101 protein-coding genes, 3 tRNA genes and 2 pseudogenes (2 of these 106 running past the window's edge) are annotated in these 113,258 nt (G+C 71.4%); 53 read left to right on the forward strand and 53 right to left on the reverse strand.

What is annotated here, in order from left to right; all coding sequences use genetic code 11:
- Positions 1 to 1,196, reverse strand: partial view of a murein biosynthesis integral membrane protein MurJ gene (murJ, locus tag ADK41_RS29185; RefSeq protein WP_030820124.1) — the 5' portion only. The gene continues 1,123 nt to the left of window position 1, outside the view; 1,196 of the gene's 2,319 nt are visible here — the first part of the coding sequence; the start codon lies at positions 1,194 to 1,196; its stop codon lies beyond the left edge, outside the window.
- A gap of 43 nt (positions 1,197 to 1,239) precedes the next feature.
- Positions 1,240 to 3,627, reverse strand: a complete 2,388-nt coding sequence (locus ADK41_RS29190; RefSeq protein ID WP_030820127.1) for a DUF6049 family protein — start codon at positions 3,625 to 3,627, stop codon at positions 1,240 to 1,242.
- A gap of 197 nt (positions 3,628 to 3,824) precedes the next feature.
- Between ADK41_RS29190 and ADK41_RS29195 the strand changes: the two genes are divergently transcribed.
- Positions 3,825 to 5,291 carry a CCA tRNA nucleotidyltransferase gene (locus ADK41_RS29195; RefSeq protein WP_051842947.1) on the forward strand — a complete coding sequence of 489 codons (1,467 nt, stop codon included), beginning with the start codon at positions 3,825 to 3,827 and terminating at the stop codon, positions 5,289 to 5,291.
- Positions 5,292 to 5,394: 103 nt separating this feature from the next.
- Here ADK41_RS29195 and ADK41_RS29200 read toward each other — a convergent pair whose 3' ends face one another.
- From ADK41_RS29200 to ADK41_RS29215, 4 genes are all read right to left on the reverse strand, one after another.
- The gene (locus ADK41_RS29200) at positions 5,395 to 5,865 is read right to left on the reverse strand and encodes an LppU/SCO3897 family protein (protein WP_030820131.1); all 471 of its coding nucleotides are present in this window, start codon (positions 5,863 to 5,865) and stop codon (positions 5,395 to 5,397) included.
- A 123-nt stretch (positions 5,866 to 5,988) separates the two neighbouring features.
- A complete protein-coding gene (locus tag ADK41_RS29205; RefSeq protein WP_030820133.1) occupies positions 5,989 to 7,251 on the reverse strand; it encodes an MFS transporter in 1,263 nt (420 codons plus the stop codon).
- A gap of 78 nt (positions 7,252 to 7,329) precedes the next feature.
- The gene (locus ADK41_RS29210; protein ID WP_030820135.1) at positions 7,330 to 8,412 is read right to left on the reverse strand and encodes an inositol-3-phosphate synthase; all 1,083 of its coding nucleotides are present in this window, start codon (positions 8,410 to 8,412) and stop codon (positions 7,330 to 7,332) included.
- A gap of 44 nt (positions 8,413 to 8,456) precedes the next feature.
- Positions 8,457 to 9,140, reverse strand: coding sequence for a PadR family transcriptional regulator (locus ADK41_RS29215; protein WP_030820137.1), 684 nt, complete (start codon positions 9,138 to 9,140; stop codon positions 8,457 to 8,459).
- 396 nt (positions 9,141 to 9,536) lie between these two features.
- Here ADK41_RS29215 and ADK41_RS29220 point away from each other — a divergent pair, with 396 nt between their 5' ends.
- Positions 9,537 to 12,179, forward strand: a complete 2,643-nt coding sequence (locus ADK41_RS29220; RefSeq protein WP_199822363.1) for a transglycosylase domain-containing protein — start codon at positions 9,537 to 9,539, stop codon at positions 12,177 to 12,179.
- Between the two features lie 951 nt (positions 12,180 to 13,130).
- Positions 13,131 to 14,639, forward strand: a complete 1,509-nt coding sequence (locus tag ADK41_RS29230) for a glycosyltransferase family 87 protein (protein WP_030820141.1) — start codon at positions 13,131 to 13,133, stop codon at positions 14,637 to 14,639.
- 80 nt (positions 14,640 to 14,719) lie between these two features.
- On the opposite strand, the gene ADK41_RS29235 is transcribed toward ADK41_RS29230, so the two are convergent.
- The 3 genes from ADK41_RS29235 to ADK41_RS29245 form a co-directional block, all read right to left on the reverse strand.
- Positions 14,720 to 15,751, reverse strand: a complete 1,032-nt coding sequence (locus tag ADK41_RS29235) for an alanine racemase (protein ID WP_030820142.1) — start codon at positions 15,749 to 15,751, stop codon at positions 14,720 to 14,722.
- Between the two features lie 82 nt (positions 15,752 to 15,833).
- Positions 15,834 to 16,955, reverse strand: coding sequence for a peptidoglycan bridge formation glycyltransferase FemX (gene femX, locus ADK41_RS29240; protein ID WP_030820144.1), 1,122 nt, complete (start codon positions 16,953 to 16,955; stop codon positions 15,834 to 15,836).
- Positions 16,956 to 17,121: 166 nt separating this feature from the next.
- Positions 17,122 to 17,436 (reverse strand): hypothetical protein, encoded by a 315-nt coding sequence (locus ADK41_RS29245; RefSeq protein WP_030820146.1) that lies wholly within the window; start codon positions 17,434 to 17,436, stop codon positions 17,122 to 17,124.
- A 317-nt stretch (positions 17,437 to 17,753) separates the two neighbouring features.
- Here ADK41_RS29245 and rpsF point away from each other — a divergent pair, with 317 nt between their 5' ends.
- The 4 genes from rpsF (at position 17,754) to rplI (ending at position 19,450) form a co-directional block, all read left to right on the forward strand.
- A complete protein-coding gene (rpsF, locus tag ADK41_RS29250) occupies positions 17,754 to 18,044 on the forward strand; it encodes a 30S ribosomal protein S6 (protein ID WP_004929252.1) in 291 nt (96 codons plus the stop codon).
- Between the two features lie 76 nt (positions 18,045 to 18,120).
- Positions 18,121 to 18,705: a single-stranded DNA-binding protein gene (locus tag ADK41_RS29255; RefSeq protein ID WP_030820147.1), complete on the forward strand. Its 585-nt coding sequence runs from the start codon at positions 18,121 to 18,123 to the stop codon at positions 18,703 to 18,705.
- Between the two features lie 43 nt (positions 18,706 to 18,748).
- The gene (rpsR, locus tag ADK41_RS29260) at positions 18,749 to 18,985 is read left to right on the forward strand and encodes a 30S ribosomal protein S18 (protein ID WP_003949403.1); all 237 of its coding nucleotides are present in this window, start codon (positions 18,749 to 18,751) and stop codon (positions 18,983 to 18,985) included.
- Between the two features lie 18 nt (positions 18,986 to 19,003).
- On the forward strand, positions 19,004 to 19,450 hold the full coding sequence (gene rplI / locus ADK41_RS29265) for a 50S ribosomal protein L9 (protein ID WP_030820148.1): 447 nt from the start codon (positions 19,004 to 19,006) through the stop codon (positions 19,448 to 19,450).
- A gap of 82 nt (positions 19,451 to 19,532) precedes the next feature.
- Here the strand turns inward: rplI and ADK41_RS29270 are convergent, their stop codons facing one another.
- On the reverse strand, positions 19,533 to 20,870 hold the full coding sequence (locus ADK41_RS29270) for an MATE family efflux transporter (RefSeq protein WP_030820150.1): 1,338 nt from the start codon (positions 20,868 to 20,870) through the stop codon (positions 19,533 to 19,535).
- Positions 20,871 to 21,330: 460 nt separating this feature from the next.
- Between ADK41_RS29270 and dnaB the strand changes: the two genes are divergently transcribed.
- Both dnaB and ADK41_RS29280 read left to right on the forward strand, forming a co-directional pair.
- Complete coding sequence (gene dnaB, locus ADK41_RS29275) at positions 21,331 to 22,809, forward strand: replicative DNA helicase (RefSeq protein ID WP_030820153.1); 1,479 nt, start codon at positions 21,331 to 21,333, stop codon at positions 22,807 to 22,809.
- A gap of 23 nt (positions 22,810 to 22,832) precedes the next feature.
- Complete coding sequence (locus ADK41_RS29280; protein WP_030820155.1) at positions 22,833 to 24,221, forward strand: serine hydrolase domain-containing protein; 1,389 nt, start codon at positions 22,833 to 22,835, stop codon at positions 24,219 to 24,221.
- A gap of 64 nt (positions 24,222 to 24,285) precedes the next feature.
- On the opposite strand, the gene ADK41_RS29285 is transcribed toward ADK41_RS29280, so the two are convergent.
- On the reverse strand, positions 24,286 to 24,738 hold the full coding sequence (locus ADK41_RS29285) for a GNAT family N-acetyltransferase (RefSeq protein WP_030820157.1): 453 nt from the start codon (positions 24,736 to 24,738) through the stop codon (positions 24,286 to 24,288).
- A gap of 9 nt (positions 24,739 to 24,747) precedes the next feature.
- Entirely contained in the window at positions 24,748 to 25,212 is a 465-nt protein-coding gene (locus tag ADK41_RS29290) for a MarR family winged helix-turn-helix transcriptional regulator (protein WP_030820159.1), read from the reverse strand.
- A 141-nt stretch (positions 25,213 to 25,353) separates the two neighbouring features.
- Between ADK41_RS29290 and ADK41_RS29295 the strand changes: the two genes are divergently transcribed.
- Positions 25,354 to 26,562: an MFS transporter gene (locus ADK41_RS29295; RefSeq protein WP_030820161.1), complete on the forward strand. Its 1,209-nt coding sequence runs from the start codon at positions 25,354 to 25,356 to the stop codon at positions 26,560 to 26,562.
- A 72-nt stretch (positions 26,563 to 26,634) separates the two neighbouring features.
- Positions 26,635 to 27,057, forward strand: coding sequence for a GlcG/HbpS family heme-binding protein (locus tag ADK41_RS29300; protein ID WP_030820163.1), 423 nt, complete (start codon positions 26,635 to 26,637; stop codon positions 27,055 to 27,057).
- Positions 27,058 to 27,127: 70 nt separating this feature from the next.
- On the opposite strand, the gene ADK41_RS29305 is transcribed toward ADK41_RS29300, so the two are convergent.
- Positions 27,128 to 27,994 (reverse strand): GNAT family N-acetyltransferase, encoded by an 867-nt coding sequence (locus ADK41_RS29305; RefSeq protein WP_030820165.1) that lies wholly within the window; start codon positions 27,992 to 27,994, stop codon positions 27,128 to 27,130.
- Positions 27,995 to 28,192: 198 nt separating this feature from the next.
- Here ADK41_RS29305 and ADK41_RS29310 point away from each other — a divergent pair, with 198 nt between their 5' ends.
- The gene (locus ADK41_RS29310; protein WP_030820167.1) at positions 28,193 to 28,822 is read left to right on the forward strand and encodes an HAD family hydrolase; all 630 of its coding nucleotides are present in this window, start codon (positions 28,193 to 28,195) and stop codon (positions 28,820 to 28,822) included.
- A gap of 10 nt (positions 28,823 to 28,832) precedes the next feature.
- Here ADK41_RS29310 and ADK41_RS29315 read toward each other — a convergent pair whose 3' ends face one another.
- The 5 genes from ADK41_RS29315 to ADK41_RS29335 form a co-directional block, all read right to left on the reverse strand.
- Positions 28,833 to 29,312 carry an NUDIX domain-containing protein gene (locus ADK41_RS29315; RefSeq protein ID WP_030820169.1) on the reverse strand — a complete coding sequence of 160 codons (480 nt, stop codon included), beginning with the start codon at positions 29,310 to 29,312 and terminating at the stop codon, positions 28,833 to 28,835.
- Between the two features lie 87 nt (positions 29,313 to 29,399).
- On the reverse strand, positions 29,400 to 30,305 hold the full coding sequence (locus ADK41_RS29320; RefSeq protein WP_030820171.1) for a LysR family transcriptional regulator: 906 nt from the start codon (positions 30,303 to 30,305) through the stop codon (positions 29,400 to 29,402).
- Between the two features lie 216 nt (positions 30,306 to 30,521).
- Positions 30,522 to 31,691 (reverse strand): cystathionine gamma-lyase, encoded by a 1,170-nt coding sequence (locus ADK41_RS29325; protein ID WP_030820173.1) that lies wholly within the window; start codon positions 31,689 to 31,691, stop codon positions 30,522 to 30,524.
- Positions 31,688 to 32,179: a low molecular weight protein-tyrosine-phosphatase gene (locus ADK41_RS29330; RefSeq protein ID WP_030820175.1), complete on the reverse strand. Its 492-nt coding sequence runs from the start codon at positions 32,177 to 32,179 to the stop codon at positions 31,688 to 31,690. Before ADK41_RS29330 ends, ADK41_RS29325 begins: the two co-directional genes overlap by 4 nt.
- A 5-nt stretch (positions 32,180 to 32,184) precedes the next feature.
- A complete protein-coding gene (locus ADK41_RS29335) occupies positions 32,185 to 32,562 on the reverse strand; it encodes a phage holin family protein (protein ID WP_030820178.1) in 378 nt (125 codons plus the stop codon).
- 60 nt (positions 32,563 to 32,622) lie between these two features.
- Between ADK41_RS29335 and ADK41_RS29340 the strand changes: the two genes are divergently transcribed.
- From ADK41_RS29340 to ADK41_RS29355, 4 genes are all read left to right on the forward strand, one after another.
- Positions 32,623 to 32,940, forward strand: a complete 318-nt coding sequence (locus tag ADK41_RS29340) for a cupin domain-containing protein (protein ID WP_030820180.1) — start codon at positions 32,623 to 32,625, stop codon at positions 32,938 to 32,940.
- A 149-nt stretch (positions 32,941 to 33,089) separates the two neighbouring features.
- Positions 33,090 to 33,302, forward strand: coding sequence for a DUF5326 family protein (locus ADK41_RS29345; protein ID WP_030820182.1), 213 nt, complete (start codon positions 33,090 to 33,092; stop codon positions 33,300 to 33,302).
- 194 nt (positions 33,303 to 33,496) lie between these two features.
- Complete coding sequence (locus tag ADK41_RS29350) at positions 33,497 to 34,327, forward strand: IclR family transcriptional regulator (protein WP_051842968.1); 831 nt, start codon at positions 33,497 to 33,499, stop codon at positions 34,325 to 34,327.
- A gap of 98 nt (positions 34,328 to 34,425) precedes the next feature.
- Entirely contained in the window at positions 34,426 to 34,860 is a 435-nt protein-coding gene (locus ADK41_RS29355; protein WP_030820186.1) for an SsgA family sporulation/cell division regulator, read from the forward strand.
- Positions 34,861 to 34,926: 66 nt separating this feature from the next.
- Here the strand turns inward: ADK41_RS29355 and ADK41_RS29360 are convergent, their stop codons facing one another.
- On the reverse strand, positions 34,927 to 36,363 hold the full coding sequence (locus ADK41_RS29360; RefSeq protein ID WP_030820187.1) for a YibE/F family protein: 1,437 nt from the start codon (positions 36,361 to 36,363) through the stop codon (positions 34,927 to 34,929).
- Positions 36,364 to 36,617: 254 nt separating this feature from the next.
- Here ADK41_RS29360 and thiC point away from each other — a divergent pair, with 254 nt between their 5' ends.
- Together thiC and ADK41_RS29370 are read left to right on the forward strand one after the other, a co-directional pair.
- Positions 36,618 to 38,414, forward strand: coding sequence for a phosphomethylpyrimidine synthase ThiC (thiC, locus tag ADK41_RS29365; protein WP_030820189.1), 1,797 nt, complete (start codon positions 36,618 to 36,620; stop codon positions 38,412 to 38,414).
- A 111-nt stretch (positions 38,415 to 38,525) separates the two neighbouring features.
- Positions 38,526 to 39,968 (forward strand): VWA domain-containing protein, encoded by a 1,443-nt coding sequence (locus tag ADK41_RS29370; RefSeq protein WP_030820191.1) that lies wholly within the window; start codon positions 38,526 to 38,528, stop codon positions 39,966 to 39,968.
- A gap of 94 nt (positions 39,969 to 40,062) precedes the next feature.
- Here ADK41_RS29370 and ADK41_RS29375 read toward each other — a convergent pair whose 3' ends face one another.
- The 3 genes from ADK41_RS29375 to ADK41_RS29385 form a co-directional block, all read right to left on the reverse strand.
- Complete coding sequence (locus ADK41_RS29375) at positions 40,063 to 40,932, reverse strand: hypothetical protein (RefSeq protein WP_030820193.1); 870 nt, start codon at positions 40,930 to 40,932, stop codon at positions 40,063 to 40,065.
- Positions 40,933 to 41,115: 183 nt separating this feature from the next.
- Positions 41,116 to 42,207, reverse strand: coding sequence for a metallophosphoesterase family protein (locus ADK41_RS29380; RefSeq protein WP_106979369.1), 1,092 nt, complete (start codon positions 42,205 to 42,207; stop codon positions 41,116 to 41,118).
- A gap of 499 nt (positions 42,208 to 42,706) precedes the next feature.
- A complete protein-coding gene (locus ADK41_RS29385) occupies positions 42,707 to 43,819 on the reverse strand; it encodes a LacI family DNA-binding transcriptional regulator (protein ID WP_078661802.1) in 1,113 nt (370 codons plus the stop codon).
- Positions 43,820 to 44,258: 439 nt separating this feature from the next.
- Here ADK41_RS29385 and hisC point away from each other — a divergent pair, with 439 nt between their 5' ends.
- The 5 genes from hisC (at position 44,259) to ADK41_RS29410 (ending at position 52,820) form a co-directional block, all read left to right on the forward strand.
- Complete coding sequence (gene hisC / locus ADK41_RS29390; RefSeq protein WP_030820200.1) at positions 44,259 to 45,338, forward strand: histidinol-phosphate transaminase; 1,080 nt, start codon at positions 44,259 to 44,261, stop codon at positions 45,336 to 45,338.
- A gap of 238 nt (positions 45,339 to 45,576) precedes the next feature.
- Positions 45,577 to 47,082 carry a cytochrome ubiquinol oxidase subunit I gene (locus ADK41_RS29395; protein ID WP_030820202.1) on the forward strand — a complete coding sequence of 502 codons (1,506 nt, stop codon included), beginning with the start codon at positions 45,577 to 45,579 and terminating at the stop codon, positions 47,080 to 47,082.
- A gap of 20 nt (positions 47,083 to 47,102) precedes the next feature.
- Positions 47,103 to 48,107 carry a cytochrome d ubiquinol oxidase subunit II gene (cydB, locus tag ADK41_RS29400; RefSeq protein WP_030820204.1) on the forward strand — a complete coding sequence of 335 codons (1,005 nt, stop codon included), beginning with the start codon at positions 47,103 to 47,105 and terminating at the stop codon, positions 48,105 to 48,107.
- Between the two features lie 12 nt (positions 48,108 to 48,119).
- Positions 48,120 to 51,677: a thiol reductant ABC exporter subunit CydD gene (gene cydD, locus ADK41_RS29405; RefSeq protein ID WP_078661803.1), complete on the forward strand. Its 3,558-nt coding sequence runs from the start codon at positions 48,120 to 48,122 to the stop codon at positions 51,675 to 51,677.
- An 84-nt stretch (positions 51,678 to 51,761) separates the two neighbouring features.
- The gene (locus ADK41_RS29410; protein ID WP_030820208.1) at positions 51,762 to 52,820 is read left to right on the forward strand and encodes a M23 family metallopeptidase; all 1,059 of its coding nucleotides are present in this window, start codon (positions 51,762 to 51,764) and stop codon (positions 52,818 to 52,820) included.
- Between the two features lie 11 nt (positions 52,821 to 52,831).
- Here the strand turns inward: ADK41_RS29410 and ADK41_RS29415 are convergent, their stop codons facing one another.
- From ADK41_RS29415 to ADK41_RS29430, 4 genes are all read right to left on the reverse strand, one after another.
- Positions 52,832 to 53,719, reverse strand: a complete 888-nt coding sequence (locus ADK41_RS29415) for an HAD hydrolase family protein (protein ID WP_078661804.1) — start codon at positions 53,717 to 53,719, stop codon at positions 52,832 to 52,834.
- 86 nt (positions 53,720 to 53,805) lie between these two features.
- Positions 53,806 to 54,708, reverse strand: coding sequence for an LLM class flavin-dependent oxidoreductase (locus ADK41_RS29420; RefSeq protein ID WP_030820212.1), 903 nt, complete (start codon positions 54,706 to 54,708; stop codon positions 53,806 to 53,808).
- A gap of 63 nt (positions 54,709 to 54,771) precedes the next feature.
- Positions 54,772 to 55,320, reverse strand: a complete 549-nt coding sequence (locus ADK41_RS29425) for an RNA 2'-phosphotransferase (RefSeq protein WP_030820214.1) — start codon at positions 55,318 to 55,320, stop codon at positions 54,772 to 54,774.
- Positions 55,321 to 55,480: 160 nt separating this feature from the next.
- Positions 55,481 to 57,265 carry an SDR family oxidoreductase gene (locus ADK41_RS29430; RefSeq protein WP_030820217.1) on the reverse strand — a complete coding sequence of 595 codons (1,785 nt, stop codon included), beginning with the start codon at positions 57,263 to 57,265 and terminating at the stop codon, positions 55,481 to 55,483.
- Between the two features lie 200 nt (positions 57,266 to 57,465).
- Between ADK41_RS29430 and ADK41_RS29435 the strand changes: the two genes are divergently transcribed.
- From ADK41_RS29435 to ADK41_RS29450, 4 genes are read left to right on the forward strand one after another with little or no spacing between them, the layout of a single operon-like run.
- Positions 57,466 to 58,440, forward strand: coding sequence for an ABC transporter ATP-binding protein (locus tag ADK41_RS29435; RefSeq protein ID WP_030820219.1), 975 nt, complete (start codon positions 57,466 to 57,468; stop codon positions 58,438 to 58,440).
- Positions 58,430 to 59,353 carry an ABC transporter permease gene (locus ADK41_RS29440; protein ID WP_030820221.1) on the forward strand — a complete coding sequence of 308 codons (924 nt, stop codon included), beginning with the start codon at positions 58,430 to 58,432 and terminating at the stop codon, positions 59,351 to 59,353. Before ADK41_RS29435 ends, ADK41_RS29440 begins: the two co-directional genes overlap by 11 nt.
- The gene (locus ADK41_RS29445) at positions 59,350 to 60,261 is read left to right on the forward strand and encodes an ABC transporter ATP-binding protein (RefSeq protein ID WP_030820223.1); all 912 of its coding nucleotides are present in this window, start codon (positions 59,350 to 59,352) and stop codon (positions 60,259 to 60,261) included. The genes ADK41_RS29440 and ADK41_RS29445 overlap by 4 nt, the downstream gene beginning before the upstream one ends.
- A gap of 10 nt (positions 60,262 to 60,271) precedes the next feature.
- A complete protein-coding gene (locus ADK41_RS29450; protein WP_030820231.1) occupies positions 60,272 to 60,991 on the forward strand; it encodes an ABC transporter permease subunit in 720 nt (239 codons plus the stop codon).
- A gap of 338 nt (positions 60,992 to 61,329) precedes the next feature.
- On the opposite strand, the gene ADK41_RS29455 is transcribed toward ADK41_RS29450, so the two are convergent.
- From ADK41_RS29455 to ADK41_RS29495, 9 genes are all read right to left on the reverse strand, one after another.
- Positions 61,330 to 62,142, reverse strand: a complete 813-nt coding sequence (locus tag ADK41_RS29455; RefSeq protein WP_030820233.1) for an HAD family hydrolase — start codon at positions 62,140 to 62,142, stop codon at positions 61,330 to 61,332.
- On the reverse strand, positions 62,139 to 63,416 hold the full coding sequence (gene serS / locus ADK41_RS29460) for a serine--tRNA ligase (protein ID WP_037803488.1): 1,278 nt from the start codon (positions 63,414 to 63,416) through the stop codon (positions 62,139 to 62,141). Before serS ends, ADK41_RS29455 begins: the two co-directional genes overlap by 4 nt.
- Positions 63,417 to 63,964: 548 nt before the next feature.
- Positions 63,965 to 64,897, reverse strand: a complete 933-nt coding sequence (gene pheA / locus ADK41_RS29465) for a prephenate dehydratase (RefSeq protein WP_030820237.1) — start codon at positions 64,895 to 64,897, stop codon at positions 63,965 to 63,967.
- A gap of 71 nt (positions 64,898 to 64,968) precedes the next feature.
- Positions 64,969 to 66,255, reverse strand: coding sequence for an iron uptake transporter deferrochelatase/peroxidase subunit (gene efeB, locus ADK41_RS29470; RefSeq protein WP_030820240.1), 1,287 nt, complete (start codon positions 66,253 to 66,255; stop codon positions 64,969 to 64,971).
- A 6-nt stretch (positions 66,256 to 66,261) separates the two neighbouring features.
- Positions 66,262 to 68,205 (reverse strand): copper resistance CopC/CopD family protein, encoded by a 1,944-nt coding sequence (locus ADK41_RS29475; RefSeq protein WP_030820241.1) that lies wholly within the window; start codon positions 68,203 to 68,205, stop codon positions 66,262 to 66,264.
- Positions 68,206 to 68,218: 13 nt separating this feature from the next.
- The gene (locus tag ADK41_RS29480; protein ID WP_030820243.1) at positions 68,219 to 68,668 is read right to left on the reverse strand and encodes a copper chaperone PCu(A)C; all 450 of its coding nucleotides are present in this window, start codon (positions 68,666 to 68,668) and stop codon (positions 68,219 to 68,221) included.
- On the reverse strand, positions 68,665 to 69,321 hold the full coding sequence (locus ADK41_RS29485; RefSeq protein WP_030820244.1) for an SCO family protein: 657 nt from the start codon (positions 69,319 to 69,321) through the stop codon (positions 68,665 to 68,667). Before ADK41_RS29485 ends, ADK41_RS29480 begins: the two co-directional genes overlap by 4 nt.
- Positions 69,322 to 69,412: 91 nt before the next feature.
- Positions 69,413 to 70,177, reverse strand: coding sequence for a YcnI family copper-binding membrane protein (locus ADK41_RS29490; protein ID WP_030820245.1), 765 nt, complete (start codon positions 70,175 to 70,177; stop codon positions 69,413 to 69,415).
- 179 nt (positions 70,178 to 70,356) lie between these two features.
- Entirely contained in the window at positions 70,357 to 71,154 is a 798-nt protein-coding gene (locus ADK41_RS29495) for a membrane protein (protein WP_030820247.1), read from the reverse strand.
- A gap of 220 nt (positions 71,155 to 71,374) precedes the next feature.
- Here ADK41_RS29495 and ADK41_RS29500 point away from each other — a divergent pair, with 220 nt between their 5' ends.
- Positions 71,375 to 71,839, forward strand: coding sequence for an ATP-binding protein (locus ADK41_RS29500; protein ID WP_030820249.1), 465 nt, complete (start codon positions 71,375 to 71,377; stop codon positions 71,837 to 71,839).
- A gap of 43 nt (positions 71,840 to 71,882) precedes the next feature.
- On the opposite strand, the gene ADK41_RS29505 is transcribed toward ADK41_RS29500, so the two are convergent.
- Together ADK41_RS29505 and ADK41_RS29510 are read right to left on the reverse strand one after the other, a co-directional pair.
- Positions 71,883 to 73,340, reverse strand: a complete 1,458-nt coding sequence (locus tag ADK41_RS29505) for an aminopeptidase P family protein (RefSeq protein ID WP_106979377.1) — start codon at positions 73,338 to 73,340, stop codon at positions 71,883 to 71,885.
- A gap of 111 nt (positions 73,341 to 73,451) precedes the next feature.
- On the reverse strand, positions 73,452 to 74,966 hold the full coding sequence (locus tag ADK41_RS29510) for a PP2C family protein-serine/threonine phosphatase (protein ID WP_078661805.1): 1,515 nt from the start codon (positions 74,964 to 74,966) through the stop codon (positions 73,452 to 73,454).
- Between the two features lie 504 nt (positions 74,967 to 75,470).
- Between ADK41_RS29510 and ADK41_RS29515 the strand changes: the two genes are divergently transcribed.
- Positions 75,471 to 76,136: a bifunctional DNA primase/polymerase gene (locus tag ADK41_RS29515; protein ID WP_030820255.1), complete on the forward strand. Its 666-nt coding sequence runs from the start codon at positions 75,471 to 75,473 to the stop codon at positions 76,134 to 76,136.
- A 460-nt stretch (positions 76,137 to 76,596) separates the two neighbouring features.
- Here the strand turns inward: ADK41_RS29515 and ADK41_RS29520 are convergent, their stop codons facing one another.
- From ADK41_RS29520 to ADK41_RS29530, 3 genes are all read right to left on the reverse strand, one after another.
- Complete coding sequence (locus ADK41_RS29520; RefSeq protein ID WP_030820257.1) at positions 76,597 to 77,562, reverse strand: DUF5926 family protein; 966 nt, start codon at positions 77,560 to 77,562, stop codon at positions 76,597 to 76,599.
- Positions 77,563 to 77,788: 226 nt separating this feature from the next.
- Complete coding sequence (locus ADK41_RS29525; RefSeq protein ID WP_030820259.1) at positions 77,789 to 78,433, reverse strand: ATP-binding protein; 645 nt, start codon at positions 78,431 to 78,433, stop codon at positions 77,789 to 77,791.
- Between the two features lie 166 nt (positions 78,434 to 78,599).
- Positions 78,600 to 79,430: a glycerophosphodiester phosphodiesterase gene (locus ADK41_RS29530; protein WP_030820261.1), complete on the reverse strand. Its 831-nt coding sequence runs from the start codon at positions 79,428 to 79,430 to the stop codon at positions 78,600 to 78,602.
- A gap of 289 nt (positions 79,431 to 79,719) precedes the next feature.
- On the opposite strand from ADK41_RS29530, the gene ADK41_RS29535 reads away from it, so the two are divergent.
- Together ADK41_RS29535 and ADK41_RS29540 are read left to right on the forward strand one after the other, a co-directional pair.
- Entirely contained in the window at positions 79,720 to 81,219 is a 1,500-nt protein-coding gene (locus tag ADK41_RS29535; RefSeq protein ID WP_030820263.1) for a S1C family serine protease, read from the forward strand.
- 64 nt (positions 81,220 to 81,283) lie between these two features.
- Positions 81,284 to 81,370 (forward strand) — tRNA-Ser (locus ADK41_RS29540).
- Positions 81,371 to 82,511: 1,141 nt separating this feature from the next.
- On the opposite strand, the gene ADK41_RS41835 is transcribed toward ADK41_RS29540, so the two are convergent.
- From ADK41_RS41835 to ADK41_RS29560, 3 genes are all read right to left on the reverse strand, one after another.
- A complete protein-coding gene (locus ADK41_RS41835; RefSeq protein WP_158717636.1) occupies positions 82,512 to 82,829 on the reverse strand; it encodes a hypothetical protein in 318 nt (105 codons plus the stop codon).
- A 542-nt stretch (positions 82,830 to 83,371) separates the two neighbouring features.
- The gene (locus tag ADK41_RS29555; RefSeq protein ID WP_030820269.1) at positions 83,372 to 84,037 is read right to left on the reverse strand and encodes a YdcF family protein; all 666 of its coding nucleotides are present in this window, start codon (positions 84,035 to 84,037) and stop codon (positions 83,372 to 83,374) included.
- Complete coding sequence (locus tag ADK41_RS29560; RefSeq protein ID WP_030820271.1) at positions 84,034 to 84,828, reverse strand: GntR family transcriptional regulator; 795 nt, start codon at positions 84,826 to 84,828, stop codon at positions 84,034 to 84,036. Before ADK41_RS29560 ends, ADK41_RS29555 begins: the two co-directional genes overlap by 4 nt.
- Positions 84,829 to 84,987: 159 nt before the next feature.
- On the opposite strand from ADK41_RS29560, the gene ADK41_RS29565 reads away from it, so the two are divergent.
- From ADK41_RS29565 to ADK41_RS29615, 12 genes are all read left to right on the forward strand, one after another.
- Positions 84,988 to 85,314 carry a hypothetical protein gene (locus ADK41_RS29565; protein ID WP_030820273.1) on the forward strand — a complete coding sequence of 109 codons (327 nt, stop codon included), beginning with the start codon at positions 84,988 to 84,990 and terminating at the stop codon, positions 85,312 to 85,314.
- A 2-nt stretch (positions 85,315 to 85,316) separates the two neighbouring features.
- Positions 85,317 to 86,657, forward strand: coding sequence for an FtsK/SpoIIIE domain-containing protein (locus ADK41_RS29570; protein ID WP_030820275.1), 1,341 nt, complete (start codon positions 85,317 to 85,319; stop codon positions 86,655 to 86,657).
- 78 nt (positions 86,658 to 86,735) lie between these two features.
- Positions 86,736 to 87,395 carry a DUF2637 domain-containing protein gene (locus tag ADK41_RS29575; RefSeq protein ID WP_030820277.1) on the forward strand — a complete coding sequence of 220 codons (660 nt, stop codon included), beginning with the start codon at positions 86,736 to 86,738 and terminating at the stop codon, positions 87,393 to 87,395.
- A gap of 19 nt (positions 87,396 to 87,414) precedes the next feature.
- Positions 87,415 to 87,597, forward strand: a complete 183-nt coding sequence (locus ADK41_RS29580) for a hypothetical protein (protein ID WP_030820280.1) — start codon at positions 87,415 to 87,417, stop codon at positions 87,595 to 87,597.
- A 4-nt stretch (positions 87,598 to 87,601) separates the two neighbouring features.
- Entirely contained in the window at positions 87,602 to 87,790 is a 189-nt protein-coding gene (locus ADK41_RS29585) for a mobile element transfer protein (protein WP_030820282.1), read from the forward strand.
- 14 nt (positions 87,791 to 87,804) lie between these two features.
- The gene (locus tag ADK41_RS41240) at positions 87,805 to 87,960 is read left to right on the forward strand and encodes a hypothetical protein (RefSeq protein ID WP_106979371.1); all 156 of its coding nucleotides are present in this window, start codon (positions 87,805 to 87,807) and stop codon (positions 87,958 to 87,960) included.
- A gap of 12 nt (positions 87,961 to 87,972) precedes the next feature.
- Positions 87,973 to 88,299, forward strand: a complete 327-nt coding sequence (locus tag ADK41_RS29590) for a hypothetical protein (protein WP_030820284.1) — start codon at positions 87,973 to 87,975, stop codon at positions 88,297 to 88,299.
- A gap of 3 nt (positions 88,300 to 88,302) precedes the next feature.
- On the forward strand, positions 88,303 to 88,848 hold the full coding sequence (locus ADK41_RS29595) for a GGDEF domain-containing protein (protein ID WP_030820286.1): 546 nt from the start codon (positions 88,303 to 88,305) through the stop codon (positions 88,846 to 88,848).
- A 93-nt stretch (positions 88,849 to 88,941) separates the two neighbouring features.
- A complete protein-coding gene (locus ADK41_RS29600; protein ID WP_030820289.1) occupies positions 88,942 to 89,121 on the forward strand; it encodes a hypothetical protein in 180 nt (59 codons plus the stop codon).
- Positions 89,122 to 89,125: 4 nt separating this feature from the next.
- Positions 89,126 to 90,514, forward strand: a complete 1,389-nt coding sequence (gene repSA, locus ADK41_RS29605; RefSeq protein ID WP_030820291.1) for a replication initiator protein RepSA — start codon at positions 89,126 to 89,128, stop codon at positions 90,512 to 90,514.
- A gap of 2 nt (positions 90,515 to 90,516) precedes the next feature.
- Positions 90,517 to 90,726 carry a helix-turn-helix domain-containing protein gene (locus tag ADK41_RS29610; RefSeq protein ID WP_030820293.1) on the forward strand — a complete coding sequence of 70 codons (210 nt, stop codon included), beginning with the start codon at positions 90,517 to 90,519 and terminating at the stop codon, positions 90,724 to 90,726.
- A complete protein-coding gene (locus ADK41_RS29615) occupies positions 90,726 to 91,904 on the forward strand; it encodes a tyrosine-type recombinase/integrase (protein ID WP_030820295.1) in 1,179 nt (392 codons plus the stop codon). Before ADK41_RS29610 ends, ADK41_RS29615 begins: the two co-directional genes overlap by 1 nt.
- Before the next feature lie 190 nt (positions 91,905 to 92,094).
- Here the strand turns inward: ADK41_RS29615 and ADK41_RS29620 are convergent, their stop codons facing one another.
- From ADK41_RS29620 to ADK41_RS29630, 3 genes and pseudogenes are all read right to left on the reverse strand, one after another.
- Positions 92,095 to 93,342, reverse strand: a complete 1,248-nt coding sequence (locus ADK41_RS29620; protein WP_030820297.1) for a hypothetical protein — start codon at positions 93,340 to 93,342, stop codon at positions 92,095 to 92,097.
- Between the two features lie 375 nt (positions 93,343 to 93,717).
- A pseudogene (locus tag ADK41_RS29625) lies at positions 93,718 to 94,171 on the reverse strand (hypothetical protein); the annotation flags it as partial.
- 53 nt (positions 94,172 to 94,224) lie between these two features.
- On the reverse strand, positions 94,225 to 95,097 hold the full coding sequence (locus ADK41_RS29630; RefSeq protein ID WP_030820301.1) for a bifunctional DNA primase/polymerase: 873 nt from the start codon (positions 95,095 to 95,097) through the stop codon (positions 94,225 to 94,227).
- A 367-nt stretch (positions 95,098 to 95,464) separates the two neighbouring features.
- Between ADK41_RS29630 and ADK41_RS29635 the strand changes: the two genes are divergently transcribed.
- From ADK41_RS29635 to ADK41_RS29645, 3 genes are all read left to right on the forward strand, one after another.
- Entirely contained in the window at positions 95,465 to 95,788 is a 324-nt protein-coding gene (locus ADK41_RS29635; RefSeq protein ID WP_030820303.1) for a hypothetical protein, read from the forward strand.
- A gap of 277 nt (positions 95,789 to 96,065) precedes the next feature.
- Positions 96,066 to 96,632, forward strand: coding sequence for a SigE family RNA polymerase sigma factor (locus tag ADK41_RS29640; RefSeq protein ID WP_030820311.1), 567 nt, complete (start codon positions 96,066 to 96,068; stop codon positions 96,630 to 96,632).
- Between the two features lie 137 nt (positions 96,633 to 96,769).
- Entirely contained in the window at positions 96,770 to 98,413 is a 1,644-nt protein-coding gene (locus tag ADK41_RS29645) for a long-chain fatty acid--CoA ligase (RefSeq protein ID WP_037803533.1), read from the forward strand.
- 114 nt (positions 98,414 to 98,527) lie between these two features.
- Here ADK41_RS29645 and ADK41_RS29650 read toward each other — a convergent pair whose 3' ends face one another.
- Positions 98,528 to 99,766, reverse strand: a complete 1,239-nt coding sequence (locus ADK41_RS29650; RefSeq protein WP_030820315.1) for an MFS transporter — start codon at positions 99,764 to 99,766, stop codon at positions 98,528 to 98,530.
- Positions 99,767 to 99,906: 140 nt separating this feature from the next.
- On the opposite strand from ADK41_RS29650, the gene ADK41_RS29655 reads away from it, so the two are divergent.
- A complete protein-coding gene (locus tag ADK41_RS29655) occupies positions 99,907 to 100,485 on the forward strand; it encodes a TetR family transcriptional regulator (RefSeq protein ID WP_030820317.1) in 579 nt (192 codons plus the stop codon).
- A 12-nt stretch (positions 100,486 to 100,497) separates the two neighbouring features.
- On the opposite strand, the gene ADK41_RS29660 is transcribed toward ADK41_RS29655, so the two are convergent.
- Positions 100,498 to 105,330: a PAS domain-containing protein gene (locus ADK41_RS29660; protein ID WP_078661806.1), complete on the reverse strand. Its 4,833-nt coding sequence runs from the start codon at positions 105,328 to 105,330 to the stop codon at positions 100,498 to 100,500.
- A gap of 276 nt (positions 105,331 to 105,606) precedes the next feature.
- Positions 105,607 to 106,078, reverse strand: a pseudogene (locus ADK41_RS29665) (SSI family serine proteinase inhibitor).
- Positions 106,079 to 106,272: 194 nt separating this feature from the next.
- On the opposite strand from ADK41_RS29665, the gene ADK41_RS29670 reads away from it, so the two are divergent.
- Together ADK41_RS29670 and ADK41_RS29675 are read left to right on the forward strand one after the other, a co-directional pair.
- Positions 106,273 to 106,363: transfer RNA gene (locus ADK41_RS29670), tRNA-Ser, on the forward strand.
- Positions 106,364 to 106,552: 189 nt separating this feature from the next.
- A tRNA-Arg gene (locus tag ADK41_RS29675) sits at positions 106,553 to 106,625 on the forward strand.
- 73 nt (positions 106,626 to 106,698) lie between these two features.
- Here ADK41_RS29675 and ADK41_RS29680 read toward each other — a convergent pair.
- The 4 genes from ADK41_RS29680 to ADK41_RS29695 form a co-directional block, all read right to left on the reverse strand.
- On the reverse strand, positions 106,699 to 108,087 hold the full coding sequence (locus ADK41_RS29680; RefSeq protein WP_030820321.1) for an FAD-binding oxidoreductase: 1,389 nt from the start codon (positions 108,085 to 108,087) through the stop codon (positions 106,699 to 106,701).
- Positions 108,088 to 108,245: 158 nt separating this feature from the next.
- Positions 108,246 to 108,707 (reverse strand): potassium channel family protein, encoded by a 462-nt coding sequence (locus tag ADK41_RS29685; protein WP_030820323.1) that lies wholly within the window; start codon positions 108,705 to 108,707, stop codon positions 108,246 to 108,248.
- Between the two features lie 65 nt (positions 108,708 to 108,772).
- Positions 108,773 to 109,204, reverse strand: a complete 432-nt coding sequence (locus tag ADK41_RS29690) for a DUF7144 family membrane protein (RefSeq protein WP_030820325.1) — start codon at positions 109,202 to 109,204, stop codon at positions 108,773 to 108,775.
- A gap of 83 nt (positions 109,205 to 109,287) precedes the next feature.
- Positions 109,288 to 109,764 carry a MarR family winged helix-turn-helix transcriptional regulator gene (locus tag ADK41_RS29695; RefSeq protein WP_030820328.1) on the reverse strand — a complete coding sequence of 159 codons (477 nt, stop codon included), beginning with the start codon at positions 109,762 to 109,764 and terminating at the stop codon, positions 109,288 to 109,290.
- A 95-nt stretch (positions 109,765 to 109,859) separates the two neighbouring features.
- On the opposite strand from ADK41_RS29695, the gene ADK41_RS29700 reads away from it, so the two are divergent.
- The 4 genes from ADK41_RS29700 to ADK41_RS29715 form a co-directional block, all read left to right on the forward strand.
- Positions 109,860 to 110,261, forward strand: coding sequence for an HGxxPAAW family protein (locus ADK41_RS29700; protein ID WP_030820330.1), 402 nt, complete (start codon positions 109,860 to 109,862; stop codon positions 110,259 to 110,261).
- 41 nt (positions 110,262 to 110,302) lie between these two features.
- Positions 110,303 to 111,175, forward strand: a complete 873-nt coding sequence (locus ADK41_RS29705) for a DUF2797 domain-containing protein (protein ID WP_030820332.1) — start codon at positions 110,303 to 110,305, stop codon at positions 111,173 to 111,175.
- A 287-nt stretch (positions 111,176 to 111,462) separates the two neighbouring features.
- A complete protein-coding gene (locus ADK41_RS29710) occupies positions 111,463 to 112,203 on the forward strand; it encodes a response regulator transcription factor (protein WP_167353492.1) in 741 nt (246 codons plus the stop codon).
- On the forward strand, positions 112,200 to 113,258 hold the 5' portion of the coding sequence (locus ADK41_RS29715) for a sensor histidine kinase (protein ID WP_030820336.1). The gene runs 519 nt beyond the window's last position; 1,059 of the gene's 1,578 nt are visible here — the first part of the coding sequence; it begins with the start codon at positions 112,200 to 112,202; its stop codon lies beyond the right edge, outside the window. Before ADK41_RS29710 ends, ADK41_RS29715 begins: the two co-directional genes overlap by 4 nt.

Below are 113,258 nucleotides of genomic sequence, written 5' to 3' on the forward strand. Positions count from 1 at the left end.
TTCAGGACCGGGGTCCACATCATCGCGCCGAACCGGCCGCGGGCGTTCAGGATCTGACCCATCACCACGTGAACGCCCATGAAGAAGATCGAGGGCAGGAAGTAGCGGGTGAAGGTGACGGCGACGTCGTTGGCCTCGGGGTTGCCGGCGACCGGGTTCGACAGGGCGCGTACCAGGAGCGGGGCAGCCAGCCACGCGAGGGCGGTGAGCGCCGCGAGGGCCACCATGACGAGCGTCAGCAGCCGGTTCGCGTACGCCTCGCCTCCGTCCTCGTCCTCCTTCATCGCCCGCACGAGCTGCGGTACGAAGACGGAGTTGAGGCCACCGCCGACGGTCAGGATGTAGATCATGGTCGGCAGCTGATAGGCGACCTGGAACGAGTCGCCGAGCAGACCGAGGCCCAGGGCCGAGACGATCAGCGCGGACCGAACGAACCCGGTGAGGCGGGACACCATCGTGCCCGCCGCCATCACGGCGCTTGACTTCAGCAGTCCCCCGGCCCGGCCGCCCTTCTTCGGTGCGGGGGCGGGAGCCGGGTCAGGTGCGGGAGCCTCCGCGACGGGAGGCGGAGTGGCCCCCGCGTAGTGGCCGGGTGCCGAGGCGGCCGGTCCCGGCACCGGCGCGTAGGGCTGTAGGCCGCTCACCGGGGGGTGGCCAGGGTGTCCGCCGCCGTGCTGCTGGGGGTACCCGCCACCCTGCTGCTGGTCGGTGAGGGCGCCGCTCTGCTGCTGATCGCGGAACAGATGGGCGAAGGCGTCCGGTTCATGGCGCTGGTCGCCGGCCTGGCCGACCAGGTCGTCCACGCCCACGAACTGTGTGGTGCGCGGGTCGTCGCCGTACGGCAGGTACTGCGTCGGCCCGTCCGGCTCGGGCGCGGGCGTCTGGGCCCACACCCGTGGGTCGGGGGCGTACGGAGACTGGGGCGGCTGCCCGTACAGCGGCTGCTGAGGGGGGAAGGCGCCCGGAGGGGGCGGCGGGTGCGCGGCGCGGTCGTAGAGCGCCTCGGCGACCGGGTCCTGGGCGGCGAGGTCCTGCGCCCGGTAGGGGTCCTGGTCGTAGGCGTCCCGGAGGTACGGGTCGACGGGCGGCTGCGGCACCTGGTCGTGCCCGGGCGGCGGACCCTGCGGGGGGTCCGACTCGGGATGGCCCGAGTTGCCCGCGGCATGGCCGCGGTCACCGTCGTACGGCGCGTTCATGGTTACCCCACCTCATCGTCCCGGGCCCACCGGCCACGACATCTCAACGGTCCACTCTCTCACCCGTGCCGGACGGGCCGGCGTTCTCCGGTGCGGTGTCCGGTGTCGGGTCACTCGGCTGCTCCGGGTCGTCCGCCCCCGCGTCCGTCCCGGATTCCCGGGTGGGACGCTCTCCGGCGGCTTCCGGGTTCTGCGGGTCGTCGGTGTCCTCGTCCGCCTCGTGATCCCGCCCGTCCGCCTCGCAGGCCGCGGCCCGCTTGCGCTGGGTGTACATCCGGAAGCCGGCGAGGACGAGCAGCAGCACGCCACCGCCGATGACCAGCATCACCGTGGCGGTGATCTCGGTGACCTTCACGTCGAACGTGACGGGTTCGCCGTACTTCTGGCCGTCCTGCGTATACAGCTGGGCGACCACCGTCGCCCGTCCGTTGGCGTTGGCGGACGTGGTGAACTTCACCGACTGGCTGTGGCCGCCGGAGACCGCGACGGGCTGCTCCTCGTAGGCGTCCCCGTCGATCTCGAGACGGGTCGGGTTGGTCGAGGTGAGCCGCAGCACCAGGTGCTCGACGCCCTGCACCAGGTTGTTCTGGACCGTCACGGGGATGGTGGCACTGCGGCCGGAGAGTTTCGTCTCCGACTTGTCGATCAGTCTGATGCGGCCGATGAGCGTGTCGAGGTACGACTCGACGCCGCTCCGGTAGATCGCCGCCTCGGACTGCCGGCCCCTCCACGACACGGACATCGCCCGGTTCAGGGCACGTCCGAACGGGGTCACCACGCGGGACTGGTCGGAGAGGATCACCTTGAACTTGTCGAGCTTGGCCTGCGTCCTCCCGATCTGCTCGAACGTGGCACGCGGCAGCTCGCGCTTGCGCAACGAGGAGGGGTACGCGGAGGCCGGGGGAACCCTGGTGGTGGCGGCGGGGTCCGGTTCGGCCTTGGCGGCCGCCGTGAGGTCCTGCGACTCGGACCAGGTTCCGTCCTGGAGGATCGTGAGCGCCTCGGCCATCGTCTGGGCCTGGCTGGCGGACGGCATGCGCTGCGGTGCGACGACGACGCTGCGCTGCCTCCCCGTCTGCAGTCCGAGGGTCAGACTCTGGGCCAGGAACCGCTGCACGGCGAGCGTGGAGGCGGAAGCCTTGATCATGTCGCCCTGGAACGCCGTGGACAGCCGCGCGTCCGAGACGACGGCCGTGGTGCCGCCGCCGATGGGCCGTGGCGCGGAGGGCGTGTACGACAGGTCGCCGGTCTCCTCGAAGGTGTCGCTGCGGGCGATCACCTTGTCGGCTCCGGCGGACGTGGCGACCTTGACGATGGAGGGGTCGACGGCGCCGTTGACGGGCCAGGCGAAGTCCGTGGTGGGTTTGGTGTGGAGGATTGACTCCACGGTGCCGGGGGCGACGTCGCTGGCTTCCTTGAGGTGGCTCAGCGAGCCGGTGACGGACGTGCCGTTGTGCGCGAGGGAGGCCAGGTCGGGATCGCCGAACGGCAGCACGACGACCTCCTTGTCCGCCACGGCCTTCTGCACCTCGGTGAGCCACCGCTTGGCGACCGACTGGTGGCCGCCGACGACGCTGGTGTCACCCTCGCCGGGGACCTCGTAACGGTCGGTCATCGCCTCGACGGACGCCAGCAGGTCCGGGTCGATCACCCAGGTGACGTCGAGGTCCTTGCCCAGCGCCACCATCCGGTCCAGCCGGCCGCCGGGGGAGATCTCCTCGGCGAGGTCGTCGTCCTGGAGGACCGGGGTCTGCTGCTCGTCCGAACCCGTCTCCGCCGTTATGTGGGAGGTGGAGATCAGCGGCCACATGAACGTCGTCTTCGTCTTCGTGCCGGCTTCGTCGGGCTGCCACGGCAGGAACGTCCGCTGGACGCCGAGGGTCTGCGGCCACGGCTGCGCGGAGGTCTCCCCGGAGAGCGCCACGGTCAGCTGGTAGACGCCGTCCTGTCCGAGGTCCAGCTTGTTCACCGGCACGGAGAGGGTGAAGGGCTGCGAGACACCGGGAGTGAGCTTGTCGAACTTCTCGGCGTACTTGTCGCCGACCTCCACGCCGAGGACGCTCTGCACGTCGGTGCTGTCCTTCGCGACGCTGTCGATGCCCGAGCGGGTGTTCAGCAGCGGCCCCACACGAAGCCCCACATGGGCGTCGGTGACGGTCTGCTTGCCCTTGTTGGTCACTGTTCCGGACACGGTGACGGTGTCGCCCTCGGTGGGGGCTCCGGGGGTGAGGGTGTCGACCGAGACGGAGACCGAGCCCTTGTCGGAGGCGGCCTGCGACGCGTCCGCACCGGCGGCCTCCGCGGGGGGCGCGGCGGGCAGCTGGACGAGCCCCGTCAGCAGGGGCGCCCCGGCGAGCAGGGCTCCGGTGCGCCGCAGCCAGCGGCGGGCAGGTGAGGGACTGGTCCCCTGGAAGTCTGCCGCCTCGGCCACGCGCTCGCCCGTCCCTCGTCTTCGTCAGTGGTCGTCGGAATGTGCGTCCACGCATGGTAACGAGGTGTGCTGGGAGGAAGTGCCGCGGACCGGTCCTACAAGATCGGGGGTGCGGGCCTTGTCCGTGTATCGGCGGGGGTGTCCGCGCGCGTCATGAGGGCGCTCCCGGCCGTTCGGGCCACGTACCCTCTTCTGTTGTGCCGAACGCCAACGAAGACACCAGTGCCCTGAGCCAGGCGCAGGACCGCGCCGTGAGTGAACTGCTGCGGGTCGCCCCTGTCGCCGACGACCTCGCCCGCCGCTTCCAGGAGGCCGGGTTCTCACTCGCCCTGGTGGGCGGCTCGGTGCGGGACGCGTTGCTCGGCCGCCTCGGCAACGATCTGGACTTCACGACCGACGCCCGCCCGCAGGACGTGCTGAAGATCATGCGTCCCTGGGCGGACGCCGTCTGGGACGTCGGGATCGCCTTCGGCACGGTCGGCGCGCAGAAGGACGCCCGCGTCGAAGACGCCGACCGAAGCTTCCAGATCGAGGTGACCACCTATCGCTCGGAGGCGTACGACCGCACCTCGCGCAAGCCGGAGGTGTCGTACGGCGATTCGATCGAGGAGGATCTGGTCCGTCGTGACTTCACGGTGAACGCGATGGCCGTCGCGCTGCCGGAGAAGCGGTTCATCGATCCGCACGGCGGTCGCGCCGATCTGGCCGCGCGGGTGCTGCGTACCCCGGGCACGCCCGAGGAGTCCTTCTCGGACGATCCGCTGCGGATGATGCGGGCCGCCCGTTTCGCCGCCCAGCTCGACTTCGAGGTGGCACCCGAGGTCGTCACGGCGATGAAGGAGATGGCCGAGCGCATCGAGATCGTCTCCGCCGAGCGCGTGCGGGACGAGTTGAACAAGCTGATTCTCTCCACGCACCCGCGCAAGGGACTGTCCCTGCTCGTGGACACCGGGATCGCCGCGTGCGTGCTGCCCGAGCTGCCGGCCCTGCGCCTGGAGCGGGACGAGCACCACCGGCACAAGGACGTCTACGACCACACGCTGATCGTCCTGGAGCAGGCGATGGCCCTGGAGGAGGACGGCCCCGATCTGACCCTGCGCCTGGCAGCCCTGCTGCACGACATCGGCAAGCCACGCACGCGGCGCTTCGAGAAGGACGGGCGCGTCTCGTTCCACCACCACGAAGTGGTCGGGGCGAAGATGACCAAGAAGCGCATGACGGCGCTCAAGTACTCCAACGAGCTGGTGAAGGATGTCTCGCGTCTCGTCGAGCTCCATCTGCGCTTTCACGGCTACGGCACGGGAGAGTGGACGGACTCCGCCGTGCGCCGCTACGTCCGTGACGCCGGACCGCTTCTCGGGCGGCTCCACAAGCTGACCCGTTCGGACTGCACGACCCGCAACAAGCGCAAGGCCTCGGCGCTCTCGCGTGCGTACGACGGCTTGGAGGCGCGCATCGCCCAGCTTCAGGAGCAGGAGGAACTGGACGCCATCCGCCCGGACCTCGACGGCAACCAGATCATGGAGATCCTCGGCGTCAAGCCGGGCCCGGCCGTCGGCCAGGCGTACAAGCACCTGCTGGAGCTCCGACTGGAGAACGGTCCGATGGGGCACGACGCGGCGGTGGCGGCGCTCAAGGAGTGGTGGGCCGGACAGCAGGGCTGAGAGCGTGGAACGGGGGCATGTTTCACGTGAAACATGCCCCCGTTGGCATGACGAGGGCGGTGTTTCACGTGAAACACCGCCCTTTGAAGCCTGCAAGGAGGCGCTACTTCACTTCCTTCAGGCAGAGAACCACATTGTGGCTGCTGTCACCCGTCTGGTAGTAGGAGATCGTCGCCTCCTGGACGGTCTCGCACTTGCTGTCGTCACTGGTGTTGTCGAACTTCTCGACCACCTTGTACTGGGCGTCCCCCGAGGAGCAGTCGACCGTCTTGAGCTCCGGGCTGATCTGCGTGCCCTCGTTGTGCATGCAGCTGCCCACCGACGTGGTCTCGGCGTCGGTCTGGCCGAAGAACCACTTGCCCACGGCTATGAGCACCGCGATGACAATGAAGCCGACGATGCGCAGTGCCTTCTTGCTGAAGCGCTTGGCGGGAGCCGGTGGGGGGACCGGAGTGCCCGGCGGGGGGAACCCGGGCTGGCCCGCCTGCTGCGGGAAGGGGGCCTGGTCGGCCTGGCCCTGGGGCTGCTGCTGACCCTGTGCGAACGGGTTGCCCTGGGGCGGCGGAGTGGTCATGTGGGAGTCCCCCTGGAACATAGATACGTGGCGCGAAAGATGCGCTGATAAGACGCACGTAAGCTACCGGCCCGCACTGACAACTCCGTGGCTCGATATGGCTCTGTGGCGTTGATGTGACACTTACTGGCGCTCAAAACGGGCCATAGCCACAGCTACTCCTCCGTAGATAACGGCGATCGTTACCACGAGGGGGATCGATCGGCCGTCCGGCGGGAGCATCAGGGCGGCCACCCCCGCGGCGCCGACGAAGGCCACGTTGAACAGGACGTCGTACACGGAGAAGATCCGGCCGCGGAAGTCGTCGTCGACACAGGCCTGGACGAGGGTGTCCGTGGCGATCTTCGCACCCTGGGTGGTCAGACCCAGGACGAACGCCCCGGCCAGCAGAGGGCCGGAGGCGAAGGGCAGACCGAGCAACGGCTCCAGCACGGCCGCCGTAGCGGCGCACACCACGATCCAGCGGCCGGGGCCGAGCCGCCCCGCGGCCCAGGGCGTGAGGACGGCCGCGGCGAAGAAGCCGGCTCCGGACACGCCCAACGCCAGTCCCAGCAGGGCGAGCCCCTCGTCGGTGGTCGACGTCAGGGCGTACCGGCAGAGCATCAGCAGCATGACGAGCATCGCGCCGTAGCAGAACCGCATGAGCGACATCGCCGTGAGCGCCCAGGCGGCCTCCCTGCGCCGGGGAGCGGCGAGGTGCCGTACGCCTGCCAGCAGATCGCGCGCCGTCCCGGTGAGCGCCGTGGCCAGCCGGGGGTGTGCCCACGCGTGGTCGGGACCCAGCAGTTCCTTCGCCATGCGCAGTGAGGCCAGGGCCGCGCACAGGTACAGCGCGGCGCCCACGAGCACCACGGCCGCGTCGGAGTCGGCGATGACCAGGCGGACGAGGAAGGCGAGACCACCGCCCGCGGTCGCGGCGAGCGTCCCGGCGGTCGGGGAGAGGGAGTTGGCGACCACCAGCCGCCCGCTGTCCACCACGCGAGGCAGCGCTGCGGACAGCCCGGCGAGGACGAAGCGGTTGACGCCCGTGACGCACAGGGCGGCGACGAGGAGGAGCCAGTCGGGCACCCGGCCGAGGATCAGGAGGGCGGTCACCGAGGCCATCAGGGCGCGCAGCAGGTTGCCGTACAGGAAGACCTGACGGCGGCGCCAGCGGTCCAGGAGGACTCCCGCGAAGGGGCCGACCACGGAGTAGGGGAGGAGCAGAACCGCCATCGCGGAGGCGATCGCCGTGGCCGACGTCTGCTTCTCGGGGGAGAAGACCACGTAGGCGGCGAGCGCGACCTGGAAGACGCCGTCGGCGCCCTGGGAGAGCAGCCGGACGGCGAGCAGGCGTCTGAAGCCCTGGAGACGCAGCAGAACGCGCAGGTCACGGACGACGGCCATGGGGCACAGCCTCACATACGGAGAGGGTCTCCGGGACATGTGCCCCGGAGACCCTCACCTGCCCACCAGGGGGAGGTCTCAGCGCTCGACCTCGCCCTGGATGAACTTCTCGACGTTCTCGCGGGCCTCGTCGTCGAAGTACTGCACCGGCGGGGACTTCATGAAGTACGAGGACGCCGAGAGGATCGGGCCGCCGATGCCCCGGTCCTTGGCGATCTTCGCGGCGCGCAGGGCGTCGATGATGACACCGGCGGAGTTCGGGGAGTCCCAGACCTCGAGCTTGTACTCCAGGTTCAGCGGGACGTCACCGAACGCGCGGCCCTCCAGGCGGACGTAGGCCCACTTGCGGTCGTCCAGCCAGGCCACGTAGTCGGACGGGCCGATGTGGACGTTCTTCTCGCCGAGATCCCGGTCGGGGATCTGCGAGGTGACGGCCTGCGTCTTGGAGATCTTCTTGGACTCGAGGCGGTCGCGCTCGAGCATGTTCTTGAAGTCCATGTTGCCGCCGACGTTCAGCTGCATCGTGCGGTCCAGGACGACACCGCGGTCCTCGAACAGCTTCGCCATGACGCGGTGCGTGATGGTGGCGCCGACCTGGGACTTGATGTCGTCACCGACGATCGGGACGCCCGCCTCGGTGAACTTGTCCGCCCACTCCTTGGTGCCGGCGATGAAGACCGGGAGGGCGTTGACGAAGGCGACCTTGGCGTCGATGGCGCACTGGGCGTAGAACTTCGCCGCGTCCTCGGAGCCGACGGGCAGGTAGCAGACGAGGACGTCGACCTGCTTGTCCTTGAGGACCCGGACGACGTCGACCGGCTCCTCGGCGGACTCCTCGATGGTCTCCCGGTAGTACTTGCCGAGACCGTCGAGGGTGTGGCCGCGCTGGACCTGGACGCCGCTGTTCGGCACGTCGCAGATCTTGATGGTGTTGTTCTCGGAGGCGCCGATGGCGTCCGCGAGGTCCAGACCGACCTTCTTGGCGTCCACGTCGAAGGCGGCGACGAACTCGATGTCACGGACGTGGTAGTCGCCGAACTGGACGTGCATCAGGCCCGGGACCTTGGACGCCGGGTCGGCGTCCTTGTAGTACTCGACGCCCTGCACCAGCGATGCGGCGCAGTTGCCCACGCCGACGATGGCTACGCGAACCGAACCCATTCCGGTTGCTCCCTGTGTGTACGAGTGAGGCCCTTCAGCGGGTCTCACGTGGCGGTGTCGTCGGGCGTATCCGGCCGGGGATCGTCCCCGGTCCGGGGCAGGCCGCCCGTCGTTCCAGATGTGGTGTCCTGCTGAGCGGGTCCCCCGGTGGCGGATCCCTTCAGGTCCCGCCCGGCCCGCTCGCTCTCGATGAGCTCGTTCAGCCAGCGCACTTCGCGCTCCACGGACTCCATCCCGTGGCGCTGGAGCTCGAGCGTGTAGTCGTCGAGGCGCTCCCGGGTCCGGGCCAGGGAGGCGCGCATCTTCTCGAGGCGCTCCTCCAGCCGGCTGCGGCGGCCTTCGAGCACGCGCATGCGCACGTCGCGCGACGTCTGCCCGAAGAAGGCGAACCGCGCGGCGAAGGTCTCGTCCTCGTACGCGTCCGGTCCCGTCTGGGAGAGGAGCTGCTCGAAGTGCTCCTTACCCTCCGCCGTCAACCGGTAGACGATCTTGGCGCGTCGCCCCGTGAGCGGAGCGGCGAGGGCGTCCTCGCTGGTGTTCCCCGGTTCCTCGATCAACCAGCCGTTTGCGAGCAGCGTCTTGAGGCAGGGGTAGAGCGTCCCGTAGCTGAACGCACGGAACACACCCAGTGACGTATTGAGTCGTTTGCGCAGCTCATAGCCGTGCATCGGGGACTCGCGGAGCAGGCCGAGTACGGCGAACTCGAGGATCCCGGAACGCCGGCTCATCGTCGCCTCCTCTCTGCCGCGGTCGTGCCGTGACGGACTCGTGTGCGGCTCGTCGCCGCCCTTATGCCGAACTGATGTATCGACTCGATACATCACGACGATAGAACGGCCTTCCGGATGCGACAAGGGCAAGGAAAGTGAACGGGGTCACATCACCGGTCGATCAGGAGCAAGTTGCCTGATTTGAGGTGAACTTCTGTGCTCGGCGGGTTTTGGCGGTGCGTAGTCTGTGCGCCATGCAGACCACCGGGAACCGAGTGACGCCCGGGGACGTCTTGGTCCCCGGTGCGGTACGGGTGAATGCGCGAAGCGCCGCATCCGTACTTCGGGGGGACCGGAAACCAGCCGCCGTTTCCAGGCGCGCAAGGGTGCGCCTGCCCGAGGAGTAGTCGTTCGATGAGCGAGCACCGTCGCAAACCGCCGCAGCCGCAGGGAGGCGGACGTGCCGCGGCCCGACGCGGCCAGTCCGGCTCGTCCTCCGGCCGCCGCGCGGCACCGCGAGGCGCCACCGGGTCTCCGTCCGATTCCTATGGGTCGGGCTCCCACGGCTCGGGGGGTGAGGAACACATGTACGGCAGCCGCGCCGAGGCGCGGCGCGCGGCACAGAGGGGCGGGGGCCGCCGTGCCGGTGCCGCGGGCCCCGGCCGGGGCGGCGGGCGCGCGGCTCCTCCCGGGAAGAAGCGGATCATCGACTATCCGCGCCACGACAAGGACGGCTGGCGCCGCTGGACGCCGTCGTGGAGGCTCGTGTCCGGGCTGTGCCTCGCGCTCTTCGGCAGCATGGTCGCCGTGGCGGGGATCGGATACGCCATGGTGAGCGTGCCCAGCGAGGAGAACGCCATGGCGTTGTCCGAGAACAACGTCTACTACTGGGCCGACGGCACCCAGATGGTCGCCACCGGCAGCGGCCAGAACCGGCAGAACGTCACGATCGACCGGATCCCCGCGGCCATGCAGTGGGCGGTGATCTCGGCCGAGAACAAGAGCTTCTACGACGACTCGGGCATCGACCCCATGGGCATCGCCCGGGCGCTCGGCAACATGGCCACGGGTGGGAACACCCAGGGCGGTTCGACGATCACCCAGCAGTTCGTGAAGAACACCTACCTGAGCCAGGAGCAGACGGTCTCCCGGAAGTTCAAGGAGATGTTCATCTCGATCAAGGTGGGCACCAAGCTATCCAAGAAGCAGATCCTCCAGGGCTATCTGAACACCTCGTACTACGGCCGTGGCGCCTACGGCATCCAGGCCGCCGCCCAGACCTACTACGGCAAGGACGCGGTCGATCTCACGCCCAGCGAGTGCGCCTTCCTCGCCGCGCTGCTCAAGGGGCCGACGTACTACGACCCCGCGGGCAATCAGAACCTCGACTCCGCCGCCACCCCCGAGAAGAACCGTGAGCGTTCCGAGGAGCGCTGGAGCTGGATCCTCGAGCAGATGCACGCGGACGAGCACCTCTCGGACGCCGACTACCAGAAGGCGACCAAGAAGTACCCCGAGCCGCAGGGCCGCAAGGCGGTCAAGGGCATGACCGGCCAGGTCAGCTACCTCGTCGACACGGCGAAGCGCTACGTCCTGAAGAACTCCGACATCACCGAGGCGCAGTTCGACCAGGGCGGCTACCAGATCTACACGACCTTCGAGAAGGACAAGGTCGAGGCGCTGGCCAAGGCCGTGCAGAAGGTCGAGAAGGAGAAGCTCGACCCGAAGAAGCGCGAGGAGGACCGGCACGTCCAGTTCGGCGCGGCGTCGGTGAAGCCCAACGACGGTGCGATCGTCGCGCTCTACGGCGGTGCCGGCTTCGAGAACGGCCACTTCAACAACAACGCGGACACCTCGGGTGTCCCCGTCGGTTCGACGTGGAAGCCGTTCGTGCTGGCCGCCGCGATGCAGCACGGCACGTACAAGACGAACGGCGTGGGCGTCTCGCCGCAGAGCAAGTACAACGGCAACGACCACCTGCAGATCAGGGAGAACGACGGCTCCCTCGTCCTCAAGAAGGACAACACGCCCTTCTTCCAGGAGAACGAGACCGACTACAAGTGGGGTTACATCACCCTGCACAAGGCGATGGAGCAGTCCGTCAACACCCCCTTCGTGCAGCTCGGCATGGACGTGGGGATGAAGAACGTGGCGGAGGTCGCCGAGAAGGCCGGCATCCTGAAGGAAAGCTTCTCCGGGCAGCTGAACGCGTCGTTCGCCCTGGGCACGTCGACCCCCAGCGCGATCCGCATGGCCGACGCCTACGCGACCTTCGCGGCGTCCGGCAAGCAGGCCGACCCGTACTCGGTGACCGCGGTCAAGCACAAGGGGACGGAGCTGCCCGGCTTCGAGAAGCCGCGCGTCAAGCTGGCGATGCCCGAGAACGTGGCGCACAACGTCACCGAGGTCCTCGAGAACGTGATCGCGAACGGTACCGGTTACAAGGCGCAGGGACTGGGGCGTGCGGCGGCCGGCAAGACGGGTACGACCGACGAGAACAAGTCCGCGTGGTGGGTCGGCTACACCCAGCAGCTCGCGACCTCGGTCGCCATGTTCCGTGAGGACCCCAAGGACCACAAGCTGCTCTCCATGAACGGCACGGCGGGTGAGGAATCCATCCACGGTGGTGACGTCCCCACGCAGATCTGGACCGAGTACATGAAGGTCGCCCTGAAGGGCGAGGAGGACCCCGGATTCCCCAAGGCCGAGAAGATCGGCGAGATCGCGGACGGGATCGGAGCGCCGTCTCCCACCCCGACCGCCACGGAGACCGAGGAAGAAGAGGAGAAGGAGACGCCGACGGCGCCCGCGTCGCCCACGCGGACCGAGACCACGCCGCCGTCACCGACCAACACCGCCACGTGCGGGCCGTTCGACTTCAACTGCGAAGACGACGGTGAGGAGGAAACGGGCGGCACGGACAACGGCGGCACGGACAACGGCGGCACGGACGGAGGGGCGACCAGCTCGCCGGATCCCACGTCCAGCAGTGACCCCGGGAACAGCAGGGGCAACGGCAACGGAGGCAACACTCTCTTCGGAGGCTCCACGGGCTGACCGGCGCACCGCGCCTCGCGTGTGAGATCGGTCTTCGGTATCTGCTTGCGTGGATACCGAAGGCCGATCTTTTCCTTTGCGCTGGAAAAGCGATGTGATGCCATGGGCCGGACGGGTATCCGTTGTTCGGTCTCATTGGTTTTCCTGCGAGATGCGCGGGGCTTTCGACTGGTCGGTCCGGTGAGCCGCCGCGGCAGTCGCTTGCGTGCGGGGTCTCTCGTGCGACCGGAGGTGAAGGACACGCCGGCCGACGGCCACCACGTGCGGGCGCGGCTGTATGTGGTGCACGCCGATGAGACGTACTACTTCCCCTGGCGTGAGAATGACGAGGGAAACGGCGTCACTAAAACGTGGGACGCGTATGTCTCGGGCCCGGGCAATATTTTTTGACGCCGGGGTTCAGGTCGCCCGCTATGAGGGGAGCGACCAGCTCAACTACTGTAAGAAAAGGATCAACCTGTAGTGAATCAGGGCACGAAGTCCGGCGGCGGCAGTCGCCGGCCGTGTGCTTCCTGGTGGCGATGAAGTCATCCGAAACCGCTGACTCTTCGCTCCGAACGGGACTGGTGAGCATTGGTGATCGGTGAGGGTTCTGCCGGTTCCGTCTCCTTCCGCGCTCCACATGCCCCACGAACGCGTGGAGCACGTCTCATGGCTTGGTCCCGGCCTCAGGGGCGCCGGGTCCGCACGGGGCGCTGACCGGTCCGGACGAGAACGCTTCCGATCCGGTCGACCGGGAGGCCGGTGTGCGGATCGCGCGCTGGGGAGGGCGGTTGCGGGCGGAGGGCGCCGAGGCGGAGGAAGAGCGGTCCGTGCTCGAGCGGCCATGGGCCGATGACGGGCACGGACACGGTCTTCCGCCGCGCCACAGGACACCGGCCTCGATGACGCGTCCGCGAACGGCGTCGGCTGCGGACCTGAGCCTGGGGAGTCCCGGAGACTTACGGCAGGATGTTCGGCATGCCCAGTGGAGAATCGACGCGAGCGAGCGTCCACGAGCCGGAGCCGGTGCGGCCGACCGAGGAGGACCGGGTCGCCGCGGCCGGCAGCGAGCTGATCGGCGGTCCGCTCGGGCGGCGCGCTCTGACCGGGACCTCCTGGTGGTCCCCGGTGCGGGTGATCGCGCTCGTTGCGATCGGCATGTTCGCCCTCGGCCTGGTGCAGAAGGCGCCCTGCTACAACGGCGCCTGGTTCGTCGGCGCCGGCTCCCAGTACACGCATGCGTGCTACTCGGACATCCCGCACCTCTACCAGGGGCGCGGCTTCGCCGACGGGCTGGTGCCGTACTTCGACAGGCTCCCCGGGGACATGGAGTACCTCGAGTACCCGGTGCTGACCGGCCTGTTCATGGAGGTCGCCGCCTGGCTCACCCCCGGCAGCGGCAGTGTCCAGGACCAGGAACAGTGGTACTGGATGGTCAACGCCGGGATGCTCATGGCGTGCGCGGCCGTCATCGTCGTCTGCGTGACCCGTACGCACGCGCGGCGGCCCTGGGACGGTCTGCTGGTCGCGCTGGCGCCGGCCTTCGCGCTGACCGCGACCATCAACTGGGACCTGCTGGCGGTCGCCCTGACGGCCGCCGCGATGCTGATGTGGTCACGGGGGCGCTCCCTCGCCTTCGGCGTCCTCCTCGGGCTCGCCACGGCCGCCAAGCTCTATCCCGTGCTGCTGCTCGGGCCGCTGCTGGTGCTGTGCTGGCGCGCGGGACGGTGGCGGGAGTACGGCACGGCCCTCGGCGGTGCGGCCGTCGCCTGGCTCGTCGTGAACGGGCCCGTGATGCTCTTCGCGTTCGACGGCTGGTCGAAGTTCTACACGTTCAGCCAGGAGAGGGGCGTCGACTTCGGGTCCTTCTGGCTGATCCTGGCGCAGAACTCGGACGACCCGCTGAGCACCGACACGGTCAACACGCTCGCCACGGTGCTGATGCTGCTGTGCTGCGTGGGTGTCGCGGCGCTCGCGCTCACGGCCCCCCGCCGGCCGCGGTTCGCCCAGCTCGCCTTCCTGATCGTCGCGGCGTTCATCCTCACCAACAAGGTCTACTCGCCGCAGTACGTCCTGTGGCTGGTGCCGCTGGCGGCCCTGGCCCGGCCGAAGTGGCGGGACTTCCTCGTCTGGCAGGCCTGCGAGGTGGCGTACTTCCTGGGCATCTGGATGTACCTCGCCTACACGACCAGCGGGGACGCCCACAAGGGACTGCCCGTCGACGGCTATCACTGGGCGATCGGAGTGCATCTGCTGGGGACGCTCTACCTGTGCGCCATGGTCCTGCGCGACATCCTGATGCCGGAGCGGGACCCGGTGCGCCGGTCCGGTGACGACGACCCCTCGGGCGGGGTGCTGGACGGGGCGGAGGACGTGTTCGTGCTCGGTCCCGCGGCTCACCCCGCGCGGCACGCGGTCCACTTCGAGGGGACCCCGGTCGAATGGGGCAGGACGGAAGCCACCGGGGGTTCGCTCTGAGCGAACGCGCCGGGGGTGACGTCCGCTCAGGGCACGGGAACGGCCGTACACGGAAGAACCGTGTACGGCCGTTCCCGCTGTCAGCGGTCGAGGAGCCGGTCGAACTGCGTGGTGGTGTGCCGGAGATGAGCCACCAGTTCCTCGCCCACCTTCGGTTCCGGCGCGTCCGCGGGCACGAACAGGATCGACACCTGCATGTGCGGCGGCTCGGCGAACCAGCGCTGCTTGCCGCCCCAGACGAACGGCGAGAGGTTCCGGTTGACCGTGGCGAGGCCGGCGCGGGCGACGCCCTTGGCGCGCGGCATGACGCCGTGCAGGGCCTTGGGCGCCTCCAGCCCCACCCCGTGCGACGTACCGCCCGCCACGACCACCAGATAGCCGTCGGAGGCGGCCTTCTGCTGCCGGTAGCCGAACCGGTCCCCCTTGGCGACGCGTGTGACGTCCAGGACCGCGCCCCGGTACTCGGTGGCCTCGTGGTCCCCCAGCCAGAGCCGGGTGCCGATCCGGGCGCGGAAGCGGGTCTGCGGGAACTGCTGCTGCAGCCGGGCGAGCTCGTCGGCCTTGAGGTGACTCACGAACATCGTGTGCAGCGGGAGGCGGGCCGCCCGCAGACGGTCCATCCAGCCGATGACCTCCTCGACGGCGTCCGAGCCGTCGGTGCGGTCCAGCGGCAGGTGGATGGCGAACCCCTCCAGCCGGACGTTCTCTATCGCCGAGTGCAGCTGGGGCAGGTCCTGCTCGCTGACGCCGTGCCGTTTCATCGAGGACATCACCTCGATGACCACCCGGGCGCCCACCAGTCCGTACACGCCGTCGACGGACGACACCGAGCGGATGACCCGGTCGGGCAGCGGCACCGGCTCCTCGCCGCGCCGGTAGGGCGTCAGCACCAGCAGGTCGCCGCTGAACCAGTCCTTGATCCGGGCGGCCTCGTACGTCGTGCCGACCGCGAGGACGTCCGAGCCGAGCCGGGTGGCCTCCTCGGCCAGCCGCTCGTGGCCGAAGCCATAGCCGTTGCCCTTACAGACCGGGACCAGTCCCGGGAACTGCTCCTGCACGTGCTTGTGATGCGCCCGCCAGCGCGCGGTGTCGACGTAGAGCGTGAGCGCCATGGCCGGACCTGGAACCTTTCTCGTGGCTGCGGTGTGTCAGAGGTGGGGGACGACGGGAGCCGCCGGAGCGGCGAAGCGGGGTTCAGCGGCGCGACATGTAGATGTCGAGAGCCTTGTGGAGCAACTTGTTCAGCGGGAAGTCCCACTCGCCGAGGTACTCGGCGGCCTGGCCGCCGGTGCCCACCTTGAACTGGATCAGACCGAAGAGGTGGTCGGTCTCGTCCAGCGAGTCGGAGATGCCGCGCAGGTCGTAGACGGTCGCGCCGAGCGCGTAGGCGTCGCGCAGCATCCGCCACTGCATCGCGTTCGAGGGCCGGACCTCGCGGCCGATGTTGTCGGAGGCGCCGTAGGAGTACCAGACGTGCCCCCCGACGATCAGCATCGTCGCCGCGGACAGGTTCACGCCGTTGTGCCGGGCGAAGTACAGCCGCATGCGGTTGGGGTCCTCGGTGTTGAGGGCCGTCCACATGCGCTGGAAGTACGACAGCGGGCGGGGCCGGAAGTGGTCGCGCACGGCCGTGATCTCGTACAGCCGCTGCCACTCGGGCAGATCGTCGTAGCCGCCCTGGACGACCTCGACGCCGGCCTTCTCCGCCTTCTTGATGTTGCGGCGCCACAGCTGGTTGAAGTTCTTGTGGACGTCTTCCAGGGCGCGGTTGGCCAGCGGCACCTGGTAGACGTAGCGGGGCTGGACGTCGCCGAAGCCGGCGCCGCCGTCCTCGCCCTGCTGCCAGCCCATGCGGCGCAGCTTGTCGGCGACCTCGAAGGCGCGGGGCTCGATGAAATCGGCCTCCAGGTCACGCAGACGCTTCACGTCCTGGTCCTGGATGCCCCTCTTGATGGTCGTGGCCTCCCAGCGCCGGATGATCACCGGCGGGCCCATCTTCACCGAGAACGCGCCCTGCTGCTTCAGGTGGGCGAGCATCGGCTCGATCCACTCCTGGAGATTCGGCGCGAACCAGTTGATGACCGGGCCCTCGGGCAGGTAGGCGAGGTAACGCTTGATCTTGGGCAGTTGCCGGTAGAGGACGAGCCCGGCTCCGACCATCTCGCCGGTCCGGTCGTCGAACCAGCCGAGGTTCTCCGAGCGCCATTCCGCCTTGACATCAGCCCAGGCCGGGACCTGCATGTGACTCGCCGACGGCAGGCTCTGGATGTAGGCCAGATGCTGCTCTCGGCTGATGGTCCTCAGGGTCAGGCTCATTCGGGGCGCTCCTCGGGCTGGTGTGTCCCCATGGGTTCAGGGGCTCCGGCTCTCGCGCGAAGCCTACTGCGCCTCGGGGGCGCCCCGGTTGGGCGCACTGGGCCTTCGCCCCGGCCCGTCGCCGGCCGGGGCGTTCGACGATGTCCGAAAGGGAGGGTGCTCGACGTCAGTCGAAGAGCCCGCCGAAGAGACCCCCGTGCGCCATGCCCAGGAAGAACCCGACCGCCGAGGCACCGAGGCCCAGGACGAGGCCGAAGCGCGCGCGGGTCGTCACCGAGATCCACTGGCCGTACGCGCCGGTGAGGATCCCCACCAGGCCGGTCCAGGAACTGAGCAGGTGCAGATGGTGGAACATCGCCGTGACGAAGGACGTGATGCCCAGCACCAGGGTCGCCGCCAGCAGGGCGTCCTGGAGCGGGTGGGGTTTGCCGTCCGTGGCGAAAAGGCCTCCGGCGGTGTTGGGTCGCAATGCCTGTGCCATGGGGCACCTCCTGCGAAAGGCGGCGGATCGTAGCGCCGTACACACCCGATGTGTACAGATTGACTGTCCCCACGGCCGGATTTCAACCGGAAGCCGCTGTGCGGGTACTCTGTACCGTCCGCATCGGTGTCTGCCCGGACAGAGCCAGGCGAGTCGGGGAAGGGCCACGGTCCGTCCCGGCCGGCCTGGGAGATCGCCGCCCGGCCTCGATTGTCAGTGGCGGCTGTTCTACTGACAGGCATCGTTGCGACAACGCATCACGACCCTCCTGCCACGGAACGACCGTGGCCGCTGAGTCCAAAGGAGGTGGGTTCCACATGCGTCACTACGAGGTGATGGTCATCCTCGACCCCGACACCGAGGAGCGCGCTGTCTCCCCGCTGATCGAGAACTTCCTTTCCGTCGTCCGTGACGGCGGCGGAAAGGTCGAGAAGGTCGACACCTGGGGCCGTCGTCGTCTCTCGTACGAGATCAAGAAGAAGCCCGAGGGCATCTACTCGGTCATCGACCTGCAGGCCGAGCCTGCGGTCGTCAAGGAGCTCGACCGCCAGATGAACCTGAACGAGTCGGTCCTCCGGACCAAGGTCCTCCGCCCCGAGACTCACTGAGCTCTTCCGCTCAGCTGATCCCGGGACTCGAGTAGCAGCCCAAGCAGCCAGCAGCAAACCCGCCGAGAGGTTCCCCATGGCAGGCGAGACCGTCATCACGGTCGTCGGCAATCTTGTCGACGACCCCGAGCTGCGCTTCACCCCGTCCGGTGCGGCCGTCGCGAAGTTCCGCGTCGCGTCGACTCCCCGCACCTTCGACCGCCAGACGAACGAGTGGAAGGACGGCGAGAGCCTGTTCCTGACCTGCTCGGTCTGGCGTCAGGCGGCGGAGAACGTCGCCGAGTCGCTCCAGCGAGGCATGCGCGTGATCGTGCAGGGCCGGCTGAAGCAGCGGTCCTACGAGGACCGTGAGGGTGTCAAGCGCACGGTCTACGAACTGGACGTCGAGGAAGTCGGCGCCAGCCTGCGCAACGCCACGGCCAAGGTCACCAAGACCACCGGCCGCGGCGGCCAGGGCGGTTACGGCGGCGGTGGCCAGGGCGGCCAGGGTGGCGGCGGCTGGGGCGGCGGCCCCGGCGGCGGCCAGCAGGGCGGCGGCGCTCCCGCCGACGACCCGTGGGCGACCGGCGCTCCCGCCGGTGGCCAGCAGGGCGGCGGCGGTGGCTGGGGCGGTGGCTCCGGCGGCAGCGGCGGTGGCTACTCGGACGAGCCCCCCTTCTAGACGGGGCCGTACCCACACTTCTTGATCACACAGGAGAAACATCATGGCGAAGCCGCCTGTGCGCAAGCCTAAGAAGAAGGTCTGCGCATTCTGCAAGGACAAGGTCACGTACGTGGACTACAAGGACACGAACATGCTGCGGAAGTTCATTTCCGACCGCGGCAAGATCCGTGCCCGCCGCGTGACCGGCAACTGCACGCAGCACCAGCGTGACGTCGCCACGGCCGTCAAGAACAGCCGTGAGATGGCGCTGCTGCCCTACACCTCCACCGCGCGATAAGGGAAGGGTGACCAACTCATGAAGATCATCCTCACCCACGAGGTCTCCGGCCTCGGCGCCGCGGGCGACGTCGTCGACGTCAAGGACGGTTACGCTCGCAACTACCTGGTCCCGCGGAAGCTCGCGATCCGCTGGACCAAGGGCGGCGAGAAGGACGTCGAGCAGATCCGTCGCGCTCGCAAGATCCACGAGATCCAGACCATCGAGCAGGCCAACCAGGTGAAGGCCCAGCTCGAGGGCGTCAAGGTCCGCCTGGCCGTCCGCTCCGGCGACGCCGGTCGTCTCTTCGGTTCCGTCACCCCGGCCGACATCGCTTCGGCGATCAAGGCCGCCGGTGGTCCCGAGGTCGACAAGCGCCGCATCGAGCTGGGCTCGCCGATCAAGACGCTGGGCGCTCACGAGACGTCCGTGCGTCTGCACCCCGAGGTGGCCGCCAAGGTCGACATCGAGGTCGTCGCCGGCTGAGTGCCGCGCTCGCTGAAGCAGTGAGCATGGGGGCCGCACCCTTCGGGGTGCGGCCCCCATCGCTGTGTTTCACGTGAAACGGTCAGCGTGCGGCGCCCGTGACGATCCAGCGGCCGGAGCGGGTACGGAGCCACAAGGTCAGCATCCGCACGGTCATCATGAGGGTCATCGTGGCCCACAGCGCGGTGAGTCCGCCCCCGAGTGCGGGAACCAGCAGGGCGGCGGGAGTGAACACCGCGAGAGTCAGCAGCATCGCCCAGGCCAGGTACGGTCCGTCGCCCGCGCCCATCAGAACCCCGTCCAGGACGAAGACGATGCCGCAGATCGGCTGGGACAGCGCCACCAGCACCAGGGCGGGCAGGGCGGCATCCATGACCCTGGAGTCACTGGTGAACAGGGGAAGGAACACCGGCCGGGCGAGGACCACCAGGACGCCGAGGACAGCACCGACCGCGATCCCCCACTCGACCATGCGGCGGCATGCCTCACGGGCACCCTGGTCGTCGCCGGCGCCCAGATAGCGCCCGATGATGGCTTGACCGGCGATGGCGATGGCATCCAGCGCGAAGGCGAGCAGGCTCCACAGGGAGAGGATGATCTGGTGGGCCGCGATGTCGGAGTCGCCGAGACGGGCGGCGACGGCTGTCGCGATCATCAGGATCGCCCGGAGCGAGAGGGTCCGGACCAGCAGGGGAACGCCCGCCTGGGCGGAGGCCCTGATGCCTGCGGCGTCCGGGCGCAGTGACGCCCCGTGCCTGCGCGCCCCGCGCAGCACCACGAAGAGGTAGACCGCGGCCATGCCGCACTGTGCGATGACGGTGCCCCAGGCGGAGCCCGCGATGCCGAGGCCGGCGCCATAGACCAGCACGACATTGAGTACACCGTTGGCGACGAAGCCGGCGATGGCGACGTAGAGCGGTGTCCTGGTGTTCTGCAGTCCGCGGAGGACACCGGTCGCGGCGAGCACGACCAGCATGGCCGGTATGCCGAGTGTGGAGATCCGCAGATAGACGGTTGCGTAGGGGGCCGCCGTGTCGGAGGCGCCGAAAAGTTCCACGAGAGCGGGTGCCGTGGGCAGGACGACGGCCATGACGGTGGCGCCGAGGAGCAGCGCCAGCCAGATTCCGTCCATGCCCTGACGGATGGCCGACGGGAGGTCGCCGGCTCCGACGCGTCGGGCGACGGCGGCCGTGGTGGCGTAGGCCAGGAAGACGAAGACGCTCACGGCGGTCATCAGGAGGGCCGAGGCGATGCCGAGACCGGCGAGTTGTGCCGTGCCCAGATGGCCGACGATGGCGCTGTCCGCCATGACGAAGAGCGGCTCGGCGACGAGGGCGCCGAAGGCGGGGACTGCCAGCATGACGATCTCGCGGTCATGCCGCCGTCGAGCGGCTCCGGGCCGCGCGGGGGCCTGTGTCATGTGCACTAATCTAATCGTCCACAGGTAAGAGATGCAAAGCCTTGTAGACCCTTACTGTGTGGCTCTGGGTGTGGACGTGCGTACACCGCATGAAGCGATCTTGATCCGACTGGGCAACTTTTTCTTCTGCACAGCCAGTGGACGATGAAATTGCAGGTCACGGCCTTGCTGATGTCAAAGGTGCGGGCTTGTTCACAGGCCTGTCCACCGGCTCGTGCACAGGTTTTGCGGAGTTCTCCACAGCATTGGGCCGGTCGTCCACATGCCCTGTGGATAACCAGATTGGCTGACGCTGCCGACGGGCCTACGGTGGTCCGGCGCTCGCTCCGTCCACCGGTTTCAGAAACGCCACAAATCCGGCGCGTGACAACTGGAGTTGGGCCTCTTATTTGTCAGTGCCGTGCCGTAGAACAGAGAGGCACGGCGAGGTCCGTTCCGGCGGACGGGAGGAGGTGGCTCGGTGAGCATTTCCGAGCCCTTGGACGACCCGTGGGCCGAGAGCGGACCCAGTGATCGTCTGCCCGCCTCGCGCCGCCGTGCGGACGGGGGCAGGGGCCGCGGCGAGCAGCACGACCGCGGCCGGGACGACGACGCGTGGGACGGCGGAGGCTCCGCGTTCGAGAGGGTGCCGCCGCAGGACCTCGAGGCCGAGCAGTCCGTGCTGGGCGGCATGCTGCTGTCCAAGGACGCCATCGCCGACGTCGTCGAGATCCTCAAGGGCCACGACTTCTACAAGCCGGCCCACGAGACCGTCTACACGGCCATCCTCGACGTCTACGCCAAGGGCGAGCCGGCCGACCCCATCACCATCGCCGCGGAGCTGACCAAGCGCGGTGAGATCAACAAGGTCGGCGGGGCCTCGTATCTGCACACCCTCGTCCAGACGGTCCCCACGGCGGCCAACGCGGCCTACTACGCGGAGATCGTGCACGAGCGCGCCGTGCTGCGCCGCCTGGTCGAGGCGGGCACGCGCATCACGCAGATGGGATACGCGGCCGACGACGACGTGGACGAGATCGTCAACCGCGCGCAGGCGGAGATCTACGCGGTCACCGAGCAGCGCACCAGCGAGGACTACCTGCCGCTCGGCGACATCATGGAGGGCGCGCTCGACGAGATCGAGGCGATCGGATCGCGCAGCGGCGAGATGACCGGCGTGCCCACCGGGTTCACCGACTTCGACTCGCTCACCAACGGTCTGCACCCGGGGCAGATGATCGTCATCGCCGCGCGCCCCGCGATGGGCAAGTCGACGCTCGCTCTGGACTTCGCGCGGGCGGCGTCCATCAAGAACAACCTGCCGAGCGTCATCTTCTCGCTCGAGATGGGGCGCAACGAGATCGCGATGCGCCTGCTGTCCGCCGAGGCCCGGGTCGCCCTGCACCACATGCGCTCCGGCACGATGACCGACGAGGACTGGACCCGCCTGGCCCGCCGGATGCCGGACGTCTCGGCGGCACCGCTCTACATCGACGACTCCCCGAACCTGTCGATGATGGAGATCCGCGCCAAGTGCCGTCGTCTGAAGCAGCGCAACGACCTGAAGCTGGTCGTCATCGACTACCTGCAGCTGATGCAGTCCGGCGGTTCCAAACGGGCCGAGAGCCGTCAGCAGGAGGTCTCGGACATGTCCCGTAACCTCAAGCTGCTCGCCAAGGAGCTGGAGGTCCCGGTCATCGCGCTCTCCCAGCTCAACCGTGGCCCCGAGCAGCGCACGGACAAGAAGCCGATGGTCTCCGACCTGCGTGAGTCCGGGTCCATCGAGCAGGACGCCGACATGGTCATCCTGCTGCACCGCGAGGACGCCTACGAGAAGGAGTCCCCGCGTGCGGGCGAGGCGGACCTGATCGTGGCGAAGCACCGAAACGGTCCGACGGCCACGATCACGGTCGCCTTCCAGGGTCACTACTCACGCTTCGTGGACATGGCGCAGACCTGATCCGTTCCTGCTGAACTGAGGGCATGACGACACCTCATCAGGAAGAACTGCTGCCCGCTACGCGGCGGGCGTTGCTGCACAGGATCGCCGTCGCCCAGAGCGAAGGACGTGCGCCGTCGCTCGTCGCGGCCGTCGTACGGGGCGGAAAGGCCGTGTGGACGGGGGCGCGTACATCGGTGGAAGGACATGCTCCGGACGAGCGGGTGCAGTACCGGATCGGTTCGATCACCAAGACCTTCACGGCCGTTCTGGTGCTCCGGCTGCGCGACGAGGGAGCGCTCGATCTCGCCGACCCGCTGGAGAAGCACCTGCCGGGGACGGGCGTGGGCGGGGTGACCGTCGCCGAACTGCTCGCACACGGCGGCGGGCTGGCCGCCGAGACCCCCGGGCCGTGGTGGGAGCGGACCCCCGGCTCCCTGCGCCCCGGTCTCGCCGACGTGCTGGGCGAGCGGCCCCTGGTGCTCCCCGCCGGCCGGCGGTTCCACTACTCGAACCCCGGATACGCGTTGCTCGGCGCCCTGGTCGAGAAGCTGCGCGGCGCCCCGTGGGAGGAGGTGCTCCGGAGGGAAGTGCTCGTCCCCCTGGGCCTGCGGCGCACGACCGTGCGCGCGGAAGCGCCGCACGCGGGTGGCTGGGCGGTGCATCCGTGGGCCGATGTGATGCTGCCCGAGCCCCTGGAGGACCTCGGGGTGATGGCGCCCGCCGGCCAACTGTGGTCCACCGCGGGTGATCTGGCGCGCTTCGCCGCCTTCCTGGTCGAGGGCGACGAACGAGTGCTGGACCCCGAGTCGTTGCGGGAGATGAGGACGCCGGCCGCGCCGGCCGAGGCGGCGGACGTGGCGAGCGGCTATGCGTACTGCCTGGGCATGGAGATCCGTCACCAGCACGGACGTTCCCTCGTCGGGCACACGGGTTCGCTGCCGGGCTTCCTCGCCTGCCTCACGATCAGCGTGGCGGACGACGTGAGCGCGGTGGTCCTGGCCAACTGCACGTCCGGACCGGCGCCTTTCACGGTCGCCGCCGACCTCGTCCGGATCGTCGCCGAGGCGGAACCGCGCATCCCGGCTCCCTGGCAGCCGTTGCGGGAGGCGGATCCGGCGGCGCTGGATCTGGTGGGTCAGTGGTACTGGGGGACGTCCGCGTTCGTGCTCCGGCTCTCGGCCGACGGTCTCGTTTCGCTGGAGCCGCTGTCCGGCAACGGGCGGCGCTCGCGTTTCCGTCCGACGGAGGACGGCACCTGGGTGGGCCTGGAGGGTTACTACGCCGGAGAGCGCCTGAAGCCCGTACGGCGGCCCGACGGGTCGCTGAGCCATCTCGACCTGGGCTCGTTCGTGTTCACGCGCCTGCCGTACGACGAGAGGGCTCCCGTACCGGGCGGAGTGGATCCGGAGGGATGGCGGGGCATCGGCTAGCTTCCGGAGGCCGGGGAGTGGGGGGCGGGTCCTGTTCCACGGGGAACAGGCCCCCGGCACTTCGTCACAGCGGCAGCTTGAAGCCCACGTGGGAGGCCGTGAAGCCGAGCCGTTCGTAGAAGCGGTGGGCATCGGTCCGGGTGTTGTCGGAGGTCAGCTGGACCAGGTGGCAGCCCTCGCGGCGGGAGGTGCCGATCGCCCACTCGACGAGCCGGCTCCCCAGGCCACTGCCGCGCTCGTCCGTGTGGACGCGGACCGCTTCGATGATCGACCGGGTGGCGCCGCGGCGGGAGAGCCCGGGAACGACCGTGAGCTGGAGCGTGCCGACGACGCGGCCTTCGCGGACCGCGACGACCAGGTGCTGGTTCGGGTCGGCGCTGAGCCGCTCCAGGGCGGTCAGGTAGGGACCGAGGTCGTCCGGCGACTCGCGCAGCGCGCCCAGGGGGTCGTCCGCGAGCATGCCGACGATCGCGGGAACGTCGTCGGCGACCGCGGCCCGTATCTCCAGATCTTCCATGCCGGCACCCTACGCGGGCACCGGCGCCTTCAGCGTTTCCACGGCCCGGACCAGGGGAGCGAGCTCGGGGTTCTCCGCCGCCTTGTCGAGGGCCTCGCGCAGGGCCGTGTCGTTGGTCGGCCGTGCCTCGGCCAGCAGCTTGAGACCCGTTTCGGTGACGTTGGTGTAGATGCCCCGGCGGTCGGTGGGGCACAGGTAGCGCTCCAGCAGCCCGCGGTCCTCGAGGCGGGTGACCAGGCGCGTGGTGGCGCTCTGGCTGAGCACGACCGCGTCGGCGACCTGCTTCATCTGCAGGTGGCCCCCGTCGCCGTCGTGCTGCCGGCTCAGTACGTCGAGCAGGGAGTACTCCCGCACGCTCAGATCGTGCCGGGCCTGAAGGGCGCGCTCGATGTGGGCCTCGATCCTCCCGTGCAGCAGGGAGAGGGCGCACCAGCCCTGAGCGAGGGCGGTGAGCGCGGGATCCGTGGCTGTCATGGGCGTTTCCTCCGTCCAGGAGCTGCTGACTCCAGGGTAGAGCAGGACCGCAATATACGGCGTTTGCAACTAACCAGCGTCTGCAACTATTGTCGTGACGCGTAAAGCGCTCCTGCAATCTTCCGGGAAGGTCTGTCCCCCATGCCTCTCGCGCTTCTGGCCCTCGCGATCGGGGCCTTCGGAATCGGAACCACGGAGTTCGTGATCATGGGCTTGCTGCCCGAGGTCGCGGACGACTTCGGTGTCTCCATCCCCACCGCCGGCTACCTGGTGACCGGCTACGCGCTGGGCGTCGTGTTCGGCGCCCCGCTGATGACCGTGCTCGGCACCAGGATCTCCCGCAAGCGGATGCTGATGCTGCTGATGGGGCTGTTCATCGCGGGGAACCTGCTGTCCGCCCTGGCCCCCTCCTTCGGCCTCATGCTGACCGGGCGGGTGATCGCCTCGCTGGCCCACGGCGCCTTCTTCGGCATCGGCTCGGTGGTCGCGGCCGACCTGGTCGCCCCGGACAGGAAGGCCGGAGCCATCGCCCTGATGTTCACCGGACTGACCGTCGCCAATGTCGTCGGTGTTCCGCTGGGCACGCTCGTCGGCCAGTCCCTCGGCTGGCGGGTCACCTTCGCCGTCGTCGCCGCCCTCGGCGTGGTCGGACTGGCTGGCATCGCCCGGCTCGTCCCCGACATGCCCAAGGCCGAGGGCGTGCGGCTGCGTCACGAACTGGCCGCCCTGAAGAACGTCCAGGTCCTGCTCGCCATGGCGATGACCGTCCTCGGATTCGGCGGTGTCTTCGCGGCCATCACCTACATCGCGCCGATGATGACGCACGTCGCCGGGTTCGCCGACGGTTCCGTGACCTGGCTGCTGGTCCTCTTCGGCCTCGGCATGGTCGTCGGCAACCTCATCGGCGGCAGGTACGCGGACCGCGCCCTGATGCCCATGCTGTACCTCTCGCTGGGCGCCCTCGCCGTCGTCCTCGCGCTCTTCACCCTGACCGCGCACAACAAGATCGCCGCCGGCGTCACCATCGCCCTCATCGGCGCCCTGGGATTCGCCACGGTGCCGCCCCTGCAGAAGCGGGTCCTCGACCAGGCGCACGGGGCCCCCACCCTGGCCTCGGCCCTGAACATCGGCGCCTTCAACCTCGGCAACGCGCTGTCCGCATGGCTCGGTGGCCTCGTGATCGGGGCCGGCCTCGGCTACACCGCACCCAACTGGGTCGGTGCCGTTCTCGCCGCGAGCGCCCTGGCGCTGGCGTTCGTCTCGGCCGCTCTCGAGCGCCGCGACACCGTGCCCGGCACCCCGGCCGCCGGCCCGGCGCCCATCGATCGGCGGACCGCCGTCACCCACTGATCCACAGGACCGGCAGGCGCGCGACCGGTCCCGCGCCGACGGACATCCCCCTCACGCAAGGAGAACCCCCTCATGAGCACCACCACCGTCGCCGCCCCGCTCACCACCGCGGACGCCGAGGCCCTGGTCGACGTGGCACGCCGGACCGCGGAAGCGGCCGGTGCCACGGTCAGCGTCACCGTCCTCGATGCGGGCGGGCACCTGCTCGCCTTCCGCCGGGACGACCGCGCCGTGCTGATCTCCGGTGAGACCAGCACCCGCAAGGCGTACACCGCGCTCCAGCTCAACGCGCCCACCGCCGACCTCGTGGACGCCGTGCAGCCCGGAGGCCCTCTCCACACGCTGCCCACCGCACTCGACCGGCCGCTGCTGTTCATCGCCGGGGGCGTGCCGGTCCGGCGCGACGGCCGGCTGATCGGCGCGATCGGTGTCGGCGGTGGCGCCCCGGAGCAGGACCACGGCTTCGCGGCGGCCGCCGTGGCGGCCCTCGCCTGATGACGGCCTTCACCGGACGCGACGACGCCGGCCCCGCGTTCCGGGGTCGGCGTCGCCGCGTTCCCGGGTGTCAGGCCGCCGCGACCGTCACCGGGGCGAACCGCCGGCTCCAGTCCCCGGGCAGCTCCGTGGTCCCGTACGTCATGACGGCGCTGCTCATCACAGGCGCCAGGCCGTGTTCCTTCGCCCAACCCAGCAGCTCCTCGTGCCGCACGTCGATGTCGGTGCGCAAGGGCCGGTCGGTGTGGGCGGCGAGGGATGCGAGAAGTGCCTCGGCCGTCGCGGTGTCCCGGGCGATCAGCGGACCCACGACATGGGTGTCCATGTTGGGCCAGGCGGCCGCGTAGCCGATGAGTCGTCTGTCCTCCTCGGCGACGCGCAACTGGTCGGCGAAGGCGGGCAGCCGGGTGACGATGTGCGTGCGGTCCGTCCCGAACGCCTCCTCGTCGAGCCGGAGGATCGCCGGAAGGTCCTCCGCGGTCGCGGCGCGGGTGGCGACCTCCGGCCGACCATCCGTGGGGACGAAGTGACCGCGCAGCATCTCGGCCCGGCCGGTGACCTTGAAACCGAGCTCCTCGTAGAGCGGCCGGCCGGACGGGGTCGCGTGCAGAGTGAGCGGTGTGGTGCCCGAAGCCTCGACGATGTGGCGCATCAACCGGCGGCCCACGCCCCGGCGGGCATGCCGTTCGGCGACCAGGACCATGCCGACGGCCGCGAGAGCGGGCTGTTCCCGCGGTCCGTACTCGGTGACGACGCAGGCGGCCACCAGACCACCGTCGGGGTCGTCGATGCCGTACCCCTTCCCGGACGTGAGGAGGAGTCCCCACTTGTGCTCCTCCCGGGGCCACCCCCGGTCCTCGGACAAGTCGGCGCAGGCGGTGAGGTCGCGGAGCGTCAGACGGCGGATGGGCAGAGAGGCAAGGGAAGGTGTCGACACGCAGGTCAGGCTGTCCGACAGGGGGCTTCGGCGTCCACCCGTTTCAGGAGACTCGCGCGAGCTTTCGGTCATGCCGTGGTCATGGGCGGAGAACACGGGCACGGGACGTTTCACGTGAAACATATGAGAACGGTGCGTGGTCGATTCCTTTCCTTCCGCCGGGAGACGAGGGGACAGGGCCCGTTGACCTCCTCGCTCATGGCGAGGCTTCACCTCTTCGATCTCGACGGCACTCTGCTCCATGGCAGCTCGGCTCCCGTGGAGATCTCGCGGCAGCTGGGACTGGAAACCGAGACGGTGGCTCTCGACCGGGCGATCTCCTGTGGCCTCATCGGGCCACCCGGGTACGCCATACAGGTGCACACGCTCTGGGCGGGCCTCACGGAGGCACATGTGGCGGCAGCGTTCGAAGCGGCTCCGTGGCCGGCCCGTATCCGCGAGGTCTGGGCAGAGCTCACGCGGAACGGTGACTGCTGCGCCGTCGTCTCACTGTCCCCGTCCTTCTCCGTGGAGCGGCTCACCGACTGGGGTGCGCACGCGGCGTACGGCTCCCGCTTTCCCGCCGTGCCGTTCACGGAGCCCGTTGACCCGGCCGGCGTCCTCAGCGCGGCGGCCAAGGTCCGGATCGCCGACCGCCTGTGCGCGGAGTTCGGGGTGACCCGCGCGGACTGCGTCGCCTACGGCGACTCGATGTCGGACAAGGACCTGTTCGGCGTGGTGCCGGTCTCCGTCGCGGTCAACGCGGACCGCCATCTGACCGGCCTCGCGACCCACTCCTCCACGGGGCGGGACCCCTGGGAAGCCTACGAACTGGTACGGGCCGTGTGAGAGTCGGGCGTCACCCCAGGTCGGGGGCGTGCATGGCGCGTACGCCCTCGATGTTGCCGTCCAGGTAGTGCCGCAGCGACAGCGGCACCAAGTGGACGGAGGCGATCCCGACGCGGGTGAACGGCACGCGGACGATCTCGTACTCGCCGATGGGTTCGTCGACCTCCGGGCCGTGGCGCAGGGACGGGTCCATGGACTCCAGGCGGCACGCGAAGAAGTGCTGCACCTTCACGCCGGTGGCGCCGTCCTCGCCGATGTGCTCCACGGTGTCGACGAAACAGGGCACCACATCGGTGATCTTCGCGCCGAGCTCCTCGTACACCTCGCGGTGCAGGGCGTCGACGACGGTCGAGTCCCCCGGCTCGACCCCGCCGCCGGGGGTGACCCAGTAGGGATCCACGCCGGGTTTGGTGCGCTTGATCAGAATCAGGTTCTCGCCGTCCAGCAGAACGGCTCGGGCGGTGCGCTTGACCACGGGTCGGACGGTCATGGAGGAAATGTGGCCCGGCTGGTTCCACGTGAAACATCGCGGGAGGACAGCGGCCGGCTTCCCGCTGTGGGGACGCCGCCCCGGCGGTCAGCACCAACCGGTGGCCGCCCGCTCCAGCCATTCGTGGGCCCGCGCGATGTGCGGCATCGCCAGTGTGCCGGTGCGGACCACCAGGAAGTACGTGCGCAGCGGAGGCACCGTCGGTTCGTGCAGGGCCACCACGTCGCCCCGCTCGAGCGCGCCCGTACAGAGGTAGCGGGGCAGTACCGCCAGTCCCGCTCCCGCGGCGGCGCAGGCCAGCACCGCGCGTAGATCCGGGACGACGACGGTGCCCGGGGCGACGGGGCGGTAGTCGAAGACGGAGGCCCAGTAGCGGGCGACGAAGGGCAGCGACTCGTGCACCTCGACCACCGGGATGTGTTCCAGGACCGACGGACCCGTGCGGCGGAACGTGCCGGAGTCGATGCGCTCGGCCCAGCGCGGGGCGGCGACCAGGACGTGCTCCTCGTCGCAGAGCGCAGTCGCCGAGAGCAGGGCGCCGCGGGGCCGGACCGTGCTGATGGCCAGATCATGATGCCCGGCGGCCAGTCCCTCCAGGACTTCCTCGGCGGTGCCGAAGGAGGCGCGCAGGGCGAAGCCCTGACCGTCCCCGCCGGTCAGCTCCGTGAGCGCGGGCAGTGCCCGTTCGGCGGTGAACTCCGGAGGGCCGGCCAGATGCAGCGTCCGTAAGGAGGAGTCCTCCTCCAGCCCGGACTCGGCTATCTCCACCAGGGCGTCGAGATGCGGCGCCGCCTTGTGGGCGAGCTCGTCCCCGATGGTCGTCGGTGTCACACCGCGCGGCTGCCGAAGGAACAGGGGCCGCCCCAGCTGCCGTTCCAGCGTCCGTATCTGCGAGGTGACGGCCGGCTGGGAGAGGCCGAGCAAGGCGGCGGCACGGGTGAAGGAACCGGCCCGGTGCACGGTCACGAAGGTCCGCAGCAAGGCCAGATCCACGCCACATCCTCCCTCGCCGGTCCCGTCCCGGGTCCGGATGTCCAACCATAAATAAGTCGATAGGTCGCTGTCGCTACTGTGATTGGACACTGACACTGAGTCAACTAGCCTTGGTCACGCGGTTCTTCGCGCGTGGAACCGAGGACGGTCCGAGCCACGAGGGGGGAGGCTCGGACCGTCCGCCGCAGTGTGCCGGGCGCCTGCCGGACCGGCCGGTCAGCCGGCTGATTCGTCCAGGGCGCGCAGGACGTCCGCGACCAGGTCCTCCGGGTCCTCGGCGCCCACGGAGAAGCGGATGAAGCCCTCCGGCACCGCGTCCCCGCCCCAGCGTCCGCGCCGCTCCGCCGTGGACCGTACGCCGCCGAAGCTCGTCGCGTCGTCCACGAGCCGCAACGCGTCGAGGAAACGGTTCGCGCGCTCGCGCGTGGGCAGCGTGAAGGACACCACGCACCCGTAGCGCCGCATCTGCCGCGAGGCGATCTCGTGCGAGGGGTCGTCGGGCAGCCCCGGATAACGCAGCCCCGTGACGTCGGGCCGCTCACGCAACGCCCGGGCGAGCGTCAGCGCGGTGGCGTTCTGCCGGTCGACGCGCAGGTGGAGCGTGGCGATCGAGCGGTGCGCGAGCCAGGCCTCCATGGGCCCCGGAATGGCGCCGACGATCTTGCGCCAGCGGCGGACGGCGGCCATGGCCTCGGCGTTCCGGCCGGTGACGTACCCCAGGAGCACGTCGCCGTGTCCGGTGAGCTGCTTGGTGCCGCTGGCCACCGCGAAGTCGGCGCCGAGTTCCAGCGGACGCTGGCCGAGGGGCGTCGCGAGGGTGTTGTCGACGGCGACCAGGGCGCCGCGCGCGTGTGCCGCCTCGGCCAGCCGTCGTACGTCGCACACGTCGAGCCCCGGATTCGAGGGCGTCTCGATCCACAGCAGCTTCGCGCCGTCGAGGACGTCGAGCTGGGCGCCGCCGCCCGTCGGCGCGGTCCGCACCTCGATGCCGTACGTCTCCAGCTGGTCCCGCACCAGGGGCAGGGCCTGGTAACCGTCGCTCGGCAGGACGACCGCGTCCCCGGCGCGCAGCTGGGAGAAGAGCACCGCGGAGATCGCGGCCATGCCCGAGGCGAACACCAGGGCTTCGACGTCGTCCCGGCCGGGCGACTCCAGTTCGCCGATGGCCCGTTCCAGCAGCGTCCAGGTCGGGTTCTCGTCCCGGCCGTAGGTGTACGGGCCGGTGGGGTCGCCCGGCAGGTGGAAGTGGGCGGCGAACACCGGTCCGGGCAGGGTCGGCTCGTGCTTGACCGGCTCGGGCAGTCCGGCCCGCACCGCGCGGGTGCCGTCGCCCGCCCCGTCCGGCAGCGCCGGCCCGTGGCCCGCGCCCGTCGTCGAATCGTTCATGCCGCTCGTCCTTCCACCTGCTCGCGTACTGCGGCGAGCAGTCCGGTGCTCGCCGCCTCCACCATCTCAAGACACGCGTCGAATCCGTCCGCACCCCCGTAGTAGGGGTCCGGCACGTCGGGATCGTCACCGGCGGCGGGATCGTAGGAGCGCAGCAGACGCACCTTGTCGGCGTCCCGCTCCGTGGGCGCGAGGCGGCGCAGCGCCCTGAGGTGGCCGGAATCGAGCGCGATGACGAGATCGAGGCGGGCGTACCAGGACGGGTCGAACTGCCGGGCCGTGTGGCCGGTGCCGTAGCCGTTCTCCCGCAGCACGGTCACCGTGCGGGGATCGGCGCCCTCGCCCTCGTGCCAGCCGTCCGTGCCGGCGCTGTCCACCTCGACCCGGTCGTCGAGGCCGGCCTCCGCCACCCGTGCGCGGAAGACGGACTCGGCCATCGGGGAGCGGCAGATGTTGCCGGTGCAGACGAAGCAGACGCGGTAGGTCATCGTGCTCAGTCCTCGTCGGGCAGGACGACGCTGAGCGCCCAGGAGACGAGGGAGATGATCAGGCCGCCCAGTACGGCCGTCCAGAAGCCCTCCACGTGGAAGCTCAGGTCGAGCTGGTCGGCGAGCCAGGAGGTGAGCATCAGCATCAGCGCGTTCACCACCAGGGTGAACAGCCCCAGCGTCAGAATGAGCAGGGGGAGACTCAGCAGCTGCACCACCGGTTTGACCAGGGAGTTCACCAATCCGAAGAGCAACGCGACCAGAAGTAGTGTGCCGATCTCCTTGCCCGTGCTGTCACCGGTCAGGGTGATGTCGTCGAGCAGCCACACCGCTACCGCCAGGGCGCCCGCGTTGGCGATCGTCTTGACTAGGAAATTCATCATGTGTCTGATCGTGGCAGACACGATCGGACGCGGGCAGCGAGGCAGGGGCGGGACAAGGCGATGAAGGCATTCCGGCTGGACGAACTGGAGGCGGAGCGCGCCGCCAACGACGGGGCGTACCTGCAGTTCCTGCGCGAACGGAACATGTCGGTGGGCCTCTACGCCCTGGACGCCGGCGCCCAGGACCCGCAGCAGCCGCACGGTCAGGACGAGGTCTACTTCGTCGTCAGCGGCCGCGCGGCGATCACCGTCGGCATGGAGACCACCCAGGTGGCACGCGGCAGCGTCGTGTACGTACCGGCCGGGGTGGCCCACAAGTTCCACCACATCAGCGAGGACCTGCGGGTTCTGGTGGTGTTCTCTCCCCCCGAGAGCTGAGGGGCGCGGTCGGGGTTCCCTAGGGGAACGGTCAGGGGAGGGCAAGGGGTCCGAGGCCCCCGCCGGAGCACCCGCAGCCCTAGCATCGAGTGCGGGACATCATCGACGCGACCCGGCACCCGGCGGGCGGAGAGGTAAGGACGAGAGCGATGCGAGAGATCTTCGCGGGACTGCCGTGGTGGGTGAAGTGGATCGCGGTGCCGGTCATCGCCCTGGTCGTGTTCGGCGGGCTGATAGCGAGCGTGGTCGGCTTCGTGATCGGACTGCTCTTCAAGGTGCTGGTCTTCGTGGCGCTGGTCGGCGGACTGATCTACGTCGTGAGGAAGTTCATGTCGAGTTCCTCGTCGCGCAGCGACTGGTGAGCCGAGGGGGACCGGTGAAGCGGTAACAGGAATCACCGGTTCCCTCGGGCGGGGGAAGTTTCCCCGGCGGGCCGCCTGCGTGCGGTGACAGCCCGTTAGAGTCCGGAACTCGACGCGGGGACGATCCCCGTGAGCGGCGACCCCCCACCCGTGTTCCCCGCACGGGCTGCCCCCTCGCGTTTCGGGAGTGACCCTTGGCCACGACTGGCACCGGCTCCGCGCAGCTGACCGCGGTCCCTCCGCAGCCCCGCTCGCCGGCGCCCGCCGCACCGCCGCCCACCGCGACCCTCATCGGCTCCGTCCAGCGGGCCATGCGCCTGCTGGAGAGTGTCGCCGGGCACCACCACGGAGCTCCCGCCAAGCAACTGGCCCGGGAGACCGGACTCGCGCTCCCCACCACGTACCACCTGCTGCGCACCCTGGTGCACGAGGGCTATCTGCGCCGCGACAAGGGGCTGTTCTTCCTGGGGGAGGCGGCGGAGCGGCTGAGCAGCAGCGGAGCGGAGCAGAAACGTCGCAGCACGGTGGCCGACACCCTCGCCCGCTGGCGGGACGCGATCGGCGCCCCCGTGTACTACGCCGTGTACCGCGAGGGCGAGATCGACGTCGTCTGCGTCTCCGACGCCCCCGCCCATCCCGCGGTCGAGGAGTGGGCCGACTTCCGGGAGACCGGACACGCCCACGCGATCGGGCAGTGCCTGCTCTCCCAGCTCGACGAGGAGGCCCGCCGCGACCACCTCGACCGCCATCCCGTGCGGTCCGTCACGCCGTACACCGTGCGCGACGCCCACGGCCTGCTGAGGCGCCTGGAGCGGACGCGACGGATGGACCCGGTGACGGAGCGGCAGGAGTACGCCCTGGGAACGGTGTGCGCGGCGGTCCCCCTCACCGTCGGCGGTACGGCCGCGTCGGTGGCCATCTCACTGCCCGCACACCAGGCCGACCGGCTCGTCCCCGCGGCACAGCGACTGCAGGCCGAGATGGGGCGTCTCGTCGGGTCGCTCGCGCTGTCTATCAGTATCTGAAAACTCACTCCTTGTGATCTGCTGTGTACTTTCAGCAAGATTCCCTCTGGTGTCAGGGTCCATGCCCGGCCAGTCCGTGGCGAATGACGGGGTAGGCGATGCGCGAATCCGTACAGGCAGAGGTCATGATGAGCTTTCTCGTGTCGGAGGAGCTGTCCTTCCGCATCCCGGTGGAGCTCCGCTACGACACCTGTGATCCCTACGCCGTGCGGCTGACCTTCCACTTGCCGGGGGACGCTCCCGTGACCTGGGCGTTCGGCCGGGAGCTGCTGATCGACGGCGTCGGCCGGCCGTGCGGGGAGGGCGACGTACGCGTCTCGCCGGTGGATCCCGACGTGCTGGGCGAGGTGCTGATCCGGCTCCAGGTCGGCAGTGATCAGGCGCTGTTCCGTTCGTCGACCGCACCGCTCGTGGCCTTCCTCGACCGTACCGACAAACTGGTGCCGCTGGGCCAGGAGGGGGCGCTTGCCGACTTCGACGCCCATCTCGACGACGCGCTGGACCGGATCCTGGCGGAGCAGAGCGCCGGCTGAAGCGTTACGCCGGTCGGGCGGGCCGGTGGCGGAACGCTTCAGCGCGCTCCGCCCGCCACGCGGACATCAGCGCTTACGGCGCCTGCCCCGCCCGCCGTGTCCGGCGGTCGGCCGCGCATCCGGTGTCTGCCCGGCCCCCTGTGTCCGTACCGGTCCGTGTTCCCGGGGCCGTGCCGGAGCCGTCGGGCGGTCGGCCGAGACCACCAGCGCGGCCAGGGCCGTGGTCACCGGCACCGAGGCCACCAGGCCGATCGAGCCGATCAGGGTGCGCACGATCTCCTCCGCGACCAGCTCGCTGTTGGCGACCGTTCCCACGCTGCTCTGCGCGATGGAGAACAGCAGCAGCAGCGGCAGTGCGGCGCCCGCGTAGGCGAGGACCAGCGTGTTGACCACCGACGCGATGTGATCGCGGCCGATGCGGATGCCCGCGCGATACAGCCCGCGCCAGCCCGTCGACGGGTTGGCCTCGTGCAGCTCCCAGACCGCGGACGTCTGGGTGACCGTCACGTCGTCGAGGACACCGAGCGAACCGATGATGACGCCGGCCAGCAGCAGACCGCTCATGTCGATCCCGGGGTACAGCCCGTGGATCAGGCCGGTGTTGTCGTCGGTGTTGCCGGTCAGCGCGGCCCACCCGATGAACACCGAGCCCAGGACACCGATCAGCAGCAGTGAGATCAGTGTGCCGAGTACCGCCACCGATGTGCGCGCCGACAGCCCGTGACACAGGTACAGGGCGATCAGCATGATCGCGCTCGCCCCCACCACCGCCACGACCAGCGGGTTCGACCCCTGCAGGATCGCGGGCAGGACGAAGAAGTTGAGCACCAGGAAGCTGATCGCCAGCGAGACCAGCGCCATGACGCCGCGCAGCCGTCCCACGGCCACGACGGCGAGCGCGAAGATGCCCGCGAGCAGCGCCAGGGGGAAGCGCCGGTTCACGTCGGCGACCGAGTACTGGAGGTCCTCGGGCGCGGAGGGCTCGTAGGCGACCACGACCTTCTGGCCCTCGCTCAGCTGCCGGGACTGGTCCGGCTGCACGATCTCGTTGAACGTACGGCCCTTGTCGTCGCCGGTGTCGACCCGGATCGTTGCCTTCCTGCAGGTGCCGTCCGCCTGCTGCTGGGCGGACGAGCCCTCGGCCGTGGAGGTGTCGCCGGTCGGGACGCCCCCGGAGGCGTTGACGGACTGGCAGCTGACCTCGACCACCTTCGTGACCGTGGCGTGCTGCGTCTGCCGGTCGAAGCCGACGCCGGTGCGCTCGTGCGCCGGGGCGCCGCCCGGCCACAGTACGGCGAGTCCGATCAGCACCGCCGTCGCGAACGGGATCAGGATCGCCGCGATGACCTTGCGCAGGTGCTGGGAGACGGGTGCCGCCGGGCCGTGACCGTGGCTGTGCCCGTGGTTGTGTCCGTGCGCGTGGCCGTGACCACCGCCCTCTCCGGCACCGGATGCGCGCGGCGGTTCGGGCGGTGGATACGAAGGAGGCTGAGTGGTGCTCACCGCCCGATCATCGCAAGAACGGGACGGGCCCTCTGTTCACCGCGCCAGAAATGACGCTAGCGTGAAGGCGCTTTTGTACACGCGGGAGCTCGGAGCACCGGGCTGAGAGGGCGCTGACCTCCGTCCCAGCGACGTTTCACGGGAAACATCACCTCATCGCGAGTGATGTTTCCCACGGGACGCCGGCAGACGGAAACCGCTGCGTCGACCGCCGAACCTGTTACCGGGTAATGCCGGCGTAGGGAGTAGGTCTCATGACCAACAAGGACGCACGCACGCCTGCCTCCACCCAGAACCCGACGGAGACGTCGGCGAACGGGGAGGCCGGGAAGTCCGTCGGCTGGCACAAGGCGTACGTCGAGGGCACACGCCCCGGCCTGCGGGTGCCGGTCCGTCAGGTGCACCTCACCAACGGGCAGTCGGTCACGCTGTACGACACGTCGGGCCCGTACACCGATCCGCTCGTCGACACCGACGTCCGCCGGGGCCTGGCTCCGCTGCGGGAGGACTGGATCGTCGCCCGCGGTGACACGGAGGAGTACGCGGGCCGTCCCGTCCGTCCCGAGGACGACGGGATCAAGCACACCTCTCCGCGCGGGGGCCTGCGCAATCTGGACGCCGTGTTCCCCGGCCGGCCGCGTCTGCCGCGCCGGGGCCGCGCGGGCCGGGCGGTCACGCAGCTGGCGTACGCGCGCCGCGGCGAGATCACACCCGAGATGGAGTTCGTGGCGCTCCGGGAGAACGTCTCCCCCGAAGTGGTCAGGGAGGAGATCGCGGCGGGCCGGGCGGTGCTGCCGGCCAACGTCAACCACCCGGAGATCGAGCCGATGATCATCGGCAAGCGGTTCCTGGTGAAGGTCAACGCCAACATCGGCAACTCGGCGGTGACGTCCTCCATCGAGGAGGAGGTCGAGAAGATGACCTGGGCGACCCGCTGGGGCGCCGACACGGTCATGGACCTCTCCACCGGCCGCAACATCCACACCACCCGCGAGTGGGTGCTGCGCAACTCCCCCGTCCCCATCGGCACCGTGCCGCTCTACCAGGCCCTGGAGAAGGTGGACGGCCGGGCCGAGGAGCTGACCTGGGAGATCTACAAGGACACGGTCGTCGAACAGGCCGAGCAGGGCGTGGACTACATGACGGTCCACGCGGGCGTACGCCTCGCGTACGTACCGCTCACCGCCAACCGCAAGACCGGCATCGTCTCCCGCGGCGGCTCGATCATGGCCGCGTGGTGCCTGGCGCACCACAAGGAGTCCTTCCTCTACGAGAACTTCGAGGAGCTCTGCGAGATTCTCGCCGCGTACGACGTCACGTACTCGCTCGGCGACGGTCTGCGGCCCGGGTCCATCGCGGACGCCAACGACGAGGCGCAGTTCGCGGAGTTGCGCACGCTCGGGGAACTCAACACGGTCGCGAAGCGTTTCCACGTTCAGACCATGATCGAAGGCCCGGGACACGTCCCGATGCACAAGATCAAGGAGAACATCGACCTCCAGCAGGAGATTTGCGATGAAGCCCCGTTCTATACGCTCGGCCCGCTGACGACGGACGTCGCGCCCGCGTACGACCACATCACGTCCGGCATCGGTGCCGCCATGATCGCCTGGTGGGGCACGGCCATGCTCTGTTACGTCACGCCCAAGGAGCACCTGGGCCTGCCCGACCGCGACGACGTCAAGACCGGCGTCGTCACCTACAAGATCGCCGCCCACGCCGCCGACCTCGCCAAGGGCCACCCGGGCGCCCAGGAATGGGACGACGCGCTCTCCGACGCCCGCTTCGAGTTCCGGTGGGAGGACCAGTTCAACCTGGCCCTCGACCCGGACACGGCGCGCGGGTTCCACGACGAGACCCTGCCGGCGGAACCCGCCAAGACGGCCCACTTCTGCTCGATGTGCGGTCCGAAATTCTGTTCGATGAAGATCTCCCAGGACATCCGTCGTGAACACGGCGGAAGCCGGGACGAGATCGAGGAGGGGATGGCCCGGAAGGCGAAGGAGTTCGCGGAGGCGGGCAATCGCGTGTACCTGCCGATCGCGGACTGAGCGTTCGCCGCAGGCGGCGCGGGGGCGGTGCCCGTGGTGGGCGCCGCCCCCGCGGGACGGCAGGTGCGGTCGCACCTCCCCTTCGCCGGGGCGGGTGGGCAGACTGGCCCCATGACAGCGAGTCCGATGAGCAAGGGGTCCAATCGTCCCGTCGATGCCCGCGTGGTGCGCGTTGAGCTCGCCTGGGCGGCCGGGGCCGGCGTGCCCGACATCGACGCCTCGGCACTGCTCCTCACGGAGGCCGGGCGGGTGCGGGACGACGGGGACTTCGTCTTCTACAACCAGCCTCGTCATGCGTCCGGCGCCGTGACGCATCTCGGGAAACAGCGCGGCGCGCGGGACACGACCGACACCGTGGAAGTGGATCTGGGCGCCGTGGAAGGGGAGGTCGAGCGGATCGTGCTGTGCGCGTCGGCGGACGGCGGGACGTTCGGGCAGGTGCCGGGACTGGTGCTCAGGCTGCTCGACGCCGGGGCGGGGGCCGAACTGGCCCGGTTCGACATGGCGGCGGGGACGGAGACCGCTTTCATCGGCGGCGAGTTGTACCGACGGCAGGGGAAGTGGAAATTCCGGGCGGTGGGGCAGGGGTACGCCGCCGGGCTCGCGGGCCTGGCCACGGACTTCGGCATCACCGTGGACGACGCGCCCCCGGCCCCGTCCGCTTTCCCCACGGCCCCGGCCCGGCCGGCCTCGCCCGCGGCCACCGCGGTCCCGGTCCCGCCCGTTCCTCCCGCCGTGCCGGTCGCGCCCGCCCAGCAGCCCCCCGCGCCCCGCCCTCACCCCGGTGCCCCGCGGCTCACCAAGGGCGAGGAGCGGCTGCCCGTCGACATGCGCAAGCGGTTGTCGCTGCGCAAGGAACAGGTGGCGGTCAGCCTGCGCAAGCACGGGGCCGCCGAGGTCACCGCGCGCGTCATCCTCGTACTCGACGCCTCCGGGTCCATGTCCTTCCTGTACTCCAAGGGGATCGTGGCCGACGTCGTCGAGCGGATGGCGGCGGTCGCGGCACAGCTGGACGACGACGGTGAGATGCAGGCCTGGACCTTCGCCTCGAACCCGGCCCGGCTGCCGGATCTGCGGCTGGGGGAGCTTCCCGAGTGGTTGCGGCTGCACGTGCGCGTGGGGGAGGTGGGCCTGTTCCGGCGCGGGCGGAAGAAAGGACTGGAGCCCAGCCAGGTCGACATGCGGGACGTGGGCATCCAGAACGAGGAGCAGAAGGTCATCGCCGAGGTGCGCGCGTTCGTCCGGGACCGTCCCGCGTCCGCTCCGACCCTCGTCCTGTTCTTCTCCGACGGCGGCGTCTACCGCAACAAGGAGATCGAGCACGAGCTCCGTGAGGCGGTGGAGGAACCGGTCTTCTGGCAGTTCGTGGGGCTGGGAAGGTCCAACTACGGCGTGCTGGAGCGGTTCGACACACTGCCGGGACGTCGCGTCGACAACGTCGGGTTCTTCGCCGTGGACGACATCAGCACCCTGCCGGACGCGGAGCTGTACGACCGTCTGCTGTCCGAGTTCCCGCAGTGGATCACGGCCGCGGGACGGGCGGGGATTCTCTGAGCCCCGGCCCGGCCATCCGCCCCGCTCTCCCGCCCCGGCCACTCGGCTCGCGCCTCCGGCACGGAGGACGCAAGCCGACGGGCGGGCCGCCCGGCTACTCCGGCTGGTGCTCCGGTCCCCCGAAGTCCGGGCTGGAGTAGTCCGGACTGGAGTAGCTCGGCCGTGTGCCGCGGGCCCTCCCCTCCTCCGGGCTGGAGAAGCCCGGCCGGCCGTACCCCAGGTGCGGGATACGTCCGGTCGGCGGGGGCGGTGCCGTGTGCTGCAGTGCGGTGGCCGTCGCCGGATCGGTGAGCGCGTCCCGCAGGAACGGCAGGATCCCCCGCTCCAGCAGGGCCTCGCGCCAGGCGTCCCTGGCCCGGGTCACCTCCCCGTCGAGTTCGCGGTACGACCCGCCGAGCGCCGAGGGCTTGTTGCGCAGCGCGGTGAGCAGCAGGCCCACAGCGGCGACGAGGACGGCGACCGCCGTCACCGCGCCGAACACCCACCCCGTGGTGAGCATGGTCCGGGCGAACGCGGCGCCGGGGTCGAGCATCCGCAGGACGTAGCCGACGAGCAGGAAGATCGCGGCCGCGGTTCCGGCCAGGACGGGTGCCAGGACGGCGACGACGGCGCCGGCGCCGGCCCCGGCGGTCTCGGCGACCTCTCCCACGGTGGCGGCGATCCCCCTCGCGTTCGTGCCCGGCTCGGTGGAACCGGGCACGCGGACGGACGGGGTGGCCGACGCCGGCGGCCGGCGCGTTTCCTCGCGGACCTTCACGTAGTGCCGGTACTCCGTCGCCGCGGCCGCCGTGATGAGGGCGGTGGCGTTGAGCGCCATCGTGCGCAGTTGTTCCGAGTTGAGCCGCTGTCCGACCGCGGCCAGTTCCGGGTGGTGTGGCGCGGAGCGCAGCGCCTCATCGAGAACCCGCTCGTATTCCTGGCGGTCCTCGTTCAGCAGGTGCTGCGGAACGCTGTTCATGTGCATCCCCCGATGCTCCGTAGGGCTTGGGGCTCGGCATGCTGACGAGCCGTCGGGCAGAAACGGAGGGGAGCCTGCTACGGATAAGCCGATGGTAGAGCGGTGACGGCGCGCGGTGACAGGGGGTTTACCGAAATTGGCACGTGCACGGTGCGGTTGCGGGCCGCACGGTCACGGCCCGCCGCGCCGTCAGGAGCCCAGCGGCAGTTGCTGAACCAGCAGTTTTCCGGCCATGGTGACCCCGCCGTCCATCGCGATGGCGAGTCCGTCGGCGTAGACGTGAGGTCCGGTGACCACGGGGCCGCCGTCGTCCTCGCCGTCCTCGGAACCGACTTCGCCGGTCAGGTAAGGGATCGGGCTGTGGCCGTGAACGACCCGGGTGCCGCCGTACGTATCCAGCAGGGAGCGCACCGCGTCGGCGCCGCCCTCGTCGCGGAAGGAGAACCGCTTGGTGAACTTGCGGAACAGGTCCCAGACCTCGTCGGCGTCGTTGCGGGTGAGCGTCTCGCGGACGGTGTCGTTGACCTCCTCGATGGAACGGCCGTAGTCGAGATAGGCGGTGGTGTCGGAGTGCAGCAGCAGATGGCCGTCGACCGCCTCGACGGCGTCGAGGCGGGCCATCCACTGCAGGTGGTGGTCCTGGAGGCGGTCCATGTCGGTCTTCTGCCCGCCGTTGAGCAGCCAGGCCGCCTGGAAGGTGGCGGTGCCCGCGCCGGAGTTGACGGGGGTGTCGCCGAACCTCTTGGCGCCGAGCAGCAACAGCTCGTGGTTGCCCATGAGGGCCTTGCAGTAGCCGCCGGCGGCGGCGGCCTCGGCGGACAGCCGCATCACGAGGTCGATGACGCCGATGCCGTCCGGGCCGCGGTCGGTGAAGTCGCCGAGGAACCACAGCCGCGCGGTGCCGGCGCACCACTGGCCCGCCGAGTCGAGCAGGCCCTGCTCCTGGAGGGCGGCCACCAGCTCGTCGAGGTAGCCGTGGACGTCGCCGACCACGTACAGCGGCCCCTGGCCGGTGGCGGGCTGCGGGGCGGGGACGGACGCGGGGTCGACGGTCACCTGAACAGTGTCACCCCGATTGATGACGGGGAGGTCCCGCTGGGTGGGCGTGTATCCCTCCGGGTAGGCCTCCTCGGAGGGCGGAACGACGTCACCGGGGTGCGTGCTCTGGGCGTACGGACCGGTCTCGTGGACGTACGCGGGCACCCGGAAGTCGCGCAACGTCGCCGTCCGCTCCACCGCGGGTCCCTGACCGGCCCCCTGAGTCATCGACCCCTCCACCATCGCGCCGCTTCTGCACCGCGTCGGACTGCCTGGTCGCAGCGGCCCGCGGTGTCGTGGGCCCATCATAGGAATGCGGATCGCGCCGTGTGATGACCCAGGGGTGGTGAATCAGAACAAGACTCCGGTTCACCGCGGCTTTCGCCCCGTTTGCGTGGGTCTTCGACGGTCCTGACCGCACACCTTCCGTCGTCGGTCGGTCTTCCCTCCTCCGGGAGCCCGGCCCGTTTCCCCCTCAGGGGTGTCCGGGGGAACACCCTCGCGTCCTCCTCCGGAGGCGGAACCGTCCCCGCGGAGCCCGGACCCGCCCGCACGAGACCCTCGGAAGCGGAGGAAGCGCCCCCCCCGGGCGGTCCTCCGACGCCGACCCGGTGCGCGTGACGCGTCCGCCTCCGAGGCGCGGCCGGTCGACGCGGCCGCCGCTTTCCCCTCCGGAGTCCCCTCCGGAAGCGGAAGCCCCACGCCACGGGCCGCCGTACGTCCCCGCCGGGGCCCCGGCGGGTCACGACCCCTTCGGCGACCTCGGCGGGCTGACCGTCGTACGGGGCGGCCGCCGTTGCGAGGAGGCCCGCACGATCAGCTCGGTCGGTATGACCTGCTCCACCGGCCGCTCCGGGTCGACCCCCTCGATGGCGTCGATGAGCAGCTGGATCACCGCCGTGCCGATGCGGCGCGGCTTGAGGGAGAGCGTGGTGACGGGCGGTTCGGTGTTGGCGTAGACCGTGGACTCGCTGCAGCAGACGAGCAGCAGGTCGTCCGGGACGCGCAGGCCGTAGCGGCGGGCGGCGGCGAGCAGGTCGGTGCCGTTCGGATCGAACAGGCCGTAGACGGCGTCGGGCCGGTCGGGGCGGGCGAGCAGCCGGTCGGCGGCGACGGCGCCCGCGCACGGATCGTGCGCCGGGTAGGCCTCGTGGACCGGGTCCTGGCCCACGCGCTCGCACCAGCGCAGGTACGCGGTGGTCGACAGGTGGGTGTACGTGTCGGTGCTGGTGCCGGTGAGCAGGCCGATGCGGCGGGCGCCGGCGTCGGCGAGGTGGTCGAGGATGCCCGTCACGGCGGCCTCGTGGTCGTTGTCGACCCAGGCGGTGACCGGCAGCGCGCCGACCGGCCGGCCGTCGGAGACGACCGGTAAGCCCTGGCGGACCAGCTCGCTGACGACCGGGTCCTGGTCGGAGGGGTCGATGACGACCGTGCCGTCCAGGGCGACGTTGGACCACACGTCGTGGCGGGAGGTCGCGGGCAGGATGACGAGGGCGTAGCCGCGGGCGAGCGCGGCGGAGGTGGCGGCGCGCGCCATCTCGGCGAAGTACGCGAACTCGGTGAAGGTGAAAGGTTCATCCCCGTACGTCGTCACGGTCAGGCCGATGAGTCCGGACTTCCCGGTGCGGAGCGTACGGGCGGCGGCCGAGGGGCGGTACCCCAGTCTGTCGGCCACCTCGCGGACGTGGCGCCGGGTGGCGTCCGGGAGCCTGCCCTTGCCGTTGAGGGCGTCGGAGACGGTCGTGATGGAGACTCCGGCGGCGGCGGCCACGTCCCTGATGCCCGCTCGACCCGGCCGGCTGCCTCGGCGTGAGGTTTCCGCGCGGCTCACCTGGTGCTTCCCTGCTGCTGTCATGGCGAGCCGATAGTAGGGCTCATGCGGTGGGGTAGGGCGGACGCATATGCATGCGTTGGCAGGCACGTTTCTGCATGATCATTTAGAGTCAACTGCCTTGGAAATGAAGGAAGTTGAACGCTCCCATGCCAGGACCTGACGTGTCGGCTCATGTGGGCCTGCCGAGGGTGTGATGTTGCGAAGAGGTCTCAACTCACCTGCACGGGGGACGCGCGCCACGGCGCAAGCCACCGGCGCGTAGATATATGTACGGCGCGCCCCTGGCCCGCACGCCCTTCGTGCGCTTTCGGGTTGTGTTGCCCTTGTTGCCGCTGTGGCGCGCGGGTCCGGTGAGCACGCGCCGCTCCTCTACGCAGCGGTGCCCCATCCTCATAAGGTGAGCAGTATTGGATGTCGGCGGCGGACACGGGTGCCGCCGGTCTTCGCGAGGAGGACTGCGGTGAGCGAGACGAGCCCCAAGCTGCGCGCCGAGCTGGAGGGGATTCCCACGTACAAGCCGGGCAAGCCGGCGGCGGCCGGCGGACCGGCGGCCTACAAGCTGTCCTCCAACGAGAACCCCTATCCGCCGCTGCCCGGCGTGATGGAGACCGTGACGGCCTCGGCCTCCTCCTTCAACCGGTACCCGGACATGGCCTGTACGGCGCTGATGGCCGAGCTGGCCGAGCGCTTCGCGGTCCCGGCGTCCCACCTGGCCACCGGTACCGGCTCGGTCGGCGTCGCCCAGCAGCTGCTGCAGGCCACGTCGGGTCCGGGCGACGAGGTGATCTACGCCTGGCGGTCCTTCGAGGCCTACCCGATCATCACGCAGATCAGCGGCGCCACCTCGGTCCAGGTGCCGCTGACCCCGGGCGACGTGCACGACCTGGACGCGATGGCCGGGGCGATCACCGACCGGACCCGGCTCATCTTCGTCTGCAACCCCAACAACCCGACCGGCACGGTCGTGCGGCGGGCCGAGCTGGAGCGCTTCCTCGACCGGGTGCCGGGCGACGTCCTGGTGGTGCTCGACGAGGCCTACCGTGAGTTCATCCGGGACACCGAGGTGCCGGACGGCGTCGAGATCTACCGCGAGCGGCCCAACGTCTGCGTCCTGCGGACCTTCTCCAAGGCGTACGGCCTGGCGGGGCTGCGCGTCGGTTTCGCCATCGCCCACGAGCCGGTGGCGGCGGCGCTGCGCAAGACGGCGGTGCCGTTCGGGGTGAGCCAGATCGCGCAGGACGCGGCGATCGCCTCGTTGCGCGCCGAGGACGAGCTGATCGGCCGGGTCGGCTCGCTGGTCTGCGAGCGCAACCGCGTGCTGGAGGCGCTGCGGGGCCAGGGCTGGACGGTGCCCGAGACCCAGGCCAACTTCGTCTGGCTGCGGCTGGGGGAGCGCACGACGGCGTTCGCGCAGGCGTGCGAGCAGGCGGGTGCGGTCGTCCGGCCGTTCGCCGGGGAGGGCGTGCGCGTCACGGTCGGCGAGACCGAGGCGAACGACATCTTCCTGAAGGTGGCGGAAGGTTTCCGCAAGGATCTCTGACCGGCGCGTGCGTCCAGGCGGCCGACGGCTCCGTCGTCGGCCGCCTTCGCGTGCGCCGGACGTGCGCGCAAAGGGGTTGACGTCACAGGGGACCCCCCTTCCCGGTCGGAAAAGCGGTAGGTCATAATTGCTTGTGAATGTGAACGCGTTCACAAGCGCATCCCGTTTCGTCCTGGATGTCCAGGGACGAACGGGATCAAGCGGCCGCCGCGACCACGGCGAAGTAAGGAGCGACGACGTGGATCTGGCTTTGGCGCCGGAGACCCTGGCGCGATGGCAGTTCGGTATCACCACCGTCTACCACTTCCTCTTCGTTCCCCTGACGATCTCGCTCGCCGCCCTCACCGCGGGGCTGCAGACCGCCTGGGTGCGCACGGAGAAGGAGAAGTACCTCAAGGCGACGAAGTTCTGGGGCAAGCTCTTCCTGATCAACATCGCGATGGGTGTGGTCACCGGCATCGTGCAGGAGTTCCAGTTCGGCATGAACTGGTCCGACTACTCGCGGTTCGTCGGTGACGTCTTCGGCGCCCCGCTCGCCTTCGAAGCCCTGATCGCCTTCTTCTTCGAGTCCACCTTCATCGGACTGTGGATCTTCGGCTGGGACAAGCTGCCCAAGAAGGTCCACCTGGCCTGCATCTGGATGGTCTCGATCGGCACCCTGCTGTCGGCGTACTTCATCCTCGCCGCCAACTCCTGGATGCAGCATCCGGTCGGCTACCGGATCAACGGGGAGAAGGGCCGCGCCGAGCTCACCGACTTCTGGCTGGTGCTCACCCAGAACACCACGCTCAACCAGGTCTTCCACAGCTTCTCGGCGGCCTTCCTGACCGGCGGCGCCTTCATGGTGGGCATCGCGGCCTTCCACCTGATGTGCAGGAAGCACATCCCCGTGATGCGGACCTCCCTCCGCCTCGGCCTGGTCACCCTCGCGGTCGGCGGCCTGCTCACCGCGGTCAGCGGCGACACCCTCGGCAAGGTCATGTACGAGCAGCAGCCGATGAAGATGGCCGCCGCCGAGGCCCTGTGGGACGGCGAGGAACCGGCCCCCTTCTCCGTGTTCGCCTACGGCGACGTCGACGAGGGGCACAACGAGGTCGCCCTGGAGATCCCCGGCCTGCTGTCCTTCCTCGCCCACAGCGACTTCGACTCGTACGTGCCCGGCATCAACGACACCAACGAGGTCCTGCGGGAGAAGTTCGGCCCCGGTGACTACAAGCCCATCGTTCCGGTCGCCTACTGGGGCTTCCGCTGGATGATCGGCTTCGGCATGGCCTCCTTCTCGCTCGGCCTCCTCGGCCTGTGGCTCACCCGCAGGAAGTTCCTGCTGCCGGCCGCCCACCGCACCGGCGAGGACGAGGTGCCGCGCCTGGTGCTGCTGAAGAAGCCACTCGGCTCCCGGCTCACCCGGCTGTACTGGCTCCTGGCGCTGTGGACCATGGCGTTCCCGCTGATCGCCAACTCCTGGGGCTGGATCTTCACCGAGATGGGCCGGCAGCCCTGGGTGGTCTACGGCGTGATGCGGACCGAGGACGCCGTCTCCCCCGGTGTGTCCACGGCCGAGGTCATCACCTCGATGTCCGTCTTCACCCTGCTCTACGCCGTCCTGGCCGTCATCGAGGTCAAGCTGCTCGCCAAGTACGTCAAGGCGGGCCCGCCCGAGCTCGGTGACTCCGACCTCAACCCGCCCACGAAGCTCGGCGGCGACGCCCGTGACGCCGACAAGCCGATGGCCTTCTCGTACTAGGCCGAGGGAGCTGCACCGTCATGGAACTGCACGACGTCTGGTTCGTCCTGATCGCCGTCCTGTGGACCGGCTACTTCTTCCTGGAGGGTTTCGACTTCGGGGTCGGCATCCTCACCCGGCTGCTCGCCCGTGACCGGGCCGAGAAGCGGGTGCTGATCAACACCATCGGTCCCGTCTGGGACGGCAACGAGGTGTGGCTGCTCACGGCCGGCGGCGCGACCTTCGCCGCCTTCCCCGAGTGGTACGCCACGCTCTTCTCCGGCTTCTACCTGCCGCTGCTGGTCATCCTGGTCTGCCTGATCGTCCGCGGTGTCGCCTTCGAGTACCGGGCGAAGCGGCCGGAGGAGAACTGGCAGCGCAACTGGGAGACGGCGATCTTCTGGACCTCGCTGATCCCGGCGTTCCTGTGGGGCGTGGCCTTCGGGAACATCGTCCGCGGCGTGAAGATCGACGCCGAGTTCGAGTACGTGGGCGACGTCTGGGACCTGCTCAACCCGTACGCCCTGCTGGGCGGCCTGGTCACGCTGACGCTGTTCACCTTCCACGGCACGGTGTTCACGGCACTGAAGACGGTCGGTGAGATCCGGGAGCGGGCGCGGAGGCTGGCCCTGCGCGTGGGTCTCGTCACCGCCGTGTCGGCGTCGGCCTTCCTGCTCTGGACGCAGGCCGACAACGGCGACGGCGCCAGCCTGGTCGCGCTGGCCGTGGCGGTCGCCTCGCTGGTCGCCGCCCTGCTGGCGAACCGGGCGGGGCGCGAGGGGTGGTCGTTCACCCTGTCCGGCGTCACCATCGTGGCCGCCGTGGCGATGCTCTTCCTGACGCTGTTCCCGAACGTCATGCCGTCCACGCTGGACGCCGACTGGAGCCTGACCGTCACCAACGCCTCCTCCAGCCCCTACACCCTGAAGATCATGACCTGGCTCGCGGTGATCGCCACTCCGGTGGTGCTGCTCTACCAGGGCTGGACGTACTGGGTGTTCCGCAAGCGGATCGGCACCCAGCACATCGCCGATCCCGTGCACTGAGGTGTGTTTCACGTGAAACCGATCGACCCGCGTCTTCTCCGGTACGCCCGCGCCACCCGCGGCTTCCTGGCGGCGGTCGTCGGCCTGGGCGCCGTCGGCGCGGTGCTGGTCATCGCCCAGGCCATGCTCATCGCCGAGATCGTGGTGGGCGCCTTCCAGGACGGTCTGTCCGTCGGAGCGCTCGGCACTCCCCTGCTGCTTCTCGTCGTCGTGGCGGCCGGCCGCGGTCTGGTCGGCTGGCTGACCGAACTGGCCGCGCACCGGGCGAGCGCCGCGGTGAAGTCGGAGCTGCGGGGACGGCTGCTGGAGCGGGCGACGGCGCTCGGACCGGGATGGCTGGACGGCCGGCGCACCGGCTCGCTGGTCGCCCTGGCCACCCGTGGGGTCGACGCCCTCGACGGCTATTTCTCGCGCTACCTTCCCCAACTGGGGCTCGCGGTCGTCGTCCCGGTGGCGGTGCTCGCGCGGATCGTCACCGAGGAATGGGTCTCGGCGGCGATCATCGTGGGCACCCTGCCGCTCATCCCGGTCTTCATGGTGCTGATCGGCTGGGCCACCCAGTCCCGGATGGACCGTCAGTGGCTGGTGCTGTCCCGGCTGTCCGGACACTTCCTGGACGTCGTCGCCGGGCTGCCGACGCTGAAGGTCTTCGGGCGGGCCAAGGCCCAGGCGGAGTCCATCCGGCGGATCACCGCCGAGTACCGGCGGGCGACCATGCGGACGCTGCGGATCGCCTTCATCTCCTCCTTCGCGCTGGAACTGCTCGCCACGCTCTCGGTGGCGCTGGTCGCGGTGACGATCGGCATGCGGCTCGTGTACGGCGAGATGGACCTCTACACCGGCCTGCTCGTCCTGATCCTGGCGCCCGAGGCCTACCTGCCGCTGCGGCAGGTGGGCGCCCAGTACCACGCGGCCGCCGAGGGCCTCGGTGCGGCCGAGGAGATCTTCTCGGTACTGGAGACGCCCGTGCCCGCGCCGGGGACGGCGACGGTGCCGACGGGCGCCCTCACCTTCGAGGACGTGACGGTCCGTTACCCGGGCCGTTCCACGGACGCGGTGACGGACGTGTCCTTCACCGTCGCCCCCGGCGAGACGGTCGCGCTCGTCGGACCGAGCGGCGCGGGCAAGTCGACCCTGCTGAACGTGCTGCTCGGGTTCGTCCGCCCCACCGAGGGGCGGGTGCGGATCGGGGGAGCCGATCTCGGCGGCCTGGACCTCGCCGAGTGGCACGGCCGCGTCGCCTGGGTGCCGCAGCGGCCGCATCTGTACGCCGGGACGATCGCCGAGAACGTACGGCTGGCCCGGCCCGACGCGGACGACGACGCCGTGCGGCGCGCCCTGCGGGACGCCGGGGCGCTGGAGTTCGTGGACGCGCTGCCCGACGGCGCCCGGACCGTGCTCGGCGAGGACGGAGCGGGACTGTCGGCCGGGCAGCGGCAGCGGCTCGCGCTGGCCCGCGCGTTCCTCGCGGACCGGCCCGTCCTGCTGCTCGACGAGCCGACGGCGGCACTGGACGGCGTCACCGAGGCCGATGTCGTGGCGGCGGTACGGCGCCTGGCCGTCGGCCGGACGGTGCTGCTCGTGGTGCACCGGCCGGCGCTGCTGGCCGTGGCGGACCGGGTGGTGCGGCTCGCCGAACCGGCTCCCGGGGCCCCCGGGGAGTCCCCGCGCCGGGAGGTCCGCGACGCGACGGCCGTCGAAACGGGCCCCGCACCGGACGGCGGGCCCGCCGAGCACGAGGACGGGGGACGGGCCCCGGGCGGTGTCCTCGCCCGCGTCCGTGCCCTGTCCGGCGCCCGGCGGGGAAGGATCACCCTCGCGTTGCTGCTCGGCGCCCTCGCCCTGGGCAGCGCCGTCGGACTCATGGCGACCTCGGGGTGGCTCATCTCCCGGGCCTCGCAGCAGCCGCCCGTGCTGTATCTGATGGTGGCCGTGACGGCGACCCGCGCCTTCGGCATCGGCCGGGCCGTGTTCCGCTACGCCGAGCGGCTCGTGTCGCACGACGCCGTTCTGCGCATGCTGGCCGACACCCGGGTCGCGGTGTACCGACGCCTTGAGCGGCTGGCGCCCGCCGGACTGCGCGGCGCCCGCCGGGGCGATCTGCTCTCCCGGCTCGTCTCCGACGTGGACGCGCTCCAGGACTACTGGCTGCGCTGGCTGCTGCCGGCCGGCGCGGCCGTCGCCGTCTCCGCCCTGTCCGTCGGCTTCACCGCCTGGCTGCTGCCCGAGGCCGGGGCCGTGCTCGCGGCCGGACTGCTCGCGGCGGGCGCCGGGGCGCCCCTGCTGACCGGTGCCGTGGCCCGGCGCGCGGAGCGCAGGCTGGCACCGGCGCGCGGCGCCCTCGCGACCCGGGTGACCGATCTGCTCACCGGCACCGCGGAGCTCACCGTCACCGGCGCCCTGCCCGCGCGGACCGCCGAGGCGCGCCGGGCCGACGGCACACTCACCCGGATCGCCTCGCGCGCCGCCACCGCCACCGCGCTCGGCGACGGGCTCACCGCGCTGATCTCCGGACTGACCGTCGCGGCCGCCGCCCTCGTCGGCGCCCGGGCCGTGGCCACCGGCCGGCTGGACGGCGTGGCCCTCGCCGTCGTCGTCCTCACCCCCCTGGCCGCGTTCGAGGCCGTCCTCGGGATGCCGCTCGCCGTGCAGTACCGGCAGCGGGTGCGCCGCAGCGCCGAGCGCGTGTACGAGGTCCTGGACGCCCCGGTCCCGGTACGGGAGCCGGAGGCGCCCCGGCAGGCGCCCGCGTCGCCGTTCCCGCTCGTGGTCAAGGGGCTGGCCGCCCACCACCCCGGGCAGGACCGGGACGCGCTCGCCGGGGTGGACCTGACGCTCGAGCGGGGCCGCCGGATCGCGGTGGTCGGTCCGTCCGGCTCCGGGAAGACGACCCTCGCACAGGTGCTGCTGCGGTTCCTCGACCCGGGCGCGGGCGCCTACACGCTGGCCGGCGTGGACGCGTACGCCCTGGACGGCGACGACGTGCGGCGGCTGGTCGGACTGTGCGCGCAGGACGCGCACCTCTTCAACAGCTCGGTACGGGAGAATCTGCTGCTCGCCAGGAAGGACGCCACCGAGGACGAGCTGCGCGAGGCTCTTCGCCGGGCCCGGCTGCTGGAGTGGGCCGACGGCCTGCCCGAAGGGCTCGACACGCTCGTCGGTGAGCACGGGGCGCGGTTGTCCGGTGGGCAGCGGCAGCGGCTGGCGCTCGCCCGGGCGCTGCTCGCGGACTTCCCCGTGCTGGTGCTGGACGAACCCGCCGAACACCTCGACCTGCCGACCGCCGACGCGCTCACCGCCGACCTGCTGGCCGCCACCGAGGGCCGTACGACGCTGCTCATCACCCACCGGCTGGCCGGTCTGGAGGCGGTGGACGAGGTGGTCGTGCTGGACGGGGGACGGGTGGTGCAGCGCGGTCCGTACGCCGAACTCGTGGCGGTGGCGGGTCCGTTGCGGGCGATGGCGCGCCGGGAGGCGCAGGCCGGACTTCTGGTGGCCCACCGGCCCGGTGGACGCTTGTCGCGTGACGGGACGTCAAGCGTGACGGACGGGGCGGCCGTTCGGCGGTAGCGCTGGTCCGTCCGGGGCCAGGGGTCCCCCATGTGTACGACGTGAACAGGACCGTGCGCCGGGACGGGGTCCAGGATCGCAGTCATGCGCTTCACCCGCCGCCACCCCCTGCTCACCGTCGTGCTGCTGTGCGCGCTCGCCGTGCTCGCCGCCCGGCCCGCCGACGGCGACGGCTTCCCCGCCCCCGGGCACGGCTCCGCGTCCGGCGTGGGCGCGGAGGTGGCGCGGCTGTACGAGGAAGCGGCGACGGCGACGGAGCGGTACGAGACCGGCCGGCGTGAGGCCGAGGAGCAGCGGGCCAGGGCCCGGCGGCTGGAGGAGCGGCTCGACCGGGAGCGGCGGGAGACGGCAGGGCTGCACGAGGAGCTGGGCCGGATCGCGAGCTCCCAGTACCGGGACGGCGGCGGGCTGCCGCTCACCGCGCACATGCTGCTCGCCGACGACCCCGAAGAGCTGATGCGCGGTCAGCGGGCGGTGCGGCAGGCGGAGATGTCGCTCGACAAGGCGATCGGCAGGAGCGAGCGGGCCGAGGCCCGGCTCGCCCGCGACGAGGCGGAGGCCGATGCGGCGTGGAGGAGGCTGGAGAAGCGGAACACGGAACTCGCCGCCCTACGGGAGGACATCGAGCGGAAGCTCGAAGCGGCCCGGTGGAAGCTCCAGGGGCAGGCGGACGCCTCCGTCACGGCCGGCGCCTGCCGCGGTGCGGTCCGCCTCGACCAGCCCCGGACGCGGTTCACCACCAGCTGGGTGGCGCCGGTGGAGACGTACGAGCTGTCCGCCTCCTACGGCAGCGGCGGCGCCCGGTGGGCGAACCGGCACACCGGGCAGGACTTCGCGGTGCCGATCGGCACACCGGTGCGGGCCGTGGGCGCCGGGACGGTGGCGAGGGTGTCCTGCGGGGGCGCCTTCGGCATCGAGATCGTGCTCCGGCACGCGGACGGCTACTACACGCAGTACGCCCATCTCGCCGCCGTCGCCGTCGACCAGGGCGAACGGGTGTGGCCCGGGCAGTGGATCGGCCAGTCCGGCACCAGCGGCAACTCCACGGGCCCGCACCTGCACTTCGAGGCGCGGATCACGCCGGAGACGGGATCGGCGGTGCCCCCCGTGCCGTGGCTGGCGCGGCGCGGGGTGTCGCTCTGAGCCCCGAGCGGTTACGGCCGCTCGTTCAGCAGCCGCTCGATCACCACGGCCACCCCGTCGTCGTTGTTGGCGACCGTGCGGCCCGAGGCGGCGGCGACCACATCCGGGTGGGCGTTGCCCATCGCGTAGGAACGGCCGGCCCAGGTCAGCATCTCGACGTCGTTGGGCATGTCGCCGAAGGCGACGACCTCCTCGTGCGAGATGCCGCGCTCGGCGCAGCACAGGGCGAGCGTGCTGGCCTTGGACACCTCGGGGCCGCTGATCTCCAGCAGGGCGCTGGGGCTGGAGCGGGTGACGTTGGCGCGGTCGCCGACGGCGAGCCGGGCCAGGGTCAGGAAGGCGTCGGGGTCGAGCTCGGGGTGGTGGGCGAGGATCTTGAGCACCGGCTCGCCGGCGGTGGGGGAGTCCGGAGCCAGCAGGTCCTCGGCGGGAGCGAGCGTGTCAGGGATCTCCATGTGCAGCTTCGGATACGCCGGCTCCTGGTTGAAGCCGAAGGTCTGCTCCACGGCGTACACCGTGCCCGGTGCGGCCTCGCGCAGCAGCCGTACGGTGTCCAGCGCGTTCCTCCGGGGCAGCTCGCGCACCTTCACGAAGCGGTGCGCGCCGGGGCCGCCGTGCAGGTCGACGACGGCCGCGCCGTTGCCGCAGATGGCGAGGCCGTGGCCGTGGACGTGGTCGCTGACGACGTCCATCCAGCGGGCCGGGCGGCCGGTGACGAAGAAGACCTCGATGCCCGCCTCCTCGGCGGCGGCGAGCGCGGCGACGGTGCGCGGGGACACCGACTTGTCGTCGCGCAGCAGGGTGCCGTCGAGGTCGGTGGCGATGAGTCGCGGTCGGGTGGCGGCTGCCTGGGTCTCGGGCTGTCGGGTCGCTGAGGTCACCCGGCCATTGTCCCGCATATGCCCGCACGGCCGTGCGGGAGTCCGCACATCTGAGTGGTTACCGCCGTCACCAGCGGTTCTTCTCGCACTGTGGGGCGGCCGGGTCACCGCAGTTGCGCCGGCGCCTCCATGACGATCCGCTCGAAGACCTTCTGGTCCGCGGCGAAGTCCGAGTCGGGGATGGGCCAGTGGACCACGATCTCGGTGAATCCCAGCTCGGCGTGGCGGCCCGCGAAGTCGACGAAGGCGTCCAGGGACTCCAGCGGACGGCTCCGGTCCGGGGTGAATCCGGTGAGCAGGATCTTGTCCAGCCCGGTCACGTCCCGGCCGAGCTCGGCGCAGGCGTCGGCCAGCCTCTCCGCCTGGCCGCGAATGGCCTGAACCGACTGCTCGGGCGTGCCGTCCTCGTACAGCCGGGGGTCGCCCGTGGTCACCCAGGCCTGTCCGTGACGTGCCGCGAGCCGCAGCCCGCGCGGTCCGGTGGCCGCCACGGCGAACGGCAGCCGGGGCCGCTGCACACAGCCCGGGATGTTGCGCGCCTCGTGCGCCGCGTAGAAATCGCCCTCGTACGACACCGAGTCCTCGGTGAGTAGACGGTCGAGCAGGGGGACGAACTCGGCGAAGCGGTCGGCGCGCTCGCGGGGCGTCCAGGGTTCCTGGCCGAGCGCCGTGGCGTCGAAGCCGGTGCCGCCCGCGCCGATCCCGAGCGTGACGCGCCCGCCGGAGATGTCGTCGAGGGAGATGAACTCCTTGGCGAGGGTCACCGGGTGCCGGAAGTTCGGCGAGGTCACCAGCGTGCCCAGCCGCATCCGGTCGGTCACGGCCGCGGCGGCGGTCAGGGTGGGAACGGCGCCGAACCAGGGGCCGTCCCGGAAGCTGCGCCAGGACAGGTGGTCGTAGGTGTATCCCGTGTGGAAGCCGAGTTCCTCGGCGCGCACCCACGCCGAACGGCTGCCCTCGTGCCAGCGGCGGTACGGGAGGATCACGGTGCTCAGGCGCAGAGTCATACCAGCGAGCCTATGCGGCGAGCCGTGTTTCACGTGAAACGAGCACGCCGTCCGCGTTCCGCCTCAGTGGCGTGCGGGAAACCGCAGGTATCCGCTCGGCACGGCCCGGGTCAGCCAGACGCCGTTCGCGCTCACACGGAAGACATGGCCGTCCCGGTGCATGGCGGCCGCGTCCACGGACAGGACGACCGGGCGGCCCCGGCGGGCGCCGACGCGGGTCGCCGTCTCGCGGTCGGCGGAGAGGTGCACGTCGTGCCGGTCCATGGACCGCAGCCCCTCGGTGCGGATCGCCTCCAGGTTCCGGGCGACGGTGCCGTGGTACAGGTACGGCGGTGGGGTGGCCGGCGCCAGTCCGAGATCGACCTCGACGCTGTGACCCTGGCTGGCGCGGATCCGGGCGCCCTCGACGGCGAAGCGCCGCTTGTCGTTGACGGCGACGACGTGGTCCAGTTCTTCCCGGGTGAACCGGAAGCCGTGCGCGGCCGCCGCGGCGATCAGCGCGTCGATCTCGACCCAGCCGCTCTCGTCGAGCGTGAGCCCGATCCTCTCGGGCTGATGGCGCAGATGCTTGGCGAGGTACTTCGACACCTTCACGGTGCGTCTTTCATCCATCCGTTCAGACTGCCGGGAGAGACACGCATCACGCGATCGATTTAGCTCCGGAGGTTTGATCCACAGCCAAGTATGTTTATCCACAGGCTACTTGGCGTTGCTTGTGGACAACCCTCCTTCAATGAAGGGCTGTTGCCGGAAGGATCCGCCTCGACCACCCTCACAGCGGCGGCTTCACCCGCGCGATCCTCCGCAGCGCCCCCGGCATCCACCGCGACAGCGCGTACGCGACCCGCGCCTCCGGGGTGACCGGCACCACCGCCTCGTCACGCGCCACCGCCCGCAGGACCGCGGCGGCGACCCTCTCCGGCGGACAGCCGCGCAGCCCGTACAGGCGTGCCGCCCGCTTCCGCAGCCGCCGCTCCTCCTCCGCGTCCACGCCCGCGAAGCGCGCGGTGGAGGTGATGGGGGTGTTCACGAACCCGGGGCACACCGCCGTCACGCCGATGTCCCGGCCCGCCAGCTCCGCCCGCAGACACTCGCTCAGCATCAGCACCGCCGCCTTGGACGTGCTGTAGGCGGGCAGCGCCCTGGACGGCTGAAACGCCGCCGCCGAGGCGACGTTGACGATGTGGCCGCCCTGTCCGCGCTCGGCCATCCGCCGCCCGAAGAGCCGGCAGCCGTGGATCACCCCCCACAGATTGACGTCGAGGACCTTCCTCCAGTCCTGCGGGGTGGTGTCGAAGAAGGAGCCGCCCAGCCCGATGCCGGCGTTGTTCACCAGCACGTCCACCACGCCGTACTCGGTGGTGACCCGCTCGGCGAGCTTCTCCATGGCCTGTTCGTCGGACACGTCCGCCGTCTCCGCCCAGGACGCCGCCGCTCCGCGACCGCGGGCCTCCCCGGCGGTACGGGCTGCGGCCTCCGCGTCCCGGTCGACCGCCAGCACGCGCGCACCCGCCTCCGCGAACGCCAGCGCGGTCGCCCGCCCGATACCGCTGCCCGCCCCCGTGACCAGGACCAGCCGCCCGCCGAACCGGTCGGCGTACCGGCCCGGAGCCGGCGCCTTCGGCCCGCCGTCCTCCACGGACACGACGAAGTCGGAGATCCACGTGGCCAGCCGGTCGGGGCGGCTGCGCGGGATCCAGTGCTTCGCCGGGAGCGTCCGCCGGGTCAGCCGCGGCACCCACTCCTCGAGATCGTCGTAGAGCCGTTCGGAGAGGAACACGTCCTTCAGGGGCGTGATCAGCTGTACGGGCGCGTGCGCGTGGGCATCGGCACGCGGGTCGCGCAGCCGACGACGGATGTTGTCCCGGTAGAGCCAGGCGCCGTGGGCCGCGTCCGACGGCAGGGACGACGTCGGGTAGCCGTCGCCGGGCACCTTCTCGGCGCGTTCCAGCATCCGCGGCCAGGCCCTGCCGAGCGGCCCGCGCCAGGCCAGTTCCGGCAGCACGGGCGTGTGCAGCAGGTAGATGTACCAGGACCTGGCGCCCTGGCCCAGCAACTGGCCGACCCGGCGCGGGGTCGGCCGTTTCGTCCGCCGCTGGATCCAGTGCCCGAAGTGGTCGAGCGACGGCCCCGACATCGAGGTGAAGGAGGCGATCCGCCCCGCCGTGCGCCCGACCGTGACGAACTCCCAGGCCTGCACCGAACCCCAGTCGTGCCCCACCAGGTGCACCGGCCGGTCCGGACTGACCGCGTCGGCGACGGCCAGGAAGTCGTCGGTCAGCTTCTCCAGGGTGAACCCGCCGCGCAGCGGACGCGGCGCCGTGGACCGGCCGTGGCCCCGGACGTCGTACGCCACGACGTGGAAACGCCCGGCGAGCCGGGACGCGACCTCGGACCACACCTCCTTGCTGTCCGGATAGCCGTGCACCAGGACGACCGTCGGCCGCCCGCGCTCCCCCAGCTCCGCCACGCACAGCTCGACCCCGCCCGTACGCACCCGGCGCTCCCGAGCCCCCGCCCACACCGTCCCCGACAAACCGTCACCCCCTGCGGTCATGGCTGCGCTACGTGTCCGTCACGTGACAGGGGCGAATCTCGCAGTCGGCCACGGCCCCGTCAAGAGCGGACCTCGGGGCTGTGGATGCCCCCGGGGAAGGAGATGCCCCTACGGGCCCGTACAACTCCAGACGGACACCAAGACGGCCCTCCGGTCTGACGACCGCGGTGGTACGGGTCACTACCGTCGGGGACGTGACTGTGATCGCGACCGAAAGCCTGAGCAAGCGGTTCCCCCGGGTGACCGCTCTTGACCGGCTCTCCGTGGACGTCGGGCCCGGTGTGACCGGACTCGTCGGAGCCAATGGAGCCGGCAAGTCCACACTGATCAAGATCCTGCTGGGTCTGTCCCCCGCCACCGAGGGCCGCGCCGAAGTGCTCGGACTCGACGTCGCCACCGAGGGCGCCGCCATCCGCGAACGGGTCGGCTACATGCCGGAGCACGACTGCCTGCCGCCGGACGTCTCGGCCACCGAGTTCGTCGTCCACATGGCGCGCATGTCCGGCCTGCCGCCCACCGCCGCGCGGGAACGCACCGCGGACACCCTCCGCCACGTCGGCCTGTACGAGGAGCGCTACCGCCCCATCGGCGGCTACTCCACCGGCATGAAGCAGCGCGTGAAGCTCGCGCAGGCCCTCGTCCACGACCCCCAGCTGGTCTTCCTGGACGAACCCACCAACGGCCTCGACCCGGTCGGCCGCGACGAGATGCTCGGCCTGATCCGCCGCATCCACACCGACTTCGGCATCTCGGTCCTGGTCACCTCCCACCTGCTGGGCGAACTGGAACGCACCTGCGACCACGTCGTCGTGGTCGACGGCGGCAAGCTGCTGCGCTCCAGCTCCACCACGGACTTCACCCAGACCACCACGACCCTCGCGATCGAGGTCACCGACACCGACGAGCACCCGGACGGCACCCGCGCGGTGCGCGACGCGCTCCACGCGCGCGGAGTGACCGTCGAGGACGGCAGGGGACTGCCGGGCGCCGGACACACCCTGCTGCTCACCGCGCAGGGCGAGGACACCTACGACCTGGTCCGGGACGTCATCGCGGACCTCGGCCTCGGCCTGGTCCGCATGGAACAGCGCCGGCACCACATCTCCGAGGTCTTCAAGAACAACGACGCGAGCAGCGACGAGCAGCGGAAGGAGGCGGTCGGTCATGGCGACTGAGCAGTCCCTGCGGACACCGGCCCCTGCGCCGGGCGACACCCGCATCCACAACATCGGCTACCGCTCCTACGACGGCCCCCGCCTCGGCCGCTCCTACGCCAGGCTCTCGCTGTACTCGCAGTCCCTGCGCGGCTCCTACGGCCTCGGCCGCTCGGTGAAGTCCAAGGTGCTGCCGATGCTGCTGTTCGTGGTGATGTGCGTGCCCGCCGCCATCATGGTGGCCGTCGCCGTCGCCACCAAGGCCAAGGAGCTGCCCCTCGACTACACGAGCTACGCGATCGTCATGCAGGCCGTCATCAGCCTGTACGTCGCCTCGCAGGCGCCCCAGTCGGTCTCCCGCGACCTGCGCTTCAAGACCGTACCGCTGTACTTCTCGCGGCCCATCGAGACCGCCGACTACGTACGAGCCAAGTTCGCCGCGCTGGCGTCGGCCCTGTTCGTCCTCACCGCCGCTCCCCTGCTGGTGCTGTACATCGGCGCCCTGCTGGCCAAGCTCGACTTCACCGACCAGACCAAGGGATTCGCGCAGGGACTCGTCTCCGTGGCACTGCTCTCACTGCTCTTCGCCGGCATCGGCCTGGTCATCGCCTCGGTCACCCCGCGCCGCGGCTTCGGCATCGCGGCCGTCATCGCCGTACTGACCATCTCCTACGGCGCGGTCTCCACCCTCCAGGCGATCGCCGAGGTGCAGAGCAGCGGCAGCGACAGCGCCGCCATCGCCTGGATCGGCCTGTTCTCGCCGATCACCCTCATCGACGGCGTGCAGTCCGCCTTCCTGGGCGCGAGCTCCGCCTTCCCCGGCGGGGTGGGCCCGAGCAACGCCGAGGGCGTCGTCTACGTCCTGTTCACCCTCGGCCTGATCGCCGGGAGCTACGGCCTCCTGATGCGCCGCTACAAGAAGGTGGGCCTGTGACCACGCTCAGCATCGACCACGTCTCCCGCTGGTTCGGCAACGTGGTCGCCGTCAACGACATCACCATGACCATCGGCCCCGGCGTCACCGGCCTGCTCGGCCCCAACGGCGCCGGCAAGTCCACCCTCATCAACATGATGGGCGGCTTCCTCGCCCCCTCCACCGGCACCGTCACCCTCGACGGACAGCAGGTGTGGCGCAACGAGTCCATCTACCGGCAGATCGGCATCGTCCCCGAACGCGAGGCGATGTACGACTTCCTGACCGGCCGCGAATTCGTCCTCGCCAACGCCGAGCTCCACGGACTGGGCGCCAAGGCCGCCCAGCAGGCGCTCGCCACGGTCGAGATGGAGCACGCGCAGGACCGCAAGATCGCCACCTACTCCAAGGGCATGCGCCAGCGCGTGAAGATGGCGTCCGCGCTGGTCCACCAGCCGTCGCTGCTCCTGCTCGACGAGCCCTTCAACGGGATGGACCCGCGCCAGCGCATGCAGCTGATGGACCTGCTGCGGCGGATGGGCGACGAGGGCCGCACCGTGCTGTTCTCCTCCCACATCCTCGAAGAGGTCGAGCAGCTCGCCCGGCACATCGAGGTCGTCGTCGCCGGCCGGCACGCGGCCAGCGGCGACTTCCGCAGGATCCGCCGCCTGATGACGGACCGCCCGCACCGCTACCTGGTGCGCTCCAGCGACGACCGCGCGCTCGCGGCCGCGCTGATCGCCGACCCGTCGACGTCCGGCATCGAGGTCGACCACGCCGAGGGCGCGCTGCGCGTCCAGGCCGTCGACTTCGGCCGCTTCACGGCCCTGCTGCCGAAGGTCGCCAGGGAGCACGGCATCCGGCTGCTCACGGTCTCGCCGTCCGACGAGTCCCTCGAGTCCGTCTTCTCGTATCTCGTCGCGGCGTAGGAGGCCGAAGATGTACGACCCCACAGTCGCCCGGCTCACCTACCGGGCCCTGCTCGGCCGTCGCCGGGCCCTCATCCTGGGCGCGCTGCCCCTGCTGCTGATCGTGATCTCCGTGGCCGTGCGCGCCCTCGGCGGAGCCGACGACCAGACGGCGGCCGACGTCCTCGGCGGGTTCGCGCTCGCCACCATGGTGCCGCTCATCGGCGTCATCGCCGGAACCGGGGCCATCGGCCCCGAGATCGACGACGGCTCGGTGGTGTACCTGCTGTCCAAGCCGATCAAGCGGTCCACGATCATCCACACCAAGCTGATCGTCGCGATCGCCGTCACCATGGTGTTCTCGGCGGTGCCGACCCTGATCGCGGGCTTCGTCCTGAACGGCAACGGCCAGCAGGTCGCCGTCGCCTACACCGTGGCCGCGCTGGTCGCCTCCATCGCGTACTCGGCGCTCTTCCTGCTGCTCGGCACGGTCTCCCGGCACGCGGTGGTGTTCGGACTGGTCTACGCGCTGGTCTGGGAGGCGCTGTTCGGCTCGCTGGTGCCCGGCGCGCGCACGCTGAGCGTCCAGCAGTGGTCGCTGGCGGTGGCGCAGAAGGTCTCCGGCGGTGACCTGGTCACCTCGGACGTGGGCCTGACGACCGCGACCGTGCTGCTGGCCGCGGTCACCGTGCTGGCCACCTGGTACGCCGGACAGAAGCTGCGGTCGCTGACGCTGGCCGGCGAGGAGTGAGACGTCCGCCCGCCGGGCGGCGGGTCGGGTGGCGCCGTCTGCCGGTTTTATTCGGTGGCGCCCGGCTCGTCCGGCGGGCACAGTGATGTCGTCCACCACACCGGGACGGGGCAGCCCGCAGTGGACTCCGGAGCGGTCCCCACCGCTTTGTCGAGTCCGTTCCTGCGGGGAACTGCCCGGGGGGCCGCTTCGAGCACGCGCACGTCTGTCGCGTGGGCCGCCCCTCCTCCTTCGCTGCGGCGGGGCGGGTGGGGTCGTGAGACTCGGTGCTGCGAGGCGCCTCCCCCCGGAGGGCCCCAGCGCCCACCCGCGCCGCCCTGCGGCACGACCGCCCGCAGCTATGCCAGCAGTCGTTCCAGGACCGCCGCGATGCCGTCGTCCTCGTTGGAGGCCGTCACCTCGTCGGCGACCGTCTTCAGGTCCTCATGGGCGTTGGCCATGGCCACACTGTGGGCGGACCAGGCGAACATCGGGATGTCGTTGGGCATGTCGCCGAAGGCGATCGTCTCCGCGGCCTTCATGCCCAGCCTGCGCGCCGCCAGGGAGAGCCCCGTGGCCTTGGACAGGCCGAGCGGGAGCAGTTCGACGATGCCCTCGCCCGCCATGGTGACGGTGACGAACCCGCCCGCCGTGCGGGTGGCAGCGTCGGCGAGCTCGTCCGAGGTCAGGTCCGGGTGCTGGATGTACAGCTTGTTCAGGGGCGCCGTCCACAGGTCCGATGCGTCCGTGAACGGCGTCGCGGGCAGCCCGCCCACGACCTCGTAGCCGGGACCGACCAGCACCTCGCCGTCCAGACCGTCACGGCTCGCCGCCAGGTGCAGCGGACCGACCTCCGCCTCGATCTTGGCCAGTGCCACTCCGGCCAGCTGCCGGTCCAGGGTCACCGACGTCAGCAGGCGGTGGGCTCCGGCGTCGTACACCTGGGCGCCCTGGCCGCAGACGGCGAGGCCCTCGTAGCCGAGGTCGTCGAGTATGGGACGGGTCCAGGGCACCGCGCGGCCGGTGACGACGATGTGCGCGGCGCCCGCCGCGGTGGCCGCGGCGAGCGCGTCACGGGTGCGGCGGGAGACCGAGTGGTCGTTCCGCAGCAGTGTGCCGTCGAGGTCGGTGGCGATGAGCCGGTAGGGGAAGGGCGCGGGGGCGGTGCTCACTTGGTGACCGGCTCCAGGATCTCCCGGCCGCCCAGGTACGGACGCAGCACCTCCGGCACGCGCACGGAGCCGTCGGCCTGCTGGTGGTTCTCCAGGATCGCCACGATCGTGCGCGGTACGGCGCACAGCGTGCCGTTGAGCGTGGCCAGCGGGCGCACCTTCTTGTCCTCACGGACGCGGATCGACAGCCGGCGCGACTGGAACTCGGTGCAGTCCGAGGTCGAGGTCAGCTCGCGGTACTTGCCCTGGGTCGGGATCCACGCCTCGCAGTCGTACTTGCGCGCGGCCGAGGAGCCCAGGTCGCCCGAGGCGACGTCGATCACGCGGAACGGCAGCTCCAGCGAGGTCAGCCACTGCTTCTCCCACTCCAGCAGCCGCTGGTGCTCCGCCTGGGAGTCCTCCGGGGCGACGTACGAGAACATCTCGACCTTGTCGAACTGGTGCACGCGGAAGATGCCCCGGGTGTCCTTGCCGTGCGAGCCGGCCTCGCGGCGGAAGCAGGGCGAGAAGCCCGCGTACCGCAGCGGCAGCCGGTCGGCGTCGAGGATCTCGTCCATGTGGTACGCGGCCAGCGCCACCTCGGACGTGCCGACCAGGTAGAGGTCGTCCTTGTCCAGGTGGTAGACGTCCTGGGCCGCCTGGCCGAGGAAGCCGGTGCCCGCCATCGACTGGGGGCGCACCAGCGCGGGGGTCAGCATCGGGGTGAAGCCGGCGGCCGTGGCCTGGGCCATCGCGGCGTTCACCAGGGCGAGCTCGAGCAGCGCGCCGACGCCGGTCAGGAAGTAGAAGCGGGAGCCCGAGACCTTGGCGCCGCGCTCGACGTCGATGGCGCCGAGGAGCTGGCCGAGCTCCAGGTGGTCCTTGGGCGCGAAGCCCTCGGCGTCGAAGTCGCGGATGTCGCCGTGCGTCTCCAGCGTGACGAAGTCCTCCTCGCCGCCGACGGGCACGTCGGGGTGGACGAGGTTGCTCAGCTTGAGCAGAAGGTCCTGGGTCTCGCTCGCCGCGGCGTCGCGGTCGGCGTCGGCCGCCTTGACGTCGGCCTTGAGCTGTTCGGCCTTCTTCAGCAGCTCGGCCTTCTCGTCACCGGCCGCCTTGGGGATGAGCTTGCCGAGCGACTTCTGCTCGGCGCGCAGCTCGTCGAAGCGGACGCCGGACGACCTGCGCCGCTCGTCGGCAGACAGGAGGGCGTCGACGAGCGCGACGTCCTCTCCACGGGCGCGCTGCGAAGCACGCACACGGTCGGGGTCCTCACGAAGCAGGCGAAGGTCAATCACGCGGTCAAGGCTACCGGTGCGGGGTGACGCCCCACGACCCACTATTGCGGTGCGGCGGCTCCCTTTCCGTTATGAGGGAATTGCGTGAAATGTTCCTCAAGGTCAACAAATGGTGTGCTTCCCCTGGAACGGGTCAGTTCGGGGGTCGTCGGTTGACCGGAGTTCCTTGCGCGGCAGGGAACTTGGGCTTCGGTTGTCCACAGGTATCCACACTTCCGGGGGGTTATCCACAGGGTGTGGGGAAGATCTGTGGACTTCGGAATGAGGTACTCCGGAACGCTTGATCAAAGCCGAGAATCCCCAGGACGAACCTCCTTCATCCCCACTTTTGAGTGGAAAAGGATCACCCTGAAGGGTTGACCGAAGGAAAAGGGTGGACGAAGCGCGGCACGGGAGACGGTGAACGAGGTCATGCCCTGGGGAACGATGTGTCGACCGAATGTGACTTCGATGTCGACTTGTCCCCAGATGAAGAAGGGGGGCTGTGGATAACTCCTGTGGACAATGAAAATCAGCAGGTAGGACCGGGCCCGTCTTCTCCGGACCGGTCAGAACCGCCCGTCCTGGCACCGCGCGACCCAGTCCGCCGCCCCCGTGAACTCCTCGTCCGACGTCCCGGGGAACGGCGGTCGCGCCTCGCCGGGCCGTATGTCGGCACGCGGGTACGAACCGAGGTAGCGCACCTGCAGACAGATCCGCTTGAGCCCCATCAGCGCCTCGGACATCCGGCGGTCCGAGATGTGGCCCTCGGCGTCGACGCAGAAGCAGTAGTTGCCGATCCCGGCACCGGTCGGCCGGGACTGGAGCAGCATCAGGTTGATGCCGCGGGTGGCGAACTCGCCCAGCAGGTCACGCAGGCCACCGGGGTGGTCGTCGCGCTGCCACAGCACGACGGACGTCTTGTCGGCGCCCGTGGGCGCGGCGGGCCGGGCGGGGCGGCCCACCAGCACGAACCTGGTCTGGGCGTTCTCCGCGTCGTGGATCTCCGTCTCCAGTGCCTCCAGGCCGTACCGGGCGGCGGCGAACTCGCCGGCGAAGGCCGCGTCGTACCGGCCCTCCTGGACCAGTCGCGCACCGTCCGCGTTGGAGGCGGACGACTCCCAGACGACGTCCGGGAGGTGCGTCTTCAGCCAGTTGCGGACCTGCGGCTGGGCGGCCGGGTGGGCGGTGACCGTCTTGATGTCCGACAGCTTGGTGCCCGGACGCACGAGCAGCGCGAAGGTGATCGACAGCAGCACCTCGCGATAGATCATCAGCGGGGTGCCCGCGACCAGTTCGTCGAGGGTGGCGGTGATGCCGCCCTCGACGGAGTTCTCGATGGGGACGAACGCGGCCTCGGCCTCGCCGACGCGCACCGCGTCGAGCGCGGACTGCACGGACACGTACGGGATCAGCTCGCGGGTGGCCGCCTCGGGAAGCGTGCGCAGGGCGACTTCGGTGAAGGTGCCCTCTGGGCCGAGATACGCATAGCTCGCTGGCATGACCTCACCCTAATGGGCCTCCGGACGGCGGCGGTCCCGCGAGAGCACGCAGGGGTGACGCGGGACGGTTCTCATCCCTCCAGCAGCCGCTGCCCCACATACTCTCCCTCCGCCGCGCCGCCCGGCACCGCGAACAGCCCGCTCGCCTCGTGGCGGACGAACGGCGTCAGGGCGTCGCCCCGGTCGAGCTTGCGCTGCACCGGCACGAAGCCGCGCAGCGGATCGGCCTGCCAGCAGACGAACAGCAGCCCCGCGTCCGGCGCCCCGTCCGCGTCGATGCCGTCGTGGTACGAGAACGGGCGGCGGAGCATGGCGGCGCCGCCGTTCTGGTCGGGTCGGGTGATCCTCGCGTGGGCGTTGATCGGGACGACCAGGTTGCCCCGGGAATCCGTCTTCTCCAGGTCCATCGCGGACGTCTCGGCGCCCCCGGACAGCGGTGCCCCGTCGGACTTGCGGCGCCCGATGACGCTCTCCTGCTCCTCGACCGGCAGCTTCTCCCAGTCGTCGAGCAGCATGCGGATACGGCGTACGACGACGTAGGAACCGTTCGCCATCCAGGCGGGCTCGCCCTGGTCGGGGACGAAGATCCGCTCGTCGAAGTCGGAGTCGGCGGGCTTGGGGTTGCGGGTGCCGTCGACCTGGCCCATCAGGTTGCGGGCGGTCATGGGGTGGGCGGTGGCGCCGGGTGAGCGGTTGAAGCCGTTCATCTGCCAGCGCACCCTGGCCGCCGAGCCCGCGTCCTTCTGGACGGCGCGCAGGGCGTGGAAGGCCACGAGGGCGTCGTCGGCGCCGATCTGCACCCACAGGTCGCCGTCGCTGCGGGCCTTGTCGAGGTGGTCGGAGGAGAAGTCGGGCAGCGGGTCCAGGGCGACGGGGCGCTGTTTCTCCAGGCCGGTGCGTCCGAAGAAGCTGTGGCCGAAGCCGAAGGTGAGGGTCAGTGAGGAGGGGCCGGCGTCGCGGGCCACACCGGTGTCGTCCTGTGCGCTGGGCTCGCCCGCCATCAGCCGGCGGGCGCTGTCCGACCAGCGGCGCAGCAGTGCGGTGGCCTCCTTGCGACCGGCTCCGGGGGCGAGGTCGAAGGCGATGAGGTGGCCGCGGGCCTGGAGCGGCTGGGTGATGCCGGGCTGATGTTTCACGTGAAACTCGATGCGGCTGTCGCCCACCGACGTCAGCGGGGTGGCCGCGGCGGGCGCCGACGCGTATCCCGCGGCCCCGCCCGCGGCCCCGAGCGCGAGCCCGGTGGCGCCGGCCGTGCCGAGCAGCCGGCGTCGGGAGATGCCGTTTCCCGCGGTCCGGTCCCCGGGCTCCCTCTGGGGCGCTCCGGGGGTCCGGAGCTGCGGAATGGTCTGGTCAGGCATGGTGGTTCAGCCGATCTTCGCGTTCTTCGAGACGGTCACCTGGTCGATGTCGGAGGTCCGCACGGTCACCTCGATCTTCCAGTCGCCCGTCATGGGGAGCTGTACTCCGCTCGCCGACCAGTGCCCGGTGGTGATGCGGTCGGGGGCGACGGGCAGCGGCCCGATGCCCTTGGCGGAGAGGGTGAGGGCGACCTTCACCTCGGGGAGGTCGACGGCCTGGCCGTCCGGGCCCTCCGCATAGACGTGCAGGGTGTTGTCGCCGGTCCGGGCGGGGTCGAGGTCGACCGTGACGACGCCCTTGCCGTTCTCGCCGCCGGTGTCGAAGGGCATGTTCAGCGTCACCGCGCCGGTGCCCTGACCGGTCGAGGCGGACGACGAGGCCGAGGCGGAGGCGGCCGCCTCGACCTCCTGCTCGGTACGCCCCGGCTCGGTCTGCGTCAGCACGGTGGTGACGGCGAGCAGGACGACGGCGACGCCCGCCTCGGCGAGTACGGAGCGGCGCAGGCCGAAGCGGTGGGGGTCGGCGTCGCGCAGCCGCTTCTGCCGGGCGTTCTCCATTGCGGCCCGCTGCCGGGCGAGCTGAACGGCCCGGGCGTCGTCGCCCTTCCGGGCCTCCGTGGCCCCGCCCGCCGCCGGCTGCTTCTCCTCCTCGCGCGCCGCCGGGGCGGGTGCCTCGGCCAGTCGTGCCGTCCAGCGCCGTGAGAGGGAGGCGATCGCGACCAGCACCGCCATGAGTCCGATCTTGGCGAGCAGCAGCTGCCCGTACCGGGTGTCGGTCAACGCCGACCAGGAGCCGAGCTGCCGCCAGCTCTGGTAGACGCCGGTGACGACCAGCGTCACCACGCTGCCGAAGGCGAGCCGGGAGAACCGCCGGACGGCGTCCTGGTCGACCGGGGTCTCGGCGGGCGCCCGGTAGAGGGCGACGAGCAGGGTGGTGAGTCCGCCGAGCCAGACGGCGACGGCCAGCAGGTGGACCACGTCGACGGGCATGGCGATGCCGGGCTGGAGCCCTTGGGAGGCGTGTTCGGACATGGCCCAGCTGGCGGCGAGCCCGGCCGCCACGACCGTCCCGCCGAGCGCGAGCCCGAAGGTCAGGTCCCGCTTCTCCTCGGTCTCCCCCGAATCGGTCCGCCGACGCGTGGCGTCGTCGTTCAGGGCGGTGGACGACGGGCGGGCGTAGGCGCCGAACAGCACCGCGATGAACAGGGCCGCCGCGGCGAGCAGCAGCAGCCGGGACACCAGTGCCGCGCCGGTCTTCGTCTGGAGCACGTCTCCGAGCAGCGACAGGTCGAAGACGTCGCCGACCGCGCCGGAGGTGGTGTAGGAGCCGCGCAGGAGCAGCAGCGTGAGCGTGGCCGCGGTGAGCGTCAGCCAGCCGGAGACGACCAGCCGCTGTACCGCCCGCACGCCGGAGCCGCCTCCCCAGCAGGCGAGCACGAAGGCGGCCCCGCCGACCATGACGGCGAAGCCGGCGTACGACACGTAGCGGCCGAAGCCGTACAGCCAGCCGATCAGGCCGTCGTCGGAGGCCTGCGCGGAGACCGGGACGGAGGTCTCGGAGGGTGCGCCGATGGAGAAGGTGAAGGCGCCGGCGACGGGGTGGCTGTCCGCGGACACCACCTGGTAGGCCACGGTGTACGTGCCGTCGGGCAGCCCGCTGAGCAGCCGCACGGTGTACGTCGTGCCGCTGGGGTTGGCCGGGTCGCCCTTGTCGACCCGCTCGCCCTTGGGGTCGAGGACGCGCACGGCGTCGTCGCTCACCGCGATCCGCTCGGAGAAGGTGAGCGAGACCTGGGCGGGCGCCGTGTCGACCACCGCCCCCTGGCCGGGGTCGCTGCCGGTCAGCGCGGCGTGCGCGGAGGCGGGAGCGGCTCCGGCGAGGAGCGCGCCGGTGACGGCCAGGAGCAGCAGCACCAGGATCCGCACGCGGGGGGCGATGGTCTGGGTCACGGGGGTGTCTCCCTCAGTGTCCGGTCTTCGGGGTGTAGGTGGCCGGTTTCACCGGGATCTCGACCGTGACGGGGTCGGACCGGTCGAAGCGCAGCTCGACGGTGACCTTCTGGCCCTGCTTCGGCTTCCGCTTCAGCTGTTCGAACATCAGGTGGTTGCCGCCGCTCTCGAGCACCAGGCTGCCGTGGGCCGGGATGTCGAGGGCCTCGGCCTCCTGCATGGCTCCGTCGACGGTCTCGTGCACGGTGACCTGGCCGGCGACGTCGCTGCTGACCGAGGTCAGCCGGTCCGCGGAGTCGCCTTCATTGGTGATGGTGAGGAAGCCGGCGGCCATGTCGGAGACCGGCTGCGGCATGTACGCGGAGCCGACGGACAGGTCCGCCGGGCCGTCGTCCGAGCCGCCGCACCCCGCGAGGGCCAGCGCCCCGGCGACGATCAGGGCCGCGGCTGCCGGGCGCCTCACGGGTTCTCGCCCTTGATGATCTTGGGGAGGTCCTTGGTGTAGTCCTCGACGGTGGCGTCCTCGCCGTAGAGGACGTAACCGCCGTCGGTCTTCGGGGAGAAGGCGATGACCTGGGTGCCGTGGTCGGAGACGGTCTTGCCGTTGTCGTCCTTGCGCGGCGGGTCGATCGAGATGCCGAGGGTGCGGGCGCCGGCCTGGATGGTGTCGAAGTCGCCGGTCAGGCCGACGACCTGGGAGTCGATACCCTTGAGCCACGTGCCCAGCGCGGCGGGGGTGTCACGTTCCGGGTCGGTGGTGACGAACACGAGCCGCAGCTCGTCCTGCTGTTCCCGGGGCAGCTGCTTCTTGGCCACGGCGAGGTTGTTCATCGTCAGCGGGCAGACGTCGGGGCAGTGCGTGTAGCCGAAGTAGATCAGGGTCGGCTTGCCCGCGGTCTCCGCACGGAGGTCGTACTCCTCGCCGTTCGTGTCGGTGAGGACGAGGTCCGGCTTCTGGAACGGATGGTCGAGGACGGTGGCCGCCTTCTGGGCGCCGGCCTCCTCGGAGACCACGGCGATGGGCTCGCCGCTGTCGCCGGACCCGCTGCCGCAGGCGGACAGGGTGAGGGAGGCGACGGCGAGCAGGGCCGCGGCCGTGAAGGTCTTCTTGCGCATGAATGGTCCTGAGAGGTGAGTGCTCCGGCGCGCACCGGGAGACCACGGGGCCGTGGGCGACCCGGTGCGCGCCGTCGAGGAGAGAGAGGGGTCAGGCGGTGGTGCGCCGACGCCCGGCGAGTACGCCGTAGGCGACGCCCGCGGCGCCGACCACGATGCCGACGACGCCCAGGACGCGGGCGGTGGTGTCGGTGCCGCCGGAGTCGCCCTCGTCGGCGGAGGCGGCGGTCTCGGCGGTTTCGGCGGAGGCGTTCCCGGCCGCCGCGGTGTCGTCGGAGGTCTTGTCGTCGGCCGCGGCACCGTGTGAGTGGCCGTCCTCGGAGGCCTCGGACAGGGTGAGGACGGGAGCCGGGTGGTCGGGCTCCTCCTGGCCCTTCTGCGGCACCTCGATCCAGCGGACGACCTCCTTGCTGGAGTACGTCTGCAGGGCCTTGAAGACGAGTTCGTCGGCGTCCTCGGGGAGCGTGCCGACGGACACCGGGAACTTCTGGAAGAAGCCGGGTTCGATGCCGTCGCCCTTGGCGGTCCAGGTCACCTTGGAGACCGCCTCGTCGATCTTCTTGCCGTGCATCTCGAGCGGCTTGTCCAGCTTGGACTTGGTGACCTCGACGTCCCAGCCCGCGACCGGCTGCGGCATCACGGACGCCAGCGGGTGGTCCGTGGGGAAGGTGACCTCGAGCTTGGTGGTCGAGGCGTCGTCCCGCTCGTTGGGGACCTTGAAGCCGACGACCGCGTAGTCGCCCTTCGCGGCCTCACCCTCCGGCTGCACGCTGACGTGGGCGAAGCAGGGGGTGGACACGGCGAGGACGGCGGCACCGGCGACGGCGCCGGCGGCGGCGATACGGGAAGCCTTCATGGCAGAAGCACTCCGCTTCGGTTGAGGTTTCACTGACGGTGAGGGATGTGCCGTGCGTACGACCGGACGGGCCCTGCGGGCAGGACGGCCGGGCGCACACGGAAACGGCCGCACGCGCGCGTGCCGCACGTCGGCGCCCCTCTCCGCGGTCGGGAACCCGGAGCGGTGGTCGCCTGGCGTCAGGCGGCGAGAGCGAGTGCGGTGGCGGTGGCCGGCGGGCCCCGGCGGATCACCGTGTGGTGCAGAGCGGCGGAACGGGGCGGGAGCGGGGCGAGCAGCGCGGTGCGCGCCAGGCGCGGGGCCCCTTCCGGCGCTCCCGGGAGCCCGGCGCGCAGGGCGCGCACCAGGGCGAGCGCCGCGCGGAGGGACCGTACGAGGGCGCCCTCGGCGATACCGTGCGCCGACAGTTCGGTCAGGCGCAGCAGGGCCAGATCACCGCGGCGCAGCAGCCATCCGGCGGCCAGCGCCGCGAGGACGTGGCCGAGCAGCATCGGCAGCGACGGCAGCAGGGACGCCGGGGCGTCCGCGGCGGCTTCCGTGTGGGTGGCGGTCGCGGTGTGGTGGACGCGCGCTTCGATGAGGACGCGCTCGGCCTGTGCGGGGCTGAGTCCCGCCGCGGTGGTTCCGCACAGCAGCCGCGCGGCCTGTTCGACCAGCGTGGCGTCGGAGAGCGCGGACGACGCCCCCGTGGCGGGTGCGCCGTGCTGTCCCAGGCCGAAGAGCGTGTGCAGGGCCGTCTGGCCGCACGCCAGCAGCAGCACGATGCCGGGCAGCGACCGTGCGCGCCCGGCGAGCGGAGCGGCGACCGCGAGGACTCCGAGGAAGCCCGCGCCCAGCGTCCACAGCGGTACGGCGGTGCGGGAGGCGAGCGTGTGACCTGCCCCGGCCAGCACGGCGCAGACCGCGGCGAACACCGCGGCCCGCAGGACCCGGACCCCTCGTCCGGAGCGCGCCGTGCGCGGGTGGGGGGCAGTCATGGCGCGCTCATCATCGCACCAGGCCACCGGCGGCCGTACGGCAGGTCCGCAAGATGAGGTACGACCGGAAGATCGCTTCTGTCGCGGAGTGCCCCACCTATACCGGTCGGCTCCACGGCACACCCGCCGTATGGGCGGTGTCACGTCAACTCCACGCTTACGGGTGAGGACTCAGGGCAATAGGTAACGGTATGTCGAGCCGCAGCCAGGAGGCTGGAGCATGAGCATCTGGTGGTCACTCCATCTGCGGCGCGATGCCGCCAGCGTGCCGCTCGCCCGGCGCCTGTTGCTCGGCGCCATGGAGACCGCGGGCGTCGACCCCGACGTCTCCTACGACCTCTCCGTCGCCCTCAGCGAGGCCTGCGCGAACGCGGTCGAGCACGGTGGGGACACCGCGCGGGGCGGCACCTCGGAGGCGTTCCGGGTGACCGCCTACCTCGACGGCGAGAAGTGCCGCATCGAGGTCGCCGACGCGGGTCCCGGCTTCCCCGGCGCGACCGGGAACCGCTCCCGCCCGCCGGCCCGCCCCGCGCCGTCCGACGCCGAGCACGGGCGGGGGCTGTGTCTCATCCGGGAGCTCGCCGACCACGTCCACATCGGCAACAAGCCGGGACGGGGCGGCGCGGTGGTGAGCTTCGACAAGATCCTCAAGTGGCGCGAGAACGCCCCGCTCGTCGCGGTGTAGCGACGGCCGGGCACGCGCGCGTGCCCGGCCGTCGTGTCGTGCGTCAGCCCTTCAGGGCGGCCATCCACGCCTCGACCTCGTCCGACCGGCGGGGCAGTCCGTCGGACAGGTTCCGGTTGCCGTCCGCGGTGACGAGGATGTCGTCCTCGATGCGGACGCCGATGCCGCGATACTCCTCGGGCACGGTGAGGTCGTCGGCCTGGAAGTACAGACCCGGCTCGACGGTGAGCACCATGCCGGGCTCCAGCGTGCCGTCGACGTACGTCTCGGTCCGCGCGGCGGCGCAGTCGTGGACGTCCATGCCGAGCATGTGGCCGGTGCCGTGCAGCGTCCAGCGGCGCTGCAGACCCAGCTCCAGCACCCGCTCCACCGGGCCCTCGACCAGGCCCCACTCGACGAGCCGCTCGGCGAGCACGCGCTGGGCGGCGTCGTGGAAGTCGCGGTACTTGGCGCCCGGCCTCACCGCCGCGATGCCGGCCTCCTGGGCGTCGTACACGGCGTCGTAGATCTTCTTCTGCAGCTCGCTGTACGTGCCGTTGACCGGCAGCGTGCGCGTGACGTCGGCCGTGTAGTACGTGTGCGTCTCCACGCCCGCGTCGAGCAGCAGCAGGTCGCCGGAGCGGACCGGGCCGTCGTTGCGCACCCAGTGCAGGGTGCAGGCGTGCGGCCCCGCGGCGCAGATGGAGCCGTAGCCGACGTCGTTGCCCTCCACACGGGCGCGCAGGAAGAACGTTCCCTCGATGTAGCGCTCGCTGGTCGCCTCGGCCTTGTCGAGGACCTTCACGACGTCCTCGAAGCCGCGCACGGTGGAGTCGACGGCCTTCTGCAGCTCGCCGATCTCGAAGTCGTCCTTGACCAGCCGCGCCTCGGAGAGGAAGACGCGCAGCTCCTCGTCGCGCTCGGCGGTGACCTTGTCGGTCAGCGCCGCCTCGATCCCGGCGTCGTGGCCGCGCACGACCCGCACCGGGCCGGTGGCCTCGCGCAGCGCGCCGGCCAGCTCGCGGACGTCGGAGGCGGGGATGCCGTACAGCCGCTCGGCCTCGGTGAGGGAGTGGCGGCGGCCGACCCACAGCTCGCCCTGGCCGTCCAGCCAGAACTCGCCGTTCTCACGGTTGGAGCGGGGCAGGAGGTAGATCGTCTCCCGGTGGCCGTCGGCCGTGGGTTCCAGGACGAGGACGCCGTCCTCGGTCTGGTTGCCGGTGAGGTAGGCGTACTCGACCGACGCGCGGAAGGGGTACTCCGTGTCGTTCGACCGCGTCTTCAGGTTGCCCGCGGGGACGACCAGACGCTCACCCGGGAAACGGGCGGAGAGCGCGGCGCGGCGGGCGGCGGTCTCCGCGGCCTGCGGGATCGGCCGCAGATCGTGCAGCTCGGTGTCGGCCCAGCCGCTCCTCATGCTCTCGGCCAGCTCGTCGGACACGCCCGGGTACAGGCCGTTCTTGCGCTGCTTGACGGGCTCTTCCTCGGCAGTCTCCGGGGTCTCCGGCAGCTCCTCGGCCACGGTCATCCTCCTCGATACGGCACTGGACCACCCCCCATCGTACGGTCGTGCGGAAACGGCCGAACGGGGCGCGGACCCGTGGCGGAGGGGGACGGGGAGACCCGCGGGGAGCTACTCGAACCGCGCCGCCAGCAGCACCACGTCCTCCCCGGAGTCCGCCGTGTCCGCGCCCTCGGGCAGCACCGTGCGCAGCACGTGGTCGGCGACGGCGCCGGGGTCGCGGCGCAGGGCCTTCGGCACCCCGGCCGCCGCCGCGTGCAGCCGCGCGAAGGCGCGGTCGGTCGGGTCGCCGGTGCGGTGCAGCAGCCCGTCGGTGTAGAGCAGGACCGTCTCCCCCGGCTCCGCCTGGACCTCCACGCTCGGCGCCTCCCAGCAGGCGAGCATGCCCAGGGGGGCGGAGACCGACGTCTCGACGAACTCGGTGCGGCGCTCGCCGAGCAGCAGCGGTGGACTGTGCCCGGCGCCGGCCAGCGTGATCCGGCGCAGCGCGGGTTCGCAGTAGCCGAACAGGGCGGTGGCCGACCGGGCGGGTTCGGTGAGCCGGAGCAGCAGCTCCAGGTCGGACAGGACGGCGACCGGGTCCTCGCCCTCCATCACGGCGTACGCGCGCAGCGACGCCCGCAGCCGGCCCATCGCCGCGACCGCGCCGGCCCCCGACCCGGTGACGGACCCGACGGCGAGACCGAGGGCGGCGTCCGGGAGCGGCAGCGCGTCGTACCAGTCGCCGCCCCCGTGCGGGGAGGTGCGGTGCCGCGCGGCGAGCCGGACGCCGGCGACCCGGGGGAGGCGGGAGGGCAGCAGTTCCTCGGCCATCGTGGCCATGCACGCGCGCGTGCGCTCGAGTTCGAGGAGCCGGGCCAGGTGCTCGGCGGCGTGGCGGACGTACAGGCCCACGAGGTGGCGCTGCCGCTTCGACGGCTCGGCCGGCTCGTCGTAGAGCCACACCGCGGCGCCCAGGCGTCCGGCGGTCCCGGCGGCGAGGGGAAGGGCGAAGCTGGCGGCGTACCCGAGGCGGGCGGCGACCTCGCGGTGCCGGGGGTCGAGCCCCTTCTCGGCGAACAGGTCGGGTTCGGCGACGCCGTCGTCGGCGCCGGGCAGTCCGTCGAGGATCCTGCCGTACGGCAGTGAGCCGCGCGGCACCGTCTCCATGTGGCCGAGATCCGCGCGGGCCAGGCCCAGGCCGATGGTGGGGGTCGGGCCGAGACCGTCGGCGGGCTCCAGGGTGACCAGACCGCGCCGCGCGCCCACCAGGGCGGCTCCCGCGCGCAGCAGTTCCCGGAGCGCCCCGTCGAGCGTGCTCGCGCGGGCCAGGCGTTCGGTGAGTTCGTGGAGGGTCGTGAGGTCGGAGACCCAGCCGGCGAGCCGGTCCTGGAGCAGCGCGCCCGGTGCGCTGCGGGGGTTTGCCGGGGGAGTCGGGGAGGTACTCGCGGTGACGGACGCGACAGTGTGTGCGGGTGAGGGAACCGTTGCATCGATTCCGGCCACTTTCGGAGGGTGCGGAGCGTTCATGGTGTCCGGCTTTCCGACCGGTACGTACTGCTCAAAAGCATCGCAAACCCCCATGTCATTCTGCGCCGCCGGCAGTGTCTCCACATGTACACGCACTCGTGAGGAGATGTCCAGCATTGTCCTGCGGGGATTCCTGGTGTCCGTGGGGCTGAAGGGAACTTTCTGCAGACCTCTTGCCGAAAGGTGAAGTTGGCTTGAAACTGCCTCAGGGGGAGGCTTATTGCGGTCGACTGGCCCTGCTCGACGGAGCGTCACAACGGTCGTGATGGGTACGTACTCGGTGAAGGCCAGGGGTGGTGGAGAACCGCTCGGGAACCTGGCGACGGACCCGGGCGTCTTAACCACCGACGACCGTGCCCCATCCTCCCGTGGCGGAGGCGGAGAGAAACACGCGCGACAGCAAACGCCAGACTTCGCCACCCCCACGCCACACCCGTACTTCCGAAAGACGCGGTACGGGTGGAACGGCCGCGGAGGCAGCCCATGCTCGGCCCATAGGGGTTCCCCCTGCCCTGTGCGGGGGTGTGATGCGCCCATAGGTACGCACAGTGAAGTGATCGACACATGACGTGATCTGGACCACGGTGTTGCCAGGCGTGCAACGGAAAGGAACGAGCGCTCATGCGCGAGATCCTCGGAAGGCGACGCAGGCTCCTGTCCCGGCGCGGCGACGGAGGGCCTGATCTGATCGGCGCGGCCCTGACCTTCGCCGCGGACTGGCAGTGGCCCGTACTCCCGGGCGTGGCGGCGGACCCGCAGGGCCGGTCCCGCTGCGCCTGCCCCGACCCCGAGTGCACGGTGCCGGGCGCCCACCCGTTCGACCCCGGCCTCCTCGCCGCCACCACCGACGCACGCATGGTGCGCTGGTGGTGGGGGAACCGGCCGGCGGCGCCGATCATCCTCGCCACCGGAGGCAAGGCCCCCTGCGCGGTGTCCCTGCCCGCCCTGCCGGCCGCCCGCGCCCTCGCCGCACTGGACCGCCGCGGCATGCGGCTCGGCCCGGTCGTCGCCTCGCCGGCCCGCTGGTCGATCCTGGTGAAGCCGTACTCCATGGAGCAGCTGGGCGAGCTGTTGTACGCCAAGGACTTCGTCCCCGGCTCCCTCCGCTTCCACGGCGAGGGCGGCTACATCGCGCTGCCCCCGTCCGAGACCGCGCAGGGCGAGATCCGCTGGGAGCGCGCGCCGCTGCCCGGCTCGGCCTCGCCGTGGGTGCCCGGTGTCGAGGCGGTGGTGGACGCCGCGGTCGACGCCCTCACCCGTAAGGGAGTGAGCGCGCCCGAGATGTAGCGGGCGCGCACGGCGCCCCGGCCGGGGCGCGGACCCGCCACCGCTGTGCCACCGGCGGGACGCGAGCGCCGCGCCCGGCCTCATGGGCCCGGCGGCGGACGCACCGCGCCGGGGACGGGCTGTTGTCACCGCGCGGGACGCCGGGCCTCGCCGGCGGCGCCGCAGGGGGGCGGACGCTGCCCTGCGGGAGCAACTCCCAAGCTGAAGCGGGCAGTTGGTGGGCAACCGCATTCCGTGGACGGCGACCGACACGCAAAGACCCGGTTGCTGGCGACGGGGGATGCACCAGCAACCGGGCTATGGGAACGGTAACAAGAGATCGGCGGTTCGCAAATTCGGTCTTGGCTTTTCCGGTCATCGATTGGCTTGCCGGGACCGGGAGTTGCGCAGGGACCGATGACGCACGACAGGGCGGTTCCGTCGGCCGGGCGGCCGGCGGAACCGGGCGTGCGGCCGCGCCTCAGCTCAGCGTCACCTGGCGGTTGGTCAGGCCGCCGCGCGCCCGGCGCTCGTCGGCGGTCAGCGGTGCGTCCGTGGCCAGCGCGGCGGCGAGCCGCTCGGCGAACTCGGCCGCCGGCTTCTCCACGTCCTCGGCGCCGACCCCGCTGGGCAGGTCCCAGACCGGCACGGTGAGCCCGTGGGCGCGGAAGGAGCCCACGAGACGGGTGCCCTCGCCGAGGGAGGAGCCCCCCGCCGCGTGCAGCCGCGCGAGAGCGTCCAGAAGCTGCTCCTCGGGGTGCGGCATGACCCACCGCAGGTGGTTCTTCTCGGGCGTCTCGCACCAGTACGCGGCGTCCGCGCCCGACAGCTTGACGGTCGGGATGACCGCGGCGTTGGCCCGCTCCAGGGAGGCGGCGACGTCCGGCGTGGCGTTCTCCGCGTCCGGGACCCAGAACTCGAACCCGCTGTGCACGACCGGCTCGAAAGCGCCCTCGGGGTCGAGCAGATCCTGCAGTCGGGGACCGTCGGCGGGAGCCCGCCGGGCCTGCACCGGCGTGCCCGGGTCCGCGGTGAGCGCGCGCTGCAGCGTGTCGGCGAGGTCGCGGCTGATGTCGCCGGAGGAGGTCTCGTTCTGCAGGCCGAGCAGGACCGAGCCGTCGTCGCGGCGCAGGGCGGGCCAGGCCATCGGCAGGACCGTGGCCAGCGTGACCGACGGGACGCCCTCGGGCAGGCCGCCCTTGAGCGTCAGCTCGACGGTGGCGGCCGGCACCAGCTCACGCAGCGCCACCCAGTCGCACTCGCCCGGCAGACCCTCGAACGGACGGTGCACCAGCTCGGTCACCGCGTGCGCGGCGGCACGGCCGTGGCAGGCCTTGTACCGGCGGCCGCTGCCGCACGGGCAGGGCTCGCGGGCGCCGACGACCGGGATCTGCCCGTCCGTGAGCTGCGGGCGCTTGGCCTTCGTCTGAGGTCGCTTCTTGGCCATCGTGGGTGTCTCCCGGTTACGGCTCGTCTCGTACGGGCGTGAGCCTAGCCGTTCACGCCACGGCCGACGGGAACCTGTGGACAACGTGCCGACCCGGGCACACCGCGGGCGGACACGGGGCCGCAGCGGTGCCGTGCCCGTAGCCCTCGGCCGGGTCGGCTCCCGGCCGGGGCCGCCCTGGCCCGGGGCCGCCCTCGGGCAAGGCCGCTCTCGGCCGGGGCCGTCCTCAGCCCAGGTCGTCGAAGACGTCCGTGAAGTTCAGCCCGGGCAGGCGGGAGACCGCGGGAGCCGTCACCCGCGCGGCGAAGTCCTCGCGCCGATGCCCGGTTTGGGCGTCCGGGTCGTACACGTCGTCGTGGACGACGACCCACACCGTGACCTCGCCCGGCACCTCGTCGCGCACGCCCCAGTCGTCGGCCAGCGCGGTGATGATGTTCAGCCCCCGGCCGCCGTGCGCCGTGACCGACGGGGTGGCCGGCGCCGGACGGGTCGGGCCGCCGCCGTCCGTGACCTCCACGACGAGCCGTCCGCACGGGTCCACCCGCCAGGCGGCGCGTACGTCCCCGTCCCCGGCCAGGGCCTCGCCGAGAGGCCGGCCGTGTTTGCACGCATTGCTCAGCAGTTCGGAAAGGATCAGCACGGCGTCGTCGACGACCGAGTCCGCCACCCCGCCGTCGCGCAGCTGCGCACGCATGCGGCGCCTCGCCGCCCCCACGCCGGCAGGGCCGTGGGGTACGGCCATGCTCGACGACGTGGGCACCTCCTGTGCCACCACCAACGCCACCCCCGAGACCTCCTTCGCCCCACGCCACGGTGTGGATGCCCCATGGGCCCGAACCGGAAACCGGCCGATCCGTGAGCGGTGACGCACTCCGAGCGACCGGATGCGCACCGAACGCGCCGGAGCACACCCCGTAGCCGTATGGCTGGATTTCGTCGATGTGGCCGAGAGGTGAGGATGCGCCGAAGTCGGGCACCGGGTCAAGACGCGTGCACGTCACTCCTGGGGCCGGTGGGACGGGTGGGGCGCCGCGCGGTCAGCGGCCGAGCTGATCGAGCACCGCGCGGGGGCGGTTGGTGATGAGGGCGTCCACGCCGAGACGCACGCAGAGCTCCACGTCCTCCGGCTCGTCCACGGTCCACACGTGCACCTGGTGCCCGGACTGCTTCAGGCGCTCGATGTACGCGGGGTGACCGCGCACGATGCGGATCGAGGGCCCCGCGATCCGCACGCCGGCGGGCAGCCTCCCGTCGCGCAGCCGAGGCGAGACGAACTGCGTCAGATGGACCGTGGGCAGCGTCGGCGAGGCTGCGCGCACGCGGTGCAGCGACCGCGCGGAGAAACTCATCACGCGCACCGGGGAGTCCTCCGCGGCGGTGGGCGCGTCGAGGCCGAACCGCTTGAGCAGGAGCAGCAGCCGCTCCTCCACCTGCCCCGCCCACCGGGTGGGATGCTTGGTCTCGATCGCCAGCTCGACCCGCCGCCCGGCGTCGGAGACCAGCTCCAGCAGCCGCTCCAGGGTGAGGACGGAGGTGGCCTCCCGGTCCTCCGGGCGGTGCTCCCAGTCGGGCTCCTCGACGCGTGGCCCCCCGGAGGCGTCGCGGCTCTTCCAGGAGCCGAAGTCCAGGGCGGCCAGATCGGAGAGCTCGAGCGCCGACACCGCACCGCGACCGTTGGACGTACGGTTGACGCGGCGGTCGTGGACGCACACAAGGTGACCGTCGGCGGTCAGGCGCACATCGCATTCGAGCGCGTCCGCACCGTCCTCGATCGCTTTGCGATACGCGGCCAGGGTGTGCTCGGGAGCCTCCTCGGAGGCCCCGCGGTGCGCGACGACTTGGGTCAGGTGCTGCCGTGCGTGGGTCACCGCGTCATGGTGCCACCGCGCACGGGTAGACGGGTGCTCGGAGTGGTGTGAACGACGTCGCTGTCCGGTCGGAGGCATCGAGTGGCGCGCCTTACGTGAGTAATGCCCTATATAAAGAATGGCCCCGGACCCACAGGAACGGCTTATGGTGCCCTGACGGCCCGTGGGAAAAGCTGACGTCATACAAAAGGACGTGCACAGCTGCATCGCGCCGGACTCGTGGACGGGCGTGAACGAGCGTGACCGAATGCGACCGACCAACAACAGCCGTGGATCGAGGAGAGAAGCTGTGAGCACCGAGAACGAGGGCACCGCGGTACCCCCCGCCCCGTCCGCACCGCCGCCCACGCCGGTGGATGCTCCCGCTGCCTCGGCGCACCAGGGGCACCCGGCCCCGGGGGCGGCTCCGGACCCTGGGTGGACCGCACCGCCGGTGGCGCCCGCTCAGAGCGCGAACCAGGGGCACGGCTCCGCTCCCCAGGGCCCGGCGGGCGAGACCGGCTGGGGCCCGCACGGCGCCCACGGAGGCCAGGACCCCACCCCTTCCTCCTCCGCCCCCGATGCCTCCTGGCCCCCGCCCCCTCCGCCGTCCACCCCGTCGTACGGCGACGGTGGCGCCGGGTACGGCCAGGGCGGCTGGGGCTCCCCGCCGCAGCAGCCGGCGCCGAAGAACGGCGGCGGGCGCGGCCGTATGGTCGCCGCGGTCCTGGCGGCCGCGCTGGTCGCGGGCGGCGCGGGCGGCGGCCTCGGCTACACGCTGGCCAAGGAGAACGACAGCAACGGCTCCACGACCGTCTCGGCGTCCGCCAGCGGCGGCAACGTGAAGCGCGACCCGGGCACGGTCGCCGCCGTGGCCGCCAAGGCGCTGCCGAGCACGGTCACCATCGAGGCCGAGAGCAGCAGCGGCGAGGGCGGCACCGGCACGGGCTTCGTCTTCGACACCCAGGGCCACATCGTCACCAACAACCACGTCGTGGCCGAGGCCGTCGACGGCGGCAAGGTGACGGCGGCCTTCCCCGACGGCAAGAAGTACGACGCCGAGGTGGTCGGCCACGCACAGGGTTACGACGTCGCCGTCATCAAGCTGAAGAGCGCCCCCTCGGACCTGAAGCCGCTCACCCTCGGCAACTCCGACGACGTGGCCGTCGGCGACTCGACGATCGCGATCGGCGCGCCCTTCGGCCTGTCCAACACGGTGACGACGGGCATCATCAGCGCGAAGAACCGCCCGGTCGCCTCCAGCGACGGCGCCGGCAGCCAGGCGTCGTACATGAGCGCCCTGCAGACCGACGCGTCCATCAACCCGGGCAACTCCGGCGGTCCGCTGCTCGACGCCCAGGGCAACGTGATCGGCATCAACTCCGCGATCCAGTCCACCAGCAACGGCGGCTTCGGCACGGGGCAGGCCGGCTCCATCGGCCTGGGCTTCGCCATCCCGATCAACCAGGCCAAGTACGTCGCCCAGGAACTGATCAAGACGGGCAAGCCGGTGTACGCCAAGATCGGCGCGTCGGTCTCCCTGGAGGACACGGCGGGCGGCGCGAAGATCACCGAGCAGGGCGCGGGCGGCTCCGAGCCCGTCGACCCCGGTGGCCCCGCCGACAAGGCCGGCCTGCGGCCCGGTGACGTCATCACCAAGCTCGACGACCGGGTCATCGACTCCGGCCCCACCCTGATCGGCGAGATCTGGACCCACAAGCCGGGCGACAAGGTCACGATCACCTACAAGCGCGACGGCAAGGAGCACACCGCGGAGCTCACCCTGGGCTCCCGCACGGGTGACAGCTGACCTCACCCCCGGACCCCGGACCCGTTACCCTTGTCCCCGCGCCGCCGATCACCGGCAGGCGCGGGGAGGCGTGCCCGAGCGGCCGAAGGGAACGGTCTTGAAAACCGTCGTGGCAGCGATGTCACCGTGGGTTCAAATCCCACCGCCTCCGCCGGCTGAGCAGTGAGAACGGCCCCTGGCCAGGAACATCGGTCGGGGGCCTTCCCCATGCGCGGTACCTGCTGGCGACCATGGCTCCCCGTGAGTTACCGGTCTATCGGGCACGGATGGGGCACGGCTTCAGTCGCCCTGGAACCACAGATAGCTGCCTGGGGTGCTCGCGCACTGCTCTAGCAACCTTGCAAGGTCGTCCAGGGCAGCGAGCTGACGGTCATCGGTGCACCGTTGCCGTAGAGCGGGGATCTCACCGAGAGCAACGGCAGCCACCTGCTCGTTCATTAGAGCGTCCCCGTACAGATCTACGGCGGTCAGCCGCCCAGGCACTCCGAGCAACTGGAGCGAGCCGATCGCATCGGCCAAAGCGTCCCCGTGCCCGTACGAACTCTGTAGCAGCGTCGCTCGGGACTTGCGCCAGTTACGCGCTGGCCGTGCTGAGTGCAGCTCCACGTCTATCCCCACGGGCTCATGATGCCTGCTACAGAGGCTCAGCATCTGATCCGTAGCTCTATGTGGATCGGTCGCGAACGGTCGTACCGGCCGCTCTACGGCCCTAAGGGACGCTATCGGGTGACGTCGGTTCCTGCGGTTGCTGTACTTCGCTGCTGTACAGCAGAGGAGCTGCGCTCAGCTCGACACTGCCCCGCCCGCGAAGCCGACTGCAAGGTCTCCCAGTACGTCACAAAGGGCGCTCGCCCACTGCTTCATCCTGCTCGACTTAGGTTCATCAGCCATACGGCTCTCCTCGTCGTTCGTCTCCATGGTCTGGTCGTCGTTGTTCAACTTCGATGCCAGGACCTTGCAGATGACGGCCGCGGAGAGGGACAGTGCGAGACCCGGCAGTGCCGAGCTGAGCACAGCTCCAAGGCAATCTTACGGCCTGACGCAGCGTTCGACGCCCAGACCTGTCTTCCGTCGTGCAGGGGAACTGGGATGAGGCCCAACCGAGAACGTTTACGGTCGGGCCTCATCTTTATCAGGTCGATCATGGGTAGCCGACGACATCGACCTGCTCGCGTACGGCCTCGGTTGGTCGTCCGTTGAGAACCGGGTCTGACTGCTGCTATCCGTACCTGTTGGTGTCAGGCGCTGATGTCAGCGACTCAACCTCTACTTGACACGTGGCGCTGGCGGCTCTACTCGGCTTCATCGCTGTTCACAGAGCGGGAGGCACCCTCAGCGTTACTAGGGGAGTCACCCCTTGCGTTTGTCCGAATCGTGTGCAATGCCATCAGGGCTGTAATCAAGCTCGCTACTGCGGTGACCAGACCAGTAATGGCACTGATGATCCCGATAATGGCGGATACCGCCACCGGTTGACTGTCACTGCCGGAACCTTCACTGAAGGCTGAAGTGCCGAAGAGGTCAGGGATGAGTAGCAATCCAAGGGCGATCAATACAGTCGAAAGGGCGAGCAACCCGCGCGCGACGCCCCAGAGATGGTTGCTCTTCATCCTTGAGACGGTACAGGGGCTGTGTAGCGGGAGACGGCGAATTGGACAGGAGCTGATTCCTCACCCGTGGGGACTGCCTTGACCCACCACTCACCTCTGCTCCCATCCCGTCCGCCGTCGACCCACACACCGTGGAGCGGGCGTGGTTCAGGGCGTCCAGGTGGAGCGCGCCACTGCACGAACGACCTGGACGCCCTGGGCCGCGTCTGCTCGGCTCTGCCTGGGTCGGCGGTGGACGGGATGGGAGCACTCCACGCGCACCCCTACGGGCCCGCGGTCGGCGACGGCGCCCTCTCCATCCCGGTGCCGGCCGATCCCCCGCCGGAGGCATCGTCTGTGACCGCAGGTCCCCCTGTGCGGTGCTCGCCTTATGGCCTTCGGCCCAACCCAGTAGTGGGCGCGCGTCGGCGCAGCGCGGGCGGAGCGGGCCGAAGGCAGGAGCGGCGCCCGGAGCGGAGCCGGGAAGCGCGCCCGGCGGAGCGGAGCGTAGCCGGGGCTTGATGAGGTAGAGAAACCTGTAACAGCTCTCGCTCTTACCCGGGTCAAGCCGAAGGCACGTCAGTGGTCAGGAGTCGGCTCGTGAATCCGGCTTGGCACAGGCGCTCGTACGCCTCGGCCACGTCGGCGGGTACCGGTTGGCTGATCATGAAGCCCTGCTCGGGGTAGACCATCAGTCGCTGGAGCGCGCCGACCAGCATGTCGATCACCAAGCGGGCGTCGCCGATGGAGTCGATGTACTCGTCGAGCGTCATCGGAGTGGAAGCGCTGACGATCTCGACTTCGGGCCAGAGCTTGCGTGCGGTGGCGTACGCTCGCCGCTCCTCGTAGGGCTTGCTGATCAGGAGCACCGAGGACACCTCGATGCCGGCCTCTTCCAACACCTCTCGCGAGAAGCGGATGTTCTCGCCTGTGTTGCGGGCGCGTGGTTCAACGAGAACAGCCGTGCTGGGGACACCGAGCTCCAGTGCTCGTTCCTGGTAGTGGACGGCTTCGCCGCGGGGCATGCGTTCCCGTGTCGTGGGGCTGGTGGCGCCGGTGAACAGGAGCAGGGGGGCCATGCCGCGCTTGTACAGGTCCACTGCCGTGTCGGCTACGCCCAGGTCGTGGCTGCCGAGTCCGATGGCAACCGAGCACGGCCGGGGCGAGTGGCCCATCTGCTGGTAGTCCCACACGCGCCGGGCGTCTGCCCAATCCTGTGTCGAGATCACTGCTGACCTTCCCTGTCGTTCGCCGAGTCGGGCACCTTGAAGTCGTACTCCCACGCGAAGCGCGATGCCGCGTGTACCCCGATGGCGAACTCCACGACGGTCCCGTCGGCGGTGTAGGTCGTCCGATGCAGCTCGACGACCGGTTCGCCCGGCGGTAGCTGGAGCTGCTTCACCTCGTCCGGGGTGGCGGCACGGGCGAACAGTCGCTCCCTCATGTGATCGATCTCGTAACCCGCGTCGTACAGCACGCGAAATCCGCCGCCCCGGCCGGCGGGCCCTGGCGTGGGGTCCACCAATCGCGTACCTTCCACGTGCTCGGGCCGGTAGTAGCTGGTCAGCGTGTGCGTCGGCTGGTCGCCTTCCTTCACCAGCCGCGCGCGGGCGTAGACCTCGGCGCCTTCGGGGAGTCCATGCGCGGCTGCCACCTCCGGCGGCGCTACGACGCGACTGACCGTCTGGGTCTGCTCGTTCCGGCGGTACCCCCGTCCGGAGGCCACGCGGTCCGCGATGAAGGCGACCTCGTCGCCGTCCCGCCACTTGGCTTTGTCGTAGCGGGCGATGCCCAAGCGCTTGAGGGGAACTTGCTGGCGCACGACGGTGCCGTGGCCGCGCGACGAGGTGACCAGACCTTCGGCTTCCAGTGCCTTGTAGGCGGCGTGCACGGTGGATTTGGAGCCTTCGCCCGCCTCGACAAGCGTCCTGATGTGCGGAAGCTGCTGGCCAGGGGCGTATTCGCCCCTTCTGATCTGCTCGGCCAGCTTGTCTGCCAGCTCTCGCCACTTGGGCGCCATCTAGAACCCCTCTCAACGAGGTCCAGTGAAACATAGTCCCAGGACTGTTGACAGTCCTGGGACTGCGGTGCACTATCTCTCTCAGTGACTCGCAGTCCTAGGACAGCGGGCATCTTGCGGCCCTATCGGGCTGCTCCGACATCAACGCTGGGAGTACTGATGCCGTCCTTCAAGATCGACACTTCGACCGCCATGGTGTTCGTGGCGACCGCGCCGGAACCGAAGGTGAAGAACTTCGCGACCGGCGAGCGAGCCGTGAACCAGGAGGGCCGGCCGCTGTCCACCGTGGGCCTGCTGGTCTCGGACGAGGGGGAGGGCAACCTCCTGAAGGTCGCGATTCCCGAGAACGGTTACCCGGAAGGACTCGTGCCGGGCATGCCGGTGAAGGTGGTCGGCCTCAAGGCCCGTGACTGGGAGAACGTGATCAAGGGCGAGAAGCGTTCGGGTATCTCGTTCAGCGCGGTCGCGATCACCCCGGCGGCCTGACCATGAGTGACCTGTCGATGTGGCTGGAGGCCACGGGAGCCTTAGCGGGGGCCAGTGGTCTCGGGTACGCGAAGGTACGCGCCCCGCGCGTGTACTGGTCGCTGGTCGGGATGCCGGTCACCTGGGGCCGGTTCACCTTCTCCTACCGGTCGACCATGGACGTGTGCGGGCTGACGGTGCAGCCGTCCGGCCTACGGGCGTTCATGACCCGTAACGTCGCCCGCCGCGAGGTGCAGCCGGTCCCGCCGAAGATCCGCCAGGTGCGGCCCACCTCGACCGGCCTGCGGGTCACCCTGCGTCTTCCGGCCGGCCTGGAGCCTGCCGACGTGATCGCCTCCTCCGAGCGGCTGCGGCACGCCTGGGGAGTGCACTCCGTGACCGTGGTGGAGACCAAGCCGGGGTTCGTGGAACTGCGCATGACCGGCTATGACGTGCTGCGCCGAGTGCGCATGCCGCGCCATGCCGCTCCGCACGACCTGGTGGTGCCGGTGGCACTGCGGGAGGACGGGACCGCCTTCGAGCGGGACTACCGCAAAGCCCCGATGGCGCTCACCCTGGGCGCGAACCACTCGGGCAAGTCGATGTACCTGCGAAACCTGATCAAAGGACTGGCGCAACTGCCGGTGGCGCTGGTCGGGATCGACTGCAAGCGCGGTGTCGAGCAGAGGGCGTTCGCGCCCCGGCTGTCGGCGCTGGTCACCACCCCCGATGACGCCGCCGCGCTGCTCGCGGTGCTGGTGTCGGAGATGGAGGACCGCTTCGACCTGCTGAGCGGGCACGGCGTCTCCGACGTGTGGGAGCTGCCCGCCGGTCTGCGGCCGGTGCCGGTCGTGGTCCTGGTCGACGAGGTGGCGGAACTGTTCCTGATCTCCTCGAAGAAGGATGAGGAACGCCGCGAGAAGATCGTGACCGCGTTGATCCGGCTGGCGCAGATGGCCCGCGCGGTCGGGATCCACCTGGAGGTCTGCGGGCAGCGCTTCGGCTCCGACCTGGGCAAGGGCGCCACCATGCTCCGCGCCCAGCTCACCGGCCGCGTGGTGCACCGCGTCAACGACAAGCAGACCGCGGAAATGGGCCTGGCCGACGTCGCCCCGGACGCGGTGCCGGTCGCGAGCCTGATCCCGATGGAACGTCCCGGCACGGCTGTCGCGGCGGACTCCACGGGTGGCTGGTCGAAGATCCGCACCCCGAACACGTCCCGCGCGGACGTCGTCGCGGTCTGCCGGAAGTTCGCTCACCTGGTCCCGGACTTTCCCGCCCTCGAACCGTTCCGCCCCTATGTGCCCGCCGAGGCGTCGGCGACCGGTCCGTCGCTGGTCAAGCCCCGCCCGGTCACCGACTGACACCGCCCGGGGCCGGGTGGCCGGACACCTGCTCCCCGCCCGCCCCTGGCCCGACACCCCCTCGAAGGGAGGTGCCCCATGCCCCGCTCGATCCGCCTGGACGCCGTCCTCGTCCAAGCCGTCATCGCCGGTGCGCTGTCCTTCGCCCACCTGCACGACCTGGCCGCCGCTGCCGGACAGGACGGCTGGAAAGCATGGGCCTACCCGGTCTCGGTCGACCTGCTCCTCGTCGCCGCATGGCGCCGACTGCGCACCGCCCGCCGGGACCGCTCGGCCTGGACCTGGTTCGTCATCGCCCTGACCGCGTCCCTCGGCGCGAACGTCGCGACCGCCGGCCTCCTCGACCTCGACCAGGTGCCCGCCTGGCTGCGCATCCTCGTCGCAGGATGGCCCGCGTTGGCCTTCCTCGGCGGAACCCTCCTGGTCCACACCCCCACCGAACCAGCCGCCCCCGAGCTGCCCGTGGACGACGAACCAGCCGTGCCGGAAGCCGAGACGCACCGCGCCGACGACCCTGACCCCGTCCCGCCCGCGGCTCCCGCGCCGGAACTCGCACCGGCCCCACCACAGCCCGCCGCGCCGGTCGTCCCGGCCGCGCTGCTCGACCACGCCCGGAAGATCGCCGACGCACACCGCGCCTCGACCGGCACGCCGATGCCCACCGACGCCCTGTCGGCCCGGCTCGGCCTGCCCGCCCCGATGGGCGACGCCATCGCCGCACAACTCCAACTCACCTGATCGGAAGGGAGATCGCCCCATGTACCGGTCCTTCGACTGCGCCGCCGACTTCATCGACGCGGCCCGCGAGATGGCCGTCACCGGCCGCCCCGCCCTGGCCCGGCTGCTCGCCGAGGAAGCCGCCGACCGCACCCCGGACGCCGACGCCGCCGCCCGCATCCTCGCCGCGTTCCCCGGCCCCAGCCCCCGACAGGAGGGCTGACCTCATGGCCGTGTACCGCCGCTTCCGTGACCGCGTCCGCATCGGCCCCGTGCAGGTCGCCACGTACTACGACGGCCGGGGCCGTGACCGGCACACCGCCGCCTGCACCGCCCCCGGCTGCGGCTTCTCCGCCGACTACCGGGACCGCGCCGGCGCCGAACTCGCCGCCCGTACCCACCGCTGCAAGGCATAGGAGGACCGCGCGTCATGGACGTTCCACTCTGGCTCGCCCTGCTCGCCGTCGGCTTCCTCGGCGTCAAGCTCATCCGCCCGCCGTGGTGGCTCGTGGCCGTGCTCCTCCTGGGCGGCTATCTCCTCGCCGACAGCATCCTTGCTCCCGCCCTCGCCACCGTCGTCAAGTAAGGAGACCCGCTCATGTTCCGACCCAAGCTCCCGTCCATGCCCCAGCCCACTGGCCGGGGCACCCCGCCCGCGGTCGTCGTCGAGCCGACCACCATCACCCCCGGCACGCCGGCCTCGTCGCCTACACCGGACGCCCCGGCTCCGGTCGCGTCCCGGCCCACGGTCCAGCTCACCCCCGGCAGCGCGCTCGCCCTCGCCGCCGGCGGTGGTGCCGTGGTCCTGGTCGTCGGCGCGGTCCTGGTCTCCATGCTCCTCGCGGTCGCCATCACCGGCGTGTCCGTCGCCCTGGTCGCCGTCGTCCTGCGCCTGCTCGTCAACGACATGCACAAGGGGCGATGAGCCATGGAAACCGTGATCGCCGCCGCGTTACCGGCGCTCGGCTGGGCCGTCCACGGCGGACTGCTCCTGCGCCGCCTGGCCACCGCTCGCCGCGACCCGCTGACCGGCCTGCACACCCGCGCCGGATGGACCGCCCGCGCCGAACACCTGCTCACCCGGCACCCGGCCGCGCTGGTCGCCCTGATCGACCTGGACGACTTCAAGGCCATCAACGACACGTACGGCCATGCCGCCGGTGACGCCGTCCTCGCCACGACCGCCCGCCGACTGCGCGACTGGTGCGGACGCCACGGCGTCGCCGCCCGTCTCGGCGGAGACGAGTTCGCCGCCATCGTCACCGACCCCGCTCACACCCCCGGCGCGACCGCGCTGCAAACGGCTCTCGCCCGGCCTGTGGCCCATGACGGGCACCTGTTGCCGGTCTCCGCCTCGGTGGGCCTCTGCCACCGCACCGACCTGCCGGTCACCGCCCTCACCGACGCACTGTCTGCAGCCGACGCCGGCATGTACGCGGCCAAGGGCCACGGAAGGCGCAACGTCCACAACTGACCAACCCCCGGAGCGGCCTCGGTCGCCAAACTTCCGCCGCTCCGGGCGCCTGCCCCATTCCAGATCCAACGGACCCGAAAGGGAAACCTCATGATGCCCCAGCACGCCCGGAACACGCGCGTCTGCCGCGACTGCGACGGCTTCGCCACCGCCGCGGTCACCACCGGCGCTCGCCACGCCGACGGCACCCGCGCCACCCTCCGCATCGCCTGCCCCACCTGCAAGGGCACTGGCCACACCATCCCCGCCGGCGTCGTCCGGGTCGGGAGGTGACCGCGTGACCGACGCCGCCACCATGGCGGGCCTGGACCCGGCCACCCTCGCCGATGTGCTGAGGCTGGCCGGGACCACCGGCTTCGACCGCGTCCAGGACCAGATCCGCCGTACCGGCGGCTGCTCCGACCCGATCCACCTGATGGGCTCGACCGTCACCCGCGACGCCGCGACCGGGCACGTGTTGCACGCGTACTCGACCGACACCGAACCGGGCGGGCGGCTTCGCGTCGCCTGCGGTAACCGCCGTGCCTCGCGCTGCCCGGCCTGCGCCTGGACGTACGCGGGCGACACCTACCACCTGATCCGCGCGGGCCTCGTCGGCGACCCAGCCAAGGGCACCCCCGAGACCATCCGCGACCACCCGCGGGTGTTCGCCACTCTCACCGCGCCCTCGTTCGGCCCGGTCCACAACCGGCCCGGTGACCGGCCCTGCCGCTGCGGCGTCCGCCACGGCGAGGACGCTCCCGAGCTGGGCACCCCGCTCGATCCAGAGTCGTACGACTACGCGGGCGCCGTGTTGTGGAACAACCACGCCTGCGAGCTGTGGCGCTACTTCACGATCTACCTGCGCCGGGAGATCGCCAAGCGGGCCGGGCTCACACAGAAGGACGCCCGCGAAGCCTCGCGCGTCGCCTTCGGCAAGGTCGCCGAATATCAGAAGCGCGGGGCGGTGCACTTCCATGCCGTGATCCGCTTCGACGGACCTGACGGGCCCGAAGATCTCCCGCCCGCGTGGGCCACCCTCGACCTGCTCACCGACGCGATCCATGCTGCCGCCGCTCGCGTGACAGTCGACGTCCCCGCCGCCGGGGACCAGCCGGCCCGCACGCTGCGGTGGGGCACCCAGCTCGACGTACGGCCCATCCGCGCCTTCGGCGACGGCGAGGAGATCAGCGAACAGGCAGTCGCCTCCTACGTCGCCAAGTACGCCACGAAAGCGGCCGAGACCACCGGCACCGTCGACCGCCGCATCGGCAACAAGGAAGCCCTCGCCCTGCTCAGCGTCCCCGACCACCCGGCCCGGCTCATCGCCGCGTGCCTCGACCTGCACGCGCTCTATCCGGACCGCAAGTTGCGCGACTGGGCTCACATGCTCGGCTTCCGCGGCCACTTCTCCACCAAGTCCCGCCGCTACTCCACCACTCTCGGTGCCCTGCGCCAGGTCCGCGCCGACTACCGCGCCACCCAACAACGCGCCGCCCTCGGCCTGCCCGACCCCGACGACGAGGAGGCGACCACCCTGACCCTCGCCCACTGGACCTACGCCGGCCACGGCCACACCCCCGGCGAATCCTGGCTCGCCGCGAACATCCGCCGGGACCTGCAAGCAAGCCGCGAACTCGCACGCGAAGCACTCACAGACATGCGCTCGGAAGGGGAGGACTGGTGACCATGGACCGACTGCTCACCGTGCAGGAAGTCGCCGAGCGCCTCGGTACGGGCGTGCGGTTCCCCCGGCGGCTCATCGAGGAGCGGCGGATCACCTTCGTCAAGGTCGGCCGACACGTCCGTATCCCTGAGAGTGCGGTGAACGCCTTCGTGGATGCCCACACCGTGCAGCCGGTCCCCCTGCGTCCGGTGGCTCTGCGGGGTGCTGCCTGATGGCGTCGAAGCGTAGATCCCGCCGACCGTTCGGCCGGGTTCGTAAGCTCCCGTCCGGTCGCTTCCAGGCTCGCTATCCGGGACCGGACGGCGTGTTGCGGCCTGCGGATCGGACGTTCGCCACGTCGACGGACGCCGACCGGTGGCTCATGCGGAAGCGCATCGAAATCGAAGAGGGCCGCTGGCTCGACCCCGCCGAGGGGCGGACGACCGTGCGGGACTGGTCCGCTCGCTGGCTGGCCGCCGTCGCTCCGCAGCTGAAGCACAAGACGCAAGCGACGTACCGGTCGTTGATCAACTCACGGATCAACCCGGCGCTCGGCGACCGGGAGTTGTCGAGCCTGCGGCCGATCACGGTCACTGAGTGGGTGGCCGCGATGCGCACCGAGGGTCTGAGTGCCTCGCGCATCCGCCAGGCGTACCGGGTGCTGTCGCAGATCATGGCGTCGGCCGTGGACAACGACCTGATTTCGCAGACTCCTTGCCGTGGCGTCCGGCTTCCACGTATGCCGCAGACCGAACCGCACATCGTCACGCCGCTGGAGGCTTCGGGCATCGTCCGCGCTGCTGAGAAACCGCACGACCTGTTGATCGCGCTGCTCGCCTTCGCCGGTCTGCGGGTGGGGGAGGCGTTCGCGCTTCGGCGCTCGGACGTCGACGTCGCCGGCGGCTTCCTCCTGGTCGACGAGAACCTTGCCGAGGCGAACGGCACCCTCGTCTTCGACACACCGAAGTCTCATCAGAAGCGGCTCTTGCGGCTGGCTCCCTCCCTGGCGAAGCGGCTCGGGTCCTACCTCGAGGAGCTGCCCGGCGGGGAAGACGCGCTGTTGTTCACCACGCCCGCGGGCAAGCCGCTGCGCTACAACCAGTGGCGCAAGGCGTACTTCGACCCTGCCGTCTCGGCGGCCGGCCTCACCGACGTGACTCCGCACGACCTCCGGGCCTCCCACGGAACGTGGGTCGCCGACCGGTACGGCGTCATGACCGCCGCGCATCGGCTCGGGCACTCGAACGCAAGCGTGACGACCCGGCACTACGCCCGCCCAGTTGCCGGCCGCGACGACCAGGTGGCCGAAGCCTCCGACGCGTGGTTCGGCGGGCACGACGACGCCCATGGGACACGTAGGGGGCACGATGACGACGAGGACGGCTCCGCGGACGTGCCTGCACGCCTCTGACCTGCGGTGCAGCGGTCAACGGCCGTGATCGCCGAAAGGTCTTGAAAACCGTCGTGGCAGCGATGTCACCGTGGGTTCAAATCCCACCGCCTCCGCGCAGGTCATAGACACGGCAGGTCGGAAGGGGCACCCCTCCCCGAGGGGTGCCCCTTCCGCTGCTTCCCGCGGGCGTGTCCGTTCCGTTCGTGGATCAGGGGCGCTCGCGTGCGGCCGGGTTGTTCAGGCAGAGCGCGATGTTCCGGACCGCGGCGGTGAGTTCCTCGATCACCCGGGCCGCCTGTTCGGCGTTGTGGAAGGACGGGCCGCCCGCCAGCGCCAGGTCCAGTTCCTGCGCGGTCCGGAGGGCCGGCTCGAGGACCTCGGCGGAGGGGGAGGCGGGTGCGGACGCCTCGGCCGCGGCGACGGGCACGCTCGTGACGGCCGGGGGAAGGGGCCCCGGCGGCACCGGGTCCGTCACGGGCGCGCCGGTGACCGCGGGCGCCGGCTCGGGCGCGACCGGTGGTGCCGACGGACCGGCCGGCGGCGTGCCGGCCCCCGGTTCTCCCCGGTGCCCGTCGGACGGGGCGGGGAGGACGCCGAAGTCGCCGGTCACGGAGGCGCATTCCTCCTCCCCCGGCCGCGACGGCACGGGGCGCGGGTCCGGGCAGGTGTGCCGGTCGCGCGGGGGGACGTCCGGCGCATGCCGCGTCCGGGGGAGCACGAAGTGCTCGAAACCCGGGAACGAGGGTGTGGCGGAGTGCGTGGAGGGGCGCGGGCTGTACTCGGCCTGCCACTGCATGCGGTAGCGGTCGACCTGGTCGGCGCAGGCGGTGCGGGCGTGGAAGACGGCCGTGTCCTCACCCAGGTCCGGGTACCAGAGGTTCGGGCCCGGGAAGCGCACGGTCCGCACCCGCGGCCTGATGGGCTCGGCGCACCCCATGCAGCAGCCCTCCGGCACCATGAGCGGGATGCCGCCGTCCTGCTCCGGCCAGCGGGGGCCGCCCTCCCAGCGGTACTCCCCGTGGCGGCAGGGCGGCAGCTCACCGCAGGCGCGGCAGACGGCATAGTGCTCGGGGAGGACCCGCCAGTCGTGGCTGGCGGGAGCGCACCAGTGCTTCGGCGTGGAACGGGGCAGGTTCTCGTTGCGCAGCACCAGGACCACCGGGCGCTTGTAGAACTCGGCCCGCTCGGGGGCCGGTTTGACCGCCTGGTTGTTGGCCCGCCGCAGTTCGTTGGCGTGCCACCACAGTTCCACGTGGTCGCGCCACGCCTTCTCGTAGGAGTCCGGCCACCAGTCGTTCGGGTAACCGTTGATCTCCAGGATCCGCCACCCCTGCCGGTCCAATACCACGATGGAGCCGGCCCGCAGTCGCATGTGCGTTCCGTTGTCCCCCTCGTCCGGCCAGTCGTGGCGGCCGATACGAGTGGGCTGGTCTGGGAGCCACCTGCGAACCTGCATGTCATGCTCCTCGGCAATGAAACTTCATAGTTTCAACTGGGGCAGTGGGCAACATTCTGAACAATCAGGACGTTTGGGGCGGTGTAGACACGCGCACACCGCTGACAGCAGATGATCGAAAACGCCTTCCGCGATACCGTTTTCTTTCGCGCGGACCCCTTTCACCAGGCTTTTCCGCATCCGGGGTCATCGTCGGATCAGATCTCCGCGAGGCCCGGGACAGCGGTTCCGTACCCCGGTGACGGGGCCCGACGCTCACCCGTACGTGTGATGACGCTCGGGCTGCGGCCCCTCCGTACGTGTGCATCACCCCGCGCAACCGTCACCCGCGCAGCCGTCACCCCGCGCCCGGAGTGATCCGGACGCCGGTCCTCGGAGTTCTTCGTCCTCGGCCGGCCGTTCCCAGGACAGGTCCCGCAGCGAGGGCTCCGCGTCGCAGCCGGACGGTACGCGCGGGGAGGGCTGGAACCGGACGACGGTGAGGCGGGAGCGGTACAGGGAACGGTCGCGGGCCGGGTCGAGCGCCTCGGACCGGAAGCCGCCGACGCACGTCACGGCGGGCAGCGCCTCCACGGGGACGAAGGCGCCCGCGTACTGGTCGGGGTACTCGCGCGGAGGCGGGACCGGGTGGACCGGAGCGCCGGGGAAGGCGTGCTCGGCGGACCGGAGCAGCCGCTCGATCCTCCGGTCGTCCAGGGGCTTGCACGGGTAGCCCTCGGGCGGCCCGCCGTACGTCGACGACATCCGCAGCTCGGAGAGGTCGACCGGGCGGCCGGAGTCGAGGAGGACGCGGGCGAGACATGGTCGGTGCCGGGGAACGGTGGTGCATCGGGGTCTTTCGGCTTTCGCGGGGAGCACGGGCGGCGGGTGGGAGGGAGGGGGTCAGGGGTGGTGCCCCGTCATCCGCGCCGCCGACGCGATCGTCGCGCGGGCTTCGTGTTCGGACAGGCCGGTGCTGAGGGCCGCGCCGACCAGGGGGTCCACCAGGGCCGGACCGATCCCCTCCTCGTAGGCACGGCAGGCCGCCCAGAACAGACGGGTGTTGCGCTGGCCCTCGTGCGCCGCGAGCACGAACTGGACGAGTCCCCGGCCATGCCCGCCGGTCGACGGGGGCGTCGGGTGGTGCGCGCGGGGCGGCGGGAGGAGCAGGCGCAGGAGGGCGGGCGGGCAGGGCGCCGGGGCCAGGCGCGCGGTGCCCGGAGCGGTGGTGTACGGGCCGCGGTCGGTGCGGGAACCGGGGCCGACGAGGTAGCCGCCGGCGCCCCGGATGTCGATGCCGGGGGCCAGGCGGCCCGCGGAGTTGGGGACGACGACGTCCGGCGGGCCGCTCAGCCACAGGTGGCGGCCGCCGCTCGGGGTCAGGACGATCACCGTGGCGGGGATCGTGAACAGGTGGCGCCGGGCCAGTTCGCGCAGGGCGGTGAACGGGTCCGTACCGGTCTTGATGTCCAGGTCGACGCCGATGAGGTGGTGCGGGGGCAGTCCGCAGGCGATGCCGTAACCGGTGGCGCGGGGTGCGGCGGCGAACAGTTCGCGGATGCGGGCGGGGTCGCTGGAGGCGTCGTGGACGCCGTGGCCGAAGCGGCCGCACTCGCCGTGACAGGGCGGACCCGCCGGCTCCGGGGTGTCGCGGTGCGGTGAGCGCAGGGCCGGGAGCTTCGTCCGGGACAGGGGGATGACGGCCAGACCGCGCGCGGCGGCTGACAGGGCGTGCGCGAGGGCCGGCGTCGTGGCCTGCCGGTCGGTGGTGGCCATGCCTCCATGTTCGTACGCACGTTCGAAGAAGGGAAGGGGGCGGGCTGCGACGGGCCGGGGCGGGGGCGTCGGCGGGAGAAGTGCGGAAGAAGTGGCGGAACGCTTCCCCTCTTGCGGGGAGCGGGGCGAGGGCTTCCCCCTCGAAGGGGAGGGGAGGCCAGGGGGCGTGCGGAGGTTTATCGCCTTGTCGTCACGCTTGCGTGCGAATGACGGCGTCCGGGGTGGTCCGCCGGGGATCCCCTGGGCAACCCTGATCTCGCGACGTCGTGCACAGCACCGGGGCGGGGGACGACTTCCCCGGTGACAGCCGTAGTTCACGCGCACACGGCCATGAGCCGGTGCGTCCTTGTTCTGGAGGGAACACACCATGGCAAGCATCCGTACCGCCCGCCTCGTCGCCGCTGTCTCCGCCCTTCCGCTCGCGGCCGCCCTCTTCACCGGCGTCGCGGCGGCGGACAGCGGCGCCCTGGCGGACGACGGAGCGAACGCGACGGCCACCAGCGCCGAGGTCGACGCCCTCGGCACCGGCGTCGGCGGTGACAACTTCGGCAACTCGGCCACCTCGCAGCAGCAGGCCACCGGACCCGGTGCCACGAACCAGAACAACACCGCCCAGGTCAACGGCTCCGCCTTCACGGCCGTCAACCAGGGCAACGACAACGTGGCGATCAGCTTCAGCCCGCTGTGGTGAGGCCGGCGTCCTGACCGTGCGGGTGTGCTTCGTGGGGTGCGGGGCGGCCGGGCGGGGGTGCTTCGGTGCCGCCGCCCGGCCGCCCCGGGAGGCGGGCGCCGGCGGTCCGGGAGGTACGGGAGGTCCGGGCTTCTCTCAGGGGCCGACCCGCAGTCCCCCTCATCCGCTCGTCCACCTCCAGGAGGTGGAGCGGGCCCCACCCCTACAACCTGAGGGGGACGTGCCTTCGGGACCTGCGGGCGATCCGTCGGACCGGCCCCGCTCATAGCGTTGAGCCATGACCACACCCGTCTGCACCAGTGCTTCGAAAGCCGCGGCCCCGGCGACAGCGGCGCAGACCCTCCCGTACCCGTCGTTCTCGTCGTACATGAGGGCTCGCCAGCCGGTGCTCCTGCGTACCGCCCGGTCGCTGACCGGGAATCCGAGCGACGCGGAGGACCTGCTGCAGACCGCGCTCACCAAGACGTACGTCGCCTGGGAGCGCATAGAGGACCACCGGGCGCTCGACGGCTACGTGCGCCGGGCGCTGCTGAACACGCGCACCTCGCAGTGGCGCAAGCGCAAGGTCGACGAGTTCGTCTGCGACGAGCTGCCCGAGCCCGACCCGGCGCCCGGCGGTGACGACCCGGCCGAGCGGCAGGCGCTGCGCGACGCGATGTGGCGGGCGATCATGCGGCTGCCCGCGCGGCAGCGGGCGATGGTCGTGCTGCGGTACTACGAGGACCTCAGCGAGGTCCAGACGGCCGAGGTGCTCGGCGTCTCGGTGGGCACGGTGAAGTCGGCCGTGTCGAGGGCGCTCGGCAAGCTCCGCGAGGACGCCGAACTGGGGCTCGTCCGCGGCTGAGACGCGCCGGCCCTCCGGCACGGAGTGATCGATCATTCGCTCCCCTAGTGACATACCGCGCGGTATGTGCGCAGAATCAGCGCAACCCGTACCGCCGCGCAGGCAATGTCGCCCAGGAGGACGCCGTGCTGAGCACCATGCAGGACGTACCGCTGCTGATCTCGAGGATCCTGACCCACGGGTCGACGATCCACGGCGCCTCACAGGTGACCACCTGGACCGGCGAGGGCGAACCGCACCGCCGTTCCTACGCGGAGATCGGCGCCCGGGCGGCCCAGCTGGCCCACGCCCTGCGCGACGACCTCGGCGTCACCGGCGACGACCGGGTCGCCACCCTCATGTGGAACAACGCCGAGCACGTCGAGGCGTACTTCGCGATCCCCTCCATGGGCGCCGTCCTCCACACCCTGAACCTCCGCCTCCCGGCCGAGCAGCTCGCGTGGATCGTCAACCACGCCGCGGACCGGGTGGTCATCGTCAACGGTTCGCTCATCCCCCTGCTCGCCCCGCTGCTGCCGCACCTGAAGACGGTCGAGCACGTGGTCGTCTCCGGACCCGGCGACCGTTCCGCGCTGGCGGACGCCACCGCGCGGGTGCACGAGTACGAGGACCTGCTCGCCGGGCAGCCCGTCGCCTACGACTGGCCGGAGCTGGACGAGCGCGCCGCCGCCGCCATGTGCTACACCTCCGGCACCACCGGCGACCCCAAGGGCGTGGTCTACAGCCACCGTTCGATCTACCTGCACTCCATGCAGGTCAACATGACGGAGTCGATGGGCCTGACCGACCAGGACACCTCGCTGGTCGTCGTCCCGCAGTTCCACGTCAACGCCTGGGGCCTGCCGCACGCCACCTTCATGACCGGCGTCAACATGCTGATGCCGGACCGCTTCCTGCAGCCCGCCCCGCTCGCCGAGATGATCGAGGGCGAGAGGCCGACCCACGCCGCCGCCGTCCCCACCATCTGGCAGGGCCTGCTCGCCGAGCTGACCGCCAGGCCCCGGGACGTCTCCTCCCTCACCCAGGTCACCATCGGCGGCTCCGCCTGTCCGCCCTCCCTGATGGAGGCGTTCGACCGGCTGGGCATGCGGGTCTGCCACGCCTGGGGCATGACGGAGACCTCCCCGCTCGGCACCGTCGCCCGTCCACCGGCCCACGCCGTGGGCACCGAGGAGGAGTTCGCCTACCGGCTGACCCAGGGCCGCTTCCCGACCGGCGTCGAGGCCCGTCTCACCGGCCCCGGCGGCGAACGCCTCCCCTGGGACGGCGAGTCCGCCGGCGAGCTGGAGGTCCGCGGCAACTGGATCGCCGGCGCCTACTACAACGGCCCCGAAGCGGAGCCCCTGCGCCCGGCCGACAAGTTCAGCGAGGACGGCTGGCTGAAGACGGGCGACGTCGGGACGATCTCCCCCGACGGCTTCCTCACCCTCACCGACCGCGCCAAGGACGTCATCAAGTCCGGCGGCGAGTGGATCTCCTCGGTCGAGCTGGAGAACGCGCTGATGGCCCATCCGGACGTCGCCGAGGCCGCCGTCGTCGCCGTCCCGGACGACAAGTGGGGCGAGCGCCCGCTGGCCACGGTCGTCCTCAAGGAGGGCTCCACCGCCGACTTCACCACCCTGCGCGCCTTCCTCCAGGAAGAGGGGAGGATCGCCAAGTGGCAGCTCCCGGAGCGCTGGACGGTGATCGCGTCGGTGCCGAAGACCAGCGTCGGAAAGTTCGACAAGAAGGTGCTGCGCAGGCAGTACGCCGAGGGGGAGCTGGACGTCACCCGGCTCTGACACCGGCGTGCGCCGGACGGTGGGCGGACCGCGCCGCGCACCGTCCGGCGGCGTGCGGCTCCGGCGCCGGGTGCGCCGGCGGCGGATGCCCCGGTCCTGCGGCGGCGACGGCCGTCACCGCCGCCCCCGCCGCCCCGCCGTGCTCCCCCAGCCCAGCGCCAGCCAGACCGCCGCCACCGCCGACACCCCGCCCCAGCCGAAGTGGGTGAAGGCGGTGCCCGCGAGGGCCGAGGCGGTGGCGCCGCCGGCGAAGCCGGAGACGACGTAGGCGGTGTTGGCGACGGCCGGGCTGGAGGTGGTGGTCAGGGCGAGGGTCTGGTTGGCGACGTGGGAGGCGACCAGGGCCGCGTGGATCGCGACCGCGGCGACGAACAGCGACTGGACGACCTGCCCGCCCAGCCAGAACAGCGGTACGGAGACGGCCGCGAGCAGATACGCCCCCCGTACGACCCGGGCGGCGCCGAAACGGTCGACCAGCCCGCCCGCCAGCGGTGCCACCGCGCTCGCCGCGAGCCCGAAGAGGCCGAACAGCCCGGCGGTGGCGGTGGACAGACCATAGGCCGGGCCCGTCAGCAGCAGGGCGAGTGAGGTCCACAGCGCGCTCCACGCGCCGAACATCCCCGCCTGGCGCACCGACGCGCGCCACAGGTCCGGCGAGCGGCGCAGCAGTCCGGGCAGCGCGGCGAGGCCGCCGAACAGCGCGCCGTCGCGGCGGCGCCGTCCGGACGGCAGGACGAGGGCGGTGGCGACGCCCAGGGCGAGCGTGAGGACGGCCGCGCCCGCGAACACCCACCGCCAGCCGAAGGCCTGCCCGGCGAGGCCGCCGAGGACCCGGGCGGCGACGATGCCGGTGAACAGGCCGGCGATCACGGCGGCGACGTGACGGGCGCGGCGGGCGGCGGGTGCGCGTTCGGCGACCAGCGGGACCAGCAGCTGCGGTACGACGGTCCCGGCCGAGGCGACGAACACGGCGGCCGCCAGTGCGCCGGTGCCCGGGGCGACGGCACTGGCGATCAGGGCGGCGGTGGTGACCAGGGTGAGGACGGTGACCAGCCGGCGCCGGTCGGCGGTGTCGCCGAGCGGGGCGAAGAAGAGCAGTCCGACGGCGTATCCGAGCTGGGCGACCGAGGCGATCCAGGCCACGGCCGACGGTGTGGAACCGAAGTCGCGGGCGATCAGGGAGAGCAGGGGCGCGGCGAGGTAGATGTTGGCGGCCGTGACCGCGGTGCAGACGGCGATGAGCGTGAGGAACGCGCCGGAGCCGCGGGACGGACCCGGACCCGGTTCGGGAGCGGCGAGCGGTGGCCTGCGGGCCTGCCGGCCGGTGTCGGTGGCGCTGGGCACTGAGGACATGAGGGGGACGTCCCTTCGGGTCTGCTTCGAGTCCGCTCCAACAACCAACTGGTTGGTTGGATGATCGGGGAACAGTCTGCGTCCGTGCCGGATTCCCTGTCAACCAAACGGTTGGTTACAAGTGGCGTTACTCTGTCCCCATGGCAGTCAGGGACCCCGAGGCCACCAAGGCCCGGATCTTCGAGGCGGCGGTCACCGAGTTCGCCCGCCACGGCATCGCCGGCGCCCGCATCGACCGCATCGCGGCCGAGGCGAAGGCCAACAAGCAGCTGATCTACGCCTACTTCGGCAACAAGGCGGAGCTGTTCGCGATCGTCCTCGAGCGGAAGATGCTGGACCTCGCCGAGTCCGTACCCGTCGACCCGGACGACATCGAGAGCTGGGTCGACCGGCTGATGGACTACCACGCCGCCCACCCCGAACTGCTGCGCCTGCTCTTCTGGGAGGGCCTGGAGTACGGCACCGGCGAGCTGCCCCACGAGGGCGAACGCCAGGAGCACTACGTCCGCAAGGTCGCCCTGATCCGGGACGGCCAGGAGCGCGGAGTCGTCACCGACGCCATCCCGGCCGGCGACCTGCTGTTCCTGCTGACCGCGCTGGCCAACTGGACGGCCGTCGTCCCGCAGATGCGCCGCGTCCTGGTCGGCGAGGAGGCCGGCGACCGCGCCCGGCTGCGCGCGTCCGTGAAGGAGGCGGCCCGCCGCCTGGTCGCCCGCTGACGGCGGCGCGGGTCAGTTGGTCCCGATCCGCGACAGCAGGTCGACGATCCCTTCCTGCACCTCTTCGCTGGTGGACCGCTCCGCCAGGAACAGCACCGTCTCGCCGGAGGCCAGCCGCGGCAGGTCCGCCTGGCCGATGGCGGCCGTGTAGACGACGAGCGGGGTGCGGTTGAGCTGTCCGTTCGCCCGCAGCCAGTCGACGATCCCGGCGGCCCCGGCCTGGCGCCGGTGCACCTGCATCAGGTCCATCACCACCAGGTTCGGCCGGAACTGCCCCGCCAGCGCCACCGCGTCGGCGTCGCTCGCGGCCCGCGCGACCTGCATCCCGCGCCGCTCCAGCGTCCCGGTGAGCGCCAGCGCGATCTCCGCGTGCTCCTCGATCAGCAGCACGCGCGGGGGGTGCTGATCGCTGTCGCGCGGCGCGAGCGCCTTCAGCAGCACGGCGGGGTCGGCGCCGTACGCGGCGTCGCGCGAGGCCTGTCCGAGCCCGGCCGTGACCAGCACCGGCACCTCGGCGGCCACCGCCGCCTGCCGCAGCGACTGCAAGGCCGTACGGGTGATCGGCCCGGTCAGCGGGTCCACGAACAGCGCGGCGGGGAACGCCGCGATCTGCGCGTCGACCTCCTCGCGCGAGTGCACGATCACCGGCCGGTAGCCGCGGTCGCTCAGCGCCTGCTGCGTGGTGACGTCCGGCGCGGGCCACACCAGCAGCCGGCGCGGGTTGTCCAGCGGCTCCGGCGGCAGCTCGTCGTCCATCGGCTGCGGACGCGGCGGGTCCGCCACCTCGACGGCCCCGCCCGGACCGTCCAGCGGCTCGGGCCCCTCGGCGGCGTCCGCGTCGGGCGCCCCTATGGCGTACGACCGTCCGGTGCCCTCGGTCGTCGGCGCGAGCCGGGACTGCGCCGGCGCGTGCGCGTGGGCGGGTGCGGGCTCGGTCGGCGGGTGCGGGCGCGCGTTCTGCTCCGTGCCCGCGGCCGGGTCGGGGCGCGTGCCGAGCTTGCGGCGGCGGCCGGATCCGCCCGGCTGGTGCGGGGGAGGCGTGGCCGACGGCAGCGGCTGCTGCACCTGGGCGGCCTGCCGGTTGAACGGCACGCCCTGCCCCAGCGTCCGCACGCTGATCGCCCGCCCCTGCGTGGAGTTCGGGTCGACCGGCGCCGCGGCCTCCGCGGGCAACGGCTGAGCGGCCCGCTGCACCGGCGCGCCCTCGGGCGGCAACGGGGTACCGGCGGCGGGCGTCGGCTGCGCCGGGCTCACGGCCGTACCGGCACCGGGGGCGTCACCGGCGGCGGGCCACTGCTGCGGGGCGGGGGCGCCGTCGGCCGCGGCCTCGGCGGGAAGCGGCTGCGCGGCGGGAAGCGGCTGCGCAGCCTCTCCCCGCGCGGGCACGGGAGCGCCCTGCGGCGGTACGGGAGCCGCGGGGACGGCCGCCCCTTGTGCGGGTACCGGTGCGCCGGGCGCCGGGGGTGCGGTGCTGTGCGGCGGGACGGGAGCGCCCTGCGGCGGTACGGGGGCCGCTTGCGGCGGGACGGCCGCGCCCTGTGCCGGGGCGGGGACCCCTTGCGGGGGAACGGCCGCGCCTTGCGCGGGGACAGGGGCGCCCTGCGGGGGGACGGCCGCACCTTGCGCGGGGACGGGAACCCCTTGCGGGGGAAGGGCCGGAGCCTGTGCGGGCACGGGAGCGCCCGGGACCGCAGCGCCGTGTGCCGGTACGGCAGTCCCCTGCGGGGGGACGGCCGCCCCTTGTGCGGGTACCGGTGCGCCGGGCGCCGGGGGTGCGGTGTTGTGCGGCGGGACGGGAGCGCCCTGCGGTGGTACGGGGGCCGCTTGCGGGGGAACGGCCGCGCCCTGTGCCGGGACGGGAACCCCTTGCGGGGGAAGGGCCGCACCCTGTGCGGGCACGGGAGTCGTTTGCGGGGGAACGGCCGCGCCCTGTGCCGGAACGGGAGCCCCCTGCGGCGGGGCGGCCGCGCCCTGTGCGGGGACGGGAGCCCCCTGCGGCGCAGGGGAAGTGCCCTGTGCCGGGATCGCAGCGTCCTGGACCGGACCGACCGCGCCCTGCGCGGGCACGGGAGCCCCCTGCGGCGGGGCGGCCGCACCCTGTGCGGGGACGGGAGCCCCCTGCGGCGGAACCGGAGCCCCCTGCGCGGGCGCCGCCCCCCACGGCGCCGGAGCGCCCGGAGCCTGGACGGTCGCCGCCTGCACGGCCGGAGCGGAAACCTCGGCGGGGATGCCGTCGGGCTCCGTCGGCCGGGCGACGGCCCGCCGCCGGCGGCCCGTCGGCGCGCTGGTGGGATGCGGCTGCGGCGGAGTGTGGTCGTCGGCCTGGCCGAGCGGAGCGGCGTCATGGCGGCCGTCGTCGAACCCGGCCTCCCCGTCGACCCCGGCCTGTCCGGCGGTCCCGGTCCGTCCGGCCGCCCCGGCCTGTGGCGTCTGTCCGGCCTGCTGTTCCTGGTCCGCCTCGGCCGGTGGCAGGGCGAACACCGTACGGGGCGCGGCCTCCTGCGCCGCCGCCCGCTCGGTGGCGGCGGCCAGCGCCCGCCGGCGCCGTCCCGTCGGCTGCGACTGACCCGAAGCCTGAGCCGGAACGTGCACCGCGACCCCGGCCTGGGGCGCGTCGGCCGCCTCGTTCCCGCCGGACGGCGCGGGCAGTGCCGGCGGCAGCGCGTGCTGTTCGCCCTCTTCGCCGGACCCGTGCCGGGCACTCCGTCCGGCCGGCACCGGCACCCCCTGCGGCGGTACGGTCCCGCCCAGCCCCGTGTTCGACGCGGCGGCCCCCGCCGCGTGCTCGGCGGCGGTGACGACGGCGCCCTCGGACACCCCGGACACCCCGGACACCCCGGCCGCCCCGGCGAGCTCGACCTCGGCGCCCACCGCGGCCGACGCGTTCTCGGCCGGCCGGCCACGCCGCCGCCCGGTACCGCTGGACGCCGGCTGCGTCGCCTGCGCCGGAAGCTGTGCCTGCGCGGGCTCGTCGTCGTCGGCGGCGGCCGCCCGACGCCTGCGCCGGCCGGTGGGCGTGGACTCGGCACCGGAGCCGTCCTCCGCGCCCGGCGCCTCGATCTCCAGGAAGGCGTCCGTGGACGCGCGCCGCGCCCGGCGCCGCCCGCCACCGGAGGCCGGCTCGACGGGAGCGGTCTCCTCGGCCGGGACCGCCGTGTGCGGAACGGCGGCCGCGACGGACCCCGCCCCTCCCCCGATCGGCACCTCGAGGACGAACGCGCTGCCGCTCGTCCCGGGCACCTCGTGGGTCTGCAGCACACCGCCGTGCGCCCGGACGATCCCGCGCACGATCGGCTCGTGCACCGGGTCGCCGCCGCCGTACGGTCCGCGCACCTCGATGCGGACGACCTCGCCGCGCTGCGCCGCCGCGACCACGACCGTGTTGTCCAGGTAACCGCCGGCCGCCACGGGCGTGTTGCCGGTCGCGTCGACGCCCGCGACGTTCGCGACGAGGTGTGCGAGGGCGGTCGCGAGCAGCCGCGGGTCGACCTCGGCCTCGATGGGCGGCGCGTGCACGGCGAACTGCACCCGTCCGGGGCCGACGAGTTCCACGGCGCCGTCGACCCCGGCGCCGACGACGGCGTCGAGCATCACCTTCGTACGGACGACCTGCTCGCTCCCGGCGTCGAGCCGCTGGTAGCCGAGGACGTTGTCGATGAGGGTCGTGATCCGGGCGTAGCCGGCCGACAGGTGGTGGAGCACCTGGTTGGCCTCGGGCCACAGCTGCCCGGCGTCGTCGGCGGCCAGCGCGGACAGCTCGCGGCGCAGTTCGTCCAGCGGGCCCCGCAGGGACCGCCCGAGCAGGGTGAGCAGCTGGTCGTGCCGCGCGGCGAGGGCCTCGTAGCGGTCCTTCTCCCGCTCGCCGAGCGCGGCGTACCGCTCCTCGTTCGCGGCGAGTTCCTCCGCGTGCTGCTCGCGCAGCTCCTCCAGCTCGGTGACGTGGCCCTGGCGCAGGGCGGTGAGTTCGGAGGCGTGTTCCTCGGCGAGCCGCTCCAGCTCCTCGGCGTGCTCCCGCTCGGCCTTCTCCTTCTCCTCGGCGAGCGCGTCGTAGGGCCGGCGGTCGAGGAATGTCATGACGGCGCCGACGAGCTGGTCGCCGTCGCGCACCGGCGCGGTCGTCAGGTCGACCGGCAGTTGGTCGCCGTTCTTGGCGTACAGCACCTGACCGCGCACCCGGTGCTTGCGCCCGGAGCGCAGGGTGTCGGCGAGCGGGGACTCGTCGTACGGGAAGGGGGAGCCGTCGGCGCGCGAGTGCAGGACGAGCGTGTGCAGTTCGCGTCCGCCGAGTTCGCCGGCCCGGTAGCCCAGTATCTGGGCGGCGGCCGGGTTGACGAGGACGATCCGCCCGTCGGTGTCGGTCCCGACGACGCCCTCGGAGGCGGCGCGCAGGATCATCTCGGTCTGCCGCTGCGAACGCGCGAGCTCGGCCTCGGTGTCGACGGTGCCGGAGAGGTCGCGGACGACGAGCATCAGCAGCTCGTCGCCGGTGTAGCCGGAACTGTCGTACGCCTGCTGGCCGTTCTCCAGATTCGCACTGGTGACCTCGACCGGGAACTCGGTCCCGTCGGTCCGCCGGGCGACCATCCGCGTCGGCTTGGTGCGCGCCCGGGGATCGATGTGGTCGGGCCGCCGCATGGACCCCGGGATGAGCTTGGAGTCGAACTGCGGCAGCAGATCCAGCAGCCCCCGTCCCACCAGTGCCGTGCCGGGGGTCTCGAAGGCCTCCAGGGCGATGGCGTTGGCGTTGACGATCGTCCCGTTGGCGTTGACCAGCACCAGGGCGTCCGGAAGCGCGTCCAGTATGGCTGCGAGGCGAGCAGTGCCTCGGGATGGCCTGCTGCTCACGAGACGCTTCCTCCCTGTTACCGCGACGTGCCGACCGCTCGGGCCATCTTGCCAACCTGCCCGCAGCGTGTCACGCGAGGGAGTCTAAGGGCTGGGGTTGCGCTCGCGACGCCGGATGGGACGGAAGTCGCACGGGAAAGTGACGGCGGTGTGACGCCCGGTAGGCCCGGAACCCGGGACTGCCTGCGCCGACGCGCCACGAACCTTCGCGGGACCTTTACGCCCCCTGTGCCCCGACTCGCCACCGCGCGCCCCCCCCGCCGCTCCCGGTCACCCTCACGCGCGCCCCGCGGCGCGCGCTTCGGGCAGCAGCGGCACCAGCCGGTCCCGGCGGGCGCTCTCGCATCCGTTCGTACGGGTGCGGGTCGCGTCGACGGGACGGCCGGCCCAGGTGCCGGTGACGCGGGCGGTGGCGGGCCCGCCGTACCGCAGGGTGCGGACGGCGTCCCGCGGCGCCGGGGCGAAGGCGTTCCGCCCCCCGGGTGTTCCGCTCGACGGCCGCACAGGCCCCGGCGGGGTCGGGCCGGCACCGCACCTCGTACGTCCCGTCCGCCCCGCCGCCCGCGTCGCGCACGGTGACGGTGAGGCGGTCACCGGGCCCGGGCGCGTCCCGTGCGTACGCCGCCGGGGGCGCGGTGGACAGCGAGGCGAGCGCGGCGACGGAGGCGGCGGAGGCGGCGCCGCCGACGACGAGCCGCCGCAGCCCGGGGCGGACGGGGCCGATGGCCCGGGGGGCGACCTTGGGCATGGCCTTCGACATGGCCTGTCCAACGAGCCACCGCGCGGGACGTCGCGCCACGCCGACGCGGCGACGGGAAGTGCTTTGCCCTGCGGGCTCCCCGCCTAGTACCGTGGGTGGCGATTGGTGACACCCCACGCGGGTGTGTCATCATCGGCACGCACCGAATCCGCTCGCGCTCACGCGCGGAAGGTTCTGTGCATGGAGGCGTCGCCTAGTCCGGTCTATGGCGCCGCACTGCTAATGCGGTTTGGGTCTTAAAGCCCATCGAGGGTTCAAATCCCTCCGCCTCCGCCTCATCACGAAGCCCCGGCCCCTGTGGCCGGGGCTTCGTCGTTGTCGCCTCGCGGATTCCGCGTTTGCGCAGGTCGCAAGGGGTGGGCCGAACGGATTTCACATGACGGCGGCAGTCATGTAATGTTCTTCCTGTCGCCGCGAGCGGGCCGAAAGGGCCGGGAAGCGGCGAGAAAACTGAAGAGACAAGCACTCGTAGCTTAACGGATAGAGCATCTGACTACGGATCAGAAGGTTGCAGGTTCGAATCCTGCCGAGTGCACAGTGAGCCGGAGGCCCCGTGGAGTGATCCACGGGGCCTCCGGCGTTCGTCGTGACGGCGACCACCGGCCGGCTCAGGCCGCGGACGGCGGGATGTTCTGGTTGGCGTGGAAGAAGTTGTCCGGGTCGTAGGCGCGTTTGACCGCGGTCAGCCGGTCGTAGTTGTCGCGGTAGGTGGAGCGGACGCGCTCGGGGCCCTCCGCCTCGCCGAGGAAGTTGACGTACGAGCCGCCCATGGAGTGCGGGTGCAGGTCGGTCCAGTAGTCGACGCACCACTGCCGGACCCGATCGGCGTTGGCCGGGTCGGGGTCGATGCCCGCGATGACGCCGGACCACGTCGCGTCCCGGTAGGCCCAGGCCGTCTCGCCGGGGGCGACCCGGTGGGCCGCTCCGTCCACGGGATACAGGTGCATCGTCGACAGGGCGGTGGGGAGGGCCTGGCCGTACCTCTCGTGCACCGCGACGGCGTCGTCGGGGACGCCGTCGAAGAAGTCGCCGCGCCAGTACCACTGCAGCCCTTTGGGGACCAGTTCGTCGAACATGGTCTGCAGGGCGGGATAGGGCATCGGCGTGGCGAAGTGGAAGGCCGGCGGGGCCGGGTCGTTGACCACGGACAGCGTGTCCTCCAGGCGGCCGGTCTCCGGGTCGCCGGTGTGGCACCAGATCACGGCGCACATCTTCTGCCCGTGGAGCGGTTCCGGGAAGGGCGGCCCGGGCGGGACGGTCATGAGCGCGAAGAACCCGCTGAGTTCCTCCGGCGCGGCGGGCAGGAACTCCCGGTACCAGCGCAGCACCTCCGGCGTGCGGTCGACCGGCCACACGGTCGCCGCGACCCCGACCGTGTCCACCGGGTGCAGCCGGTAGGTGAACGACGTGACCACGCCGAAGTTGCCGCCACCGCCCCGCAGCGCCCACAGCAGGTCCGGGTGCTCCTTCTCGGAGACGGTGACGGCGCTGCCGTCGGCCAGGACGACGTCCGCGGCGACCAGGCTGTCGGCCGTCAGACCGTACGCGCGGGTCAGGTGGCCGTGCCCGCCGCCCAGGGTGAGCCCGCCGATCCCCGTGGTCGAGTTGATCCCGGAGGGCACGCCGAGTCCGAAGGCGTGGGTCTCGTGGTCCAGGTCGCCCAGCAGGCTGCCCCCGCCCGCCTGCGCGGTCCCGGCCTCAGGGTCGACCCGCACCCACCGCATGGGGGAGAGGTCCAGGGTGAGCCCGTCGTCGACCAGGCACAGGCCCGGTCCGCTGTGCCCGCCGCCGCGCACCGCGAGGTCGACCCCGGTCTCCCGGGCGAAGGCGACGGTGGTCCGTACGTCCGCCGTGCCCGTGCACCGGGCGATGGCGGCCGGACGCCGGTCGATCATGGCGTTGTAGATGCTGCGGGCCTCGTCGTAATCGGTGTCCTGCGGTGTGACGACACGTCCCCGCAGGGCCGTGCGGAAGTTGTCGAGAGCAGTCGCGTCCATGCCGCTCATGAGCGGACACCCCTTGCGAAGGATTGCGGAGCCGGACGGCCGCGGTGGACGGAAGCGGCGGATCGGCCGGCGTTCGTCCGGGGCCCGGGGAGCGAATCCCCACTCCATTAAGTGTGATGCACATCACAGGGTTGTGCGATGTGGGGAAGTCAGTCCGGAGGGCCGGGGTCTCCGTGACGGCGGAGCATGGTGCGGAGGTAGCTGCTCAGGGCGGTGGCCGCCGCCGTGAGGAAGATGAAGGTGTAGAGGATCTGCAGGATGGTCACCAGGCGGGCCGCCTCGCCGTGCGGGGTGATGTCGCCGTAACCGATGGTCGCGAGGGTGACCAGCGTGAAGTACAGGGCGTCAAGGCGGGTGTCGAGGCCGACGAGTTCACCGGGACGCTGGGCCAGGGCCAGGTAGGTGGTCGCGAAGACCAGGATGGACAGGGTCATCAGCAGGGGGATGACCAGTCCCGGGCGGATGTTCGGGATTCCGAGCAGGACGTGGACCACCTGCCTCAGCAGCAGGACGGCCACCAGCACCAGGGCGAGGACGAAGAGGGTCCAGCTCAGGACCGGCCGGTGCGGGCCCAGGCCGTCCAGGGGCAGGAGGAAGTAGGCGGTGACCATCACCACCGCGCCCCCCGCCCCGGCCAGCCCGGGCCAGAAGGCCCTCCAGTCCGCGAACGGGCGCTCTACGCCCGGGACTCGCGGCGTGGTGCGCACAGGGCCCAGATGATGAAGCCGTCGATGATGATGAGGGCGACCGCCCAGACCGGCGCGTGGGGCAGCCACACGAAGTTGGCGACCATGCTGAGCCCGGCCAGCGCGATGCCCACCACGCGGGCCCAGGTGGCCCCGGTGAACAGGGCGAGACCGGCGACGGTCACCAGGGCGCCGAGGATCAGGTGGATCCAGCCCCAGCCGGTCAGGCTGAACTCGTAGGTGAAGTTCTGGGTGGTGACGAAGACGTCGTCCTGGGCGATGGCGGCGATGCCCTGGAAGATCGCCATGATGCCGCCGAACGTCATCAGGACCGCCGCCGCCGCCGTCCAACTCGTGGCCCAAGGGCTTTTCGCCTCCCACCCGGCCTGGTGGTGGCGCGTGCCGCTGACATTGCTCGCCATGTGTCCGACCTTTCGGCTGTCCCCGAGCGTTACGGCCCCTCAACCAGGCTTGCACTCCGGCCCGCACTCGGCACCTCGGTGTCTCAGTCGGTGCGGCAGTGCTCCTCCAGGTAGTCGGCCGCGACCGTGTTCGCGCGGCGGAACCAGTCGTGGAGCACGGCGATCTCCTCCGGGGTGTAGTCGGCGAAGAGCTCGTTGACGCGGGCGTAGTAGGGGTCGTAGATCTCGCGCGTGCGGGCCAGGGCGTCCGGCAGCGCTTCCACGCGGACGCGGCGGCGGTCCGCGGGGTCGGGGCGGCGGGTGATGTAGCCCGCGCGTTCCAGGCGGTTGAGGATCCCGGTCATCGCGCCCGTCGTGACGTGGACGCGGTCCGCCAGCTCGCCGGCCGTGAGCAAGTCCTCGCCGGCCTCGATGACGAAGGCGAAACAGGTCAGGTCGGTGACGTTCAGACCGGCCTGCTGGGCGATCTCGTGCCGGCCCACCAGGTGGGTCGCGACGAGCCGGTCCATCGCCCGCAGCGCCTGCTCCGGCGTGGCGGGCCGGTGCGGCTTGGCTTGCATTCCGGTTTCCTCGTTTCTCTTAGATTGTGAGGGGCTTCATGATAAATCTCTTACGACATGAGAGATTCTGGCGTCGGTGGCGGAGGGGTGGACACGTGAGCGCGCATTCATATGACCACGGGCACACGGTTGCGGGGTGGACGGGTTTCGGGATCGCCGGGGCCGGTGCCGCGGTCGTGGGGTTCGGGATCGTCACGGTGTCCGGACCGCTGCTGGTGGGCGGGGCGTCGATCGCGCTCGCGGGCCTCGTCGTCACCTGGGTGCTGCACCTCGCCGGGTGGGGCAAGCCGCCGGGGCCCCGGCCGAGGGAGCAGTGGGGGTGGCGGGTGCGGGACCTGAGCGCCCGGCAGGGGCACGCGGAGTGCCTGGGCTGCCGGCTGGCGGGCCGGGGGCGGGGCGGGGTGCGGGCGGCGGCCGGGCCGGTCGTCGTACCCGCGGCGCGCGGTGGCGCACCGGACGCGCGGCCTTCCGTGGGGGCGGGGCGGACCGACGGCTGAACCACGGCCGTTGTCGGTGGTGCCCCCTAGTCTCGGCAGAGATGGCACAGGCGTGGAGATGCTCGGGGCTGCGGTGGTCGGCGGACGGTCCCGTGCTGGCGTGGGAGGGCGGCCGGCGCTCCGTGCTGACCCGGGGGAAACGGGTGGCCTTCGGGGTCGGGGAAGGGGGAGGGCGGACATGCGTGGGGGCACGGGGGAACGCGTGTCCGCTCGGGGCGGCGGTCCCGGGGCGGAGCACGGGGGCGCGCTGTGAGGAGTGCGCCCGGCTGGACCGGGCGCACTCGGTGGCCGCCGACACCCTCGCGGACGATCCGCGGCCCTACCGCGTGTACCTGGCGTGGTTCGGGCCCGGGATGGCCAAGGTCGGGATCACCGCCGTGCGGCGCGGGCCGGCGCGGCTGCTGGAGCAGGGTGCGGTCTGCTTCAGCTGGCTGGGGACCGGGCCGCTGATGGCGGCGCGGCGCACCGAGGAACTGCTGCGCGCCGCGCTCCGCGTGCCCGACCGGATCCCCTACGCCGACAAGCGGGCGGTGCGGGCGGTCCTCCCGGCGGGGGAGGGGGACCGGGCGGCCGAGATCGCCGGGTTGCACGCGCGGGCGGTCGCCCTGGACGGGTGGCCGGAGTCGCTCGCCCGTGAGCCGTTCCGGCCGGTCGACCACGTCGGGGTGTTCGGGCTGGCGGGGGTGCCGGCCGCCGTGGGAGAGGTGAGCGAGCTGGTCGCCGGGGGCGCGGTGAGCGGGGAGCTGGTGGCCGCCGCCGGTCCGGATCTGCATCTGGCGACGGGGAGGGGGGTCGTGGTGCTGGACACCCGGCTGCTGACCGGATGGGGACTGCTCCCGGCCGGGGGGCGGGAGTCCGCGGTGCCGGTCAGGGCGGTCAGGGAGCGGGCGGCGGCGCAGGAGGGGCTGTTCTGACCCGGGGCCGTTCGTGGAAGAACCGGCGCGGGCCGCCGGCTAGGTCGTCGTGGACATCGAGGCGCCAGGCGGCCAGGTGACCGGCGTTCATGGCCACGGCGATCACCCCGTGCGCGAGTGCCGCCGCCGTCGGGACGGTCCGGGACACCGGGGTCTGCCAGGAGGCCGTCACATACCAGCGGGCCCGGCTCCTCGGCCTGCCCGGCCGAGCGGGGCCTGTGGGTTTCTCAGGTAAAACACAGGTTCCCGAAAGGGTGCTCTCAGAGGCCCCGGACATCGTGTGCGGTATGACCACGATCTCGCCCCAGGGGCGCACCGAACTGCTGAGGCCGGACGGGAGCCCCGTCCGCGTGCTTGTGGTGGACGACGAGCAGTCGATCACCGAGCTGCTGTCCATGGCCCTGCGGTACGAGGGCTGGCAGATCCGCAGCGCGGGGGACGGCCAGGGGGCCCTCCGCGCCGCACGCGAGTTCCGGCCCGACGCCGTCGTGCTGGACATGATGCTGCCGGACATGAACGGACTGGCCATCCTCGGCCGGCTGCGCCGCGAGCTGCCGGACGTGCCCGTGCTGTTCCTCACCGCCAAGGACGCCGTCGAGGACCGCATCGCCGGACTGACCGCCGGCGGGGACGACTACGTCACCAAGCCGTTCAGCCTGGAGGAGGTCGTCGCCCGGCTGCGCGGACTGATCCGCCGCTCCGGCGCGGCCGACCGCCGCTCCGAGTCGATGCTGGTCGTCGGCGACCTCACCCTCGACGAGGACAGCCACGAGGTCACCCGCGGCGGCGACGACATCCACCTCACCGCCACCGAGTTCGAGCTGCTGCGCTTCCTGATGCGCAATCCGCGGCGCGTGCTCAGCAAGGCCCAGATCCTCGACCGGGTCTGGTCGTACGACTTCGGCGGGCAGGCGAACGTCGTCGAGCTGTACATCTCGTACCTGCGCAGGAAGATCGACGCGGGCCGGGAGCCGATGATCCACACCCGGCGCGGCGCCGGCTACATGATCAAGCCCGCCGTCTCGTGAGCGGACGACGGCGGCCGCGTCCGCAGCGGCGGGCACGCTCCCCGCGCACCCTGCGGACACGGCTCGTCGTCGCGTCCGTGGTGCTGATCGCGGTGGTGTGCGCGGTGATCGGCACCGTGACCACGCTGGCGCTGCGGTCCCACCTGTACGAGCAACTGGACGGGCAGCTGAAGGAGGTCGCGGCGCGCGCGTCGGGCGCCTTCGGGCCGCCGGGACAAGGCGGGGACGGAGTCGGCCGGGAGCCCAAGCCGGTCGATCTCACCGAGTTCGTCGCCCACGGCCCGCAGCCGAGCCACACCATCGCGGCGAAGGTCGAGGAGGGCGCCGTCACGGAGGCCCTGTACGGAAAGAAGTCCGAGGACGACTTCTCGATGAGCGCCAAGTCGCTGGACGTGGCCCAGACCACCGCACTCGGCTCCGTCGCCCGGGACTTCACCGAGCACACCGTGGACATCCCCGGCCTCGGGACCTACCGCGCCGTCTACCGAGCAGGTCCCAACGGCGCCTTCTACACCGCCCTCCCCACGGCGGACGTCGACAACACCATCAACACCCTGATCCTCGTCGAGATCAGCGTCACCGCCGCCGGGCTCATCGCCGCGTCCCTGGCCGGAGCCGTCATCGTCGGCGTCGCCACCCGCCCCCTCCGCAAGGTCGCCGCCACCGCCACCCGCGTCTCCGAACTGCCCCTGCACACCGGTGAGGTGCACCTCAAGGAGCGCGTCCCCGAGTCCGAGTGCGATCCGCACAGCGAGGTCGGCCGGGTCGGCGCCGCCCTCAACCGGATGCTCGACCACGTCCACGGGGCGCTGCACGCCCGGCAGGAGAGCGAGACCCGGGTACGGCAGTTCGTCGCGGACGCCAGCCACGAGCTGCGCACACCGCTGGCCTCCATCCGGGGCTACGCCGAACTCACCCGGCGCGGCCGGGAACAGGTCGGCCCCGACACCCGGCACGCGCTCGGCCGGATCGAGTCCGAGGCGAGCCGGATGACCCTGCTCGTCGAGGACCTGCTGCTGCTCGCCCGGCTGGACGCGGGACGTCCCCTGCAGTTC

The sequence above is a fragment of the Streptomyces caelestis genome (assembly GCF_001279005.1).
Classification (GTDB): domain Bacteria; phylum Actinomycetota; class Actinomycetes; order Streptomycetales; family Streptomycetaceae; genus Streptomyces; species Streptomyces heliomycini.

Coding starts and splice junctions, on each gene's coding strand:
- ADK41_RS29655 (WP_030820317.1), top strand. CDS start 99,907: ATGGCAGTCAGGGACCCCGAGGCCACCAAGGCCCGGATCTTCGAGGCG.
- ADK41_RS29515 (WP_030820255.1), top strand. CDS start 75,471: ATGCGCGAGATCCTCGGAAGGCGACGCAGGCTCCTGTCCCGGCGCGGC.
- rpsF (WP_004929252.1), top strand. CDS start 17,754: ATGCGTCACTACGAGGTGATGGTCATCCTCGACCCCGACACCGAGGAG.
- ADK41_RS29450 (WP_030820231.1), top strand. CDS start 60,272: ATGTACGACCCCACAGTCGCCCGGCTCACCTACCGGGCCCTGCTCGGC.
- ADK41_RS29560 (WP_030820271.1), bottom strand. CDS start 84,828: ATGGCGCCCAAGTGGCGAGAGCTGGCAGACAAGCTGGCCGAGCAGATC.
- efeB (WP_030820240.1), bottom strand. CDS start 66,255: ATGCCTGACCAGACCATTCCGCAGCTCCGGACCCCCGGAGCGCCCCAG.
- ADK41_RS29580 (WP_030820280.1), top strand. CDS start 87,415: ATGTACCGGTCCTTCGACTGCGCCGCCGACTTCATCGACGCGGCCCGC.
- ADK41_RS29410 (WP_030820208.1), top strand. CDS start 51,762: ATGCGCTTCACCCGCCGCCACCCCCTGCTCACCGTCGTGCTGCTGTGC.
- ADK41_RS29215 (WP_030820137.1), bottom strand. CDS start 9,140: ATGAGCCGGCGTTCCGGGATCCTCGAGTTCGCCGTACTCGGCCTGCTC.
- ADK41_RS29355 (WP_030820186.1), top strand. CDS start 34,426: ATGCGCGAATCCGTACAGGCAGAGGTCATGATGAGCTTTCTCGTGTCG.
- ADK41_RS29645 (WP_037803533.1), top strand. CDS start 96,770: ATGCAGGACGTACCGCTGCTGATCTCGAGGATCCTGACCCACGGGTCG.
- ADK41_RS29420 (WP_030820212.1), bottom strand. CDS start 54,708: ATGACTCTGCGCCTGAGCACCGTGATCCTCCCGTACCGCCGCTGGCAC.
- ADK41_RS29205 (WP_030820133.1), bottom strand. CDS start 7,251: ATGGCCGTCGTCCGTGACCTGCGCGTTCTGCTGCGTCTCCAGGGCTTC.
- ADK41_RS29285 (WP_030820157.1), bottom strand. CDS start 24,738: ATGGAAGATCTGGAGATACGGGCCGCGGTCGCCGACGACGTTCCCGCG.
- ADK41_RS41835 (WP_158717636.1), bottom strand. CDS start 82,829: ATGAAGAGCAACCATCTCTGGGGCGTCGCGCGCGGGTTGCTCGCCCTT.
- ADK41_RS29570 (WP_030820275.1), top strand. CDS start 85,317: ATGAGTGACCTGTCGATGTGGCTGGAGGCCACGGGAGCCTTAGCGGGG.
- ADK41_RS29210 (WP_030820135.1), bottom strand. CDS start 8,412: ATGGGTTCGGTTCGCGTAGCCATCGTCGGCGTGGGCAACTGCGCCGCA.
- ADK41_RS29690 (WP_030820325.1), bottom strand. CDS start 109,204: ATGGCGAGCAATGTCAGCGGCACGCGCCACCACCAGGCCGGGTGGGAG.
- ADK41_RS29325 (WP_030820173.1), bottom strand. CDS start 31,691: ATGAACGATTCGACGACGGGCGCGGGCCACGGGCCGGCGCTGCCGGAC.
- ADK41_RS29680 (WP_030820321.1), bottom strand. CDS start 108,087: ATGGACGCGACTGCTCTCGACAACTTCCGCACGGCCCTGCGGGGACGT.
- ADK41_RS29235 (WP_030820142.1), bottom strand. CDS start 15,751: ATGGCGCTCACGCTCTACGTCGACACCGCGCGCTGGCGGGCGCATCAC.
- ADK41_RS29600 (WP_030820289.1), top strand. CDS start 88,942: ATGCCCCAGCACGCCCGGAACACGCGCGTCTGCCGCGACTGCGACGGC.
- ADK41_RS29585 (WP_030820282.1), top strand. CDS start 87,602: ATGGCCGTGTACCGCCGCTTCCGTGACCGCGTCCGCATCGGCCCCGTG.
- ADK41_RS29615 (WP_030820295.1), top strand. CDS start 90,726: ATGGCGTCGAAGCGTAGATCCCGCCGACCGTTCGGCCGGGTTCGTAAG.
- ADK41_RS29440 (WP_030820221.1), top strand. CDS start 58,430: ATGGCGACTGAGCAGTCCCTGCGGACACCGGCCCCTGCGCCGGGCGAC.
- ADK41_RS29485 (WP_030820244.1), bottom strand. CDS start 69,321: ATGCGCAAGAAGACCTTCACGGCCGCGGCCCTGCTCGCCGTCGCCTCC.
- ADK41_RS29370 (WP_030820191.1), top strand. CDS start 38,526: ATGACAGCGAGTCCGATGAGCAAGGGGTCCAATCGTCCCGTCGATGCC.
- ADK41_RS29630 (WP_030820301.1), bottom strand. CDS start 95,097: ATGGCCACCACCGACCGGCAGGCCACGACGCCGGCCCTCGCGCACGCC.
- ADK41_RS29415 (WP_078661804.1), bottom strand. CDS start 53,719: ATGCGGGACAATGGCCGGGTGACCTCAGCGACCCGACAGCCCGAGACC.
- ADK41_RS29425 (WP_030820214.1), bottom strand. CDS start 55,320: ATGGATGAAAGACGCACCGTGAAGGTGTCGAAGTACCTCGCCAAGCAT.
- ADK41_RS29330 (WP_030820175.1), bottom strand. CDS start 32,179: ATGACCTACCGCGTCTGCTTCGTCTGCACCGGCAACATCTGCCGCTCC.
- femX (WP_030820144.1), bottom strand. CDS start 16,955: ATGAGCCTGACCCTGAGGACCATCAGCCGAGAGCAGCATCTGGCCTAC.
- ADK41_RS41240 (WP_106979371.1), top strand. CDS start 87,805: ATGGACGTTCCACTCTGGCTCGCCCTGCTCGCCGTCGGCTTCCTCGGC.
- ADK41_RS29520 (WP_030820257.1), bottom strand. CDS start 77,562: ATGGCCAAGAAGCGACCTCAGACGAAGGCCAAGCGCCCGCAGCTCACG.
- ADK41_RS29635 (WP_030820303.1), top strand. CDS start 95,465: ATGGCAAGCATCCGTACCGCCCGCCTCGTCGCCGCTGTCTCCGCCCTT.
- ADK41_RS29385 (WP_078661802.1), bottom strand. CDS start 43,819: ATGACAGCAGCAGGGAAGCACCAGGTGAGCCGCGCGGAAACCTCACGC.
- rplI (WP_030820148.1), top strand. CDS start 19,004: ATGAAGATCATCCTCACCCACGAGGTCTCCGGCCTCGGCGCCGCGGGC.
- ADK41_RS29345 (WP_030820182.1), top strand. CDS start 33,090: ATGCGAGAGATCTTCGCGGGACTGCCGTGGTGGGTGAAGTGGATCGCG.
- pheA (WP_030820237.1), bottom strand. CDS start 64,897: ATGCCAGCGAGCTATGCGTATCTCGGCCCAGAGGGCACCTTCACCGAA.
- ADK41_RS29255 (WP_030820147.1), top strand. CDS start 18,121: ATGGCAGGCGAGACCGTCATCACGGTCGTCGGCAATCTTGTCGACGAC.
- ADK41_RS29295 (WP_030820161.1), top strand. CDS start 25,354: ATGCCTCTCGCGCTTCTGGCCCTCGCGATCGGGGCCTTCGGAATCGGA.
- ADK41_RS29565 (WP_030820273.1), top strand. CDS start 84,988: ATGCCGTCCTTCAAGATCGACACTTCGACCGCCATGGTGTTCGTGGCG.
- ADK41_RS29495 (WP_030820247.1), bottom strand. CDS start 71,154: ATGACTGCCCCCCACCCGCGCACGGCGCGCTCCGGACGAGGGGTCCGG.
- ADK41_RS29595 (WP_030820286.1), top strand. CDS start 88,303: ATGGAAACCGTGATCGCCGCCGCGTTACCGGCGCTCGGCTGGGCCGTC.
- ADK41_RS29705 (WP_030820332.1), top strand. CDS start 110,303: ATGGCACAGGCGTGGAGATGCTCGGGGCTGCGGTGGTCGGCGGACGGT.
- ADK41_RS29340 (WP_030820180.1), top strand. CDS start 32,623: ATGAAGGCATTCCGGCTGGACGAACTGGAGGCGGAGCGCGCCGCCAAC.
- ADK41_RS29430 (WP_030820217.1), bottom strand. CDS start 57,265: ATGACCGCAGGGGGTGACGGTTTGTCGGGGACGGTGTGGGCGGGGGCT.
- ADK41_RS29510 (WP_078661805.1), bottom strand. CDS start 74,966: ATGCTGGACATCTCCTCACGAGTGCGTGTACATGTGGAGACACTGCCG.
- cydB (WP_030820204.1), top strand. CDS start 47,103: ATGGAACTGCACGACGTCTGGTTCGTCCTGATCGCCGTCCTGTGGACC.
- ADK41_RS29500 (WP_030820249.1), top strand. CDS start 71,375: ATGAGCATCTGGTGGTCACTCCATCTGCGGCGCGATGCCGCCAGCGTG.
- ADK41_RS29620 (WP_030820297.1), bottom strand. CDS start 93,342: ATGCAGGTTCGCAGGTGGCTCCCAGACCAGCCCACTCGTATCGGCCGC.
- ADK41_RS29310 (WP_030820167.1), top strand. CDS start 28,193: ATGGCGAGGCTTCACCTCTTCGATCTCGACGGCACTCTGCTCCATGGC.
- ADK41_RS29685 (WP_030820323.1), bottom strand. CDS start 108,707: ATGGTCACCGCCTACTTCCTCCTGCCCCTGGACGGCCTGGGCCCGCAC.
- ADK41_RS29380 (WP_106979369.1), bottom strand. CDS start 42,207: ATGGTGGAGGGGTCGATGACTCAGGGGGCCGGTCAGGGACCCGCGGTG.
- ADK41_RS29200 (WP_030820131.1), bottom strand. CDS start 5,865: ATGACCACTCCGCCGCCCCAGGGCAACCCGTTCGCACAGGGTCAGCAG.
- ADK41_RS29335 (WP_030820178.1), bottom strand. CDS start 32,562: ATGATGAATTTCCTAGTCAAGACGATCGCCAACGCGGGCGCCCTGGCG.
- ADK41_RS29280 (WP_030820155.1), top strand. CDS start 22,833: ATGACGACACCTCATCAGGAAGAACTGCTGCCCGCTACGCGGCGGGCG.
- ADK41_RS29610 (WP_030820293.1), top strand. CDS start 90,517: ATGGACCGACTGCTCACCGTGCAGGAAGTCGCCGAGCGCCTCGGTACG.
- ADK41_RS29575 (WP_030820277.1), top strand. CDS start 86,736: ATGCCCCGCTCGATCCGCCTGGACGCCGTCCTCGTCCAAGCCGTCATC.
- ADK41_RS29490 (WP_030820245.1), bottom strand. CDS start 70,177: ATGAAGGCTTCCCGTATCGCCGCCGCCGGCGCCGTCGCCGGTGCCGCC.
- ADK41_RS29220 (WP_199822363.1), top strand. CDS start 9,537: ATGAGCGAGCACCGTCGCAAACCGCCGCAGCCGCAGGGAGGCGGACGT.
- ADK41_RS29640 (WP_030820311.1), top strand. CDS start 96,066: ATGACCACACCCGTCTGCACCAGTGCTTCGAAAGCCGCGGCCCCGGCG.
- ADK41_RS29245 (WP_030820146.1), bottom strand. CDS start 17,436: ATGGCACAGGCATTGCGACCCAACACCGCCGGAGGCCTTTTCGCCACG.
- ADK41_RS29710 (WP_167353492.1), top strand. CDS start 111,463: ATGACCACGATCTCGCCCCAGGGGCGCACCGAACTGCTGAGGCCGGAC.
- ADK41_RS29590 (WP_030820284.1), top strand. CDS start 87,973: ATGTTCCGACCCAAGCTCCCGTCCATGCCCCAGCCCACTGGCCGGGGC.
- thiC (WP_030820189.1), top strand. CDS start 36,618: ATGACCAACAAGGACGCACGCACGCCTGCCTCCACCCAGAACCCGACG.
- ADK41_RS29315 (WP_030820169.1), bottom strand. CDS start 29,312: ATGACCGTCCGACCCGTGGTCAAGCGCACCGCCCGAGCCGTTCTGCTG.
- ADK41_RS29695 (WP_030820328.1), bottom strand. CDS start 109,764: ATGCAAGCCAAGCCGCACCGGCCCGCCACGCCGGAGCAGGCGCTGCGG.
- ADK41_RS29650 (WP_030820315.1), bottom strand. CDS start 99,766: ATGTCCTCAGTGCCCAGCGCCACCGACACCGGCCGGCAGGCCCGCAGG.
- ADK41_RS29300 (WP_030820163.1), top strand. CDS start 26,635: ATGAGCACCACCACCGTCGCCGCCCCGCTCACCACCGCGGACGCCGAG.
- ADK41_RS29270 (WP_030820150.1), bottom strand. CDS start 20,870: ATGACACAGGCCCCCGCGCGGCCCGGAGCCGCTCGACGGCGGCATGAC.
- ADK41_RS29375 (WP_030820193.1), bottom strand. CDS start 40,932: ATGCACATGAACAGCGTTCCGCAGCACCTGCTGAACGAGGACCGCCAG.
- rpsR (WP_003949403.1), top strand. CDS start 18,749: ATGGCGAAGCCGCCTGTGCGCAAGCCTAAGAAGAAGGTCTGCGCATTC.
- ADK41_RS29290 (WP_030820159.1), bottom strand. CDS start 25,212: ATGACAGCCACGGATCCCGCGCTCACCGCCCTCGCTCAGGGCTGGTGC.
- ADK41_RS29230 (WP_030820141.1), top strand. CDS start 13,131: ATGTTCGGCATGCCCAGTGGAGAATCGACGCGAGCGAGCGTCCACGAG.